The organism is Methylobacterium sp. HJ2, from assembly GCF_056431005.1.
In genome coordinates this window covers 734056-847141 of sequence record NZ_JBWJYM010000001.1, presented here as the reverse complement: position 1 = coordinate 847141, position 113086 = coordinate 734056, and the positions used below count along the sequence as shown (strand labels likewise).

The following is a 113086-nucleotide window of genomic DNA, read 5'->3' as shown; positions in this document are numbered from 1 at the left end:
GATCAGGTCCGGATCGACCAGCTCGATCTGCCGCTCGATGAAGGGCTTGCAGACCGCGACCTCCTGGGGCGTGGGGTTTCGGTTTCCGGGCGGCCGCCAGGGCACGATGTTGGCGACGTAGGACGTGGTCCGGTCGAGGCCGATCGCCGCCATCATGCGGTCGAGAAGCTGGCCCGAACGGCCCATGAAGGGCTTGCCGATCCGGTCCTCGTCGGCGCCCGGCGCCTCGCCGACGAACATCACCTTGGCGGCCGGGTTGCCGTCGGCGAAGACGAGGTTCTTGGCGGTGAAGCGCAAGGGGCAGCTGTCGAACTCGGCGAGGAGCGCCTCGAGTTGCTCCAGGCTGTCGGCCGTGCGCGCCCGGGCCCGCGCATCCGTCGCGGCCTCGTCGGGCTTGGCCGAGGCGGATTGGCCGAAGGTCCGCGCGGGGGCCGATCGTGCCGCGGTCGCTTCGCGTGCCGGCACAGCTGCCCGGGGCGGGGCTTCCCGGGCCTGCGGCACCTCTCGCGCCTGCGGCGCGCGGGCGGCCGGCGCGGTGCGGCGCGGTTCGGGCGCGTCCGCCTCGCCGAAGCGGTCATGCGGGCGCTCGTCGAGGGCCGCGTCGACGCCGGCCTCGGCGTGGAAATCCAGATAGGCGATCAGGTCGCGCTGCGCGTCGGCGTCTGCGGTCATCGTCGGGAATGTGGGGCGCCTCGCGCCTGTGGACAACGTCGGGCCCGGCATCGGCCGCAGCGGCGCGTTAGCGCGCCTCCCCTGCCAAGCAGCGCTTGCCAACCTAGCTTGGAATCGGTTCAGAGCGAGCACGACAGGTTCGAGACGGGCGAGGCGGGTATATCCGCGCCTCGGGCCCGGGGCACAGGCAGGAGACCAGGATGGCGCTTCCCGAACGCGAGGGCATGGATTTCGACGTGGTGATCGTCGGCGCGGGGCCGGCGGGGCTCGCCGCCGCGATCCGCCTCAAGCAGCGTGCCGCCGAGACCGGCGAGGAGGTCAGCGTCGTTGTGGTCGAGAAGGGCTCCGAAGTCGGCGCCCATATCCTCTCGGGCGCGGTGATCGACCCGTCCGGCCTCGACCTGCTCGTGCCCGACTGGCGCGACGACCCGGAGCGCCCGCTCAAGACCGCGGTGGAGCGGGACGAGTTCATGTTCCTCACCAAGAACAGCGGCCTCACCCTGCCGAACGTGTTCTTTCCCAAGCTGATGTCCAACCACGGCAATTTCGTCGGCTCGCTCTCGAACGTGACGAAGTATCTCGGCGTCAAGGCCGAGGCGCTGGGCGTCGAGATCTATCCCGGCTTTCCGGCGGCGGAGGTGCTCTACGACGATGCCGGGCGGGTCGTGGGGGTCGCCACGGGCGATCTCGGGATCGGCAAATCCGGCGAGGCGCGCGACGACTTCACCCGCGGTATGGAGCTGCGCGGCAAGTACACGGTGTTCGGCGAGGGCGCGCGCGGCTCGCTCACCAAGACGGTGATCGACCGCTTCAAGCTCAACGCCCACAGCGACCACCAGAAATACGGACTCGGCGTCAAGGAACTCTGGCAGCTGGCGCCGGGCAAGTTCGAGCCCGGCCTCGTCCAGCACACCATGGGCTGGCCGCTGCCCAACAAGGCCGGCGGCGGCTCCTGGCTCTACCATTTCGACGACCACCTGCTCTCGGTCGGCTTCGTCACGCACCTGAACTACGAGAACCCGACCCTGTCGCCGTTCGAGGAGTTCCAGCGCTTCAAGACCCATCCGATGATCGCCGAGACCTTCGAGGGCGCCAAGCGCATCGGCTACGGCGCCCGCGCCATCATGGAGGGCGGCTGGCAATCCGTCCCGAAGCTCGTCTTCCCGGGCGGCTGCCTGGTGGGCGATTCCGCCGGCTTCGTGAACGTGCCGCGCATCAAGGGCTCGCACAACGCGGTGCTGTCCGGCATCCAGGCGGCGGACGCCCTCGCCGACGCGCTGAGGGCCGGCCGCGCCGGCGACGAGCTGACCGCCTACGAGGCGGGCTGGCGCGACAGCCCGATCGGCGAGGACCTGAAGCGGGTGCGCAACGTCAAGCCGCTGTGGTCGCGCTACGGCACGCTGGTCGGGGTGGGGCTCGGCGGCCTCGACATGTGGGCCAACACGATCCTCGATGCCTCGCCCTTCGGCACGCTCGCCCACGGCAAGCCCGACCATGCCTGCCTCAAGCCGATCTCCGAGGTGACGCCGATCGTCTACCCGAAGCCCGACGGCAAGCTGACCTTCGACCGTCTCTCCTCCGTCTACCTGTCGAACACCAATCACGAGGAGGATCAGCCGGCCCATCTCCAGGTCCGCGACATGGGCCTGCAGAAGAATTCCGAGCACGACGTCTACGGCGGCCCCTCGGCACGCTACTGCCCGGCGGGCGTCTACGAATGGGTGGAGGACGCGGCGGCCCAGGGCGGCGTGCGCTACCAGATCAACGCGCAGAACTGCGTCCACTGCAAGACGTGCGACATCAAGGATCCGAACCAGAACATCAACTGGGTCACCCCCGAAGGACCCGGAGGGCCGAACTACCCGAACATGTGATCGGACCGGAATCGGCGAGCCCGCAGGGCGCCCCGGAGCCGTCCGGGGTGCCATCCTTTCGCCTTGCGGGCATGGCGGGAAGGGTCCACTGTCCCGCCCGATCTTGCGACCGCCCCCGGGGGACCGGGCCAGCGGCGCGCCAGGAGCCGCGAACCGTGTTCATGTTCGACAGACGCGCCCGCCGCACCGTCTCGGTGTTCGCACTCGCCCTCGCGGCCGGATTCGGACCCGCGCACGCGGCGCAGCCCCGCGACGCCTCGCCGATCGCCGATTACGAGCCGGCCGACTCCCTCGAGGGCAACTTCCTGGCCGCCTACATCGCGGGTGCCGCGCGCGACACGGGCGCCGCGGCGACCTTCTATCGCGAGGCGATGAAGGCCGATCCGCGCAACGCCGAATTGCTGGAGCGCGCCTTCATCTCGATGCTGGCCGACGGCGCCCTGCCGGACGCCTTCCGGGCCGCCGAGCGCCTGACCAACCGCGACGGGGCGAACGGGCTCGCCAACCTCGCGCTCGGGGTGCGCCAGATCAAGGCGGGCCAATGGGCCGGCGCGCGCCAGAACTTCGGGCGCAGCGGGCGCGGCGCCGCCGCCGACCTCACCGCGACGCTGCTGACGGCGTGGTCCTTCGCGGGGGCCGGCGACGGCAAGCGGGCGCTGGAGACGGTGAGCAAGCTGCGCGGCGAGCGCTACTACAACACCTTCCGGGACTATCACGCGGGCCTCATCGCGTCCGTGGTGGGCGATCAGGCGGAGGCCGAGCGCCGCCTCAAGGCCGCCTACGACGCGGACCGCAACACGCTGCGGGTGGTCGATGCCTATGCGCGCTTCGAGGCCGCCGCCGGGCGCACCGACCTCGCGATCCAGGCCTATACCGAGCTCGACAACGTCGCCCCCCGCCACCCGATCGTGCGCGACGCCCTCGACAAGCTGAAGAGCGGCAAGCCGCTCGGGCGGCTGATCAACACCGCCCAGGAGGGCGCCGCCGAGGTGCTCTACGGGCTGGGCTCCGCCGGCTCGACCCAGGGCGACGAGCTGCCCGCGATCATCTACCTGCGGCTCGCGCTCTACCTCTCGCCCGACCACGCGCTGGCCCGGCTGACGCTCGCCGACATCCTCGACCGGATGAAGCAGCCCGAGCGCGCGAACGAGGCCTACGCGCAGATCCCCGCGACCTCGCCGCTGAAGCTCAACGCCGACATCCAGATCGGGCTCAACCTGGAGCAAGTCGGCAAGGGCGACGAGGCGCTGGCGCATCTCGACGCGGCCATGAAGGCCCATCCCGACGACATCGACGTGATCACGGCGCTCGGCAACGTGCAGCGCTCGCGTAAGAAGTACGCCGAGGCCGCCGAAACCTACACCCGGGCCATCGCGCTGATCGGCGACCGGCCGCAGCAGAACTACTGGACCACCTACTATTTCCGCGGCACCGCCTACGAGCGGGCCAAGCAATGGCCCAAAGCCGAGGCCGACCTGAAGAAGGCGCTCGAGCTGGTCCCGGCCTCGCAGCCGGCAGCGCGCGCGCAGGTGCTGAACTACCTCGGGTATTCCTGGGTCGACCAGAAGATCAACATCGACGAGGCCTTCACGCTGCTGAAGCAGGCTGCCGATGCGAGCCCGCGCGACGGCATGATCATCGACAGCCTGGGCTGGGCCTATTACCGCCTCGGCCGCTGGGACGAGGCGATGCGGGAGCTGGAGAAGGCCGTCGAGCTGAAGCCCGGCGACCCGACCATCAACGACCACCTCGGCGATGCCTATTGGCGCTCGGGCCGCCGTCTCGAGGCCAAGTTCCAGTGGCAGCACGCCAAGGACCTCAACCCCGAGCCGGACGACCTCGAGCAGATCAACGAGAAGCTCAAGACCGGGCTTCCGGAGATCGAGAAGCCGACGGCGACGGCCGAGAACCCGCCGGCTCCGGTGGCCGCCCCGCACAACCCGGAAAACCCGGAATTGCCGAAGGGCGCTCCGCAGCCCGGCGACGCGCCCGGATCGGCCGACAAGAAGACCGGCGGCTGACGCGCCCGGGCGATCGGTGCTGAGGGCCGGTCGCCGAAGGGCCGAAAGGCCGGTCGCCGGAGACCCCTCCCGGCTTGCCCCCGCGTCGGCGGGCTCTTAAGGGCTGGCGGTCCCCGCCATCCCTGCCGCCGGAGCGCCCGTGCCGCCCCTCACCACCCGCGCGCCCGCCAAGATCAACCTGACCCTGCACGTGCTCGGGCGCCGCCCCGAGGACGGCTACCACGTGCTGGAGAGCCTCGTCGCCTTCGCGGGCGCCGCCGACACCCTGACGCTGATCCCCGGCCCGCGCCTCGACCTCGCGGTGAGCGGCCCGACGGCGGGGCCGGCCGGCCCGACCGACGACAATCTCGTGCTACGGGCGGCCCGGCATCTCGCCGCCGGCCGGCCCGGATTGCGCCTCGGGGCGTTCCGCCTCGTCAAGCGGCTCCCGGTGGCGGCCGGGATCGGCGGCGGCTCGTCCGACGCTGCCGCCGCCCTGCGGCTGCTGGCGCGCCTCAACGACATCGCCCTCGACCATCCCGCGTTGGTGTCGGCCGCGCGGGCGACGGGGGCCGATGTGCCGGTCTGCCTCGCGCCGCGGGCGCGGATGATGCGGGGCGCGGGCGAGGCCGTCGGCCCGGCTTTGAGTCTCGCGCCGCTGCCCGCCGTTCTGATCAATCCCGGTGTGCCGGTGCCGACCGCACCGGTGTTCCGGGCGCTCGGCCTCCGGGTCGGCGAGACGCTGCCCGGCGAGGCGCATCCGGAGATCCGGGACGGGCTCGGGGCGGACGTGCTGATCCGGACGATCGCCCCGGCGCGCAACGATCTCGAGGCGCCCGCGCTCACCGTCGCGCCGGTGGTGGGCGAGGCCCTCGCCGCGCTCCGCGCCCAGCCCGGATGCCGGCTCGCGCGGATGTCGGGCTCGGGCGCCACGGTGTTCGCCCTGTTCGCGGACCGGCACGCCGCATCGCGCGCCGCGCGCCGGATCCGCCTCGACGAGCCGGGCTGGTGGGTGGCGGCGACCCTCCTGCGCTGACCCGGCGCGCGCTCTGCGTCGGGGTCAGGCGCGGGAGGCCGCGGCCGCGGCGGGCGCCGTCCGCGCGCGGTCGGTGAGGGCGTTCCCCCGCACCGCATCCCGGATCCGGTCGACATAGGGGTCGATCAGCGCCTGGAGCAGGCAGGAGAGCGCGACGCTGGCGATCAGGCCGAAGACGAAGCTCTCGTAGGAATACCCCGTCGAGAAGGACAGGATGAAGACCTCGACCACCGGGTGGAAGACGTAGAGCGGGTAGGTGACACGCCCGAGCGCCTCATCCAGCGCGCGCGCCCGTCCCCGGATGCGCAGCTGCGCCAAGCCGGCGATCGCGGCGATCAGCGCGAGCAGCATGACGTACTCGACGAGCGCGCCCTGCTCGGTGCCGGGCGCCCGGTCATGGACCGAGTAGGTCACGAACTGCGCGGTGAGGCCCGCGAAGGCGACGAGGCCTGTGAGGTAGCTCACGGGGGTGCGCCGGGTGAGCACGAAATAGAGCGCCGAGCCGAAGACGAAGTAGGGCGCGAGCGAGACCATCGCGGGCAGGTGGCCGGTCATCGACAGCAGCCACGGCAGCAGCAGCAGCAGCGCCAGCCCGCACAGGATGCGGCCGAGCATCCGGTGCCCGCGCCGCGCGATGCCGCCGACGCGCTCCAGGCCGAGGGCCAGCGCGATGAACAGGTAGAACATCATCTCGACCCGCACGGCCCAGCCGATGCCGATGAACTCGAACTCCATCGCCTTGTTCGAGAGCGGCACGAAGCCGAGCATGTTCGCGAGGATATTCTTGAGCGTGAAGGCCTGATCGCCGGTGAACTCGGCAGTGCGGGCGATGCGGATCGAACCGGTCCCGTAGAACACGAGGCAGACCACGATCATCAGGACGAGCGCCAGGACGTAGTGCGGCACGATCCGCAGCAGGCGGTTCTCGATGAAGCGGACCGGGCGGGCGCGGTAGAACCGGGTCACCGCCTCGGTGATCACGAAGCCCGAGAGGATGAAGAAGGCCAGCACGGCGACGTAGCCGAACAGGTAGGGTTTCGTCAGGGCCGCCACCGCATCGGGCGCGACGTCGGCGCAGAAATGCTTGAACAGGACGAGGAAGGCCAGGAAGAAGCGGAACGCTCCGAACGGCCTGTAGTCCGGACGATCTGTCATCGCGGGAGCCTTGCGGGCCGCCCCGAACCGACCGCCGGTGGCGGAGGGCGCTTGCAGGCAGCGTTCGAGGTCGAGTCGAACACCCTGAGCAAGAGCGGGACCGGGATGCCCCGTACCGGAACGGACGCGACCGGTGCCGGAGCGGGACGGACGAGCCGTCCGTTTCCCGTCCTGGAACGTGTGTTCGCGCCTCAGTGCGCGCGGGAGATGCAGAAATCCACGGCCTGGAGCAGCGCAGCCTTCATGGCGCCGTTCGGGAACAGCGCGAGGGCGTCGCGCGCCATCGCGCCGTAGTGGCGGGCGCGCTCCACCGTGTCGTCCAGCGCGCGGTGACGGCGCAGGATGGTGCGGGCCGTCTCGAGATCGCCCTCCTGCAGATCGCCCTCCTGCAGGGTGCGGCGCCAGAAGGTGCGCTCGTCCTCTGAGCCGCGCCGGAAGGCCAGGACGATCGGCAGGGTGATCTTGCCCTCGCGGAAATCGTCGCCGACGTTCTTTCCGAGCGCCGCGCTGGTGCCGCCGTAATCGAGGGCGTCGTCGATGAGCTGGAAGGCGATGCCGAGGTTCATGCCGTAGGAGCGGCAGGCGGCCTGCTCGGGCCGCGGGCGCTCGGCGATGACCGGACCAACCTCGCAGGCGGCGGCGAAGAGCTCCGCCGTCTTGCCGCGGATGACCGCGAGGTACTCGTCCTCGGTGGTCTCGGTGTTCTTGGCGGCGGTGAGCTGCATCACCTCGCCCTCGGCGATCACGGTCGCGGCCGCGGACAGGATGTCGAGAGCGCGCAGCGAGCCGACCTCGACCATCATGCGGAAGGCTTGGCCGAGCAGGAAGTCGCCGACGAGCACGCTCGCCTCGTTGCCCCACTTGATCCGGGCGGCGACCCGGCCGCGGCGCATATCGCTCTCGTCGACCACGTCGTCGTGCAGGAGTGTGGCCGTGTGCATGAACTCGACGCTGGCCGCGAGCTTCACCGCCCCCTCCCCGCCCGCGTAGCCGCAGAGATCGGCGCAGGCGAGGGTGAGGATCGGCCGCAGCCGCTTGCCGCCCGACGAGATCAGGTGGCTCGCCACCTCGGGTATCATGGCGACCTCGGATCCCGTCCGTGACAGGATCGTGGTGTTGACGCGGGCCATCCCGTCGGCGACGAGCGCGACCAGATCGCTCAGGCTCGCCTCCGCTTCGGAGCGGCCTTTGTCCATGGGAACAACGACACCCAAGGTCCGATGCCTCCACACCGTTCGACCGCGACGCGCGCCGGGGCAGACCCGGGCCGGACACCCCTTCGCACGCGGCTCGCGGCACCGCAACACGCCCCGATGCCGGTGATATGGACCCAGGAGGCCGGAACCCGACCGCGACGAATGCGCCGGGCCGGGGCCGAGCCGTGAGCGCGGCCCTGCCGGCGGACGGGCCGGACGCGCTGTTCGGCGGTCGCCTCCTCTTGTTTCAGCGCGCCCGTGGCGCGCACCGGGCCGGAACGGACGCCGTGCTGCTGGCCCGTCTGTTCGAGCCGGAGACCGGCCTGCATCTCTGCGATGTCGGCGCGGGCGCCGGAACCGTGGGCCTCGCCTACGCGCAGCGGACGGGCTGCCGCATCACCCTGGTCGAGCGCGATCCCGATCTGACGGAGTTGTGCCGCCGGAACGCCGCACTCAACGCCCTGCCGGCCGTGACGGTGATCGCGGCCGACGTGCTGGCCCCGGCCGCGGCGCGCCGCGAGGCCGGCCTCGTGCCGGAGAGTTGCGACGTCGTGGTGACGAACCCGCCCTTCTTCGATCCCGGCGCGCACCGGCCCTCGCCGAACCCGGACCGAGCCGAGGCGCACAGCTTCGCGGCGGCGGGGCTCGAGGCCTGGATCCGAACCTGCACCGGGCTGCTGCGGCCGGGCGGCCGGATCGGGCTGATCCACCGGGCCGACGCGCTCCCCGCCTGCCTCGACGCGCTGGCCCGCCGGTTCGGCGCCCTCGCGATCCGGCCGGTTCACGCCCGCGCGGACCGGCCGGCGATCCGCGTGCTGATCGCCGGCGTGAAGGGCAGCCGCGGTCCCCTCTCCCTGCTGCCACCGCTGGTCCTCCAGGATCCGGACGGTCGCCCGATGCCGGAGGCGGATGCCCTGCATCGGGGCGAGGGCTGGCCGCCCGCTCCATTGCCTTCGCCGGACGCGGATGGCAGCGGGGCGGTCTGACGGATCGCCGGGGTGAGGGAACGGCGTCGCCTCAATCATCGGCCCCTTGCGGCCGCGCCCGGAGGGCCCACCTCATCCCGCGGGCCGCCGTCGCCCCCGCCCGCTCACCCGAAGAGCCTCCATGCCCCTCGCGCTTCCCGCGCCGCTCCGCGCGCTGCTGCCCCGTCGCTTCCGGGAAACCCGCCCACGCGTGGCGGTCGTTCGGCTAAGCGGGGTGATCGGGGCCGTCTCCCCGATCCGTCCGGGGCTCTCGATCGGCTCGGTGGCCGACAGCCTGGAGCGCGCCTTCGCCCTGAAGGATCTCGCGGCGGTGGCGATCGTGGTGAACTCGCCCGGCGGGTCGCCGGCGCAGTCGCACCTGATCCACCGGCGCATCCGGGCGCTCGCGGAGGAGAAGCGAGTGCCAGTCCTCGCCTTCGTCGAGGACGCGGCGGCCTCGGGCGGCTACATGATCGCCTGTGCCGCCGACGAGATCGTGGCCGACCCGACCTCGGTGGTCGGCTCGATCGGTGTGGTCTCGGCCGGGTTCGGCTTCGACAAGCTGATCGACCGCATCGGCATCGAACGGCGCGTCCACACCCAGGGCGAGGCCAAGGCGATGCTGGACCCGTTCCGTCCGGAGGACCCGGCCGACATCGCCCGCCTCAAGAATCTTCAGGCCGAGATCCAGGCGGTGTTCACCGATCTCGTCAGCCGGCGTCGCCCGAACCTGAAGACCGGCGAGAATCTCTTCACCGGTGCGATCTGGACGGGTCGCCAAGCGCTCGAACTCGGGCTCGTCGACGCGATCGGCGATCTCCGCGCCACGCTGCGGGCCCGCTACGGCGACAAGGTCGATCTTCGGCTGATCGCCGAGGCGAAGGGGTCGTTCGTGGCGCGCCTTCTGCGGCGCGCCGCCCCCGGCGGTGTCTCGGCCGGCTTCGGAGCCGACCTGGCCGAGGGAACGCTGGCGGCGGCCGAGGCCCGCGCCGCCTGGGCGCGGCTGGGGCTCTGACGGTCACGTCGGCTCCGACGGTAATTACCGCGCGGCGCAGGCCGGGGTGGCATAGCCGCTGTAGACGACGCGCACCTTGCGGGCGCAGGTCTCGGGCTGCGGCGCGGCGACGGGGGCGACCTCGACCGGGACCACGGCCACCGGCAGGGTGACGGCGACGGCCTCGTCCGAGGTAGCGAGCGCCTTGGTGCCGCTCATCACCAGCGGCGTGGCGACGAGGGAGGCCGCGAAGAGGGCGGCGAAGACGGTGATACCCTTGCGCATGACTGGTCTTCCAAGCGTTCGGCCATCTCTGCGGCCGGCCATTCCCGAATTGCCAAGTAAACTTGGCCGTCGGCTTCACCGTTCCGTCCTACGCCACATTTTCGTCCGATTCGGGTGCGGCCGCGCACGGCGCGCCGGGGTGTCGAGCCGCGCTTGACAGGCCGACCAGCGCTCCTAAACGCTGCCCCCTCCTCCCCTCCGCACGCGAACCCCATGTCAGACCCCGCCGAACTCGCGCCGCAGGCCTCATTCCAGGGCCTGATCCTGACGCTCCAGCGCTTCTGGGCGGCCAAGGGCTGCGTCATCCTCCAGCCCTACGACATGGAGGTCGGCGCCGGGACCTTCCATCCGGCGACGACGCTGCGGGCGCTCGGGCCGAAGCCCTGGAAGGCCGCCTACGTGCAGCCCTCGCGCCGGCCGAAGGACGGGCGCTACGGCGAGAACCCGAACCGGTTGCAGCACTATTACCAGTTCCAGGTCATCCTGAAGCCGAACCCGCCGAACCTGCAGGAGCTCTACCTCGAGTCGCTTGCCGCCATCGGCGTCGACCTCAAGCTCCACGACATCCGCTTCGTCGAGGACGATTGGGAGAGCCCGACGCTCGGCGCCTGGGGGCTCGGCTGGGAGTGCTGGTGCGACGGGATGGAGGTGAGCCAGTTCACCTACTTCCAGCAGGTGGCGGGCTTCGAATGCGCCCCGGTGGCGGGCGAGCTGACCTACGGGCTGGAGCGGCTGGCCATGTACGTGCAGGGCGTCGAGAACGTCTACGACCTCAACTTCAACGGCGGCACGGGCGACGACAAGGTCACCTACGGCGACGTCTTTCTCCAGGCCGAACAGGAATATTCGCGCCACAATTTCGAGGCCGCCGACACCGCGATGCTGTTCCGCCACTTCGCGGATGCCGAGCAGGCCTGCCGCAGCTACCTCGCGGCGGGCGCGGCACCGGACGGCGAACGCCACCGCATGGCGCAGCCGGCCTACGACCAGTGCATCAAGGCGAGCCACGTCTTCAACCTGCTCGACGCGCGCGGCGTGATCTCGGTCACCGAGCGTCAGAGCTACATCCTGCGGGTGCGCGAATTAGCCAAGGCCTGCGGCGCGGCCTGGCTCAGGACAGAGGGCGGCGGGGCGTCGCTCGCGGCCTGACGATGAGGTCTTCCCTGCGCCGCGCCGCGCTGGCCTGCCTCCTCGCCCTACTGGCAGGGCCGGCCTACGCGCAATCGACCACCGATCCGGTCGAGACCGTGCGGGCCTTCTACGCCGCCGACGACATGGGGGCGGTCCGCTTCTACGCCCGCCGCCTGCGCGCGCTCTACGAGAGCGACGTGCGTGAGGCGAAGGGCGAGGTCGGCCGCCTCGACTTCTCGTTCTACGTCAACGGACAGGACACCGAAGACGGCTGGCGCGAGAGCCTGCGCCTCGACGCCGTGAGCCAGGATGGCGAGCGGGCGGAGGTGCGGGCGCGATTCCGCAACTTCACCCAGCAGGACCTGCGCTACGATCTCGTCAAGGAAGACGGGCTCTGGCGGATCGCCGACGTTCGCGCCCTGACGCAGGAGGGCTGGGACCTCGTGCGGATCCTGTCGGCCGAGAGCCCCTGACCGCCCCACCGGCCTGCCGCCTCGACACCCGGGGCACGCCTCTCTAAACCGGCCCCGGCCGCTCCGCCGCCCGCGTCGCCAGACCCCGAGCCATGCCCGACCTCCTGCTCGAACTCCGCTCCGAAGAGATTCCCGCCCGCATGCAGCGGCGCGCGGCAGAGGACCTGCGCAAGCTCGTCACCGACGCGCTGGTGGAGCGCGGTTTCCTCTACGAGGGCGCCAAGGCCTTCGCCACACCGCGCCGCCTCGCGCTGCACGTCGCCGGCCTGCCGCCGCGGGGCGAGGCCGTGCGCGAGGAGCGGCGCGGCCCGCGCGTCGGTGCGCCCGACGCCGCGGTGCAGGGCTTCCTCAAGAGTGCCGGTCTCGCCAGCCTCGACCAAGCCACCACCGTAACCGACCCGAAGAAGGGCGAGTTCTATCTCGCGGTGATCGAACGGCCCGGCCGCGAGACGCTGGACGTGCTGGCCGAGATCCTGCCCCAGATCATCCGCAGCTTTCCCTGGCCGAAATCCATGCGCTGGGGCGCGGCCTCGGCCCGGCCCGGCGCCCTGCGCTGGGTGCGCCCGCTGCAATCGATCGTCGCCACCTTCGGGCCGGAGACCGAGACGCCGGACGTCGTCCCCTTCGCGGTCGACGGGATCGCGGCCGGCACCACCACCTTCGGGCACCGCTTCCTCGCCCCCGAGGCGATCGAGGTCCGGCGCTTCGCCGATTACGTGCAGGCTTTGGAGCGAGCCAAGGTCGTGCTCGACGCCGATCGGCGCAAGGACATCATCCTGCACGATGCCCGCGACCTCGCCTTCGCCCGCGGCCTCGAACTCGTTGAGGACGAGGGCCTGCTGGAGGAGGTGGCGGGCCTCGTCGAGTGGCCGGTGACGCTGATGGGCTCCTTCGAGGAACGCTTCCTCGAAATCCCCGGCGAGGCGATCCGCGCCACCATCCGGGCGAACCAGAAGTGCTTCGTGCTGCGCAAACCCGGCACCGAGGATCTGGCCCCGGCCTTCGTGCTGGTCTCGAACCTCGTGGCCAGCGACGGCGGCCAAGCGATCACCGCCGGCAACGAGCGCGTGGTGCGGGCGCGGCTCTCCGACGCGCGCTTCTTCTGGGAAACCGACAAGGCCGTGCGCCTGGAGGACAGGCTGCCGAAGCTCGACAGCATCGTCTTCCACGAGAAGCTCGGGACGCAAGGCGAGCGCGTCGGGCGCATCGCGGCGCTCGCGCGCGATCTGGCACCGATGGTCGGCGCCGACCCCGATCTGGCGGAGCGTGCCGCGCGCCTCGCCAAGGCCGATCTCGTCACCGAGATGGTCGGCGAATTCCCGGAGCTCCAGGGCCTGATGGGCCGCACGTACGCGGCGCTCCAGGGTGAGCACCCGAGCGTCGCCGCGGCGATCGAGGAGCATTACAAGCCCGTCGGCCCCTCCGACCGGGTACCGGCCGATCCCGTCTCCGTGGCGGTGGCGCTCGCCGACAAGCTCGACACGCTGGTGGGCTTCTGGGCGATCGACGAGAAGCCCACGGGCAGCAAGGATCCGTACGCGCTGCGGCGGGCTGCGCTCGGGGTGATCCGGCTGATCATCGAGCGCGAGCTCCGCTTCGCGCTGTCCGACCGCTTCTCGGCTGCCGATAAGGCGCATGCTCCGCGCGGCGCGGCTGCGGGTTCGCCCTACCTTGCGGATCTTCTCGCCTTCTTCGCCGACCGCCTGAAAGTCTACCTCCGCGACCGGGGCGCCCGCCACGACCTGATCGACGCCGTCTTCACCCTGCCGGGCCAGGACGACCTGCTGATGGTCGTGCGCCGCGTCGAGGCGCTGGGCCGCTTCCTCGAGACCGACGACGGCAGGAACCTGCTCGCGGGCGCCAAGCGCGCGGCCAACATCCTGCGCATCGAGGAGAAGAAGGACGGGCGCGCGCATGACGGGGAGCCGGACGGCGCGCTGATCGCGGCATCCGGCGAGCACGAGGAGCGCGCGCTCTACGACGCCCTCGGGATCGCACGCGCCGAGGCCTCCTCGGCGGTGGGCGCCGAGGATTTCGAGGGCGCGATGCGGGCGCTCTCGCGCCTGCGCGCGCCGGTCGACGCCTTTTTCGACAAGGTCACGGTGAACGCCGACGACCCGGGCTTACGCGCCAACCGCCTCGCGCTCCTCAACGCGCTCCGCGCCGCGACCCGCGAGGTCGCCGACTTCTCCCAGATCGCCGGCTGATCGGGCGCCCGGTTAACCCGCGGTTTACCCTAAGTGGATGTCGGCCCGGGCTTTTCCGGGTCGACGTGCGGCAGCGCAACTCCGTCGCATCCGATCGATCCTAGACAGCAACGCTTAAGGCTGTCGGGTTCGAGTTCGATGCGGTTCAAGGTTGTGTTGGCGCTGACGCTGTTCGTCCTGGTGACGACGGGCAAGACGCCGGGGTTTCGCGAATTGCGCAACCCGGATGCCGAGCATGGCGGAGCGCGCCTGTCCCACGCGCTCAAGCGGGACTGGATCTGAGCCGCGCCCGCAGCCGCTCGGCCACCAGCGCCTGCAGCGACCACAGGTGCCGGTCCCGGATGCCGAGTTCGGCGCAGGCTCGGACCGTGCGGTAGAGATACTCGGCGCTGGGCCCGAGATGCCCGCAGGCGGCGGCGATCTTGTCGGCGATCTCGGTATCGCTCAGGCGGCCGGTGTAGCGCTCGCTCGCGCGGTTGACGAGGAACGTCAACGCCGAGACCGTGCCCTCCGCCGTCGCCACGGGCAGCCAGCGCGCGACGTAGCCCATGCCTCGCATCTCGCGGCGCCAGACCGGCATCAGGGTCTCGTGCAGATCGGTGCCGGTGAGCCGGAAGGCCATGCCGCGGCAAAGGCCGCCGCGGTCGAGCGCCAGCACGAAGCCCGGCCGCTCCGGCGTACCGCGGAAGCGCCGCTGCAAGAGGCAGAAGCGGCGGTGGAAGCCCCGCACCGTGCCGAGCCGGCTCTCCGCGAAGGTGAATTCCGGCCGCCACATCAGCGAGCCGTAGGCGAAGACCCAGATCTCGTCGGAGCCGTCCCGCGCGGCAATGATCCGCTCCAGGCCGGGCCGCAACTCCTCGTCGGTGAGAAGCTTCAGTGCGGCCTCGTCGTCCGGCACCGGGACGGCGTGGGCGCGCGCGATGAGGTCCGGGCTGAGGGCGAGATCGTCGGGGGAGAACGCAGGGGACATGGCTCCAGCCCAGCATTCCGCGTGCCGGCTTGCAAGGGTGGGGTCAGGTCCCCTGGGCCGCGGGCGTGTCGAGTTCGGTGAACGGCTCGGTGCGATGCCCCGTGCAGACGTCCTCGTCGTCGATGACCGTCAGAGCGCCCTTGTCCTCGCGGATCACGAGCTTCGGGCGCTCGGGCTTGCCGAAGGTGCGGCCCTTCATCTGGGTCGACACGCAGTAGAGCGTCCGGCCGCCATCCTCGAACGGGCCGCTGATCCGGCTGTGCTCGAGGCGCACCGGGATCAGGGAGACGGCACCGAACTCGGCCCGACCGAGCGCCACGGCGGCGACGCGCTGCCGGGTGGTCTGGCCGGCAATCCCCGGTACCGGCCTCTCGGAGCGGCAGCCACCCGCGCAGACGAGGAGCAAGGCGAGCGCGGCACGGACAAGGCGCGTCGGCATCCGAATCTCCTCCGGCACTGGGAGAATAGTCCGCGATCCAGGTCCGCGCCGTCAAGCCGTGGCATCCGCGCCAGGAGGCTGCCGCACAGGGCACGGAGCGACTATTTATACGGCATGCAATGGACCGACGACGGCATCGTCCTGGGGGTGCGCCGGCACGGGGAGACGGGCGTCGTGCTCGAGGCGATGACGCGCGAACACGGCCGCCATCTCGGGCTGGTGCATGGCGGGCGCTCGCGCCGGATGCAGCCGGTGCTCCAGCCCGGGAACCGGGTGCGGCTGACATGGCGCGCCCGTCTCGACGACGGGCTCGGTTCCTACGCGGCGGAGCCGGTCGAATCGATCCTGTCGCGCCTGCTCGGCTCGGCGCTCGCCCTCTACGGCGTCACGCACCTCGCCGGCCTGCTGCGGCTGCTGCCGGAACGCGACCCGCACCCGAAGCTCTACGAAGCCGCCCGCATCCTGATCGAGCACCTCGACGACCCCAGGATCGCTCCGCCCCTGATGGTGCGCTTCGAGCTGGCGATCCTGGCCGAACTCGGCTTCGGCCTCGATCTCGGCGCCTGCGCGGCGACGGGGACGAACGACGCGCTGATCTACGTCTCGCCGCGCACCGGCCGCGCCGTCAGCGCCTCGGCGGGCGAGCCCTACCGCGACCGCCTGCTGCCGCTGCCGGGCTTCCTCGTCGGCGCCGGCCTCGGGCCCGACGACGTTACCAAGGGGTTTACCTTGACGGGCTATTTCCTCACTCAGCACATCTGGGGCCCGCGGGACCTGGCCGTCCCGGAGGAGCGTGCACGATTCGTCGCAGCCAGCCAGCGTGATGGCTGACGGCGTTCATGCTATGTTCTGCCCCGAATTTCTGAACGTGGAGCCGTCATGGGCCAGCCCTTCGAGCCGCCGTCGGGAGACGGCATCGAGAGCGTCGAGCTGAAATCGGCGCTGGAAGAGCGCTATCTCGCCTATGCCCTCTCGACGATCATGCACCGGGCGCTGCCGGATGCCCGCGACGGGTTGAAGCCCGTGCACCGACGCATCCTCTACGGCATGCGTCTGCTGCGCCTCGACCCGACCACCGCGCACAAGAAATGCGCGAAGATCGTCGGCGACGTGATGGGCGACTTCCATCCCCACGGCGACCAAGCCATCTACGACGCGCTGGTGCGGCTCAGCCAGGATTTCGCCCAGCGCTACCCGCTGGTCGACGGCCAGGGCAATTTCGGCAACATCGACGGCGACGGCCCGGCGGCCTATCGCTACACCGAGGCGCGGCTGACCGAGGTCGCCCGCCTGCTCCTCGACGGGATCGACGAGGACACGGTCGATTTCCGGCCCTCCTACAACGGCGAGAAGGAGGAGCCGGTCGTGTTGCCGGCCGCCTTCCCGAACCTGCTCGCCAACGGCAGCCAGGGCATCGCGGTCGGCATGGCGACCTCGATCCCGCCCCACAACGCGGCCGAGCTGTGCAGCGCCGCGCTCTACCTGATCGACAATCCCGAGGCGACCTCGGCCCAGCTCGGCAAGTTCGTGCAGGGACCGGACTTCCCGACCGGCGGCATCCTGATCGACGGGCCCGAGTCGATCGCCGAGGCCTACCGCACCGGGCGCGGCGCCTTCCGGGTCCGCGCCCGCTGGACCAAGGAGGATCTCGGCCGCGGCACCTGGAACATCGTCGTCACCGAGATCCCCTACGGCATCCCGAAGTCGCGTCTGATCGAGAAGATGGCCGAGCTTCTCCAGGAGAAGAAGCTGCCGCTGCTGGCCGACGTGCGCGACGAATCGGCCGAGGACGTGCGCGTGGTGCTCGAGCCGCGCTCGCGCAGCGTCGATCCGGTGATCCTGATGGAATCGCTGTTCCGGCTGACCGAGCTGGAGGCGCGCATCCCGCTCAACCTCAACGTTCTGGTCGACGGCGTGGTGCCCCGCGTCATCGGCCTCGCCGAGTGCCTGCGCCAGTGGGTCGATCACCGCCGCGTGGTGCTCCAGCGCCGCTCGCGCCACCGCCTCGGCCAGATCGAGCGCCGGCTGGAGATCCTCGGCGGCCTGCTCATCGTCTATCTCGACCTCGACGAGGTGATCCGCATCATCCGCGAGGAGGACGAGCCGAAGGCGGCCCTGATGGCGCATTTCGCGCTCACGGAGCTTCAGGCCAACGCCATCCTCGACACCCGCCTGCGCTCGCTCCGCAAGCTCGAGGAGATGGAGCTGAAGCGCGAGTTCGAGGCGCTGACCGCCGAGAAAGCGGGTCTCGACGCGCTGCTCGCCTCCGAGAAGGAGCAGTGGAAGACGGTGCAGGGCCAGATCCGCGCCGTGCGCAAGGCCTTCGGACCCGAGACCAAGCTCGGGCGCCGCCGCACCACCCTGGAGAACCCGCCCGACACCGCGGGCGTCGACCTCACCGCGGCCCTGGTCGAGCGCGAGCCCATCACCGTGCTCGTGTCGCACAAGGGCTGGATCCGGGCCCTCAAGGGCCACGTCGCCGATCTCTCCGGCGTCGCCTTCAAGGGCGACGACACCCTGAAGATCGCCTTCCCGAGCGAGACCACGGCCAAGATCCTGCTGCTTGCCTCGAACGGCAAGGTCTTCACCCTGGAGGCGGCCAAGCTCCCGGGCGGCCGCGGTTTCGGCGACCCGGTCCGGCTGATGGTCGATCTCGACGACGGCACCGAGATCGTGGCCGCCCTGCCCTACCGGCCGGAGAGCCGCCTGCTGATCGCGGGCACGGACGGGCGCGGCTTCGTCGCGCCCGCCGATGCGCTCGTCGCCAACACCCGCAAGGGCAAGGGCGTGCTCGGCCTCGACGGCGACGCCACGGCGGCGCTGCTTGTGCCGGCCAATGACGGCGACCACGTCGCGGTGGTCAATTCCGAGAAGCTGCTGCTGGTCTTCCCGCTCTCCGAGGTGGCCGAGCTCGCCCGCGGCAAGGGCGTGCGGCTGCAGCGCTGCCGCACCGGCCGGCTTCTCGACGCGCACGTGTTCCGCCTCGCTGACGGCCTGCCCTGGCAGGACGGCTCGGCGGAGGGCCGGCTCGCCAACACGTCGGTTCTGGAAAAGTGGCTCGGCCATCGCGCGGAGGCCGGCAGCCTGATGACCCGGAGCTTCCCGAAATTCGAGCGCTTCGGGGCGTGACCGGGATGCGGGATCGGACGCCGGGTCAGCCGGCCCGGCGGCTGCACCGTACGTAGGTCGAGCTGCCCTTGGCGCTCGTCCAGGTCAGGCGGTCGCCGTCGACCACGAGGCGCACCTGCGAGGACCAGTGCCGGCCGCGGTCGCTGCAATCGGCGGCCGTGACCCAGGCATTCCCGATGCGGCGGCCGTCGTGGAAGGTGCAGATGGTGCGCCCGGCCCGGGCGCGATCCGGGGTGATCGTGGCTTGGTAATAGCCGCGGCGGCGATGCGGCGCGCCGCAGGCCGCCGCGGTCGGCCCCCACACGCCGAGATGGTCGGGCCGCTCGGCCGGAGGCGATGCCGGGCGTGCCTCGGCGACGGGATGCGGCTCGACGAGAGGACGCGTCTCTGCCGGCGCGCGCGGCTCCACGGCTGCGGTCCGCGCGGGTTCCGCGCGGGCCGGCTCGTCCAAGCCGTAGGCGACCCGGCGGGCCGCCTGCAGCGGAGACGAGCCCGCCGCCGGGAAATCGAGCGCGGGCGCGTCGCGCTCGACGGCGCTCTGGCGCACCGGCCCGTCGTCGGTGAGGAAGACGGCGCTGTAGCCCAGGAAGGCCCCCCAGCCGGCGGCGAGCGCGAGGGCCAGGGCGAACCAGGAGTGCCGCCGGCGCGGTTCCGCCTCGCCGCTCCGCTCGACCGGCCCCGGCTCGAAGCCCGCCGCCATGATCGCCCCCCCGCTCATCCCGTCAGCGCCCGAAGATGCCCTTGAGGAACTGGGCCGTGCGGTTCCGCTTCTTCTTGCGCTCCAGTTCGGAGGCGTCCTTCAGCCACGCGACCTGGACCACCCGCCGCTCGCCCTCGAAGGGCTCGTGCCCGTGCCAGGAATTGTCGGCGCGCTGGAAGGCGAACATCGTGCCCATGGTCGGCGGAACCTCGACCGCGAAGGGCTCGTAGTTCTTGCCGTCGTAGAGGACGCGCAGGCGCCCGGCGGCCGGCGCGTCCCAGGCGTCGTTCATGTAGACCAGCAGGGTCAGCACCTTCGACGGCCCGTCGGTGTGGATCGAGCCGTACTTGAGCTGGCTGCGCTTCATGATCGTCGTCAGGCGCGGGCACGACACGAGGTCGATTCCGAACTTGTCCCCGAGGATCTGCGAGAAGGCGTCGCTCTCGAGCTCGTCGATCAGCGCCTTGAAGCGGCCCTTGAGCGCGACCTCGTCCACGGTCAGGTAGCCGGGCTTGGCAATATTCGGAAAATCGCGGCGGATCTCGTCGATCGCCTCTCCGCGCAGGACGTTGTTGCCCAGCGTGTAGGCATAGGGCTCGCGCGAGACCGGAGCGGCCTTCACGGCGTCGAGATCGAGTATCGAGAGTGCGGACATCTTGGCCGAGTCCTCGGGAGGGGTACGGGCTCTGCGACGGCGACCGAATCCCATCCGTTGATCACGGAATGTTAACCGGTTCCGATACGCTGGGAATCCCTTAACCCGCGGATTACGGCGGCCCCGCGGCGAATGCGTAGGTCTGGGGCGGTTCGGTCACACTCCAGCCCTTCCCGAGCCCAGCGGAAACTGCCATGCTTCGTCCTGCATACGAGTTCCTCGCGTAATTGGGGCGCCGACAACCTGCGATGCGACGCTTCGTCAGCGCTCTTCTGATCGGCCTGACCCTGCCGGGCGTCGCCTCGGCGCAGACCCGTTCCCCGATGCAGCGCATGCTCTGCGCCGACGCGATGGCCCTGGTGAAGCGGGAGGGCTCGGCCACGATCGACATCGGCGGCCGGCAGCCCGAGCGCTTCGTGCGCGACCGCTCGTTCTGCGACTTCTCCGAGATCGCCGAGCTGCGCTTCGTGCCCACGCGCGACAACCCGCAATGCCCGATCGGCTACCGCTGCCGGGAGCCGGGCTTCGAGGAGTGGAACTGGTAGCGGGCCGCCCGCGCGGGCCGGCTTACGAAAGTGTCACGGGACACGCGCGGCCCGTGCCACTATCTCGCCACGACGCGCCGTCACTGGCGCTGACGGGTAGGACGGCCGGACGATGTCCGCGCCGGTCCGCGAGATCGGGAGGCGTCGCGTGGCCGCAATCAGGAGCGGGCTCGGTTTTCAGGCCGTGCTCACCGCACTGGCCGCACTGGTGCTGCTGGCGGTGCCGGGCATCCCGTCCCCGCCGCTCTACGTCTCGCTCGCGGGCTTCGCGATGGCGGGCATCCTGCTGGCCTCGGCCAACCTCTCGGCCTACCTCAAGGTGTTCGTCTCGGTCTACGGGCTCGGCTACCTGCTGCTCGCCGGTTCCAAGACGCTCGCGGCGATGGGCGGCCTGCCGCCCGTGATGGCCGCGCTGCTGCCGCCGTCCTTCGCCGCCACCGGCGCCGTCGTCTTCGCCGGGATCGTGCTCGCCGTGTCCCACTGGAAGCCGATCCGCGACATCACGCTCATCGCCGATCCGTATTTCGCGAACCGCGACGCGCCGACCAAGGAGATCGGCCTGTTCCGCTGGTTCGGCCGCACGGAAGGCCAGATCGGCCAGAGGCTCGTCGCGCTGTCGATCTTCGTGAACTTCGCCGACGTGGCGCTGACGCTGCGGTTCAACTTCTTCTACCGCGACCTCTACAACTCCATTCAGGAATACGACCAGCAGGCCTTCTGGTACCAGCTCGCCTGGATCTTCGTGCCGCTCGCCGTGCTCAACATCGTCATCGGCATGATCGACCTCTTCGTCGATTCCTCGCTGCACATCCGCTGGCGCACGTGGCTGACCCACAGCCTGTACGAGCGCTGGCTCGGGTCCGGCACGCATTACCGCATCCCCTTCACGAACGAGGATGCCGACAACCCCGATCAGCGCATCCAGTCCGACGTCAACGCCTTCATCCAGCAGACGGCGAGCCTGTCGATCCGTCTCCTGTCGCAGGCGGCCCAGCTCGTCTCGTTCATCGTGATCCTCTGGACGCTGAGCCGCGACTTCGTGCTGCCCTTCACCGACATCGTGATCCCGGGCTTCCTGGTCTGGCTGGTGATCGCCTACGCGCTGGTCGGCACCTGGCTCACGCACCTGATCGGCCGCCCGCTGATCGGGCTTGACTTCCGGCAGGAGCAGGTCGAGGCGGATTTCCGCTTCTCGCTCGCCCGCAACCGCATCTACTCGGAGCAGATCGCGCTGCTGCGCGGCGAGCGGGCCGAGAGCACGCGGCTCGCGGGCCTGTTCCACGCGATCATCGACAATTACGTCGGCATCATCTTCCGGCGCATCAAGCTGATCGCCTTCACCTTCAGCTACCGGCAGGCGAGCGCGATCTTCCCGCTCGTGGTCGCCGCGCCGTCGTTCTTCGCCAAGAAGATCACGCTGGGCGCCCTGCAGCAGACCTCGAGCGCCTTCGGCAGCGTGCAGGAATCGCTGAACTTCTTCATCAACTCCTACATCACGCTGGCGGCCTACAAGGCCAATACCATCCGTCTCGGCTCGTTCAAGCGGGCGATGACCAAGGCCGAGGCGCTCTCGGCCGCGGGCTACGGCCTGGTCCAGGGCAACGACACCGCCGGAGGGGTCGTGGCGCGCGATCTCACCCTCGCCCTTCCCGATGACCGCGAGATCGTCGGAGCGGCGCGGCTGACCCTGCCGAAGGAGGGTGCCACCCTCGTCACCGGCCCGTCGGGGTCCGGCAAGTCGACGCTGTTCCGGGCGATCGCCGGGATCTGGCCCTTCGGCCGCGGCCGGATCGACGTGCCGGCGGGCCAATCGGCCCTCGTCCTGCCCCAGCGGCCCTACCTGCCGCTCGGCACGCTCAGGGGCGCCGTGGTCTACCCGAACACCACCGATCAGTTCAGCGACGCGGCGATCCGCGAGGCCCTCGTCGCGGCCCAGCTCCCCCAGCTGGCCGACCGCCTGGACGAGGTCGACAGCTGGGACCGGCGCCTCTCGGGGGGCGAGCAGCAGCGCCTCGCCATCGCCCGCGCGGTGCTGGCCAAGCCCGACTGGCTGTTCCTCGACGAGGCGACGGCGGCGCTGGACGAGCCGAGCGAGGCCGCGATCTACCGGATGCTGCGGGAGCGCCTGCCCGGCACGACGGTGGTCTCGATCGGCCACCGCTCGACGCTGCATGCCCTGCACGACCGGCGCATCGACATGCAGCCGGACGGCGGACGCTTCACCCCGCGCGACCTGCGCGAGGCGGTTCCGGCGGAGTAGGGCCGGCGCTCAGCGGCCTCGCAGCGCCGAGGCCGCCTCGGCGGCTCGCTGGATCGCGGCGACGTCCGGAGTTCCGGGCTTCACCACCCAGCTTCCCCCGACGCAGAGCACCGCGGGCTCGGCGAGCCAGTCCGGCGCGGTGGCTTCGCTGATCCCGCCGGTCGGGCAGAAGCGCACCTGCCCGAACACCGCGGCGAAGGCCTTCAGAGCCTTGAGCCCCCCCGACGCCTCGGCAGGGAAGAACTTGAAGCGGTCGAGCCCGTGGTCGAGGCCGCGCATGATATCGGCGGCGTTGGCGACGCCCGGCAGGTAGGGCACGCCGCTGGCAAGCGCGGCCTGCGTCAGAGGCGCGGTGAGCCCCGGGCTGACGACGAACCTGGCTCCCGCTTCGATCGCGGCATCGAGGTCGCGCGGGTTCAGCACCGTCCCGGCCCCGACGACCGCGCCCTCCACCCGGGACATCGCCCGGATGACGTCGAGCGCCGCGGGCGTCCGCAAGGTGACCTCCAGCGCCGTCAGCCCGCCTGCGACCAGGGCGCGGGCGATCGGCTCGGCATGGGCCGCGTCCTCGATCACAAGCACCGGGATCACGGGCACGGAGCGCATCAGCGCATCGATCGGACTCTGGTCGGTCACGGCAGGCGTCTCCCTCGTCACTGGCGTCACAGGCCGGCCAGCGCCAGCATCGCGGAGGCGCCCAGCTCGGCACCGTCGGCCCCCTGGCGCATCAGGGCGAACAGCTCGCGCCCGGTACCCATCTCCGGGACGGGCGGCTCGGCATCGGGGCGGGCCGCGAGTTCGGCGGGATCCACCAACACCTCGAGCCGGCCCTCCTCGGCGCTCAGGCGGACGATGTCGCCGTCGCGGATCCGGCCGATCAGGCCGCCGCCGAGCGCCTCCGGGGTCAGGTGGATCGCCGCCGGCACCTTGCCGGAGGCGCCCGACATCCGCCCGTCGGTGACCAGCGCGACCTTGTGACCGCGATCCTGCAGCACGCCCAGCGGCGGCGTCAGCTTGTGCAGCTCCGGCATGCCGTTGGCCTTGGGACCCTGGAAGCGCACCACGACAACCACGTCGCGCTCCAGCTCGCCGGCCTTGAACGCCTTGATGACGTCGTCCTGGTCCGAGAACACCCGCGCCGGCGCCTCGATCGTGCGCCGCTCGGGCTCGACCGCGCTGGTCTTGAAGGTGGCTCGGCCGAGATTGCCCTTGACGAGGCGCATGCCGCCATCGGCCTGGAAGGGATGATCCGGACGGCGCAGCATGTTGGGATCGAGGCTCTCGGGAACCGCGGGCTCGAAGACGAGGTCGTCGCCGTGGAGCTTGGGATCACGGGCGTGGTCGCGCAGGCTTCCACCGGCCACCGTGAGGATGTCGTCGTGCAGCAGCCCGCCGTCGAGGAGCGCGGCGATGACGAAGCTCATGCCCCCGGCTGCGTGGAAGTGGTTCACGTCGCCCGATCCATTCGGGTAGACCCGTGCGATGAGAGGCACCGCGGCCGAGAGCCGGTCGAAATCCTCCCAATCGAGCACGATGCCGGCGGCGCGCGCCATCGCCGGCAGGTGGATCGCGTGGTTGGTGGAGCCGCCGGTGGCGAGGAGCCCGACCACCGCGTTGACGATCGCCTTCTCGTCGATGCAGTGACCGAGCGGGCGGTAGTCGTTGCCCGAAGCCCCGATCTCGGTAAGGCGGTGGATCGCCGCCCGCGTCACGGCCTGGCGCAGCTTCGTGCCCGGGTTGATGAACGAGGCGCCCGGCATGTGCAGGCCCATCACGTCCATCATCATCTGGTTGGAATTGGCCGTGCCGTAGAAGGTGCAGGTGCCCGCCCCGTGATAGGAGGCGGACTCGGATTCGAGCAGTTCCTCGCGCCCGACCTTGCCCTCGGCGTAGAGCTGGCGGATCCGCTGCTTCTCCTTGTTGGCGAGACCGGAGGGCATCGGCCCGGCCGGGATCAGGATCGTCGGCAGGTGGCCGAAGCGCAGGCTCCCGATGATCAGGCCCGGGACGATCTTGTCGCAGATGCCGAGCAGCGCCGCGCCGTCGAACATGCCGTGGCTCAGCGCCACCGCGGTCGAGAGCGCGATGGTATCGCGCGAGAACAGCGACATCTCCATGCCGCGCTGGCCTTGCGTGACGCCGTCGCACATCGCCGGCGTCCCGCCGGCCACCTGGGCGGTGGCGCCCCGCTCGCGGGCGAAGACCTTGATCTGGTCGGGATAGCGTCCGTAGGGCTGATGGGCCGAGAGCATGTCGTTGTAGGCGGTGACGATGCCGATGTTCATCGTCTTGCCGGCTCGGATCGCCGCCTTGTCCTCGCCGGAAGCCGCGAAGCCATGGGCGAGGTTGCCGCAGGCGAGCGTCGGCCGGTGCACGCCCGCCTCGCGCTCGCGGGCGATCAGGTCGAGGTAGCGCCGGCGCGTCGGCCGCGAGCGCTCGACGATGCGAGCCGTGACGGCCGCGACCTCGGGATGGATCTCCGGCATGGCCCCTCCTCGGCGAGTCCCCGGCGCGACGCGCGACCCGCACCTTTTCAAGACGTTCTAGGGCGCGAGACGCGCTCTGTAAACGTTTTCAAAATTCATCGTCGGATGGAGACGGTCGCAAGGATCGGACCGGTCCGGAGATGCGCGCAGCCGGAAGCCCGAGCGGACGCCGCGCCGCGATCCCGCTCGCCCGCGTCTCAATATTCCCAGAAGATCCGCTGCAGTTCCTTAGTGTCGCTGGTCTTGGTCAGCGCCACCGCCGTGAGGATCTTGGCCTTCTGCGGATTCAGGTCGTGGGCCACCACCCAGTCGTACTTGTCGTCGGGCTGCTCGGCGTTCCGCAGCACGAAGCCGTCCCCGACGCGGGAGGAGCGCACGATCAGGGTGCCCTTTGACCGGAGGTCCTTCAGGGTGTCGACAAGATAGCCCGGCACGGAGCCGTTGCCGGTACCCGCGTTGACGATCGCCTTGGCGCCCGCAGTCACCGCCGCCGTGTAGGCCCCCGGAAACATGTTGCCCGAGCCGTAGACGATCGCCACGAGCGGCAGGCTGTCGATCGTGTCGATGTCGAATTCCGAGTTCGTGTTGTGCCGCTTGGCGAGACTGCGGAAGAAATAGGTCTTGCCCTCGACCACCATGCCGAGTGGTCCCCACTGGCTGAAGAATGCGCTCGGGACGATGTTCGTCCGCTTGGTGACATCCCGTCCCGCCTGAATCTGGTCGTTCATGGTGACGAGGACGCCCTTGCCCACCGCCTCCTTGGAGCCCGCCGTGGTCACCGCGTCGAGGAGGTTCAGGGCGCCGTCGGCCGAGATCGCGGTGGAGGGCCGCATCGAGCCCACCACCACGATCGGCTTGTCGCTCTTGACCACGAGGTCGAGGAAGAAGGCCGTCTCCTCAAGGGTGTCGGTGCCGTGGGTGATCACCACGCCGTCGACATCGTCCTGCTTCAGCAGCGCCGAGACGCGCTTGCCGAGTTGGACGAGTTGGGCGTCGGTGAAGCTCTCGGAGGCGATCTGGAAGACCTGCTCGCCGCGCACGTTCGCAACATCGGCGATGGCCGGCACCGCGGCGATCAGCTTGTCCACCGGCACCTTGGCCGCCTGGTAGGTCGCGCTGTTGGCGGCATCCGCGCCGGCGCCCGCGATGGTGCCGCCGGTCGCGAGGATGACCACGTTCGGCTTACGCGCGGCCTGCCCCGCGGCGGCGTCCGGCATCTCGCGAGCGCAGGCGGGACCGAGCGGCAGGGCCGTGACGGCGAGGGCTGCCAGCGCGGCGGCCCGCGCGAGATGCAGGCCGGAACGGGTTCGATGCATCGGATGTCCTTGGGGTCTCGAAGACTCGGAGCGGATCGTAGGCCTCGTGTCCGCGGAGGCAAGTCGGGGACCAGAAGCGCAGCGCGACGCTGTCAGGGTGGCGCAGGCGCTGGCCTGGGCGCGGGCAGAGCGAACGCGGAACGCTTGCCTTCCGGGATGCCAACTTTAGGTAGGGGACCTGCGGACCGAAACGTGTCCGCGGCTCGGGAACTGACAGGTGGGTGCAGGTACGACGGGTGATCTCGAGGCCCAGATTCTCGCCTTGCTGCCCGGAGACAGCACGCCGGTGCTCAACCGTGTGATGCGCGTGATGCTGACGCGGGAACGGCGCCGACTCGTCGGACAGGACGAATATTTCGAGGCCCGCGACCGGTTGCTCGGCCGGGGCCGGATCGGGCGCCTGCGCGGCCAGGGCGGACAGATCTTCCTCGTGCCCGAGCAGGCAGCGCCGGATGCCGTGCCGCCACCCGCCCAGAAGGAGCCCGAGCGCTGGTCGGAAGCGGCCTTGATGGAGCCGCTTCGGCGCTACCTCGAGGGCGGCTTCGCCAAGGGACTTGATGTCGGCGAGGGTTGCACGATCGTGCAGGACACCTCGCTGCGCGGACCGCGCCAAGGGCTTTGGGCGCGGCCGGATTTCATCGTCGTCTCCGCCATGCGCTTCCGGCTGCTGCCGGGCCTGCAGGTCGACGTGCATGCCTTCGAGCTCAAGACCGAAACGGGCGGCACGGTCCTGGCGGTGCACGAGGCGCTCGCGCAGACGCGCTTCACCCATTTCGGCCATCTCGTCTGGCACCTTCCGACGGGCTCCCGGGCGGAAGCGCGGCTCGCCGAGATCGAGGCGCATTGCGCAGCCCACGGGATCGGCCTGATCCGCCTGCGCGATCCGACGACACCCGAAGGTACCGAGATCCTGGTCGATCCGCGCCGCACGGTCACACGTCCGGCCGTGATCGATGGCTTCCTGGAATCTCGGCTGTCGGCTGAGAATCGCATGCGGCTCGAAGCTGTCGTCAGAGAGGTTCGCCGGTGAGCGGGAAGCTAATTGCGGTCGCCAACATGAAGGGCGGCGTCGGCAAGACCACCACCGTGGTCATGTTGGCCGAAGCGCTGGCGGCGGACGGCGGGCGGGTGCTCGTGGTCGATCTGGATCCGCAGGCCAGCGCGTCGATCTGCTTCACGGGCGATGCCATCCTCGCCGAGATGATCGAGTCTGGACAGACCCTCGATCACTATCTCGGTCTGCGCATCGTCGACCGGGCCAAAGGGGTCCTGCCGGACTTCATCCGTCCACACGTGAGCAGCACGACCCACCTCAACGAGCCGCTCGATATCGCATTGCTGGCCTCTGGGCCGGACCTGCGCATCGTCGAGCGCGAGATCATCTACGCGCTGACCAAGCGCAAGTTCTCGATGCACGCCATCGAGGGCCATCTGTGGACGTTGTTCCAGGACGATTTCCTGCCCCTGCGCGAAAGCTACGATTACGTCCTGTTCGATTGTGCCCCTGGCATCTCGCCGATGACGGAGGTCGCGATCCGCGCCAGCGATCTGGTGGTCGTGGCCTGCATCTCGGACTTCCTCTCGACCTACGGGCTGAAGGCCTTCTACCGGATGATCTGGAGCAGCCCTGGTGGCACCTCGAGCATGCTCGCGCCCAAGCGTCCGCCGCATGTGCTGATCACGCGCTGGCAAGAAACCAATCTTCAGCGCCGAACCTACGACGTCCTTCGCGTCGGGGCCGACGCCGAAAGCGCCGGATACCGGCTGTTCCATACCCGGGTCCGGCAATCGGCGGCGCTCGCGAACGCACTGACGAAAGAGTTCGTGACGTTCACCAACAAATACAGAGATCCGGCTCACGATCTCATCGGCGAGACGATCGTGCCACTGGTGGCGGAATTGAGGGAGGCTCTGAATGGCGCTTAAACTCGACGGCCTCGCGGTGCTGCGGGCCATGCTCTCGGCGCCCGCAGCCTTCCCGACCATTCAAGCCGACCTCACCAGGGCGGCCGGGACCCTCGCGGCGAAGCAGTTGAAGGCCCCGAAGCTCGACATGTCGGGACTGCGTGGCGTCCGCGACGCCTTCGGCCACGATACCTTCGCGCTGGTGATCGAGAGCCTGAAGGACACGGAGATCAAGACGATCGTCGGGCGGCTCGACAAGCATCACCCTGAGATGAAGGCTGCAAGCGCGGTGGAGCGCCGCCGCCATCTCCTCGCGCTGGCCGACGGCGCCGAGCCGGCTCCGAAAGCCGCCAAGGCCAGGAAGGCGGCGGCAGATTCACCCACGGGAAAACCCGCTACGGCACCCCGGGCCTCGCGCGCAAGGGTGCCGAAAGCGGCCGAGGCAATTTCGCCGCGGGATGGCAGCGGTGCGCTCGACTCCGCCGCGATGGCGGCGATCTCACCGCGACGCCGCAAGCGGGAGGAGACCTGAGACGCCCGTGTGGATTTCGGCGTCCGCGTCGGATCCTCGATGGCACCAACGAAAAAGGGGCCGCCCTGCGGCGACCCCTCTTCCGTACCGTGATGGGGAATGGACTTAGAAGTCCATGCCGCCCATGCCGCCGCCGCCCGGCATCGGGGGGGCGCCGCTGTCCTTCTTCGGAGCGTCGGCCACCATCGCCTCGGTGGTGACGAGGAGGCCGGCGACCGAGGCCGCATCCTGCAGGGCGGTGCGCACGACCTTGGCCGGGTCGACGATGCCGGCCTGGATCATGTCGACGTACTCTTCGGTCTGGGCGTTGAAGCCGAAGGTCTCGGAGCCGGTGTTGTCGGTGATCTTGCCGACAACGATCGAGCCCTCGACGCCCGCGTTCTGGGCGATCTGACGGATCGGGGCCTCGAGCGCCTTGAGGACGATCTTGATGCCCGCCTGCACGTCCGGAATCTCGGACTTCAGCTGGGCGACCGCCTTCTTGGCCAGCAGCAGCGCGACGCCGCCGCCCGGGACGATGCCTTCCTCGACCGCCGCGCGGGTGGCGTTGAGGGCGTCGTCGACGCGATCCTTCTTCTCCTTGACCTCGACCTCGGTCGCGCCGCCGACGCGGATCACCGCGACGCCGCCCGCGAGCTTGGCCAGACGCTCCTGCAGCTTCTCACGGTCGTAGTCCGAGGTGGTCTCCTCGATCTGCGCCTTGATCTGCGCGACGCGGGCCTCGATGTCCGCCTTCTCGCCGGTGCCGTCGATGATCGTGGTGTTCTCCTTCTCGATGCGCACGCGCTTGGCGCGGCCGAGCATGGGGAGCGACACGTTCTCGAGCTTGATGCCGAGGTCCTCGGCGATCATCTGGCCCTTGGTGAGGACGGCGATGTCCTCGAGCATCGCCTTGCGGCGATCACCGAAGCCCGGCGCCTTCACGGCCGCGACCTTGAGGCCGCCGCGGAGCTTGTTTACCACGAGGGTGGCCAGCGCCTCGCCCTCGATGTCCTCGGCGATGATCAGGAGCGGCTTGCCGGTCTGCACCACGGCCTCGAGCACGGGCAGCATGGCCTGGAGCGAGGAGAGCTTCTTCTCGTGGATGAGGATGTAGGGATCCTCGAGCTCGGCGACCATCTTCTCCGCGTTCGTGATGAAGTACGGGGAGAGGTAGCCGCGGTCGAACTGCATGCCCTCGACGACGTCGAGTTCGGTCTCGGCGGTCTTGGCCTCCTCGACCGTGATGACGCCCTCGTTGCCCACCTTCTGCATGGCGTGGGCGATCATCTCGCCGATCTCCTTGTCGCCGTTGGCGGAGATCGTTCCGACCTGGGCGACCTCGTCGGAGGAGGCGACCTTCTTGGCGCGGGCGATGATGTCCTTCACGGCCGCGGCGGTGGCGATGTCGATGCCGCGCTTGAGGTCCATCGGGTTGATGCCGGCAGCGACGAACTTGGCGCCCTCGCGCACGATGGCCTGGGCCAGCACGGTCGCGGTGGTGGTGCCGTCGCCCGCGATGTCGTTGGTCTTCGAGGCCACTTCGCGCACCATCTGGGCGCCCATGTTCTCGAACTTGTCGGCGAGCTCGATCTCCTTGGCGACCGTGACACCGTCCTTGGTGATGCGGGGCGCGCCGAAGCTCTTCTCGATCACGACGTTGCGGCCCTTCGGGCCGAGCGTCACCTTCACCGCATCCGCGAGGATGTCGACGCCGCGCAGCATCTTGTCGCGCGCGTCAGCGGAGAAACGAACGTCTTTCGCTGCCATGTGCTGGCTTCCTTATAGCTGGAGGTCTGGTTAAGTACCCCAAGGTCCGCGCCGGACATCCGGCCGGCCTCGAAGGGCGGTGCGGATCGCGGGATCGGCGCCCTTAGGCGACGACGCCCATGATGTCGGATTCCTTCATGATCAGGAGGTCCTGACCATCGATCTTCACCTCGGTGCCGGACCACTTGCCGAACAGGACGCGGTCGCCGGCCTTGACGTCGAGCGCGTTGATGCGGCCGGCCTCGTCGCGGGCGCCCGGACCGACGGCGACGATCTCGCCTTCCTGCGGCTTCTCCTTGGCGGTGTCCGGGATGATGATGCCGCCCTTCGTCTTCTCCTCGCCCTCGATACGGCGGACGACGACGCGGTCGTGCAGCGGACGGAACTTCATGAGCTGCCCTCTTGCTTCAAAACTGAAAGTGGCGTTGATGCGGCGCGCGTCGCCGCCTTCGAGCCGGTCGGTTAGCACTCGCATGCGGTGAGTGCTAACCGTCGCCGGGCAGATAGCCTTGGGTGCCCGAGGAGTCAAGTCTGTCGCACCCTTTCGCGACGGCTGTGCGTCGGGTTCCGGACCCCCCTCCCCCTTCCGATCGAGACCGTTTCCCCATGCTGACGCTGCACGGACCGGAAGGCATGCTCGCTGCAGCTGAGGCCGGATCGGGCGGAGAGCTGCCGCCGGGGGCAGTGTGGATCGATCTGAACGACCCAAGCGCCGCGGAGGCGGAGGCCGTCGAGGCGGCGACCGGGATCCGGATCCCGTCCCGCACGGCGCTGAGCGAGGTGGAATCGTCGAGCCGCCTGCGCCGGCTCAAGACCGGCCTCTCGCTCTCGACGCCGATGATCACCTTCGAGCAGGCTGATTCCCAGCTCAAGCCGCTCGGGTTCCTGCTGACCGCGGACCATCTCGTCACGATCCGCTTCCACGAGTTGCGCGCCTTCGAGGCGGCCAACAAGCGGCTCGCGGAGGGCGAGCGGGCCGCGACCAGCACCGAGACCTTCCTGCTGCTGATCGAGGAGCTCGTCGACAGCCTCGCGGATGCCCTTGAGGACATGGGCGCCGACCTCGACACCCTGTCGACCCGCATCTTCGACTTCGACGTGCGGGCCACACGCAGCCGCAACGCCGACGCGCCGCCGCGCCGCCGGGACCTCGCGCTACGGCGGATCCTGCGGGGCATCGCGCGGCGCGGCAAGGCGCTCGGCAAGATCCGCGCGAGCCTGCTCGGGCTCGAGCGCATCGTGCCGTTCGTGGCCGGAGCCTGCGAGGGTCTGCTGCAGCAGGAGGAGGATGCCCGCTTCGAGACGATCCGGCGGGACATCGAATCGCTCGACGAGTTCGAGACGCGGCTGTCGGAGAACGTTCAGTTCCTGCTCGACGCGGCTCTGGGCCTCATCAACATCGAGCAGAACAACGTCTTCCGAGTGCTGACCGTGGTCTCGGTCGTCGGCGTGCCGCCGACGCTGATCGCCTCGATGTACGGCATGAACTTCAAGCACATGCCGGAGCTCGACTGGACCTACGGCTACCCCTACGCGCTCGGCCTGATCTTCCTCAGCGCGGTGGTCCCGATCCTGTATTTCCGGATCAAGGGCTGGTTCTGAAGCCCTCGATCCGGTGCCACGATCCCGCCGTCAGTGGCCGTAGGCCGCCGTGCCGAGCGGCCCCGGGCCGGCGAGGCCGGAGAAGTCGTAGCGCAGGCCGACCCGGAACTCGTTGGCGGCGAGGTCCTTCAGGCGGGTGCCGTAGCCGTAGCTGTCGATCCCGGTGCGGAGCTTGCCCAGATCGACGTAGCGGTAGGCCGCATCGATGCTGACGCCGTTGCCGACCGCGTAGGACAGACCGGCCGTGAGCGCCCAGGCCAGGGAGGCCACGGACTTGGCTGGCCGAAGCACGGCCTCGCGCGGACCGACGCCCGGGGTGCCGTCGCAGCCGTCCTGGAAACAGGAGGTCTGCGTGTAGCTGCGGCTCGTGCCGACATTGGCTACGCCGACGCCGCCGCCGATATAGGGCGTCAGCCCCCACCAAGTGCCGAGATCGGCGTAGACGTTGACGAGCCCGGTCAGCACGTCGGCGCGGCCCGTCTCGATGTTGCCGCCGGTGGCGAAGCTCGAGCGCGAGGAGAACAGGCTGAACCGGCTCGGGCCCCGGTAATCGACGGTGGCGTCGGCGCGCAGCCAGGGCGTGAAGCGGTAGCCGACGCCGCCGCCGTAGCCGGCCGTGTCGTTGAGACGGACGCCGACGAGGGGCGGCACGCCCGGATCGTTCGGGTCGGGCCGGGTGTCGTCGCGGGGCCGGCCGTAGAAGGACTCGGTGAAATCGCCGCGCAGGTACCAGCCCGAGCCGATCTCGACCGGGGCGACCTCCGGCGGCGGGGGCGGCGGGGGCAGGCTCGGCAGCAGGTCGGCGGCGCGGGCCTGTCCGATGCCGCCCACGGCGAGGAGCACGGCGCAGGCCGGCAGGAATCTGAACGCAACCATCAAGTCGTCCCCACGCTCTGAGCGCCCCGGAGCCCTTGGCCCGATCAGGCGACCGACAGTCGGAGAATTCGCGGACGCCCCGGGGGCGACCTCAGGCGAGACTGATCCACAAAGGTTAGGAAGCACTTAACCCTAACGCCAAGGTGCCGGGGCAGCGACGCCCACAACCCTGCCGGGCACCCCCGCCCGCCGGCCCGGAAGGCGCGAAGGCCGAAGGTCCGACAAACGCGAAGGGCGGCGCGGGGATGCCCCGCTCCGCCCTTCGATCGTGCCGGATCGGATCGGATCAGTACTTGCGCACCAGCGGGCCGGGCGGCGGCGCGGGCGGGACGTACTCGGGCGCCAGCGGCGGCAGCGGCGCGGCGAAGCCGCCAAGCAGGTAGCGCAGGCCGATCTTGATGTCGTGCGCCTCGAGGTTCTTGACCTTCATCGGGGTCAGGGTCTCGCCGCAGAAGCAGTTCAGCACGCCGGTCTGCGCGTGACCGAGATTGAGGTAGCGATAGGCGAGCTCGACCTTGAAGTTCGGGGTCACGTCATAGGCGAGACCGGCATGGAGCGCCCAGGCGAGGCTCGCCTTGGACTGGTCCTTGTAGGCGCCGAGGCTCGCGCCACCGATGCTCTTGCTGGAGCCGTCGTCGTAGGTGAACGTCGTCTTGGTGATGCCGGCATCCGAGAAGCCGTTGAGGTAGTTGAAGGCGACACCGACGCCCGCACCGATGAAGGGTGTCACGCCGTAGTAATGACCAAGATCTGCATAGACGTTGGCAAGCACAACGGCGGAGTCGAAGTGGCCGTTCGTGGTGTTGTAGTTGCGGCCCTTGGCGTTGTAGCAGGCGTTGCCCGAGTTGTCGTCGCAGCCCGAGTAACCGAAGTCGCTGTAGCTGTTCAGCCGCAGGCTGGTGGAGCGGTACTCGCCGGTGACGTCGGCGCGCAGGAAGCCGTTGAACTGATAGCCGACGCCGACGCCGGCCAGCACGCCGGTGCCCTGCGAGGCGCCGAAGAAGTTCAGGCTCTTGTCGTCCGGCACGTCGTAGTGGGGGTGCTGGGTGATGCTGGCGCCGACGTCGCCGCGCAGGTACCAGCCGCCGCCGACCTCGATGGGCGGCGGCAGGGGCTCGGGCATCGGGGGCGGCAGCAGATCCGCGGCTTGTGCGAGGCACGGCGTCCCGACGCTCGCAGCGAGCGTGAGGGAGCGCGCCAAGGCAAAGAGCTTGGAGCGGGCCATTAACGTTTCCTTCACTCGGATTAGCGCCGGAAGCAGCTCACCGGCTCCTTGGATCACCTCAGGCATCGTGCCTATGAAGTCTTAAGCCGAGCTTAACGTTAAATATTAGGGTTGCGGCGGCACCGACCATGTTGAGGGCATGACCGCTCGGCGCGAAACCGGGCGATCACTCTCGGCAGATCTTGGGACGGGCCCCACGGCAGACCTGGGAGGCGCTTTCGCGGGGCCGTTCGCGTTCCACGGCCATGGGTCCGGCGCCGCCTCCTGGACTTCGACGCAATCCGGCCTCAGGCCGATCTGCGCAGGGCCCGCGGCGGCGGCACCACGCGACGGGCGGCCAAGAACTCCGGGACCGCCGCGCCCGGCATGGGCTTGGCGTAGTGGTAGCCCTGGGCGTAGTCGCAGCCGAGCGCCCGCAGGCGCTCCACCTGGCCCGCCGTCTCGACGCCCTCGGCGGTGACCTGCATGCCGAGGCTGCGCCCGAGCCCGATCACGGCGGCGACGATGGCGGCGTCGTCGCGGTCCTGCTCCATGTTGCGCACGAAGCTCTGATCGACCTTGATGTGACCCACCGGGAATTGCTTGAGGTGGGTGAGCGAGGCGTAGCCCGTCCCGAAATCGTCGAGCGTGACCAGGATCCCGCTATCGTGCAGCCGCCGCAGGGTCGTCGGCACGCCGTCGGCCCCCGTGCCGAGGAACACCGTCTCGGTCACCTCCAACTCGAGCTGCGCGGGCGGTACGTCGGCGGCGGCGAGCGTGGCGAGGATGCGCTCCGCGAGGTCCGGGTTGCGGAACTCGGCCGAGGACACGTTCACCGCGACCCGGCCGATACCGAGGCCGCGCCAGGCGCTGAGATCGGCGGCGACCTGGCGCACCAGGGTCTCGCCGATGGCATTGGCGAGATCGGGATCCTCGAACACGGCGCAGAACACGCCCGGCGTCAGCACGCCGCGCACGGGATGGATCCAGCGGGCGAGCGCCTCGAACCCGTCGATCCGCCCGGTCGCGAGGCAGACCTTGGGCTGGTAGAACGGCACGATGTGGCCGGCCTGCAGCGCCGTGCGGAACTCCGCGCCGAGGGTGACGCGCCGCTCGGTCTCGGCCCGCATCTCCGGGGTGAACACCGTCGCCCGGTTCCGGCCGCCGGTCTTGGCGCGGAACAGGGCCGCGTGCGCGTCCTTCATCAGCTCCTGCGGCCGGTCGTGGTGATCGGGATAGGCCGCGATGCCGATGCTGGCCCGGCAGGTCAGGGTGCGCCCCTGATAGGGGAAGGGCCGGCTGAAGCGCTCCCGCAGGGCGTCGGCGTGGGCGACGGCCCCGGCGAGCCCCTCCGGCGCGGCGAGCAGCAGGGCGAACTCGTCGCCGCCGAGGCGCGCCGCGAGGTCGTCCGGGCCGAGGCCTTCGGCGAGCCGGGCCGCCGCCTCGATCAGGATCGCGTCGCCGGCATCCTGGCCGAAGGCGTCGTTCACGTCCTGGAACAGGTCGAGGTCGACGAGCACCAGGGCTAGGCCGGAGCCGTCGCGGCCCGCCGCGGCGAGGCCGGCATCGAGGCGCTGCTGGAACAGGCGCCGGTTCGGCAGGCCCGTGAGGACATCGTGGTGGGCGGCCTGCCAAGCCCGCTCCTCGGCGAGCTTGCGCTCAGTGATGTCGAAGGTGATGCCGACGATGCGCTCGCGGCCGAACTTCTCGGCGCACGAGCGCAGCCACCGCATCGGCCCCTCAGGCGGCTGGTAGCGAAACTCCATATGGCCGCGCCCGTCGGAGCCGTCGAAGAAGGAGGCCATCCGATTCTGGTCGTCCGGGTGGACGCGGGCGAAGAAGCCTGTCCCGAGCGCGGTATCGGCCCCGAGGATCTCGCCCGCGTTCCCCGACTGGGTGCTGATCCCGGTGCGCAGATCGTGCTCCCAGGCGACCATCTGCCCGGCGCGCAGGAGCAGGTCCAGGCGCTCGGCCTCGGTCCGCTCCGGGCCATTCCGCTGGTGGGTGAGGGAGCAGGGCGCCGCAACCGGGGAGACGGAGCGTTCGGGAGCAGCGATGCCCTCGGCGAAGCGGAAGGTGTTCCGGCCCGCCGCCTTGGCGCCGTAGAGCGCCCGGTCGGCGCAGGCGAGCAGCCCGCGCCGGTCCAGGCCGTTCGCGGGGGCGAGCGCGATCCCGATGCTGACGCCGATGCAAGCCGGGTGGCCGTCGAGGTCGATCGGCCGAGCGATCGCGGCGATCAGGCGCTCGGCGAGGAGCGCGGCGTCCTGAGCCCGGGCGCAGCCGGTCTGCAGGATGACGAACTCGTCGCCCCCGACTCGAGCCACGGTGTCCCCGGTCCGCAGGAGGGCGCGCAGGCGCTCCGCGACGGTGCGCAGGAGAGCGTCCCCCGCAAGGTGCCCGAGCGTGTCGTTGATCGGCTTGAAGCGGTCGAGATCCAGGCAGAGCAACCCGAAGCCCTCTGCCCGGCCAGCGCGCTCGATCGCGCGGTCGAGCTCGACGTCCAGAAAGGCGCGGTTCGGCAGGCCGGTGAGCGGGTCGTGATGGGCCATATGCACCATCTGCTCCTCGTCCGCCTTGCGCTGCGCGATATCGCGCACCGCGGCGACATAACCGCTGGGCCGCCCGGTCGCGGCATCGTAGGCCAGCCCGAACGAGACCTCGGTCCAGATCCACGCGCCGTTCTTGTGGCGGTAGCGCTGCTGCGTGACCGCGCGGGTGAGGCGGCCGTCCTTCACGTGTTGCAGAAGGCGGGCGTAGGCCGGCGCGTCGTCGGGATGCACGCCGTCGATCGGCCGGGTACCGACGAGCTCCTCCGGCCGGTAGCCGAGCAGGCTCACGCTCGCGGGGGAGACGTAGCGGCGCGTCCCGTCGAGATCGCAGCGGGTGATCATGTCGGTGGTGTTCTCGGCAAGCAGCCGGAAATTCGCGCCGCTCTCGCGCGCAGCCCACTCGGCGCGCCTAGCCTTCATCTGCGCCACCACGATCCGCGCGAGGTCCTGGAGTTGGGCGCGATCCTCCGTTGAGAATCGGCGCGGCCGCGTGTCGGCAACGCAGAGGGTCCCGAGCCGCAGACCGGGCCCGGCGATGAGCGGCGCGCCGGCGTAGAAGCGGATACCCGGATCCCTGGTCACCAGGGGACTGTCGCAGAAGCGCGGGTCGCGGCTGGCGTCGGCGACGACGAAGACCGCATCCGAGCGGATCGCATGGGTGCAGAACGAGACCGCGCGGGGCGTGCCCGCGAGTTCCGTTCCGGCACGGGCGACGAAGGTCTGGGTCTCGGACTCGACGAGGGAGATCAGGGCGATCGGCATGCCGAACAGCGCGCGGGCCGTCCGCACCAGGGCGTCGAATTCGGCATTGCGCGGCGAGCCGGGCGGGGCCAGCTCGCGCAGGGCCTCGAGCCGCTCCGCGTCTTCGGTCTGCACGCACTCCATCGGGTCCGACGCGTCCTTGGGCTGATCTTGGGACGGCGCGGCGGGCCGCCAGGATCGCGCCAGGATCCGCGCGGGGTCTTAACGTCTGTTACAGCTCTGGGTCGTGCGACGGGATCGGTGCACAATCTAACGGTTAGGAATCGCGTGCTCGGCTCCCAACGGGCCCCGCGAGCTGCTCGCCCCAGGCCGTTCGCCGATCAGCAGCCCGAGCCGTTCCAGCCCGTCGGACAGCTGCCGGACCTCGGAGCTGCGGAGGATACGGATCCGCTCCTCCTCGGCGCGGCTGTTGCGGAGGATCTCGTAGATGGTGCCGAGGCGGCGGGCCGCTGCGAGCCCATCGACCGGACGGGTCGACAGGCCGGATGGGCCGATCTCGGGCGGTGCCGCCTGATCGATCACGGTCCCGATCCAGCCCCGGACCGAGCCGTCCGGGTTCTCCTGCGGCACCCCGCGGGTCAGCATCCAGCGATAGCTTCCGTCGAGATGCAGCACCCGGAACGGGATCTCCACCGGCTCGCCCGCCCGGCGCGCGACGGCCCACAGGTCGAGCGTCCGACCGCGGTCGTCCGGATGGATCGCGTCGAGCCAGCCGTCCCCGCTGAACACCTCCGGCTCCTGACCGGTGCGCTCGGTCCAGCCGAGGCTCCAGGTGACGGCGCCGTCGGGGCCTGCCCGCCACTCGACCACGGCGCTCGCGACCACGCGGGCGAGATGGCGCCGCTCGCTCTCGTGCAGGAGGTCGTCGCGGATCGCCCCGCTCCCCAGTCCGGAGGCCGGAGCCGCGAGCGGGAAGCGGCGGAAGACCGGCTCGTAGCGGCCGAGCGGCAAGTCCACGTGCACCCGGAGAGCACATCCGGGCTCCTCGTAGATCGTCCGCAGGGCCTGGCGCAGGCGGCGCGCCTCGACGCGCACGATGGCATCGGCGACCGGATCGAAATCGGTTCCGCGTCCGAGGGCCTGGGTCGCGATGGTGTAGGCCTTGAGAAGATTCCCGCGGCCCGCGAGGCTCTCCTCCACGATGTAGTCCAGGAAGGCGGACAGCTTCGGGGACTTGCTGAAGGCCGCGTGCGTCAGCAGCGTGCGAACCGCACGCCGGATCTCGGTCCCCCCGATCGATCTGCGCTCCATGACGGCCGCCTTGATTCGCCCCGGCTCATCGCCCTCTTCCGTACCACAACCACTGGTAGATTAAGAGGGCGATAAGGACCAGGAGTCGCGCCGGCGATCGCGTTTCCGCACCCGGCTTCACGGCTTGGTGAGGGGATCGCCGTATGGGGAGAGTCCGGCGCCGCTCGCGCCGCGAAACCGGGAGCCCACCGTGCTGTTGTCTCGCACGCTCCGCTATCTGCCGGCCCAGGTGATGGGACCGGTCGCCCAGTTCGCGGCGGTCGTCGTGTGGACGCACCTGCTCCCGCCGGGCGCCTTCGGCACGGTGGCGCTGATCATGGCCCTGCAGGAGCTCGTGTTCCAGCTCTGCCTGTCGTGGTGGTCGTCCTACGTCCTGCGCTTCGCCGCCACGATCGGGCTCGCGGAGCGCGGCGGCCTCGCCGCGCACGAGAACGCCACGCTGCTCGTCAGCTCCGTCCTGCAGATCGTGATGACGTGGCTGATCCTCGCCTTCGGCGAGACGCCGCCGAGCGCCGGCCTCGTCGCCGCGGCCATCGCCTACACGGTCACCCGCTGCCTGACCGCCCACATCGCGGAGCGGGCGCGGGCATCGCAGGCGATCGGCCTCTACACCCTGGCGCAGACGGCCGGTCCGGTCCTCGGGCTCGTCCTGGCGGTCGCCCTCGTCCTGCGCGAGCCCTCCGCCGCCGCCGTGCTCGCGGGTTTCGCGACGGCGCAGATCCTGGTGCTGCCCCTGCTCTGGCGGGCGGTGATCCCCTCCCTGTCGGTGTCGCCCGACTGGGCGGTGACGCGCCGCGCCTTCGCCTTCAGCCTGCCGCTGGTCGTCAGCGGGGCCATCGGCTGGGCCACCGTCAACGGCATCCGGGTGATCGTGGAGCACATGCAGGGGGCCGCCGCGGTGGGCCTGCTGTCGGTCGGCTGGGGCCTCGGGCAGCGCCTGCTGTCGGTCGCGGCCATGCTGGTGACCGCGGCGGCCTTCCCGATCGCGGTCGAGCGCATGGTGCAGGCGGGCCCGGCCGCGGCCTATTCGCAGGTCGCGCGCAACGGGATTCTCGTCCTGGCCGTGACGGTCCCGGCAACGGCCGGCATCGTCTGGCTGACTCCGCCCCTCGTCGAGCTGTTCATCGGCGCGGAGTTCCGCGCCGTCACGGCGATCGTGCTGCCGATCGCGGCGATCGCGGCGGCGATCCGCAACATCCGGGTGCACTGCGCCGATCAGGTCTTCCTGCTCGCCGAGAAGACGGGGTTCCTGCTCATGGTCAACGCGGTGGAGGCGGTCGCGACGCTCGCCGCCTGCGGCATCGGCTTGATGATCGGCGGCCTGGCCGGCGCCTGCGTCGGCTGCCTGTTCGGCAGCGTCGTCGGCTTCCTGCTCTGCTTCGGCGCCGCGATGCGCGAGGGCTTCCGCTTCCCGGTCGGCGGCTTCCTGCGGATCGCGGGCGCGACGGGTCTGATGATCTGCGCGCTGGCGCTCGCCCCGATGCACCTGGCCCGGATCGAGTTGGTGCTCACCGTGGCGGGGGCGGGCAGCGTCTATCTCGCGGTGATGGCGCTGCTGTTCCACGAGCACTGGCGCGGGAGCTGGCCGCTGCGGCGCCGGGCCGCCTGACAAACCCCGCGCCGGACCGCATGGATCATCGACCCATGCGGTCCGGTGGCGAGACCGGCCTCAGGCCGGCGGCATGTCCACGGGCGCCGTACCCTTGAGCCGCGTCCGCAGGCGCACGAGAGCGGGGTGCCGCTTGGCCGCGCGGCGGGCTGCGTCGACGGCGCACGGGACCCACCCCCGCGGGGAGAGCGGCGCCATAACGGTCTTCAGCGGGACCGCCGCGACGTTGAAGCGCCGCTTGTAGGCGTATTCGCCGATGGTGAAGTCGAAGGTCCGATCACCCGCGGCGTGCAGGTGCTCCATGGTCCGGGCGATCAGGAGGCGGCCGGGCGAGGTGTTGCGCCAGGCCGGATCCCCCGTGACGGCGAGCCGGACCATCGCGTAATGGCCGGCCCGGCGCAGGCCGAACAAGGCGGCGACGACCTCGTCACCAACCGTCAGCGCCGTGAGGACCGCGGTTCCGCGCGCGAGGCCCTCCGTGAGGAGCGCGCGGTAATGGGCCGCGAGATCGGGCCGGTCGAGGATGTAGGGAGCGCCGAGCTCGGCGATGCGCTCGCGCTGGAGCCGCTCCAGGGCCTCCATCACGGGGGCCGCCTCGGCAGGCTCGGTCACGTGCCGGAAGGCCGCGCCGTCGTGCTTGCAGAACACCCGCCAGCTCCGCTCCAACTCCTTGCGGAAGGTCCGCTCCTGGCCGCGGTGGTGCGCCTCCCAGGACTCGCCCGTGCGGATGACGTTGCCGTAGAGGCTCGAGGCTTGCGCACCGGGCCAGAGCGCGGCCGGCCCCGCGACCTTCTCGAGGCGCAGGAGGTCGGCCGGCGGCAGCGCCTTGCGGACCGCCTGCGCGAGGCGCGCCCAGCCGGCCGCATCGTCCGGCGCCGCTGGCCCGAGCAGGGCCGCGTTGTAGTCGGTGATGCCGTCGTCGGCGAAGCCTACGACGCGCATCCCGCCCTCGCGGCTGAGCGTCCAGGGAAAAGCGGCTGCGATACGCCCGCCCGTCCCCTCGCGCACGGTGACGAGCAGGGGCGTGACGCCGGGGCGCCGGCCCGGATGCGCGTACCAAGCGGCGAGCCAGGGCGCGTCCTGGAACGGGGTCTCGGTCCCCGCCCGCATCAGCGGGGACCAGAGACCTTCCACGTCCGCCCAGTCCGTGGCGATCGTAACGACGTAGCGGGCAGCGGCTGCCGCACGGGACGGAGCGCCGGAGCGCAGGGCGACGGGCGTGGCCACGGCGGCCTCCTCAGGCGCCGGCCGGCGTCAGATCGACGATCTTGCCGAGCTGCGTCCGGTCGAGGCGGAAATCCACCGGCGGGCGCCCGCGCTTCGGCTGGCCCTTGGGGCTCCAGTCGCGGTTGCGCAGGGCCTTCTGCAGCACCGTCTTGGCGAGGAAGCCCGGGCCCGCGATGGACCGGCTCTTCGGGGCCATCCCGAAGCCCTCGCGCAGGATACCGTTGGCCACGTTCACGATGTGCCGGCGCCGGATCTCGTCGGTCCAGTACTCCATCGTCATCGAGATGTTCAGGCAGTCGAAGTTCTCGATCCGGTGCGGGGCATTGAGCGGCCAGTGCATCATCTGGCCGGGCTCGAGGTCCACCACCTTGGCGTACTCGTCGTACCAGGGCTGGTAGGGCACATCCATCTCGTGCCCGAACAGGGCGATGCCCTCCAAGTGCTCGGGCGCCAGGAACGGCGTGGTATTCGGATACAGATAGAGGCGCTTGCGGCCGGCGATCTGCCAGAGTGATTGGCCGGGCAGGTCGGCGTGATAGTACACCTGGGCGTTGGGCGACGAGATCAGGATACCGATCCCCTCGTTGAAGGTATCGAAGCCCGGCATCCGCCCGCGCAGCTCCGCGAAGATCTCGCTCAGCAAGTCGGCATAGGCACGGTCGACCTTGGCGACATTGCGCAGGTTGATCCAGATCCGGCCCTGCTCGATCGCGGTGATCACCTCCGCACCCGTGAGGTTCCCGATCTCGCCCTCCCGCCAGGAGCGACGCTGGCCGGGCGCGCCCATGTGAACGAGGTTGTAGTGCTTGGACGGGTAGCGCTCGATCAGCGCGGCGAGCCCATCGCGCGAGAACAGCGGCGATTCGTGAAGCCGGTGCGCGAGCCGCACGGGCTGAGTCTTCCAGAGAGCGGCGTCCTGCTCGCTCCAGGCGGTGAAGATCGGCGCATCGCTCGTCATGACATCCTCTCGGCTTGGCTTCTCGGGACACGGCGCGCTGTCTGCGCGGCCAGATCCTGCAATTCCTGTTTCGGTTCGCTCCGTTTCGATCTGGGACATCGAGACGGCCGCGTTATTCGGCTCTCGGTGACACAGCAAAGCGAGTGCCGCTTTTGAATCGAGACAAGCCTGTCTATCTAGTGTCTCAGAAGATCGCCTTGCACAATTCGCAGCAAAACACTGCTGTGACGCCAGCCAACTGTTAAGGATACCGCCGGCAGGCCGCGTCAACGCCTGAAATCAGATTTGCGCGGCACGGGTCATGCCGTGAACAGGCAGACACCGCACGATCTGTCCCAGTGGGAGACAGATCGGTCCCGGAACGGAGATCTGCCGTGAGCCTCGCGAAGACCGTCCCGCACCCGCCGGAAGAGATTGGCACGGCCGCACCCGCCGAGTTCGTCAGCCTGCGCGAGCTGGGCACCATCCTGCGGACGCAGAAGCTCGCGATGGCCGCCGTCTCCGGCAGCGTCCTGGCGGCGGCGGGGGTCTATCTCGCGCTGGCTCAGCCGCTCTACCGAAGCTCCGTCTCCATGCTCCTCGATCCGCGCGGCGGCGCGAGTTTCAGCGCCGACGCGACGACGCGCCAAGCCATCGACGCCAACGTCGTCGAGAGCCAAGTGAAGCTGGTCTCGACACCGGCCGTCCTGCGCCGGGTGGTCGAGCGCGAGCGTCTCGACCAGAACCCCGAATTCGTGCCGACGGGCGACGGCCTGACGCAGCGTCTGAAGCGCTTCCTTGGTGTCCCCTCTGCCCCGGCGGCCCCGGTCGATCTGCGTCAGGCCGCGTTGAGCGCGCTTGCCGATCGGCTGGTGGTGCGCCGCTCCGAGCGCACCCTGCTGATCGATCTGGACGTCTGGTCGCGCGATCCCGCCAGCGCGGCTCGGCTCGCCAACGATGTCGCCGACGCGTTCATCGCGGACCAGATCGATGCGAAGGCGAATGCGACCCATGCCGAGAGCACCTGGGTCCGCAGCCGGCTCGCGGAGCTGGAGGGCAAGATCCGGACGGCGGAGGGCGAGGCCGAGGCCTTCAAGATCCGCAACCGGATCCTCAGCGCCAACGGCCGCCTGCTGAACGAGCAGCAGCTCGAGACGATCGCGAGCGAGCTCGCCAAGGCGCAGATGCGCCGCAGCGAGGCGCAGTCGCGTCTCGCGCAGATCGAGCAGGCCCGGACCGGCAGCGATCCGGGCGCCACCGGGGAGGCCCTGCGCTCGGGTGTGATCCAGCAGCTCCGGATCCAGTACGCCGAGATCAAGCGCCAGCGCGACAACCTCGCAGCGACGCTCGGGCCGCGTCACCCGGCCCTCCTCGAGGTGCTGCAGCAGCTCGCGGGCCTGCGCGCGTCGATCAGCGCCGAGCTGCGCCGGCTCGCCGAATCCCAGCGGGCCGAGGTGGCGAGCGCGGCGGCCGTCGAGAAGCAGCTCAAGGGACAGGTCGAATCGCAGAAGCGCGACACCACCGAGACCAACCAAGCGATCCTGCGCCTGCGCGAGCTGGAGCGCGAGGCCGAGGCGAACCGCGCGGTCTACCAGCGCTTCCTGCGGGCGAACGGCAACCTCGCGCAGGACAGCGTGGACACGCCGGTGGCGCGCGTCGTGGCGCCCGCGATCCCAGCCTCGCGCCCGGCGAGCCCGAACACCAAGGCGGTCCTGCTGATCGCCGCGGCTGCCGCGATCGCGCTCAGCCTCATCACGGCGATCCTCCTCGACTGGCGCCGCCTAGCCCGGGAGCCCGGCCGGCAGCCGGCCCGCCCGGCGATTGCGCGGGCCGAGGTGCAGGGCGTCTCCGAATGGAGCGCCCCGCGCCGCGTGCGCGACCACGCCTTCTGATCGGGGCCCGCGATGTCCCTCTCCGACACGGCCCCCGCGCCATCCCCGATCCAGACCGGCCCGCGCGAGCGGCCCCGGGTCCCAGCGAGCGAGCGAGCGATGTACCGCCTCTGCCTGATGTACACGATGGACCCGCGCGGCACGAAGGTCGGCGGCATCGAGACCCATATCCGGCAGATCCTGAGCCATCACCCCGAGGATTTCTCGGTGCTCTTCATCGGCACGGACGAGCGGGGCGATTGCGAGCTCGGCAGGGTACAGCGCCTGACGATCGGGGGAGGCAGCTTCGACTTCCTGCCCGTCGCCAGGGTCGAGCCGGACGCCGTCAACGTCGCGGCCAAGCGCCTCGTGCAGTCGACGACACTCCGCTACGTCCTGGGCGCCCTGCGCCATCTCGGCGCGATCCGCCGCGCCCTCGGGCCCGGCCCAGCCACGGCCGACCTGCACCGCTTCGAGTTCGCGCCGCTGGCCCGGCTCCTCGGCCTCCCGGCCGTACAGATGATCCACGGCGAGGGCTCGAAAAACGATCGGATGGACTCGCTGATCAAGACCTACTGGTTCCTGCACAGCGCCTGCGAACGCTTGGCGCTGCGCTCGGCCGAGCGGATCTTCTGCGTCAACCCCACCATCGTGGAGCGGCTGAAGACGACGTTTCCGCACGCCTACCACAAGGCGGAGCTGCTCAGCGTCTCGGTCGATACCGACATCTTCCGGCCGACGCCCTTCGCCTGCGATGACGACACCCTGCGCCTTGTCTTCGCCGGGCGCCTCGACGAGTTCAAGGACCCGCCGCTCCTGTTCCGTACGGTCGCGGCGCTGCGGCGGCGGCTCGGCCGGGTCGAGCTGCATTACGTTGGCGCCACGGATCCGAGCCGGTATCCGGAATTCGCGGCGGTGCGCGATGTCACGGTCCTGCACGGCTTCCAGAACGCCCAGGGCGTGGCCGCCGTGATGGCGCGCTGCCACGCCGGCATCATGACGTCGTACTTCGAGGGCATGCCCTGCTTCATGCTGGAGGCGCTCGCCGCGGGCCGTCCGTTCGGTGCAATCCGCCTGCCGCAATTCGACGCCCTGATCGTGCCGGGATCGAGCGGGGTCCTCGTCGCTCGACGAGACGACACCGCGGCCTCGGCCGAGGCCCTGGCTGAGGCCTTCGCGACGCTCTGGGACGAGATCCGGAGCGGACAGATTCAACCCGAGCGCGTGCGCGAGACGGTGGAGCCGTTCGCGATTTACGCCCAGATGAAGCGGCTCTTCGCGCGCCACCGGATGCTCCAGGCCGGCGGCGCCCTCACCGAGGGTGCGGTGGCGACGGCCTGACGGAGGACGAGCGCCTCAGTTGAACGCCTCCTGCTCGGGGGCGGAACACCTGCCGGTTCACTCGGTCGCCCAAGCCCTTGTGGCAAGGTTCACCCCACGGGCCGCATCGGAGCCGATGCGGCCCCACCGCCACCGATCGCCTCGGACGGAGTTCCGGCATCGCCTGAGCGCGCGTCGGCCGCCAAGTGCGTCAGGACCGTCTGGTTCCCGAATGCCGTCACGCGCGGCAGCCTGGGCCAATGACCGATCTGACACGCAGGCGTGCCGCGTCGGCACTTCCGGCCGCTCGCAGCGAGCTGGAACCAGCCGGCTTTCGTTTCGACCCGGCAGCAGCGACAAGGCCCGCGCCATCATCGGCCTGGAAGTTTGGCGGGACGATCCCTTGGCACCCAGTTTGCCGGCGGCCTCACGCTGCCGATTGTGAAGACGCAGGGTCGGCCGCTCTCGCGCGAAGACCCGATCAAGGTCGAGACATGCAGAGTGGTTTGACCTCCATCCTGCATCCCTGCGGTTCTTGATGGTGTGCGTCGCGTCGGCTGAGCGTTCTGGCTCCGGACGGTTGCACCTGGATAGCCGTCCAGAGAAGCTCGAAGTCGACTCGGATCGCGAATGTGCATGAGCCCGCGCTCGCGTCGGAAGCCTCATTGGCGCGCGTGCCATCCGCCGCGGGGGATGCCGGTGCGGCGAGAGACGCCCCCCTCAAACCGGGAGTCCGGCACGGCCTCGAGGTCAGTCGCCGCGCTCCGCGAGCACGTCCCGGAACAGCGCCTCGTACTGGTCGACCGCGACATCGGTGGCGAAGGCCTCGGCGCGTTGGATCCGGGGCTCCGGGTCGCCCGGCTCGGCAAGCTGCGCGTCGATCGCCGCCGCCATGGCGGCGGCGTCCCCGATCGGGACCATCGTGCCGAACCGGCCATCGGCCAGGATCTCGGAAGGCCCGTCGCAGGCGGTCGCCACCACCGGAAGGCCGTGGGCGAGCGCCTCCACCACGACGTTGCCGAACGCCTCCGCCCGGGAAGAGGAGGCGAAGCAGGCCGCCTCGCGGTAGAAGCGCCACGGCCGGTTCACCGCGCCCGCGAAGGTGACGCGCCCGCCGAGGCCGAGATCATCGGCCAGCGCCCGCAGCGCGCCGCGCTCGGGCCCGTCGCCGACGATGACGAGGTGCGCATCCGTTCGGACCCGGGTGAAAGCCCGTAGCAGCATCGCGAAATCCTTGGCCGGCGCCAGCCGTCCGACCGCCAGGACGGTGCGCGGACGGGAGCGCAGCACCTCGACGCTCTCCGCCGGCACCGCGGCCTCGGTCTCAACCGGGTTGTAGATGCGCACCGAGCGGGCGGGGCTCGCGCCGCGCGCGTCGCGGTAATGGGCACGCAGTCCCTCCGAGACGAAGATCGAGCGGGCCGTCAGGCGGCTGAGGAGAGGCGTTGCGCGGTTTCCGAGGCGGCTGAGTCCCTCGGGCTCGCTCGCGGGATGGCCGTGAAAGGAGATCAGGGCACGCCGATGCCGCCCGACCGCAAGGGCGGCGAGCGCGTGCTTGAGGTTCGAGACACCGAGCGCCGACACGGACAGGTCCGGCCGCTCGCGGGCGAGGTGGCTTGCGAGGCGCATGACCGCGGCGGCGTGGTTGTGTCCGAGCCGGAGGAGCCGGACCCGCGGGTCGATCGCCGGACCGACGCCCTCGACATCGGAATCGTACGCGAACGTGACGTGGTGGCCGCGTTCGGCCAGCCGGGCGGCGAGGGTTACCCAGACGCGCTCGGCACCGCCGCCGGTCAGCGCATGGGTGTACAGGAGGAGCCGCAGCCTGCGGCCGGTCGCAGTCATGCCTGCGACAAAGACATAGCGGGCCGCCGCAGGCCAGCGTCGCTCCGGCGGCGCTCCAGGCTGCGCCGCGACGCGCCACCCCTCCAAACTCCTGTCGGGACATGGGTTTCGCGCCAAGCCGGCGTAGCTCGGGGCCGACCGCACCGTAAACGGACGACCCGGTTCGCTGGGGATGGCCGTCGATGGCGGGTCACTGGGCGCCGCGTAGGACGGCCTCGTCGGCGGCGCAGATCGATTCGATCAGGGCCGAGTACGCCGCGACCGCGCGTTCCGGCGAAAAGTCCTCGGCCCGGCGCCGGCGCCGGCCTTCCACGTCGCCGCGGTCGTCCAGCGCCGCGTCGATGGCGCGGGCCATCGCGTCCACGTCGCCCCGCTTCACGAGGGTGCCGAGCGCGGGATCGGACAGGATCTCCCGCGGCCCGTCGCAATCCGTCGAGACCACCGGCAGGCCGTGGCCGAGCGCCTCGACGACCGCGAGGCCGAAGGCTTCGACACGCGACGACAGGACGAGGCAGGCGGCCTGCGCGAAGACCGCGGACGGATCCCGGACGTAGCCCGGCAGGCTCACCCGCGCCCCGAGCCCGAGCCGGACGATCTCCGCCTCGATCGCCGGTCGCTCCTCCCCCTCCCCCAGGATGACGAGGCGGGCCTCCGTGCGGCGCAGGCGCGCGAAGGCGTGCAGGAGGTGGAGATGGTCCTTCTGGCGGTCGAGTCGCCCGACCGCGAGAATGACGGGCGGGATCACGGCCCGGCGCTGGTCCGGCGCCGGCTTCCAAAGCACCGGGTTGTAGATCCGGACAAGGCGTGCGGCGTCGGCGGAGAGGCGGGTCCTGAGGTAGCCGGCCAGCCCATCGGAGACCGCCACCGTGGACCGGGCGGCACGGGTCAGGAGCGGGGTCGCGGCGTAGCCGATGCGGCTGAGCAGGCCGCGCTCGTTCACGCGGTAGCCGTGATACGAGATGATGCAGCGGCGCAGGCGCCCGGCGAACAGAGCCGCCAAGGTGTGCTTGACGTTCGAGGAGGCGAGCGCCGAGATCGACACATCCGGCCGCTCCCGCCGGATCAGGCGGGCCAACCGGACGACAGAGCCCGCGTGGCCGCCGCCGAGCACAACGATGCGAACCTGCGGACCGATCAGTGCGAGGTTCTCCACGGCCTCGTAATCGACTGCGAGCAGAACGTCATGGCCGAGGGTGGCGAGGCCGCTGGCGAGCAGCGCCCAGACCCGCTCCGCTCCGCCGCCCGCGAGGGCGTGGACGTAGAGCAGCACCTTGCGGGCCGGAGCGGGCCGGCCGGCCCGACCTAGCTCGTGAAATCGGGTCGGCCACGTCGCGGGCGGTTCCCGCCCGGCGTCGACGGCGGCGTCGCCCGCCTCGGCGTCCACGGCCTCCCTATCGCGGTCCGCCCGCGATCCGATGGCCCGGTAAGCTTGATCGTCCACACCGGTTACTCCGCAGACCCGTTCGGGTGGAGCAAACTGCGTGCACACCCGCTTGATCCGTCCGGGAACAGTTAAGATCCGGAACGAGACGTCGTGGTCACCCCACAGTGTCGAAACGGCGTCCGGGTGCCTGGCCGCCGAGTGGCCAGACGGCGTCGATCACCGCGTGGCGGCTCGACCGGTTGAGGGTATGGCAACCGAGCGCCGACCAGGACGGCGGTGGGGCGAAGCGTCCCTCGACGGTCTGCGCGTAGCCGTCCTCGTCGAGGCGATCGACTCGGCAGAGGGCGAGGCCGGCGCCGTAGCGAGAGCGGCAATCCTGCCCGACGCGCCAGAGCGCATCGCCCGCGCGCCACATGCCCCCAGCCGGCCGCGCCGAGGAGGCGTCGATCAGCACGGGGTTCCCCGGATGCGGACGCCAGGGGCCGCGAAGATCGGGGGCGGTGAACAGGCTCAAGGCATCCCAGCTCGAGCCGAGGGGACCGGTGGTGGCGGCAAACATCCACCATGTCCCTCCGACCAGGGTCACGGTGGCGTCGGCGGCGCAGATGTCCTCCAGCAGCACCGCCTCCCGCACCCAACGGTCCGGGAACGGGTCGGCCCGGTACAGCTCGACCGTGCGGTTGGCGGACGTCTCGGGGATCATCCAGATCTCGCCCGCGTGTCGGATCAGAAACGGATAGGACAGATGATAGGGCCGCTCCAGCACCACCCGGGGCGGGCTCGGCTGGCCGTCCGACCCGATCGTCACCGCGGAGATCACACCCTTCCCGGTGGCGAACGGAAATTCCTCGCAGAGGATCACGGTCTGTCCGCCCTCCTCCCAGATGAAGGGGTCGGCGAGAAACCGCGTCGGATCGGGCGGCAGCCAGCGGTAGCGCCCGGCATCGAGCGCGGAAGGAAACGGCCCGAGCTCGGCGCCGAGGCCACGCCAGCCGATGTTCCAAGTCTCGCCCCGACATGACAGCCGCGCGAGCGCCTTGCCGACGAGCGTCGTGAGAAGGAAGCGGGCGGGCGACGGTGCCGAGCGCTCCACGGAAGCGGAGGCGACCACGCCCATCGCGCCGGACTCAGCCGCGCGCACCGCCTGAACCAGCAGATCGACCGCCCGCTCCAGGACATGGTTGAGGCCGATCGTCAGGATGTCGCGATTCTCGACTGCCGGGCGTCCGGAGGCGAGCACGCGGCCGTCGCGGAGGACGCTGAGTTCCGGACTGTGCCGGCGCAGGAGCGCGGCAGGAAGCGCCTCGGGGTCCGGCGATGCGTCGACGTGCAGGCGAAGGGCTGCGGCATGCTCCGACCCGCCGGTCAGGTCGATGAGCAGATCGGACGGACCGTCGGGCGCAGGCAAGTCAGGTTCGCCCCCTGACGCTTCGGCAAGGCCGGGCCGCGGCAGGCGGAACAGCAGCGCCTCGAGTTGCAGCAGCAGCGCGAGGGCGCTGGAGCCGGGTCGTGGCTCGGCGATCCGGATCCACGCGACTTGGTGGCCCGCGTCCGCGAGCCTGCGCGCGAGGAGGCGCTGCCATTCGGGCAGCGGCGCACGGGCTGCGACGAGGCTGATCTGCAAGGGCGGCGCTTCCGCTGACTCGGGCGGCGACCGCGCCATCCCCCGTCGGGATCGAATGCGCAAAACCTTAAGATCGGGCGAACTCGCACTCGGTTGCCGGACAAAGAACGGCCGGCCCACGCGGAACGAGAGACGGCGCGCCTTCGTTGAGCTGCGCGATTAGACACGATCTCGACGGAAAGGTTCACGATGACGATCAAGAGCTTCTGCCTTGCCCTGGCGCTCGTCGCGGGCGGCCTCTCGGCGGCCCAGGCCCAGGGCACGTCGACCCCCGGTGCTCCCGCCGGCGATAGCAGCGGCAATGCGTCCACCGGGAGCGGTGCCGCTCCGAGCGGCAAGTAAAAGCGGCAGGCCAGTGACCCAGAGAGGTCGGTGACCCTCAAAGAAATCTAGATCCGGGCCCGGGGGAAACCCCGGGCTCAGTCATTTCGTCTCGGGCATCGGCCGGATCGCGCCCTCCACGAAGGCGATCACCGCGGCCACGTAGCGGTCGATGCCCGTGCCGCGCCGCCTGTGTTTGGCGCGCTTGACGTACCAGTCCTGCAGGAGCGGCTTGATCAGAGCCGCGGTCAGAGCGACATCCGGGACCGCGAAGATCCCTCGCGCTGCGCCCTCGGCCAGCACGGTGGCGAAGATCCGCTCCGTGCCCGCCTCGCTCTCCACCGCCATGCGGCGCGCCGGCCTCGGAAACCCCTTCGCCTCCATGTAGGCGAAGACGAACCACGGCTGCATCGCTTCGGTGAGGCGGATATGCGTCTCGATCAGCCAGCGCAGATGCGCCCGCGGGTCGGCTGCGACCTCTTCGGGCACGGCGGCGAGCGCCGCCCCGACGCACTCGACCACCTCTGTCAGGATCATCGTCAACAGCGTGGTCTTGGTGTCGAAATAGGCGTAGAGGCCGCCCATGCTGAGATTGGTCTCGCGGGCGAGGTCACGCAACGTCGTCTCGTGAAATCCCTTCTGCGCCGAGAGCTTCAGCACCGCCGCGATGATGCGGGCGAGATTTGCGATGGCCAAGCGGTCCTTGCGCACGCCGATGCGGTCGCGGTGGCGCTCGAGAATTCGGGCGCAGGCGGCTTCCGCCGAGTAGGGATCGGGGATCCGGTGCGCCTCGGCCGGCATCGTCTTCGCCATGTCTCGAAACGCGCTTGCTTGGTTGGAGATCGGGTTATAAAAAACGAGCGCTCGCTCGTTTTCAAGGCGTCCGCACCCGAAGCGGGATCGATGAAGGCCGAGGCATGGATTTCCGTATTCCCGCCCGCGTCGAGGATTACCGCCGCCGGATCGTCGCCTTCGTCGAAGCGGAGCTGATCCCGCTGGAGCGCGATCCCGCCGCCTTCGACGCGCACGGCAACATCGCCCTTCCGCTGCTCACCGAGAAGCGGGCGAAGGCGCGCGCCGCCGGGCTGTGGTGCCTGGCGCTACGCACCGAGACCGGCGGGGCCGGACTCGACAAGGTCGGCATGGCGGTCTGCTACGAGGCGATGAACCGCTCGATCTTCGGGCCGGTGGTGTTCAACGCCGCCGCGCCCGACGACGGCAACATGATGGTGCTGGAGGCGGTGGCCACGCCCGAGCAGCGAGCTCGCTGGCTCGCCCCGATCGTTTCGGGCGAGGTGCGCTCGGCCTTCGCCATGACCGAGCCACATCCCGGTGGCGGCTCCGATCCGTCCATGATCCGGACGCGGGCCGAGCGGCGCGGCGACCGTTACGTCGTCACCGGCACCAAATGGTTCATCACCGGCGCCGAGGAGGCCGCCCACTTCATCCTGATGGCGCGCACCTCCGACGACGCGCGTAAGGGGCTGACCGCCTTCCTGTTTCACAAGGAACAGCCCGGCTGGCGCATCGTGCGCCGGATCGGGATCATGGGCCCGGAAGAGCATGGCGGCCATTGCGAGATCGCCTTCGAGGGACTCGAGATCCCGGCCGAGAACGTGCTGATGCGGGAGGGCGACGGCCTCAAGCTCACGCAGATCCGCCTCGGGCCGGCCCGGCTGACCCATTGCATGCGCTGGCTCGGCCTCGCCAAGCGCTCCGTCGAGATCGCTCGGACCTACGCGGCCGAACGGCAGGGTTTTGGCGTGCGCCTCGCCGATCGCGAGAGCATCCAGCTGATGCTGGGCGATCTCGCCATGCGCATCGAGATCGGGCGCCTCTTGGTGATGAAGGCGGCCTGGGCGCTCGACAACGGGTCCTACGCCCGCAAGGAGGTCTCGATGGCGAAGGTCCACGTCGCCAACCTCCTGCACGCGGCGGCCGATAGCGGCATCCAGATCAACGGCGCGCGCGGCTATTCGACCGACACCGTGCTTGAATGGATCTACCGCTACGCCCGTCAGGCCCGGCTCGTGGACGGGGCCGACGAGGTCCACAAGATGGTGCTGAACCGCGCCCTTGAGGCGGAGGGCGATGCCTTCTGGAACTGGGACAGCGCCGAGGACAAGAGAGACCGGACATGAGCGAATCCGTCGTCATCGCGAGCGGCGTGCGCACCGCCATCGGCACCTTCGGGGGCAGCCTCGCCCAGGTCCCGCCGACGACGCTCGGTGCGCTCTGCGTCGCCGAGTCCCTGCGTCGGGCCGGGATCGAGGGCGAGCGCGTCGGCCACGTGGTGTTCGGCCACGTGATCCCGACCGAGCCGCGCGACGCCTACATCGCCCGCGTCGCCGCGATCGAGGGCGGCGTGCCCCGGGAAGTCCCGGCCTTCACGGTCAACCGGCTCTGCGGCAGCGGCGTGCAGGCGATCGTCTCGGCGGCTCAGGCGATCCTGCTGGGTGATGCCGAGATCGCGGTCGCGGGCGGCGCCGAGAGCATGAGCCGCTCCCCCCACATGCTGTCGGCGGCACGCAACGGCCAGCGCATGGGCGACATCCGTGCGATCGACTACATGGTCGGGGTGCTGAGCGACCCGTTCGGCAACGGCCATATGGGCATCACGGCCGAGAACGTGGCGCAACGCTACGACGTCAGCCGCGCGCAACAGGATGCCTTCGCGGCGCAGAGCCAGGCAAAGGCCCTGGCGGCGATCCGCGAGGGCCGGTTCCGGGATCAGATCCTCCCCATCGAGGTGTCGCGGGGCAAGGCGACCGCCCTATTCGATACCGACGAGCACCCAAAGGCCACGAGCGAGGCCGACCTCGCCCGATTGCGCCCGGCCTTCACGCGCGACGGCAGCGTGACGGCGGGCAACGCCTCGGGCCTCAACGACGGCGCGGCGGCCCTGGTGCTGGCGAGCGAGGGCGCGGCCGAACGGGAGGGACTCACACCGCTCGCCCGCATCGTCGGCTACGCCCATGCCGGCGTCGATCCGTCCGAGATGGGCATCGGACCGATCCCTGCGGTGCGGCGGCTGTGCGAGCGGACCGGCCTCGCGATCGGCGATTTCGACGTGATCGAGTCGAACGAGGCCTTCGCGGCTCAGGCCTGCGCCGTCTCGCGCGCGCTCGGCCTCGATCCGGACCGGGTGAACCCGAACGGTGGCGCCATCGCGCTCGGCCATCCGATCGGCGCGACGGGCGCGATCATCACCGTGAAGCTGCTCGCCGAACTCGCCCGCATCCGCGGCCGCTACGGCCTCGTCACCATGTGCATCGGCGGCGGCCAGGGCATCGCCCTCGCAGTCGAGAGCCTGAATTGATCAGGGGCTGAACGGGAGGGGCGCATGGACCTGTTTGGTCTCGCCGGGCGGCACGCCCTGGTCACGGGCGCGTCGAGCGGGCTCGGACGGCACTTCGCCGGCACGCTCGCCCGAGCCGGCGCGCGGGTGACGCTCGCGGCGCGCCGCGCCGAGGCGCTGGCCGACACGGTGGCGGCGGTCGAGGCGGCGGGCGGGCAGGCCCACGCCGCGGTGATGGACGTGACCGACCGGGACAGCGTCGCGTTCGCGTTCGGGGCGGCGGAGGCGCGCTTCGGACCGGTCGGCATCGTCGTCAACAATGCCGGGATCGCGGTGGCGAAGGCGGCGCTCGCCCTCGACGAAGCGGAGTGGGACTCCGTGATCGACACCAACCTCAAGGGCGTCTGGCTCGTGGCTCAGGAGGCCGCGCGCCGCATGGCCGAGGCGAAGGCCGGGGGCAGCATCGTCAACGTGGCGTCGATCCTGGGCCTGCGCGTCGCCGGAGGGGTCGCCCCCTACGCCGCCTCCAAGGCCGCGGTGATCCAGCTCACAGAGGCGCTCGCCCTCGAATGGGCCCGCCACGGGATCCGGGTGAACGCCCTCGCGCCCGGCTACGTCCGCACCGAGATGAACGACGCCTTTTTCGCCACGGAGCCTGGCCAGGCGATGATCCGCCGGATGCCGCAGCGGCGCCTGGGCGAACCGAGTGAACTCGACGGTGCGCTCCTGCTGCTGGCCTCGGATGCCGGGAGCTACATGACCGGAAGCACCGTCGCGGTCGATGGCGGCCACCTCGTCTCGGGGCTCTAGAGCATGATCGACGCGGCTGCACGCGACCGTCTGCGCGCTTGGCTCGCCGCGTGCCTCGGGACGCCCGGCCTGACGATCGAGGAGGCCGAGCCGCTCGGCGGCGGCGCGATCCAGGAGAACTGGCGCCTGCGCTGCGCCGACGGTTCCACGATCCACGACGTCGTGCTGCGCAAGGACGCCCCGGCGACGATCGCATCGAGCCGGACCCGCGAGCAGGAATTCCGCTTGGTCGAGGCCGCCCATCGGGCCGGCGTGCTCGTGCCCGAGCCGCTGGGCTTCTGCGATGATGCGACGATCCTCGGCACGCCCTTCGCGGTGATGCGCCTCGTCGCGGGGATCGGGCTCGGCCCCCGCATCGTCAAGGAGACGGGGCTCGGCGGCGACCGTAACAGCCTCGCCGAGCGACTGGGCCGCGAACTCGCGCGCATCCACACGATCCTGCCGCCGGGCGAGCCGCCCCCCGCCGGGCTCGCCTTCCTGGGCGAACCCGATCCAGAGCCGGCGCGGGCCGAGATCCGGGCGCTGCGCGCCAGTCTCGACGGCATCGGCGCGATCCGCCCGGCGATCGAGTGGGGCCTGCGCTGGGCAGAGGTCACGGCGCCGGCCTGCGCCGCGCCCGCCCTGGTGCACCGCGATTTCCGAACCGGAAACTACATGGTCGATGGCGCCGGGCTGACTGCCGTTCTCGACTGGGAGTTCGCCGGCTGGGGTGACCCGATGCAGGATCTCGGCTGGTTCTGCGCCGCCTGCTGGCGCTTCGGCCGCCCCGATCTCGAGGCCGGTGGCATCGCACCCCGCGCGGCCTTCTATCGCGGCTACGCGGCGGAGGCAGGACGGGCGATCAACGGCGAGGCCGTAGCCTATTGGGAGGTCATGGCGCATCTGCGCTGGGCGGTGATCGCCCTAGAACAGGGCTTCCGCCATGTGTCCGGCCGCGAGGTCTCACTCGAACTGGCGCTGACCGGCCGGATGGTGCCGGAACTCGAACGGGCCATCCTTGCGGCGACCAGCCCCAGGACTTGGCCGGCACGGCGGGGAGCGGACTCATGACCGACGAGCCGAGCGGCGCGGCCCTCCTCGATGCGGCACGGCGCGCCTTGGTCGAGGTGGTGACGCCCGCGCTGAGCGGCCGGCCGCGCTTCGTCGCCCTGATGGTGGCCAATGCCTTGGGCATTGCCATACGCGAGATCGCGGAGGCGGACGCTGCGGCCGGCGCACGCGCGACGGTCCTGGCACGGTGCCCGCGCGATGCGGAGGATCCGGCCGCGGCGCTGGCGGAGGCCATCCGCTCCGGCAGCCACGATGGGGAGGCCGACCTGTACGAGGCCCTCGCCGAGGCGACGGAGATCGCCGCGCGGATCTGGAAGCCGGCCGCGCGCTGAGGAGCCGGGCGACCGCTCTCCGGCAAAGCCGGGACGGTGCGCGCGTCCGAGCCGGATCGGGAATCCGGCCGATTCCACCCGCGCCCTCGTTTGCGCTACCCCGTCCGGCGGATCCTCGGTCGCGGGCACCGATAGGACGACGGAGTCTCGGCGAGCGGCGTGCGCGGGGGACCTCCGCCGGATCCGACGTCCGCGCCGATCAAGCGGCGCGTCAGTCCCGCTCGGCGAGCGTGCGGGCGAAGACGAGGAGGCGTTCGCGCCCCTCGGCGTCCATCGCCATCCAGACGTCCATCAGCTCCAGCGCGCCGCCGAGGGGCGAGCCGGCTCGGGAATCGCGCGTCAGGTCGACGGGGCTGTCGATGAGATCGGCGATAATCGCGACGCGCGGATCACGCGGTCCGGCCTCGATAGTCCGGGCTTCATGCATCGTGCGGCTCGACGGGCTGGGCCGGGCCGCAGCCGGGACCGGAATTTTGTGACACAATCATCGAACCGATCCAATCCATGGCGCCGATCGGGCAAGTATAAGGATGTTCCGTTGTTTGAACAGCCAAAAGTGATACTGAGCAGTTTTCGCTCTTTGAATCTAGAATTTGTCATTATCTTGCCAAAGCCGCAGCGAGCCCAAGTCGGAGGAGCCGCCCCGAGCCCGTCGACGGCGATCGGTCATCCGGTGAGGCAGCGAATTCATGGCGCCGGCCGCTCCGCTGCACCCTCGCGACCCACGGCAAGCGCGCTCCCCGCCGGGCATCCGGCAGGACCGGCGGACTTCGTCCGGATACGGAGCGCATTTCGCTCGCGAACGGCACGAGCCGGCGGGGGTCCGGCCGCTGCGGACAGGCTTGACGATCTTGGGCACCTTCCATCGGGCGCCCGCGCTACAATATTACAGGCCTGAGCCGCGCCCCCCCCGGTGCCGCCCTCCTCATGTCCTCGCGAAGAGCCGCCATGTCAGACGCCCCGTCCCCCGCCGCCTCGTCGAAGATCCCCGTCACCGTGCTCACGGGCTATCTCGGCGCCGGCAAGACGACCCTGCTCAACCGGATCCTCACCGAGAACCACGGCAAGCGCTACGCCGTGATCGTCAACGAGTTCGGCGAGATCGGCATCGACAACGACCTCGTGGTCGGCGCCGACGAGGAAGTCTTCGAGATGAACAACGGCTGCGTCTGCTGCACCGTGCGCGGCGACCTTATCCGCATCATGGACGGGCTGGTGAAGCGCCGCGGCAAGTTCGATGCGATCATCGTCGAGACCACCGGCCTCGCCGACCCGGCCCCCGTCGCCCAGACCTTCTTCGTCGATCAGGATGTCGGCGAGGCCGCGCGGCTCGATGCGGTGGTGACGGTGGCCGACGCCAAATGGCTCTCGGACCGGCTCAAGGACGCGCCCGAGGCGAAGAACCAGATCGCCTTCGCGGACGTGATCCTGCTGAACAAGTCCGATCTGGTCTCGGGCACCGACCTCGACCGCGTCGAGGCCGAGATCCGGGTGATCAATCCCTTCGCCAAGATCCACCGCACCCAGAACTGCGCCGTACCGCTCGACGCCGTGCTGGAGCGCAACGCCTTCGATCTCGGCCGCATCCTCGACCTGGAGCCGGAATTCCTGGAGGAGGGCCACCACCATCACCACGACAGCGAGATCCAGTCGGTCTCGGCACGGATCGATGGGCCGGTCGATCCCGACAAGTTCATGCCGTGGATCTCAAACCTCACGCAGGTCCAGGGCCCGGACATCCTGCGCTGCAAGGGCATCGTCGCCTTCCCGGACGAGCCGAAGCGGTTCGTCTTCCAGGGCGTGCACATGATCCTCGACGGGGATCTCCAGGCCGACTGGCGCGCCGACGAACCCCGGGTCTCGCGGGTGGTCTTCATCGGCCGCAACCTCGATGCGGAGGCGATCCGCGCCGGCTTCGAGGGCACCCGCGCCTGAATCTCTGCGGCGGCTCACCGCGTTTCGGCGCGCGCTGCACAGAAATTGTGCAGCGCGCGCCGTTTTCGTTCGGATGCTGCCCGACGCGCCGCGATCCGCTCTTCTCCCCGCTCCGATCGCGCGCTGTGGCCTGCGCCTTGCTCCGGGTCGCGGCGAGCCGGGGGCGAGGAGCACCGTATGGATGTAGAGCTGATCAGGCTCACGAAGCGCTACGGCGAGACCCTTGCCGTGGATGCGATCGACCTGAAGATCCGCTCGGGGGCCTATTGCTGCCTGCTCGGGCCGTCGGGATGCGGCAAGACCACGACGCTGCGCATGATCGGCGGCCACGAGGCGGTGTCGTCCGGCGACGTGGTGATCGGTCCGCGCTCCGTCGGCGACGCAGCGCCGGCCGAGCGCGGCACCGCCATGATGTTCCAGAGCTACGCGCTGTTCCCGCACCTGAACTGCCGGGACAACGTCGCCTTCAGCCTGAAGATGCGGGGCGTGGCCAAGGCCGAGCGCCGCGCCAAGGCGGCGGCGATGCTCGACCTCGTGCAGATGAGCCATCTCGCCGAGCGCCTGCCCGCGCAGCTCTCGGGCGGCCAGCAGCAGCGCGTGGCCCTCGCGCGCGCGCTCGTCACCGGCCCCAAGGTGCTGCTCCTCGATGAGCCGCTCTCGGCCCTCGACCCGTTCCTGCGGGTGCGGATGCGGGTTGAGCTGAAGCGGATCCAGGCCGAACTCGGCCTCACCTTCATCCACGTCACTCACAGCCAGGAGGAGGCGATGGCGCTCTCCGACCTCGTGGTGGTGATGAACGCCGGACGGATCGAGCAGGCCGCCGACCCGCGCACCGTGTTCGAGCGCCCGGCAACGGCCTTCGTCGCCCGCTTCATCGGCGGTCACAACGTGATCGCCCTGCCCGAGGGAACGGTCGCCGTCCGGGCGGACCGGATGCGGCTCGGAGCCGCGGCCGGCCCCGGCAGCCGCCCGGCCCGGGTCGTCGCCGTCGAGTACCAGGGAACCAGCGTGCATCTCGGGCTCGATGCCGAGGGCATCGCCCGGGCGCCGGACGGGCCGGCCGCGCTGACGGCGATCGTCAGCGACGAGGCCTTCGCTGCCGCGCCACTCGGGCTCGGCGACACCGTCGCGGTCGGCTGGGACGCGGCCGCGGCCCACAGGCTGAGTGCCTGACGCCGCCACCATCCTCACGACGATGACCAGGAAAGAGCGCACGATGAGCGAGATCAGCAACCCGACGCGGCGCACGTGGCTCAAGGGCGCGGGTGCCGCGGGACTGGCCCTCGGATCGGGCCCGATCACCGGCTTCCCCGCCGTCCACGCCGCGGAACCGGTGACGCTGCGCTACCTCGGGACCGCCGTGAACCAGTCGGCCGACATTGCCCGGAAGGTGAAGGAGGATCTCGGCATCACGATCGAGTACATCCCGGTGGTGACCGACGAGGTCACCAAGAGGGCGGTGACGCAGCCGAACTCGTTCGACCTCATCGACACCGAGTTCTTCAGCCTGAAGAAGATCGTCCCTTCGGGCAACATCCTCGGCATGGATGCGCGGCGCATCAAGAACGCCGACAAGATCACCAGCGTGTTCACCAAGGGCGAGATCAACGGCAAGAAGATCGGCGACCAGGGCACCGCGCCCAAGAAGGTGTTCTACCTCGAGGGCCAGACCGGCAAGAGCTTCGCCACAGCGCCGACCGAGTGGATCACACTGATTCCCACGACCTACAACGCGGATACGCTGGGCATCCGGCCTGACCTGATCAAGCGCCCGGTCACGAGCTGGAAGGAACTGCTGAACCCCGAGTTCAAGGGCCGCGCCTCGATCCTCAACATCCCGTCGATCGGCATCATGGATGCCGCGATGGTGGTCGAGGCCACGGGCGACTACACCTACGGCGACAAGGGCAACATGACGAAGCCCGAGATCGACCGCACCATCAAGCTCCTGATCGAGGCCAAGCGCGCCGGGCAGTTCCGCGCCTTCTGGCAGGACTTCAACGAATCCGTGAACCTGATGGCGTCCGGCGAGACGGTGATCCAGTCGATGTGGTCGCCCGCCGTCACCAAGGTGCGATCGCAGGGCGTGCCCTGCGTGTACCAGCCGCTGAAGGAGGGCTACCGGGCCTGGGCGACGGGCTTCGGCCTGCCCAAGACACTCACCGGACGCAAGCTCGACGCGGCCTACGACTTCGTCAACTGGTTCCTCTCCGGCTGGGCCGGCGCCTACCTCAATCGCCAGGGCTACTACTCGGCCGTGCTGGAGACCGCCAAGGCCAATATGGAGCCCTACGAATGGGCGTTCTGGATGGAAGGCAAGCCCGCCGAGAAGGACATCAAGGGCCCGGACGGCACGGTGCTGGAGAAGGCGGGCGCGGTGCGCGACGGCGGCTCCTTCGAGGCCCGCATGGGCTCCGTCGCCTGCTGGAACGCGGTGATGGACGAGAATACCTACATGGTCCGCAAGTGGAACGAGTTCATCGCGGCGTGAGCGGGGCCGGAATCCCCTCGTCCCCCTGCGGGGCGAGGGGCGCCCACCCAAGGCCGGAGCGACCCTTTCCATGACCGACATCGCCCTCCCCGCCCCCGCGGAGGCCATCGCCCCGGCGAAAACGGGCCTGCGCACGGAGGCGCGGCGCCGGCGGCGCCTGACCTATCTCCAGGCCTCGCCGATGGCGCTGGTCTTCGTGGTGTTCCTCGCCGTGCCCCTGGCCCTGACCCTGGTGGTCAGCTTCTGGGAGTACAACGAGTACGAGATCATCCCGGCCTTCACCCTGCAGAACTACAGGGACATCTTCGAAGGCTGCCTCAACACCGCCGATCCGTGCACGACGGTGCGGACCTATCTCTCCACGCTCAAGTTCTGCGCCCTCACCTGGGCCTTCACGCTGCTGATCGGCTTCACGGTGGCCTACTTCCTGGCCTTCCACGTGCGCAGCCGCCTGATGCAGACGGTGCTGTTCCTGATCTGCACGATTCCGTTCTGGACCTCGAACGTGATCCGCATGATCTCGTGGATCCCGTTGCTCGGCCGGAACGGCCTCGTCAACGACACGCTGCGCGGCATGGGCCTGATCGACGCGCCGATCGAGGGCCTGCTCTATTCCGACTTCTCGGTCACGCTGGCCTTCGTGCACCTCTACACGGTGTTCATGATCGTGCCGATCTTCAACTCGATGGCGCGCATCGACCGGGCGCTGATCGAGGCGGCCTACGATGCCGGGGCCACCGGCTGGCAGACCCTGCGCACCGTGATCCTGCCGCTGTGCAAGCCCGGCATCGCCATCGGGTCGATCTTCGTCGTCACCCTGGTGATGGGCGATTTCGTCACCGTCGGCGTGATGGGCGGCCAGCAGATCGCCTCCGTCGGCAAGGTGATCCAGGTTCAGATGGCCTACCTGCAATTCCCGGCCGCCGCCGCCAACGCCGTGGTGCTGCTCTGCGCCGTGATGCTGATCATCCTCGGGCTGACCCGCCTGATCGACCTGCGCCGGGAGCTGTGAGCCGATGAGCGACGCGCCCCGCGGCCTCGCCTTCTACGCGCTCGCCGCCTTCTTCGCCCTGTTCGTGCTGTTCCTGTACGGGCCGACGCTGACGATCCTCGTCCTGAGCTTCCAGGGGCCGCAGGGCGGCCTGACCTTCCCGCTGAACGGCGTCTCCACGCACTGGTTCGGCAAGCTCTGGGCCGGCGTCGGCGTGGTCGACATCTGGGCCGCCTTCGGACGCTCCCTGCGGCTCGGCCTCGTGGCGATGGTGCTCACCGTCGTGATGGCGTTCTTCGCCGGCCTCGCCTTCCGGAAGGGGTTTCGCGGCTCGGGCGCGCTGTTCATGCTCGCCGTGGCGAGCCTGATCGTGCCCTCGATCGTGGTCTCGCTCGGCATCGGCCTCGAATTCCGGCTCGTGGACGACGCGATCAAGGCGCTCGCCGCCGCCACCGGCTGGGGCATCCTGCAGGACCACGGCACCGCGATGGGGCTCTACACCTCGGCGCTGGGCGCCCACCTGACCTGGACGCTGCCCTTCGGCCTGCTCATCATGTTCGCGGTCTTCAACCGCTTCAGCCCCGCCTACGAGGAGGCCGCCCGCGACCTCGGCGCCAGCGGCGCGCAGACGCTCCGCCACGTCGTCGTCCCGATCCTCGCGCCCTCCCTCATCGGCGTCGCGCTGTTCGGCTTCACCCTCTCCTTCGACGAGCTCGCCCGCACCAGCCAGGCGATCGGCGGGCGCAACACCCTCCCCCTCGAGCTCCAGGGCCTGACCACGACCGTGACGACCCCCGAGATCTACGCCCTCGGCACCCTCACCACCGCCGTCTCCGCCGCGGTGATCGGCTCCGCCCTCTGTGCCGTGCTCTGGCTGCAGCGGCGGCGGGCCCGGCGCGGCCTACTGGCGGCCTGAGCCATCCCAGGCCGGTCGGCACCTCACTCGACCGACAGCTTGGCCGCTGGATTGCATTCAAAACTCCGTCTCGTGTCGAAGGGTGAGCCTGAATGTGCCGGGGTGACGATCCGAACTGCGCCGCCTTCGAGGCGCACCGCCTGCGCTACAAGCGGGACATGGAGCCCGAACGGCGCGCCTTCCTGAAGAGCGGCTTCGTGGCGGCGGGCGGGATCGCGGCGCTCGCGGGCGAGTCCCTCTCCCTGGTGAGCCCGGCGCTCGCGGAGGCGAGCGGCGCGCGGGTCCGGGCCACGACCCACTACCACCTGCCGGCCAACGCCGAGACCGTGCACTGGGGCTATTTCAGCCGGAGCCTCAAGCCGCAGGTCGAGATCGCGTCGGGTGACTTCGTCACCATCGAGACGCTGACGCATCAGGCGAGCGACGATGCCGAGCGCATGATCCAGGGCGATCCGGGCGCCGAGAGCGTCTATGCCTGGACGAAGGACCGGATGGCCGTCTCGCCCCGCGGCGCGGGGGCGATGGACGCCAAGCTCGGGCCCGGAGGCGGGCTCGGCGTGCATATCTGCACCGGCCCGGTGGCGATCCGCGGGGCGGAGCCCGGCGACGTCCTCGAGGTCCGCATCCTCGACGTGGCGCCGCGGCCCTGCGCCAACCCCAAATACAAGGGCCTCGCCTTCGGCAGCAACGCCGCCGCGTGGTGGGGCTACCACTACAAGGACCTGATCACGGGCGACAAGCCGCGCGAGGTGGTGACGATCTACGAGGTCGACGCCACCGGCAACCGTGACTGGGCGCGGGCGGTCTACAGCTTCCGCTGGCCGGGCGTGACCGATCCGTTCGGGGTCTCGCACCCGACGATCGATTATCCGGGCCTGATCGTCGATCACGCCAAGACCGCCAAGACCTTCGACGTGCTGAAGGGGATCCGGGTGCCGATCCGCCCGCATTTCGGCACGATGGGCGTGGCGCCGGCCGAGGCCGAGAAGGTCAACTCGATCCCGCCGAACCACACCGGCGGCAACATCGACAACTGGCGCATCGGCAAGGGCGCGACCCTGTACTATCCCGTCGCCGTGCCCGGAGCCCTGTTCTCGGTCGGCGATCCCCATGCCAGCCAGGGCGATTCCGAGCTCTGCGGCACCGCGATCGAGTGCTCGCTCACCGGCACCTTCCAGTTCGTCCTGCACAAGAAGGCGGATCTGCCCGGCACCGCGCTCGAAGCCCTCGACTTCCCGATGATCGAGACCGCCGAGGATTGGGTGCTGTCGGGCTTCAGCTACCCGAACTACCTGCGCGATCTCGGGCCGGACGCCCAGAGCGCGATCTTCGAGAAATCCTCGATCGACCTCGCCATGCGCGACGCCTTCCGCAAGATGCGCCAGTTCCTGATGCACGCGAAGGGGCTGACCGAGGACGAGGCGATCTCCCTGATGTCGATCGCGGTGGATTTCGGCATCACGCAGGTGGTCGACGGCAATTGGGGCGTCCACGCCATCGTCAAGAAGGCGATCTTCGCCGAGCGGGCCTGACGCCTTCCGGTGAGCCACGCCCCGATGATGAACCGGCAGGTCGTCTTCGCCGAGACGATCCGGTTCCCGGCGACCGGGACGGTCAGGGCTGCGCCAGGAAGTCGATGAGCGCGCGGTTGAACCGCTCGGTCCGGGTCACGCTGTGGGCGTGGCCGCCCTCGGCCACCATGTCGAGCCGGGCGTTGGGCAGGCCGGCGACGAGCCGCTCGGAGGCGGTGCAGGGCACCAGCACGTCGTCGCGGGCGGCCATCACCAGGGTCTCGTGCGGGATCTCGCCGAGACGCCCCGTGATGTCGAAGGCCTCCGCCGCGGCGATCCGGGCGAGCACGGTCTCGGCGCCCGGGAAATGGGCGAGGGCGTGCGCTTCGTCGGCCTCCAGCCGCGCGCCGTTCGCCGAGATCCAGGGCGAGGGGTAGAGGAAAATCGCCTGCGCGCGGACATAGGCCTCGGGGCCGGCCCCGTGCAGGATCACCTTGCGGGCGGCAAAGCACCGGCGCGTCGCCGGAGCCATCGCCGACCACGCGTTGATCGCCACGATGCGCCCGACCCGCTCCGGATGGTCGAGGGCGAGCTGGAACCCGATCAGCGCGCCGATGGCGTGCCCGACGATGTCGGCCCGCTCGATCGAGAGGGCGTCGAGCACGCCGAGCGCGTCGCGCGCCATTGCCGCGATGTCGTGGCCGGGCTCCAGCGGCCCGGCGGAGCGGGCGGTGCCGCGGTGATCGTACAGGATCGTACGGAAGCGGGACTCCAGCGCCGGCAGTTGCGGGGCGAAGTAGCCCGCCGACCCGCCGAGCCCCGGCGAGAGCAGGACCGCGCGCGCGCCGGCCCCGCGGACTTCGTGAAAGACGGCCATCAGACGGAGGTGCCGACGTTCAGCGCCGCGACGGGCGTGCCGAGATGGGCGATGGAGGCGATCTCGACGCGGGCCTCGGGCTTCACGAGGCCGCACTGGATGCAGTAGCGGGCCGGCTTGTCGCCGGGGAAATAGGCGGCGTAGACGGCGTTGATCGCCGCGTAGTCGGCCCAGTCGGTAAGGAAGACGTGGTTGAAGGTCACGTCCGCCAGGCTGCCGCCGGCGGCCTCCACCACGCCCTTGATGGTCTCCAGCACGTGGCGGGTCTGGGCGCCCGCATCGCCCACATGCACCACGTTGGCCTCCGCATCGAGCGGCAGCGTGCCGGAGACGTAGAGCACCCCGTCGGCCAGCGTGCCGGGCACGTAGGGCGCCAGCGGCTTGCCCGTGCCGGGCGGGATCACGACGGTCTTGGGCATGGCAGGTCTCGAAACGGCGGAGGGGCGTAGCAGGCCCGGCCGGCGCCGCGTGCAGCGTCTCGGCGCACGGAATGGCCCGAGGCATGGCGCGAGGGTCGGCGGGCGCTATGCGGGACGGTACCCAATCGACGCGACCGGTCAAACGCCGAAGCGGGGACAATCGATACTCTGCACAAACCTTCGGCGCGGTGCCGCGAGACTCGGCGCTCCATGCCCGCAGGCTCGGCTGATCTCGGGAGAGCTTTCGGTTTGCGAGGCGTCCCGGCCGTCACAGGGGGCCGCCCCGACGAGTCGGGGCGGGCGCGACGGAGACACGCCGTTCGCAGACGCTCCGGAGCCGGCCGGTGGCCGGCCCGGGTCTCAGCTCCGGGCGGGGCGCAGGGACTGGATCAGGCGGGGGAGAAGCCGACGGCGCGGCTCGCTGCCGTCCGCGTGCTCCTCCAGGTCGCCAACCTCGTCGCCAAGCTCCTCGGCGCCCGGATCCCCGTCAGCGGACCGATCCTCGCCGGACGCACGTACCTCACTCTCGGTGAGTTCCGCCCCGTCGCCCATCACGCGGGTGAGGACATCGACCACGAGTTCGGGAACGGGCTGGTCATAGTCTTGGAGGAGCAGGGCCGCCTTGCCGAGCGCGGTCAACTTCATCATGGACGCATTGCCCATCATGCTCTCGCGCAAGACCTGATCCGCCAGGACACCCGCGAGGCGAGACACCTCGGACAGGCGCCCACTGTCGAAGCTGCCATCCATCATGGTCGTCGCAATCCCTGTCGCACGAATTCTCGCCGGCCCGGCAGCGGCAAGAATCCAACATTTGTTAGCACATCGATCAGTTTCGATCACGTCGGTTGACCAAACCGATACGCAGCATGGAACAGAAATTCAATCGTGCAAATCACTTATGCAACGCTTCCGAATCCATGCCGAACGTTCGAAGGCTCGATCCATGACCTCGAACATCTGACCAAGTCTGACCCCTTTACGGTCGTCCCGCCGGAGTGACAGGCTCCCTCGCGAGGCGGCCGCGCTTAACCATCCGCTTACCGCGATCGAACAGGTTGGCGCCCGGATCAGGCAAGGAGAGAGCATGTCCGACACCACCGATACCCTTGGCGTCGCGGGTGACCGTATTCGTTCGATCATCGAGCGCATCGAGCGCATCGACGAGGAGATCAAGGACCTGATGGAGACCAAGAAGGAGGTCTTCTCCGAAGCGAAGGGCGAGGGCCTCGACGTCAAGGTGCTGAAGGAGATCCTCAAGCTGCGCAAGCAGGACAAGGACGAGCGTGACGAGCAGGAGACACTGCTCGATCTCTATCTCCGGGCGATGGATGCCCCCGCCCCCGCGCCCATCGCGCAGGCCGCCTGAGGCGGCCTCGAACCCGCGGGTTCGAGGCCCTGCCGATGGCCCGGTCACGGCGATGACCGGGCCGGTCGCGCGGGTTTCTGGGGATTGCGGCGATCGGGCCCGGAGCCCGCGCGGCGCTCGCAAGTTTCCATGGGGCGTGTGCCGCGCAGGTGCGACACACGACCCGTTGAGCGCGTGACCCCCGGACACCGATGGCAAAACGCAGGACGAGAGCGCACGCGACCCTCGATCAGGAGGCGCCGCTCGTGCCGACGGGGGCCCTCGCCGTCGCGCTGCTGGGCATGTGCGATCGGGCGGCGCCCCTCGTGCACGTGGCCCGAGACGAGCGTCGGCTGGAGGCGATCGCCGACATCCTGACGGCGCTGGACCCGGCGCTTCGCGTTGCGATCTTCCCCGCCTGGGATTGCCTGCCCTTCGACCGGGCCTCGCCGTCCCGCGGCGTGATGGGCAGACGGGCCGGCGTCCTGCGCTGGCTCACCGATGCCGAGCAGCGGCCCGACATCGTGCTCAGCACGGCGCCGGCCCTGATCCAGAGGGTGCCGCCGCCCGAAACCTGGGCCGATGCCCGCGTCGAGATCCGCGTCGGCGACCGCCTCGACACCGAGGCGCTCACGACCGCCCTCGTCCGTCTCGGCTACATCCTCGACGACCGGGTCGACGAGCCCGGGGAATTCGCGATCCGGGGTCGCACCATCGACGTTTTCCCGGCCGCGAGCCCCCTGCCCTGCCGGGTCGAGCGCGACGGCGAGCGCGTCACCGGCATCCGGGCCTACGATCCGATCTCGCAGCGCTCGCAGGCCGCGACCGACTGCCTGGTGATCGACCCCGCCACTGAGATCATCCTTCCCCCCGACGCGGCCTCGCGCCTGAGGCCGTTCACCGGCCAGGAGCACGGTCTCGCCCGCTTCTACGATCGCCTCGCCTCGGTGCCGGACGTGGTGCCGGATGCCCGGTTCGTGGTCGAGGCCGGCGCGCAGGCCCGCGCCGACGCCTTCTTCGAGCAGATCGCCGACGGTCGGGAGGGAGCGAGCGGGCCCGATGCCGGCGCGCTCTACCTGGATCCGGACGCCTGGGCCGCCCTCATGCGCAGGCGCGTCCTGGCGGTCGCGACGGAGGCAGAGGGCGCGGATGTCGCGATCCCAGCCTTCGTGCGCCAGAGCCGCGCTAACGCCGCCTTCGCCAAGGCGCTGCAGACCTGCCTGAAGGCGGGCGAGCGGGTGGTGCTCGCGGGGCCGGACCGGACGCTGCGCCGGTTCGCGCGCCAGGCCGAGCGGGCCGGGGCCGAGCGGGTGCGGCCGATCACGGCCTGGGCGGAGGCGGTCGCCGCAGCGCCGGGCTCGGTGCTGGCCCTGGAGGCGCCGATCGAGGCCGGCTTCCGCAGCCCCTCCGACGGGATCGTGGTCTTCGCAGCCGCCGATCTCTACGGTCAGCGCGCCGGCTCCAGCGAGGCCCGCGTCGCGACTCTGCCGCTCGGCGAGGTGGAGCTGCGCGCGGGCGATGTCGCGGTAGACCGCGACAACGGGCTCTGCGTCTTCGAGGGCCTCGACCGTCTCGGACCGGAAGGCGGCGAGGCCCTGCGTCTGCGCTTTGCCGGAGACGACGTGCTGATGCTGCCGGTCTCTCAGGCCGACCGTGTTTGGCGCTACGGCTCCGATCCCGAGGCCGTCGGGCTCGACCGCCTCGCCAGCGCCTCCTGGACCCGCCGCCACAGCGAGGCGGAGGCGACGATCGCCCGCACCGCCCGCGAGATGGTCGCCCTTGCCGAGCGCCGCGCCGGCGCGAAGGCGCCCGTGCTCACGCCGCCGGAGCGCGAGATGGAGCGCTTCGCCGCCGGCTTCGGCTTCAGCCTGACGCTTGATCAGGCCGCCGCCACCGAGGCCCTGCTGGCCGACCTCGCCTCGGGCCACCCGATGGACCGGCTTGTCTGCGGCGATGTCGGGTTCGGCAAGACCGAGGTGGCCCTGCGCGCCATCGCCGCCGCGGTCTTCTCCGGCCGCCAGGTCGCGCTTGTCGCACCCACGACGGTCCTCGTCCGCCAGCACCTGCGCACGCTGGAGCGGCGCTTCGCCCGGTTCGGCATCGCGGTGGGCCAGCTCTCCCGCCTCGTCGGCCCGGCCGAGGCGAAGCGCGTGCGCGACGGCCTCGCCGACGGATCGATCCGGATCGTGGTCGGGACCCATGCGATCGCGGGGCGAGGCGTACGCTTCGCCGATCTCGGCCTCACGGTGATCGACGAGGAACAGCGCTTCGGTGCCGGGATCAAGGACCGGCTCCGGGCGATGGCGCCCGAGGGCCACGTGCTGACGCTCACCGCGACGCCGATCCCGCGCACGCTGCAGGCGGCGCTGGTGGGCCTGCGCGCGCTCAGCGTGATCGCGACGCCGCCGGCCGTGCGCCAGCCGATCCGCACGGTGATCGCTCCCTTCGCGCAGGAGACCGTGCGGGCCGCCCTGATGCGCGAGGCCCAGCGCGGCGGGCAGAGCTTCGTCGTCTGCCCGCGCATCGAGGATCTCGAGCCGATGGCGCGGCGCCTCAAGGCCGCGGTGCCGGAGCTGTCGCTGACGATCGCGCATGGGGGCCTCAAGCCCGCCGCGATGGACGAGGTGATGATCCGCTTCGCCGACGGCGACGGCGACGTGCTGCTCGCCACCAGCATCATCGAGAGCGGCCTCGACGTGCCGCGGGCCAACACCATGCTGGTCTGGAACGCGGACCGGTTCGGCCTCGCCCAGCTGCACCAGCTGCGCGGCCGTGTGGGACGCGGCCAGCGCCGCGGCTCGGTCTACCTGCTGAACGACCCCGAGCGCGCCCTCACCCCGACCGCGGAGAAGCGTCTGCGGACCCTCGAGGCCCTCGACCGGCTGGGGGCCGGCTTCACCATCTCGGCCCGCGACCTCGACCATCGCGGCGCGGGCGACCTCGTGGGCGACGCCCAGGCCGGGCACGTCAAGCTGATCGGCCTCGGGCTCTACCAGCACATTCTCCAGCTCGCCCTGCGCGCGGCCAAGGGCGAGACCGCCGAGGATTGGCGTCCGGAGATCAATCTCGGGCTCAGCGGCACGATCCCGGCCGATTATACCCCGGAGCCCGAGTTGCGCCTGAGCCTCTACACCCGCCTGCTGCGGCTCGGATCTCTCGAGGAGGTCGACGCCCTCTGCGCCGAGATGGAGGACCGCTTCGGCCCGGTGCCCGCGGAGGTCGAGGCGCTGGTGACGCTGGCCCGCCTGCGGGTGCAATGCCGCGCGCTCGGCATCGCCCGTCTCAGCGGCGGCCCGGCCGGCATCGCCGCGGATTTCCGGCCGGGCCGCCGCCCGCGCGCCCTCGCCCTCGGCGAGGACGTCACCGTTCGCGAGGGCCGCATCGTGCTGAAGCGGCACGCCGCCGACGCGGCGGCATGCGGGCGGCTCGCCGATGCGCTGCTCGAACGGCTGGAGCCGCCGGCCTGACGGAGTCCGGCTGCCTGATCGGATTCGGCGCGAACGCCCGGCTGCGCAAGGCCTTACGGAACCGACGGCAGTACCATGCCCGTCTTCTTCCACCTGCGCACCGGCGTGGCGTTCGAGCGAGGGTACGGGACTCGAGATAGAGAGCCTCCAGGCTGCCTATCGGGCCGCCTGCGAGACCGTGCCGGGAATGATGTCAGATCGCGCGCGAGCGGTCCGATATCTGCGGCTGCCGCTTCGAGGTCGGCGAAGCGGCGGGACGGATCCTGATGGAGGTGCCGTGATCGCGTGATGCTGGCTTTCCACGACGAGATGCGCGACCTCCGCACGAACATCACGCGCGCGTACCGAGGTCGCCCGGACGGCCGCGCTCCGGGGCGGCGGCCGGTCGCGCGCTAGGCGGCCGGCGGTCGGCGCGAGACCGGCGGGACGGCCTGCTCGGCCGGATGGGTATCGACGGCGTGCAGGCCTTTGGGCGAACCCGGCGCGTATTCGTAGCGGTAGGCCCGCTCGAGGCTCATCAGCGTCCGAAGCGGGGGCTCGGCGAGGTCGAGCAGCTTGGCATCCCGCCAGCGGAGCTTGAACGCCCCCTTCGGCCCGAACCACCGTGGCCGCTTGTCCTCGACCAGAAGGACGAGTTTGCCCGACCACGTCTTCCGAAACCAGAACCGCCCCGTCAGAGACATCGCGCACCCACGCCGGCACGGCATCGGAGCCGGGCTGAGACGACGATGCACGCGCGACCGCGACCGGGGTACTGCACAGGTTAAATCCGGCCGGCTCCCTGGAAAAACTTATCGCGGGTCGCGGGGTCCGAACGCAGCCGGGCCGGAGCTCACCCCGAAAGGCAGGCCCCGGCCCGTGTCGCCGCGTGCGGGATCAAGGGGAGTGGCCGAGGCGAGGACGCCCCGGCCCCGTCACCCGATCAGCAATCGTCGTTGCCCTTCTTGCCGAGATCCTGGTTGGCGCCGGCATTGTTCATCGCGCCCACCGTGCCGGGCGAGGCCGGCTGCTGACCGCCCGCAAGGTTCTTGGCGGCCGGATCGGTGCGGTCACCCTGGTTCGGCGTTCCCTGATTCGTGGCGGCCATCTGGTTGGCGCCGGCATTGTTCATGGCGCCGACGGTGCCCGGCGAGGCCGGCTGCTGGCCGCCGGCAAGGTTCTTGCTCGAGTTGTCGACGTCCGAGCTCTTCATGTTGGCCTGCTGATCCGGGCTCTTGCCCTTGGTCGAGCCCGTGTTGCAGGGGGCTGCGACGGCCGCGCCCGCCGTGAAGGCCAGAATGGCAAAGGCGCTTGCGATACCAGACATCTTCATTGCGTATTCCTCCAAAAATCTTTTGCGGCTGGTCAATCCTTTCACATGGGTGAAGGTTCCACCGTCAAGCTGCAGCAAGTGTAGTTGCAGGACTGGCGAAGGTCCCGGACTTAGCCGACGGATCCTTCCCACCGATCCGTCAGGGGGTCCCGTCGGTCTCCGAGCGCGGGCCCGCAGAGCGTCGGTCGCGTTCGGCCTTCAGCTCCCGCTCGGCGAGCAGCCAGAACTGGATCTCGAAACCCTCCGGCCGGTGGTTGCGCTCCCAGAGTTCGTAGGCCCGCTCCCGGATCTGCTCGAAGCTGATCTCACCCGGATGTGCCGTGTCCCGCTCGGCCTGGGACGGGCCCGGAGCCATCTCGGGCGGCACAGCCTTCGCGAGGCCCGCATGAGGCTCGTCTTCGTCGCCCGGCACGCATCCTCCTCCGCTGTGTCGTCCCAGGCCTCAAGCCGCCCAGGGCCGCAGCAGTTCCGCGCTGCGGAACCCGGTCGGCGCCACGAAGTCCCGCGCCGCGCCGCGCGCGCGCTGCACGCCCCGCGGATAGCCGGAGCGGTCGTGATAGGACCGGATCGGCGGCAGGGGACGCCGCGTCTGCCGGTCGAGATTGCGGGCACAGACGGCATCGACGGCGGTGACGCCCAGCACCAAGCCCATCGCGGCGAGGATGGCGTCGGTGCGCGCGTGGCGCGCGTTCAGGCCGGCGCCAAGGGTGGCGAGATCGAGCGCGTCCCCCGCGACCCGCCCCCAGATCCACGGCGCCGGATCCTCGCTCGCGAGGATGCCGATCCCGGTGCCGATCTCGCGCAGGCCGTAGGCCCGGATCAGGTCGGTCCGCTCCTCCATGCCGAGCCGGCGCGCGATCCTGTGTCCGGCGAAGAGTTCGGCGAGACCCAATCCGAGGGACAGGTAGCCGAGCCCGCGCGCGAGGCGGTCCGTGCCCTGGGCGGGGTGTCCGGGCCGGCCGGAGGCGTAACCTTCGTAGCGCATGGGTGGGCTCGCTTCGACGGAGGGGATGAGGCCGGGCGCCGCCCTTTCGCCGCGGATCCGCGACGCAGCGGCGCCCGCGTTCGGCTCAGGGCCGGATCACGACCTTGATGCAGCCGTCCTTCTTGTCCCGGAAGGTCTTGTACATCTCGGGCCCCTCTTCGAGCCCGATCCGGTGCGTGATGACGAAGGACGGGTCGATCTGCCCTTCGTCGATCCGCCGGACGAGATCGTCGGTCCAGCGGTTCACGTGGGTCTGGCCCGTGCGCAGGGTCAGGCCCTTGTTCATGAAGGCGCCGAACGGGATCTTGTCGAGAAGGCCGCCATAGACGCCGGGCACGGAGAGCGTGCCGGCGGGGCGGCAGACATACATCATCTCCCGCAGCACATGCGGCCGGTCTGTCTCCAGCATCACAGCCTGCTTGGCGCGGTCGTACATCGAGTCCACCGTGCCGGTGGCGTGCGCCTCAAGGCCGACCGAGTCGATGCACTTCTCCGGGCCCTTGCCGCCGGTGAGCTCGTTCAGGCGCTCGATCACGCTCTCCTCGGCGAAGTTGATGGTGATCGCGCCGCCGGCGCGCGCCATCTCGAGACGCTCCGGCACGCGGTCGATGCAGACCACCTGCTTCGCCCCGAGCAGGACCGCCGACCGGATCGCCATCTGGCCGACCGGGCCGGCGCCCCAGATCGCGACCGTGTCGGTGGGCTCGATCTCGCACTGGACCGCCGCCTGCCAGCCCGTGGGCAGGATGTCGCTCAGGAATAGGACCTGCTCGTCGGTGAGCGAATCCGGCACCTTGATATGCGTCTTGTCGGCGAAGGGAATGCGCAGGTACTCGGCCTGCCCGCCCGGATAGCCGCCGGTGAGATGGGTGTAGCCGAACAGGCCCGCCGTGGTGTGGCCGAAGGCCTTGGCGGCGATGTGCTTGTTGCGGTTCGAGCGCTCGCAGACCGAGAAGAAGCCGCGCTTGCACTGGTCGCACTCGCCGCAGATGATGGTGAAGGGCACGACGATGCGATCGCCCTTCTTCAGGGCGCCGTTGATGCCCCTGCCCACTTCGACCACCTCTCCCATGGTCTCGTGGCCCATGATGTCGCCCTTCTCCATGCCGGGCATGAAGTGGTCGTAGAGGTGCAGGTCGGAGCCGCAGATCGCGCAGGCGGTGACCTTGATGATGGCGTCGCGATCGTCCTCGATCTCTGGATCCGGAACCGTGTCGCAGCGGATGTCCTGCGTGCCGTGCCAGACCAGTGCCCTCATCGTGCGTCCTCGGCGTTTTTCGGATGACCTGTCCGACGAACCCGCGAGGCGGCGAGTGTTTCCCGCGAAAATGGTCGCGGCTCACGCGTCGGCGACGGCGCGGCCCTCGGCGGACTCGGCCGCGACCGCGTGGATCCAGTCCGCGACCCGGTCCGGAACGGTCACGGGCAGCATGTGGCCGCCCTCGATGAGCGTCAGCGCCAGCGAGGGGATCGCCCGCCGGAGCCCTTCGGCCTGCTCGACCGGTGAGAGGACCCTGTCCTCGCGGCCGTAGAGCATCGCGATGGGCATCCGGAGTTCGCCGTAGCGGGGCTGCAGGCCCCACATGTCTTCGCCGGCGGCCACGAGATCCGAGGAGGCGTTGTAGAAGCTGCTCGGGCGCAGGCTGAGCAGCCCTCCGCCGCGCACGGGGAAATCCGACGGCGCCTCCTCGGGCCCGAAGACGGTGTCGAGGGTCCGCGCGCGCGCCAGGATCGCCAGGGGCGTCGCCAGCGTCCAGGCCGTCAGGAGGCGCAGCCACCGCGAGCGGATGGCCAGGAGCCTGAAGACCGGAGGCGCGCGCCCGGTCGGCTGGGTGAGCGGGGCGACGAGAGCCAGGGCGCGCAGGCTGCCGGGATGGTTCAGGGCGAGCGCCAGGGCGATGGCGCCCCCGAGGGAATGGCCGACGACGAGCGGGCGTTCGAGCCCGAGCGCGGCGATGACGCCCGCGACCGCATCCGCCTGTCCGGGAAGATCGGCGGAGGCGCGCCAGCCGCGGGGCGAGTAGCCGGAACCGGGTCTGTCGATCAGTACCACCCGGTAGCGGTCGGACAGCCGATCGAGCAGGCCGTAGGTGAAATTGCCGAGCTGGCCGCCCAAGCCGTGGATCAGGACGATCGCCGGGCCCTGCCCCTCGTCCACGATGTGGATCGATCGCCCGCCGACCGTGAGCCTGCGCCCGCGGGGCGGGACGAGGCGCTCGACGCGGCAGGCCGTGCGCCACGTGAACAGGGCGAGCCCGGATGCGGCCAGGGCGAGGATTGCCGGGACCGCGGCGAGCGCGAGAAGGCCGCTCATCGGCTCGGTCGCGCCAGGCGGCTGATCGCGCGCCAGTAGGAGACGGGGGCGATCCGCTCGATGAGCGACACCAGCTTGGCATCCGTCCCGACGAGGACGCGCCCGCGCCGGCGCTCGACCGCCGCGACGATGATCTCCGCGGCCCGTGGCGGGGGCAGCGTCAGCAGGCTCTTGGAGAGGCGGCGGCCGCGCTCCGCCTCCTCGGGCGAGACGCTCGCCGGAATCCTGGCCCTGTCGGCGATGGCGGTGGCGACGCCGCCCGGATGCACCACCGTGACGCCGACGGAGGAGCCGGCGAGCTCGTGCCGCAGCGCCTGCGAGAACCCCCGCACCGCGAATTTGCTCGCCGCGTAGGCGGTCTGTCCCGGAGGCGCGATGAGGCCGTAGAGGCTCGACAGGTTGACAATGCGGGCCTCCGGGCTCGCCCGGAGCATCGGCAGGAAGGCGCGGGTCATCCGCACCACCCCGAAGAAGTTGATGTCGATGAGCCAGTCGAAATCGGCCTCGCTCGCCTGCTCGAACGTGCCGCCGAGCGCCACACCCGCGTTGTTCACGAGGAGATCGAGGCCCGGATGCTCCGCCCGGATCGCCTCCGGGAAGGCCATGACCGCGTCGCGGTCCGCGACGTCGAGGCGGTGGCGGCTGACGCGAACCGTGCCGGGCAGGAGCCGCGCCGTCTCGGCGAGACCCGCCTCGTCGATGTCGGCCAGGGCGAGGTGGCAGCCGCGCCGGGCGAGCGTGGCCGCCAAGGCGCGCCCGATCCCGCTGCCGGCGCCGGTGATCAGGGCGGTGCGGCCCGCGAGATCGAAACTGTTGCCCATGGTCCGTCCTCAGGCCGCCTTGCGGGATTCTGCCGGGCGCCCGAACTCGAGCGTCCCGTCGTCGATGCGCCCGTAACGCAGGGCGGCGAGGTCGAGCACGTAGTTCTGGTAGAGCTTCCAGGGCTTGCGCGAGCCCTGCTTCGGCAGGACCGCGCTCGCGCGCTGGATGTAGCCGGAGGTGAAGTCGATGGCCGGCTCCGTGCCCTCGGTGCCGTCGCGGCGCGGCACGCACCAGCGGTCGCCCCGCGCGTCCATGCGGCGGATCAGGCGGCAGACGTAGCGCGCCGTCAGCTCGCATTTCAGGGTCCAGGACGCGTTGGTGTAGCCGATGGCGACCGCGAAGTTCGGCACGTCGCTCAGCATCATGCCCTTGTAGAGATAGCTGTTCGCCGGATCGACGGCCTTCCCGTCCACCGACACAGCCATGCCGCCGACCATCTTCACCCGCAGGCCGGTGGCGGTGACGATCACGTCGGCCTCGAGCCGCCGCCCGGAGGCGAGCTGCAGGCCAGTCTCCGTGAAGGTCTCGATGGTGTCGGTCTCGACGGAGGCCGAACCCTTGCCGATCGCCCGGAACAGGTCGCCGTCCGGCACGAGGCAGAGCCGCTGGTCCCAGGGCTTGTAGGTCGGGGTGAAGTGGGTGGCGACGTCGTAGTCGGGGCCGAGCTGCGCCCGGATCCCGCCGAGGATGCGCTGCGTCATGGCTTCGGGCTTCCGGCGGGCGAACTGATAGAAGAAGATGCTCAGGGCCACGTTCTTCCAGCGCACCAGCGCGTGGGCGAGCCGCTCCGGCACCCGGCCGCGCAGCCGGTCGGCGATGCGGTCGCGGGACGGCAGCGAGACGATGTAGGTCGGCGAGCGCTGCAGCATCGTGACGTGGGCGGCGCTCCGGGCCATCTCCGGCACCAGCGTCACCGCCGTGGCGCCGCTGCCGATCACCACGACGCGCTTGCCCGCGTAGTCGAGATCGTCCGGCCAAGCTTGCGGATGCACGATCCGGCCGCGGAACCGCTCGGTGCCCGGCCAGTCGGGCCGGTAGCCGCCGGCATAATCGTAGTAGCCGGCGCAGACATAGAGGAAGCCGCAGGTGTAGCGGGCCGAGCCCGTCCCGGACTCGACGTCGACCGTCCAGAGCGCACTGGCGGAATCCCAGGCGGCAGCGGTGACGCGGTGGCCGAAGCGGATCCTGCGGTCGATCCCGTACTCGGCCGCGGTGTCGCGCAGGTAGGTCAGGATCGAGGCGCCGTCTGCGATGGCCTTGTCTCCGGTCCAGGGCCGGAAGCCGAAGCCGAAGGTGTAGAGATCCGAATCCGAGCGCAGTCCGGGATAGCGGAACAGATCCCAGGTCCCTCCGATCGCATCGCGCGCCTCGAGGATGGCGTAGCTCTTATCCGGGCAGCGGGTCTGCAGGTAATAGCCGGCGGCGATCCCCGAGAGCCCGGCGCCGATCACCAGCACGTCGAGATGGTGGGTCGCGTGACCCGCGGTGGCGAGCGGGACGGCGTTCATGGGATCCTCCGGCATCTGCGGCATCCGAATCGCGAACCGATTCTGTCGTTGCCTAAGATTAAGGTGTTTACCTCAATCGCGTCAACGCGGGTCGGGTGCCCTTGCGGCGGTGCGCCGCTCTCGGCACACCGTACAGGGCGCCGGCCTTCGGCGGCGGCAGGCTCGAGCAGGGTCGACGAGGCATGGACGCGCAGCCGGACGCGGAGACCGGAGCGGCGGGACCCGCCGGCCGCAGACGCAAGCCGCCCGGCGGCAAGACCCGGGCGCGGATCCTCGACGCCTGCCGCGACCTCTTCAACGAGCGCGGGCCCGCCGCCGTCACGACGGCGGAGATCGCCGCCGCGGTCGCCATCAACGAGGGCAACCTGCATTACCATTTCCAGCGCAAGGAGCAGATCCTGGAGGCGCTGTTCGGCCTGTTCGAGGCCGGGTTGCGGGACGCGGCTCTCGCCCATCGCGCCTGCGGGGCGGATCCGGGCGGCTACCGCGGCTACCTGTTCGGCTGGTTCCGGGTGATGTGGGCGTGGCGGTTCTTCTACCGGGACGGCGCGGTGGTGTTCCGCCTGGCGCCGAGCCTGCGCCCGCGCCTGAAGCGCCTCAGCGACGAGGGCCATGCCGAGACCCGCCTCGCCATCGAGGGGATGCGGGCGGCCGGGCTGGTCGAGATCGCCCCGGAGGCGGTCGACGCGCTGGTGGTCAACGCCTGGATCTGCTCGACCTACTGGCTCGACTACCTGCGCTCGCGCCGCGGAATCGAGGAGGTCCGGCGCGAGCACGTGGATTGGGGCGCGGCCCAGGTCACCAGCCTGTTCCGGCCCTACCTGACCGCGTCGGGCCGGCTCGTCCTCGACGGGCCGCCCGCCGGCGCGGAACGCGCCGCGGAAGCGGGCGGGCGGCCTTCCGCTGCGGGCGTCCAGGGACCATATTCGGATCATGGCGACACCCCGTAAGTCCCGGCGCGAGACGGCAAAAGGCCAGCAGAAGGCCGACAAGCCCGAACTCCAGCCCCTCGACCCCTTCCTGGCCGATCTGCTCAGCCCGGCGCTCAACCGGAACCGCTTGCCGGAACCGGAGCGGCCGGCTCCGGCAAAACGCGGGCGCAAGGCCGCGCCGCGTGGGTTCGGCGAGGCGCCGCAGGCCGGGCTCACGGGAGCCGTCGAAGCCCCGATCGATCCGCGCCTCGCCCAATCGCTCGGCCTGACGCCGCCCGAGGATGGGCCGGCGCCCGAGGGCGCGCCCGACACCGATCCGCTGGACCCGGGCGGCGCCTCCGCCACGGTGACGGCCCTGGAGCGCCTCCTGACCGAGGGCAACCCGCTGTTCAAGGACGGCCAGACCTGGGTGCCGCACCGGCCCGAGCGTCCGCAGAAGTCCGAGGGCGGCGTCCGCTTCACGCTGAAATCCGAGTTCACGCCCGCGGGCGACCAGCCCACCGCCATCGCCGAGTTGGTGCGGGGCGTGCAGGCGCACGAGCGCGATCAGGTCCTGCTCGGCGTCACCGGGTCGGGCAAGACCTTCACCATGGCCAAGATCATCGAGGAGACCCAGCGCCCGGCCCTGATCCTCGCCCCGAACAAGACGCTCGCCGCACAGCTCTACGGTGAGTTCAAGGGATTCTTTCCCGATAACGCGGTGGAATACTTCGTCTCCTACTACGACTACTATCAGCCCGAGGCCTACGTGCCGCGCTCGGACACCTTCATCGAGAAGGAGAGCTCGATCAACGAGCAGATCGACCGCATGCGCCACTCGGCCACCCGCGCCCTCCTGGAGCGCGACGACGTGATCATCGTCGCCTCGGTCTCGTGCATCTACGGTATCGGCTCGGTCGAGACCTACACGGCGATGTCGTTCACGGTGACGCTCGGGGAGCGCATCGAGCAGCGTCAGCTCATCGCCGACCTCGTGGCGCTGCAGTACAAGCGCATCCAGTCCGACTTCGCCCGCGGCACCTTCCGGGTCCGCGGCGACACGATCGAGCTTTGGCCGGCCCACTTGGAGGATCGCGGCTGGCGCCTCGGCCTGTTCGGGGACGAGATCGAGAGCATCGTCGAGTTCGACCCGCTCACCGGCAAGACCATCAGCGAGCTGAAGTTCGTGAAGGTCTACGCGAACTCGCACTACGTCACGCCGCGCCCGACGCTGCAGCAGGCGATCCGGGGCATCAAGGCCGAGCTGAACGCCCGTATCGAGGAACTCACCAAGATGGGCCGGCTGATCGAGGCCCAGCGCATCGACCAGCGCTGCACCTTCGACATCGAGATGATCGAGGCGACCGGCGCCTGCAACGGCATCGAGAACTATTCGCGCTACCTCACCGGCCGCAAGCCCGGCGAGCCGCCGCCCACCCTGTTCGAGTATCTGCCCGACAACGCCCTCGTCTTCACCGACGAGAGCCACGTCACCGTGCCGCAGATCGGCGGCATGTACCGGGGCGACTTCCGCCGGAAGGCGACGCTCGCCGAGTACGGCTTCCGGCTGCCCTCGTGCCTCGACAACCGCCCGCTCCGCTTCGAGGAGTGGGAGGCGATGCGGCCCCAGACGGTCCATGTCTCGGCCACGCCCGGCAAGTGGGAGATGGAGCAGACCGGCGGCGTCTTCGCGGAGCAGGTGATCCGCCCGACCGGCCTCGTCGATCCGGTGATCGAGGTGCGTCCGGCTCGCTCGCAGGTGGACGACCTCCTGGGCGAGGTCCGGGAGGTGTCCCAGGCCGGCTACCGCACCCTGGTCACCACCCTCACGAAGCGGATGGCCGAGGATCTCACCGAGTACCTGCACGAGAACGGGGTGCGGGTGCGCTACATGCACTCCGACATCGACACGCTGGAGCGGATCGAGATCATCCGCGACCTCCGGCTCGGCGCCTTCGACGTGCTGATCGGCATCAATCTGCTGCGCGAGGGCCTCGACATCCCGGAATGCGCGCTCGTGGCCATCCTCGACGCCGACAAGGAGGGCTTCCTGCGCTCCGAGACCTCGCTGGTGCAGACGATCGGGCGCGCCGCCCGCAACGCCGATGCCCGCTGCATCCTCTACGCCGACCAGATCACCGGCTCGATGGAGCGGGCGATGGCGGAGACGGAGCGGCGGCGCCAGAAGCAGCTCGCCTACAACGCCCAGCACGGCATCACGCCGCAGAGCGTGAAGCGCGGGATCGCCGACATCCTCAGCAGCGTGTTCGAGCGCGACCACGTGCAGGTGGATACGGGACTTGCCAGGGATGCGATCACGGTCGGCCACAACCTCAAGGCCGTGATGGCGGATCTCGAGAAGCGCATGCGCACGGCCGCCGCCGATCTGGATTTCGAGGAGGCTGCGCGCCTGCGCGACGAGCTGAAGCGTCTCCAGGCGACGGAACTCCTCGTCTCCGACGATCCGATGGCGCGCCAGGGCGACGTGGAGCGCGAGGCCGGCAAGTTCGGCCGCAAGGCGCCGCGGACGGCCGGCGGCAGCCGGATCTCGAAGCCCGACCTCGACGACATGGGCCCGGGCACCGACCGCGAGATGCCGGTCGGCTCGGCTCCGCCGGTCTGGCAGGAGCGGCCGAAGCCTCGCTCGACGCAGGGACTCGGCGGCCAGAAGCCGAAATACAAGGGCGGCGGAGGCCGCCGCCGCGGCTAGAGACTGCGTCGCGCCGACGGGGACGCCGTCTAGGCCTGGGCAGGCTCGTCGAGACAGGCGTGGCGCGGGTCGCGAAAAGGCCCGCGCGAGGGGCCCGCCCTCAGCCGGTCACGAACGATAGGAATGTGCGCCGCCTGTGCCGCCGCGCACGGAGTTCGTGCACGGGATCGGCGATCCAGCAGTCACGCCATGCTGTGACCGACTGCGGAGATAGCCGCCAATAGGGTGGACCTCACGCCAGTGGTTGCGGACACGTGAATAGCCGGCCCTCCGAAATCGCTCTACCACCGGCTGCCGATTGATTTCGGGCGCGGTTCGAGCAAGCCCCCTGCACGTGCGTCGTGGTAGCCATGTCCTCTGCATCAACGATCCTGGGCGGCGCGACCCGGCCGACGGTCCCGATCCTGAGCTTCGGCACGACGCCGGAGGCGGCGGACGAGCCCGCTGGCTTCGGGGGATACCACGACCTCTACGCTGCGGCCGCGGACGTGGCACGAACGGACGAGCCGTTCCGCGCCCATGTCCGCATCCATCGCTTTCCCCGGATGCTGCTGTCCGAGCGCCGCCTCGATGGCGTGATCCATACCCGCGGACCTGACAGGGTCAGACGGGACGGCTTCGATCATCTCGCGATCCATCTTGTCCTGTCCGGAGACCTTTTCGGAGGACCCGCGGGCTCGGAGCATCGCGTCGGCCCCGGAGAGATCCTGCTCCTCGACACTGCGCAGACGCACCGGACCCGGATGGTCGATGCGCACACGATCTCGCTCTCGGTGGCGCGCGACCAGATCGAGTCCGCGATTCCCGCCCTGAAGCCGCTGCACGGCTCGGTGGTGTCCGCCGAGACCGGCGGATTGCTGGCGGATTTCCTGCGCTCGCTGTGCCGACGCGCGCCGACGATGCCCGTCGCGTCGTACGACGGGGCGGCGCGCGCCGTCGCGGCGCTGCTGGCGGGCGGGATCGGGCATCGGCGCATGCTCGCCCAGGCAGGCGTCGAGGATGCGCTGATGCAGGTCAGGCGCGAGCGCGCGGAGGCGTTCATCGAGGCGCATCTCCCCGATGCCAAGCTCGACGCACGCGTCGTCGCCGAGGGCACCGGCCTCTCGCGGACCGTGCTCTACCGGCTCTTCACCGACGATGGCGGCCTCGGCCACTACCTTCAACGGCGGCGCCTCGAGCGCATGCGGGCGGCGCTGCGGCGTGCCGGCGAGGCGCGCTCGGTCTCGGGGCTCGCCTACGCGCACGGTTTCACCAGCGAGAGCCATTGCAGCCGCAGCTTCCGGGCAGCCTTCGGAGCACCGCCCGGCCAGTACCGCGAGGAGATGCGCCGGTGCCGCCTCTCCGGATCCGCGTCGGACAACCCGGCCTCGACCTTGGCCGAGTGGAACCATGAGCTCTACTGACCGGGACGGTCTCTCCGGCTGGCCCCTGGTTCTGCTGCTCGCCACGACCCACGTCTCGGTTTTCATCGACAGGACCCTGGTCTCCCTCGTCGCCCAGCCGCTGAAGCACAGCTACGACCTCACCGATGCGCAACTCGGCCTGCTCCAGGGCTCGGCCTTCGTTCTGCTTCATGCGGCGGCGCTGCCGATCGCCGGGATGCTCTGCGACCGGGGCTATCGGCGCGTCGTCCTGATGACCGGAATCGGCGCGTCGGCGATCGCCACGGCGAGCTTCGGGCTTGCGGGGAGCTTCGCCGAGCTGGTGGGATGCCGGCTCGCGCAGGGCCTGGGCCAGGCCTGTATCGCGCCGGCGGCGATCGCCCTGCTGACCTATCGGCTGCCCCGCCCACATCTCGGTCTCGGCGTCGCGGCCTTCACGGCCGCGGGCAGCGTCGGCCGCAGCCTCGCCTTCCTGGGCGGCGGGGCGCTGCTCGCGCTGATCTCGAGCCGCGCGGCGTCGGGCGGGATGCCGTTGACGCATTGGCAGCACCTCTTCCTGCTGCTCGGCCTGCCCTGTCTGGTCCTCCTGCCGCTCGCGGCCCTGGTCATCGAGCCGGCAGCCCGCACCCGGTCGCGGCTGCGGCCGGCGCTCGCCTGGATCATTCGCCGCAGGAGTCGCTACCTCCCGCATACCGGTGCCGCGATCGCCGCGATGCTCATCGTCCAGAGCCTGATCGCCTGGGCTCCCACCTTCTACATCCGCGCCTTCGGGCTGGTGCCTTCCGAGAGCGGGATCATCCTCGGCTCGCTCGTGCTCGTCGCGGCGCCGCTCGGACACTTGGCCGGCGGATACGTCCTCGACCGGCTACGCCGCCGCGGCCGATCGGTCCCGGGTTCGGACATGCTCCTGGGTGCGCTCTGCGTCGTGCTGCCGGCCAGCGCGACGATGAGCCTTGCTCCCAACCTGCCGGTCTCGCTCGCCGGCTTCACGATCCTGATCGTCGCCCTGGGCAGCGCGAGCCCTGCGGCGCTCGGCGGCATCCAGCTCCTCACGCCCGTCGCGCTGCGCGGCCGGGTCACCGGGCTCTTCATCGCCGTGGTCGCCCTGGTCGCCGCCGGCATCGGCCCGGTGGCGGTCGGGCTCCTCAACGACCGGATCTTCGGCACGGCCGGCGTCGGGTCGGCGCTGCTGGCGGTGTTCGGACCGGTCGCCCTCATGGGGATCGTCTTCGCGCAGCTTGCCGGGCGCAGCGGCCGCCGGGCCGCGCACGGACCGGGTCGGAACGGAGGGCCGCTCGCGCGCCTGTGGCATATCGTCAAGCTGGGCTCGCCGGTCGCGCGGCGGCGTTAGTTCCCGAAGGCAATCCAGGACCTGTCCGAGCCGTGTCGAAGCCCATCAGCGATTACGCCCTCATCGGCGACACGCATTCCAGCGCCCTGGTCGCGGGCGACGGCTCCATCGACTGGCTGTGCTGGCCCCGCCACGATTCGCCCGCCCTGTTCCTCAAGATCCTGGACGACGTGAAAGGGGGCTCCTGCAGCGTCGACTTCGACGGGCTGGAGGGCACGTCGCGCCGCTACCTGCCCGAGACCAACGTCCTGGAGACGACCTTCGAGACGGCGACCGGGCGGGCGGTGCTGATCGACCTCATGCCCGTGAACCCGCCGACGACGCAATCGGACGAAGGACCGGACGGCGAGACCGAGAGCCGCCTGCTGCGGCTCCTCACCTGCGTGAGCGGGCGGGTGACGGGCGCGTTCCGCGTCCGGCCGACCTTCGATTACGCCCGCTGTCCCTGCACCCCGATCGAGGAGGCGCACTGGGTGCTGTTCGAGGCGGGCGAGCAGCGCGTCCGCGTGAGCGCGGGGGAGCGTCCCCGGGTCGAGGGCGACGCGGCGGTGACCCGCTTCGATCTCGGCACTGACGCGACGACCTATCTGGTGCTCACCCATGGCGAGGACGACGCCGCCGCGGGCATCGAGGATTTCGCGGGGGCGCAGCTCCGCGCCGACGCCACGATCGGGTATTGGCGGCGCTGGAGCGCGCGCTGCAGCTATGACGGCCCCTACCGCGACGCGGTGCTGCGCTCGGCATTGTGCCTCAAGCTGCTGACCTACTCGCCGACCGGCGCGATCATCGCCGCGGCGACGGCAGGGCTGCCCGAGGCGCTGCCGGGCAACCGCAACTACGATTACCGCTTCACCTGGATGCGGGACGCCGCCTTCACGGTCACCGCCTTCGTGATGCTCGGCTACGTGCGCGAGGCCGCCGAATTCCTGCGCTTCCTGCGCGAGGCGGACGGCAGCTTCGGCCGCAGCACGAAGCTCCTCTACGGTATCGCCGGGGCGATGCCGCCGGAGGAGCCGCTCACCCACCTCTCGGGATGGCGCGGCGTCGGGCCGGTTCTGATCGGCAACGCCGCCGAGCACCAGGATCAGAACGACATCTACGGCGAGCTGATCCGGGCGCTCTGCGTCTTCCTGGAGGCGGTGGATTACGATCCGCCCGAGAAGGTCAACGACCGCTTGCCGGAGGTGCTCGACAATCTCACGCGCCGGGCGCTTGAGAGCCGCGACAAGGCCGATCACGGCATCTGGGAGCTGCGCACAGGCCCGCGCCAGCAGCTTCACACCAAGGCGATGATCTGGGTGGCGCTGCGCGACGCCGCCCGCATCGGCCGCAACATCGCGGGCGTGCCGGCTGACAAGATCGCGGCCTGGGAACGGGCCGCCGAGGAGATCCGCGCCGAGTATCTCGACCGGTGCTGGAATCCGGAGAAGCGCGCCTTCGTAGGCGCCTACGGTTCGACCCATCTGGATGCGGCCGTGCTGCGCGTCGTCCTGTTCGGCGCGCTCGACCCGCAGGATCCGCGCACGCTCTCGACCCTCGCCGCGATCGAGGACGAACTCGGCGTCGGCGACCTGATCTACCGCTACCGCATGGAGGACGGGCTGGAGGGAGACGAGGGCACCTTCACGCCCTGCGCCTTCTGGCGGGTTGGCTGCCTCGCGCTGGCCGGGCGGACCCAGGAGGCGACGGCGGCGTTCGAGCGCCTCGTCGCGCGCGGCAACGACGTCGGTCTCTTCGCCGAGGAGATCGATGCCGAGAGCGGCGAGCAGCGGGGCAACACGCCCCAGGGCTTCTCGCATATGGCGCTGATCAACGCGGCGCTGCGCCTCGAGGCCTGCATCGGCCGTTTCGGGATGCCCGGGGAGGCGGATGCGTTGCGGCGCGCGGCGGAGTGAGGCGTCTCAGCGGCCGGTCGAGCCGAAGCCGCCCGCGCCGCGGCCCGTGCTCGGCGGGGCGGCGTCCAGGATCGTGAGGCGCGGGCGCAGGATCCGGGTGAACACGATCTGGGCGATGCGCTCCCCGGGCTCGATGCGGATCGGCGGCGCCGGCGACGGGTTGCGGTTCCAGGCCGAGATCAGGAGCGGGCCCTCGTAATCGGCGTCGATCACGCCCGTCCCGTTGCCCATCACCAGCCCCTCGCGGTGGCCGCGGCCGGAGCGGGGCAGCACCAGCCCGCACCAGTCCGGATCGCGGATCAGGACGGAGAAGCCCGCAGGGATCAGCGCGGGGGGCGCCTGCGCCTCGAGCAGGAGCGGCGCGTCAAGGCAGGCGTACAGGTCGAGCCCGGCCGATCCCGCCGAGCCCCAGCGCGGGAACCCCCAGGCCGCCAAGCGCGGATCGAGCAGCCGGATCGCGATCTCGGGCGCACCGCTCATGCGTGGATCCGCGCCACGCCCTCGGCGAGCGCGAGGAGCCGCCTTGCCTCCTCGGCATGCAGCCGCTCGACCATGCGGCCCCGGAACGCGATGGCTCCGCGACCGCGGTTCCCCGGCTCGGCGAAGGCCGCGATCAGCGCCTCGGCCTCGCCGATCTCCTCGGGCGTGGGACCGAAGGCGGCATTGGCCGGCCCGATCTGGCTCGGATGGATCAGCATCTTGCCGTCAAACCCGCAGGCGCGACCCTGCGCGCACTCGGCCGCGAATCCGTCCGCGTCGTCGAAGGCGTTGTAGATGCCGTCGATCACGTCGATCTCGTAGGCGCGGGCTGCGGCCACCGCGCCCATCAGCCAGGGCAGCAGTGGCGCCCGGCCCGGGCCGGGGCGGAGACGACCCGCCTTCGCGAGGTCGTTGGGGCCCACGACGAGGCAGGCGAGGCGTACCTCGACGTCGCGGGCCGCGCTCGCGATGTCGGCGAGGTTGAGGATCGCCAGCGGGCTCTCGATCATCGCCCAGATCCGCAGCCCCGCGGGCGCCCGCAAGCGGCGCAGGCGCGAGCCGACGGCGACGAGGGCGTCGGCGCCCGTCACCTTCGGCACCAGGATGGCGTCGGGCCCGGCTGCGGCCAGGGCGGCGAGATCGTCCTCGCCGTGATCGCCGTCGAGGGGGTTGATCCGGACTACGACCTCGCGCCGGCCGAATCCGCGGGCGGCCACCGCGGCGGCGACGGCGGAGCGGGCCTCGGCCTTGACCTCCGGCGCGACCGCGTCCTCAAGGTCGATCATCACCACGTCGCAGGGCAGCCCGCGCGCCTTCTCGAGGGCGCGGGGGTTGGAGCCGGGCATCGACAGCACGCTGCGGCGCGGGCGGATCTCGGTCATGGCGGCTCCCCGTGCCCGGTGGCAGGCTGGGGCCGGCGATACCGCTCCGGCCGGGCGGGCACAAGCGTGGGCACGGGCGTGAGCACGCGCAGGAACGGGAGGCGGCGTGGCGCGCTGGATCGGGGGACTCGACGGCTGCCGTGGCGCCTGGGCCGGCGTGCTGCTCGATCTCGACGACCCGACCCGGTACCGCGTCGGGCTGTTCGGCAGCGTCGCGGCGCTGCTCGACGCGCCCGAGGCGCCGCTGCGCGTCGGCATCGACGTGCCGATCGGGCTGCCGGACCGCTCGGAGGGCGGCGGCCGGTCCGCCGACCGCGCGGCGCGGGCTCTTCTCGGGCGTGAGGGCCGGGCGAGCGTCTTCCCGGTGCCGCCGCGCGCGGCGCTCTACGCTCCCGATTACGAGACCGCCAAGGCCCTGTCCCGGCGGGACAGCGCGCCGCCCTTCGCACCCTCCATCCAGTGCTGGAACATCGGCCGCTACATCCGCGAGGTCGACGGATTGCTGCGCGCACGGCCGGACTTGCGAGCCCGCCTCCACGAGGTCCACCCCGAGATCGCCTTCCGCTGCCTGAACGGCGGCCGGCCGGTCGCGGCGGGCAAGAAGGGGCCGCGGCGGGCGGAGGGGCTCGCGGCGCGGCGCGCGCTCCTGGCCGAGGCCGGCCTGCCCGCCGGCCTCCTCGGCGTCTCCCGCCCGCGCGGCGTGGGCGCGGACGACCTCCTCGACGCGATGGCGGGCCTCGTCGTCGCCCGCGACATCCTGGACGGCCGTGCCCGCCCCCTGCCCGACCCGTTCGAGCGGGACGCGCACGGGCTGCCTGTCGTGATCTGGGCGCCGGGGATACGCCGCGAGGGTGAGGCTCGGGCCGAATCCTGCTAACCAGCGTCCATGAGCGACACCCTCACGATCCGCCACATCGCCCGCGCCCTGGTCTTCGACCCGCAGGACCGGCTCCTGCTGATCGAGTACCGCTCCGTGCACGCGGTCGGTCCGGACGGACGGGCGAAGACGTTCTGGTTCATGCCGGGCGGCGGCCTGGAGCCCGGCGAGAGCCATGTCGAGGCCTGCCACCGCGAGCTCGTCGAGGAGATCGGGCGCGAGACCGAGATCGGGCCGCAGGTCGCGACCTGCGACGGGCCGTTCCACCTGTTCAACAAGTCGCGGGATGCGCGCGAGCGCTACTTCCTCGTCCGTCTCCCCGACGATCGGGTCGATACCAGCCGCTTGGCCGAGACCGAGGACAATCCCGTGGTCGGCACGCGCTGGTGGCCCCTCGCGGACCTCGGCGCCAGCGCGGAACACATCGAGCCGGCGGGACTTGCGGACTTGGCAGCGCGCCTCGCCCGAGGGATTATCCCTGACGAACCCGTCGTTCTGTCATGGCGGGACGCCTGAGTCGGCAGGACCAGCCGGCCGCTGTCGCGTCGCGCGGCTTCATCACGCCATCGCAGGAGAGCGCATGTTTCCCGAAGCCCTGACCGAAGGGTACCGATCGTTTCTCGATACCCGGTTCCCGCATGAGAGCCGGCGCTTCAAGCAACTCGCCACCAGTCAGGATCCGGACGTCCTGGTGATCAGCTGCTGCGACAGCCGCGTCGCGCCCGAGGCCATCTTCGATGTCGGCCCCGGCGAGCTGTTCGTGATCCGCAACGTCGCCAACATCGTGCCGGTCTACGAGACCGGCGGCGATTACCACGGCACCTCGGCGGCGATCGAGTTCGCCGTGCAGTCGCTGGAGGTGAAGCACATCGTGGTGTTGGGCCATGCCACCTGCGGCGGCATCAAGGCCTACGCCAACAAGGCCAAGCCGCTCTCGCCGGGCAACTTCATCGGAAAGTGGGTCTCGCTGGTGGCCCCGGCCGAGGCGAAGGCCGGCGATTCGTCGGCGCCGGACTACCTGACGCGGCTCGAGCACGCGATGGTGAGCCAGAGCATCGAGAACCTGATGACGTTCCCGTTCCTGGCCGAGCGGGTGGCTGCGGGCAAGCTCCAGCTCCACGGGGCGCATTTCGGCGTCGCCACCGGCAACCTGCTGATCCGCGACCCGGCGACCGGCGATTTCGTTCCCGCCATCGACCGCGAGGGCCGGCCGGTTCGACCCGCCGCGATGATGACCTGCGACTGATCGGGCCGCCGGACATGGGAAGGGCGGCGGATCCTGCGATCCGCCGCCCTCTCCGTCTGTGAGCGCCCGGCCGGACGGCCGGGCGTCCGGATCACATGCGGCCGGCGCCCGGAAGGCGCTGCGCCTCCTGGAAATGGTGCTCGTAGACCGGGAGCGCCTGCTGCGCGTAGGTGCGCAGGGCCGGGTTCGGCCCGGAAGCGACGTAGGCCTGCGTCATGCCGATCGTCATCTGGTGGGCCCGCAGCTGCTGGCTCACGTAGAGGCGGTCGAAGCGGGCGCCGGGCGGGGTCGCGGACAGCTCGGCCAGCATGGCCTGCTGCTCGGGGCTCGGCTGCACGATGGTGCTGGCGGTCGCATCGACGTCGCCGCCGCCGAGGCGGCTGCCGACGGCCGCGCCGCGCGCCGCACCGGCTCCGGCGCCCTCGAGGCCGCCGACCGGGCCGCCACTCAGCGTGCCGCCGACGATGCCGGTCGCCGCACCCGTGGCGGCGCCGACCGCACCGCCCGCGACCGCGAGCGGGGCGGTGATCAGGGCACCCGGGCCGTCGAGCGCGCCGCCCTGGGCGGCGGCGTAGCTGCCGGCGCCACCCGCCAGGGCGACGTTGGCCGAGCGGTGATCGCGGATCGCCTCGCGGGCGAAGCTGCGGATCTGCGGGTTGCGCGACTTGCTGAGCGCGATCTGGCTCGACTGGATCTCGAAGGCGTTGGCCTGCATCGCCTGGAGGCGGTAGTCCATCATGCCCTGGGCCATCGCGGGCGTGGACGCGGCGACGACGAGCGCGGACAGTGCGGCGTATGTCTTGAGCATTGCAATCCTCGAATACGAAAAATGAGCGTGCAGACCTCAGCAACACGTCGGTTCGCGAGGTCTCGGACCACCCCGAACGGTGATCTCGCTTCTCGCCATGAACGGGAGGATTGGACGTTTGTTCCTCGGGACCGCGGAGCATTTTCATGTCCGAGGGATGGGATTTCCGGCCCGGGAGCCCTGTCCGTGAAACGCGCGCCGGTGGGCGCGCAGGGGTCCGGGACTTGAGGCTCGACCGGATCCAGGACCTGCGGGCGGTAGCGGCCGCGATGGTCGTCGTGCACCACATCCGGCACGAACTCGGCGCCCTCGGGCTCGCCGCGGACGCGATCCCCGCGCTGCCGTGGTGGGCGGGGGTCGACATCTTCTTCGTGATCTCGGGCTTCATCATCGTCCACGCCTCGGGACCCCGCTACGCAGGGCCCGGTGGCCCGCGGCGCTTCCTCGCGCATCGGCTGGCGCGGGTGGCCCCGCTCTACTGGGCGGTCACGTTGCTCTTCCTCGGCGTCCTGCTGGCGAGCCCGGACAGCCTCGGAGGCGCCGCCGCGGCGAGCCCCGGCGCCCTCGCGGCCTCGATCCTGTTCCTTCCGGCCATGCGCCCCAACGGCAGCCTGCAGCCGGTCTACGGCCTCGGCTGGACACTGAACTACGAGATGCTGTTCTACGTCGTCTTCGCGCTCGGGCTGAGGGCGGGACGGCGCGCGGCGGTGCTGTGGACCGGGACCGTTCTGGGCGGCCTCGTGAGCGCGGGCGCGCTCCTGCGCTTCGAGGCCGCGCCGCTCGTGTTCTGGTCGAACCCGATCGTCCTCGAGTTCCTGCTCGGTGCCGGGCTCGGGCTCGCCCGGGGCGCGGGATTGCGGCTCTCCGGCAGAGCCCGCCTCGGCCTCGCGGCGCTCGGGACTGTCGGGCTCCTCCTACCCGGCGCCGGCGAGGTCGCGGGCTTCGCGCGTCCGCTCCTGCTCGGGCTGCCGGCCGCCGGCCTGGTCGCGGCGGCCGCCTTGTGCGAGCCTCGGGCGCCCCGGTCCGCCCCGGGCTTCCTGAGCCGCCTCGGCGACGCCTCCTACGCGCTCTACCTCGTTCACCCCTTCGCCCTGCGCGCCGTGCGCATCGGGCTCGGCCGGCTCGGGCTCGCCCCCGGCGCCTGGGTCGCGGCGGCCCTGATGCTCGGCGCGAGCGTCGCGCTCGCCCTGTTCGTCCATCGCGCTCTCGAGCGTCCGCTGAGTAGAGCCGCGCGACGCCTCCTCGATCCGGCCTCGGAAAAGCGTGTGCGCGGGCCCGGGCCCGCGGTTTCCCGGCGGCCCGAACCGCACTAGCCTCCGGGCGACGGCCTCTGCAGGCGAGGTCCGAAGGATCCGGCGATGAAGACCCTGCTCGTACCCGTGGCGCTGCACGACACGCTGCCCTCCGTCTTCGAGACCACGCGCCTGATGGCCCAGCGCTTCGGCAGCCTGATCGAGGGCGTCTCGCTGCGCCCGGCGCTCGCCGAGTACGTGCCCGTCGACATGGTGGGCGGCATGACCTGGCTGCGCGACGAGGAGGCCGACCGCGCCGAGGCCGAGGAGGCGGGGAGCCGCTTCATCGCCTTCATGGACGGTGCCGGCATCCCGCGCCACGCCCGAGACGGGCTCTGCACGCCGGAGAACGTCGCGGGCGCCGGGCCCCGCTACCGCTGGCGCCAGGACGTGCCGGCCGGCGACAGTTTCCTCGGCCAGTATGCCCGCCTGTTCTCCGCGACCATCGTCGGCCGCCCGGGCTCGGCGGACGGGTCCCCCAGCATGGCGACCTTCGAGACGGCTCTATTCGAGGGCGGCCGCCCGATCCTGCTGGCGCCGCCGACGCCGCCGACCGCGATCGGCGAGGCGATCGTGATCGCCTGGAACGGATCGACCGAGACGGCCCGGGCCGTCGCCTTCGCGATGCCGCTCCTCCGCGCCGCGAGCCGGATCCTCGTCCTCAGCGTCGAGGGCGGCACCGTGCCGGGGCCGAGCGCGGAGGATCTGGCCCGCTCGCTCGCCTGCGAGGGCGTCGCGGCCGAGCACCGGGCGCTGCCGGCCGGGCGACGCACCCCCGGCGAGACCTTCATCACCGAGGCCAAGGCCTATGGCTGCGACCTCCTGATCAAGGGTGCCTATACCCAGAGCCGTCTGCGTCAGATGATCTTCGGCGGCCCGACCAGCCATCTCCTCGCCCATGCCGACCTGCCGATGTTGATGGCGCACTGACCGCACCGACTGACGCCGGGGCGCGGAACCGTGGCAGCAGGCATGCGTTGCGGGACGGCCGCGCCGGTCTCCCGGCCGGCCCCGCTCACGCCCCCTTCCGCCGGCCGACGGAGCGCCCTGCCGTGATCCGATTTTCCCACCTCCTGCTCGTCGCCAGCCTGACGCTCATCGGTCCGGTCCAGGCGCAGGCGCCCTCGGACGCCGAGGACGTTCCGTCCTCCGAATTGCTGCGGCGGGCCGAGATCCCATCGATGCGCTACCGCGGAACGGTGGAGCGGCGGGACGACGAATTCCTGACGGTCCGCCTGCGCCGGGGCGGCACGCTGACCATGCGGATGCACCCGAAGACCCGGGTCTTCGCCGCGGTCCGGAGCGTGGTGCGCGACATCAAGCCCGAGAGCTATGTCGGCATCGTCGCCGAGCCGGGCGCCGAGGCCGCGCGACCGAGCCTCGTGACGATCTTCTCGCCCTCCGAGCGCGGGTTTGAGGCCGGGACCCAACCCTGGGACACCGCGCCGGGCGCGACCTTCACGGCCGGGTGGATCGACGCCGTGGAGGGCCAGGACGCGCGGCGGATCCACCTGCGCTACCCGGAGGGCGACCGCTCCTTCACGGTGCCGGCCGGGACGCGCACGACCCAGATGGGCCCCGGCGAGCGCGGTCTGCTCGTGCCGGGCGCGGAGCTCACGGTGTTCGTGCGCACCGATGCGGCGGGAAGCCGCAACGCCGATCTCGTCGTGGTCGGTCGGCAGGGCGTCACCCCCACGCTCTGATCCCGGCCGCACGACGCGGCGATCCGAACGCAATCCGTGCGCCGCGGGTGCGTTCGCGCACGCCGCGCCCGGCGCGCACGGCGTGAGCACCGCCCTATACTCTCCGGCCATGACCGACGCGTTCACCCTCGATCCCCGCCTCGACGGCGATGCCGTGCAGATCGGGGACCTCCCGCTCTGCCGCGTCCTGCTGATGGACGACGCCCGCTTCCCCTGGATGATCCTGGTGCCCCGGCGCGCGGGCGTCAGCGAGCTGACAGACCTCGCCCCTGCGGACGGCGCCCTCCTGTGGGAAGAGGTTCGCCTCGGCGTCGGTGTGATGCAGGCGCTGGCCAAGCCCGACAAGGTGAATGTCGGCGCGCTCGGCAACGTGGTCGCGCAGTGCCATCTGCACGTGGTCGGGCGGTTCCGCTCCGATCCGGCCTGGCCCGGTCCGGTCTGGGGCCACGGCGAGCGCAGGCCCTACCCGCCCCATGCCCGCGCCCAGCTGATCGAGCGGGCTGCCGCCCTGTTCGCCGCCGCCTGAGCGCGCCGCGCGCCTCGCCGACAAGGTTCTCTCGATGACCGATCCCCTCGCGACCCTCGGCTTCGCCCGGAGCCGCCTCCTGCGCCATTCGTCGGAGCAGCCGGAATCCGCCGTGCCGGAGCCCGACGCGCCGGGTGTCCGGACGGTCGTCATGGCGGGTGACCGCCTGGTGCTGCGGGACGGCAGCGCGCTCATCGCGCGGGCGGAAGCGCTGCCAGGCGGCGCTCCGATCCGCCAGCGCGTCTTCCTCGGAACGCTGGAGGGCGTGCCCGTCTTCGCGCAATCGGTCGCCGCCGACGCGGTGGCGGAGATCGAGGCCGCGGGCCTCCGGACGCTCGACCTGCGCAGCATCGCTCAGGAAGGCGCGGTCGAGCCCGAGGAGCTCGGCCTCCTCGCCACCGCCAAGTCGCTGCTCGACTGGCACGCCCGGCACGGCTTCTGCGCCAATTGCGGTTCGGCGACCGCGATCCGGGCCGGCGGCTTCCGGCGCGAGTGTCCGACCTGCGAGGCGCATCACTTCCCCCGCGTGGATCCCGTGGTGATCATGCTGGTGCGGCGCGGCGACACCTGCCTGCTCGGGCGCGGCGCCCACTTCAAGGAGGGGATGTACTCCTGCCTCGCCGGATTCCTCGAGCCCGGCGAGACCATCGAGGCGGCCGTCGCGCGGGAGGTCTTCGAAGAGACCCGGGTGCGCGTCGGCGCCGTATCCTACCACGCGTCGCAACCCTGGCCCTTCCCGTCCTCCCTGATGATCGGCTGCATCGCCGAAGGGCTAGACGAGGCCATCGTCACGGATCCGTCCGAGCTGGCCGACGCGCGCTGGTTCGACCGGGCCACGGTGGCGCTGATGTTGGAGCGCACCCACCCGGACGGACTGTCGGCGCCGCCTCCGATGGCGATCGCCCACACGCTGCTGCGGGCCTTCCTGGCCGGGTCCTGAGACGCCGCACCCGTCCCACCTGCGCTGCCCGAGACCTACCCGACACTTGCCCGGACCCGGCCCGATGATCACCGTCCACCATCTCGAGAACAGCCGCTCCCAGCGCGTGCTCTGGCTGCTCGAGGAGCTCGGCCTCGACTACGAGATCAAGCGCTATGCTCGCGACCCCAGGACGATGCTGGCTCCGCCGGAGCTGCGCGCGGTCCATCCGCTCGGCAAGTCGCCGGTGATCACCGATGGCGAGACCGTCTTCGCCGAATCCGGCGCCATCGTCACCGCGTTGACCGAGCGCTGCGGCGGCGCTCTCGTCCCCACCGCGGCGGACGAGCGGAGACGCTACACCTACTACCTGCACTACGCCGAGGGCTCGGCGATGCCGCCGCTCCTCCTGAAGCTCGTCTTCTCGCGCCTCGCACCGGGGAGCCCGACCCTGCTGCGCCCGCTCGTCCGAGCTATCGCCGGCAAGGTGCTCGGCGGCTTCGTCGATCCCGAACTCGCGCGGCACGCGGCGTTCTGGGAACAGGCGCTGGCCGAGCGGCCATGGTTTGCCGGGCAGGCCTTCAGCGCGGCCGACATCCAGATGAGCTTTCCCCTCGAGGCCTTCGCGGCGCGTGGAACGGGCGCGGGGCCGGGCGTGCGCGACTGGCTGGCGCGGATCCATGCGCGGCCCGCCTATCAGCGCGCGCTGCGCCGGGGCGGTCCCTACGCCTATGCCTGACGACCGCGGCCGGGCCTGCCCTCAGCCGTCGGACTCCTCGGTCCGAGCCTTCTCGGACCTGTGCAGCCGGCTGAGCAGCACGAGCAGGGGACCCGGCAGGGGTCCGTCCGGCGCCTCGACGAGCCCCGTCACGGAGCGGCTCGTCGGCCGGGAGAGCTTGGCATTGTCGTTGAGGACAACCGGCCCACGGCGGACGGATCGTCTGGACTTGCTCACGCTTACGCACCCTCGCCACACACACCGCGTCGGATAGGCCAGCAGGAACGCGGGGCCGTTTGCCCAGTTCCGGCGCCTTCTACGCCCACGACGTGTACATTTTGCCTCAGTTCTGTGCGGCCGGCGCCAGGAATCGATATTTGCCGGCAAGAACCGCCGCCGAAGCTAGGCCGTTGGTGCGGACTGGCAATCGGGCCGCCCCGGTTTTCCCGGGGATCGGCCAGCCTCTGCCGCGAAGCGGATTTCCCTCGCGTGCGGCTTGCTCTAGTGGTCCCGATCTCCGCGGCGTCAGCGAGGGCCGGCGGGGATGGGCGGCTCCGGCGGAGCCGTCTCCCGAATCCGAGACGCCGGAGCGGACGCGCTGCCATGATCGAAGGCCTTCCCCCGCACCGCCCGACGCACGTGCTGCGGATGATGACCGACGAGGCCTCGGCGCGGGCGATGACCGACATCCTCGGTGAGATGTTCGACCCGACCGACACCGCGGTCGCCGCCTTCGAGGCGGAGGACGGCGTGACCTGGCGGCTCGAAGCGTATTTCGCCGACGCGCCCGACGAGGGCTTCGTGCGCGACCTGATCCGACCGGTCGTGGGGGATGCCGCCGACGCGGCTGAGTTCCGCACGATCGACCAGCAGGATTGGGTCCGCGCCTCCCTGGAGGGCCTGAAGCCCGTCCGCGCCGGCCGGATCCTGATCCACGGCGCCCATGACCGCGCGGCGGTGCGGGCGAACGACCTTCCCATCGAGATCGAGGCCGCCCTGGCTTTCGGCACCGGTCATCACGGCACCACCCTCGGCTGCCTGCGCGCGCTGATGGCGGAGTTGAAGTGCCGCCGCCCCGCTCACGTCCTCGATGTCGGCACCGGCACCGGCATCCTGGCCTTCGCCGCGGCCAAGGTGCTGCACGGCACGGTCGTTGCGGGCGACCTCGACCGCGAGGCGGTGATCACCGCCCGCGCCAACGCTCGGATGAACGGGCTCGGGCCCTATCTCCGCCTCTACGAGGGCCCGGGGGTGCGTCATCCCCTCGCCGACCGGCCGCGGCACTTCGACATCGTGTTCGCCAACATTCTGGCTCGGCCCCTGAAGAAGCTCGCCCCGACGCTCACCGCCGTCGTGGCCGAGGGCGGGGTGCTGATCCTGTCCGGCCTCATCGAGCGGGACGTGGCCGGCGTGCTCTCCACCTACCGCCTCCGCGGCTTCCACCTCGCGCGCAAGGGCGTGATCGAGGGCTGGGCGACACTGGTGTTGCGCCGCGGCGGCGCGGCGGCCCGGCCGCTCACCTGAGGCAGGACCGCGCGATTTTCGCGCAGGTGCGAACCGCCGCCCGGCGTCCGCATTCTCCTGTGATGAGCGCGCCGCACCAGCCAGCCGCCGACGCCGTCAGCGAGGGTGCCCGTGCCCGGGCGAGCGGGCGGCCGAAGGATGCCTGTCCGTATCCGGCGAATTCCCCGGAGCGCCGGGCCTGGCTCGAGGGCTACGACGGCGCCCCGCGCGACCGTGCCCCAGACCTGCCAACCGATCGCCACTGAGCGTTTCGCATGCCGGTCACCAGCCGGTTGCGGCCGGCCCGCGCGCTGCGATACTGGCGGCCATGAGCCCGCGCACCCGCTTCCAGACCTTCGACGACCCCAGCCACCGCAAGGGGCCCGAGCGCGTCGCTGCCCTTCGCGCGTCCCTGCGCGAGGCGGGCCTCGACGGCTTCGTGGTGCCCCGCGCCGACGAGCACCAGTCGGAATACGTGCCCGCCTATGCCGAACGGCTGGCTTGGCTAACCGGCTTCACCGGCTCGGCCGGCACGGCCGTAATCCTGACCGACGCCGCCGCGCTCGTCGTCGACGGGCGCTACACCCTGCAGGCGCCCGAGCAGGTCGATACCGCGACGTTCCGGGTCGTGCCGCTCGCGGAAACCAGCGTCGAGGCCTGGATCGCCGCGAACCTGCCGCGCGGCGCGGTGCTCGGCTACGACCCCTGGCTGCACACCCGGGACGGGCTGAAGCGTCTGGAGCGGGCGGCGACCCAGGCGGAGGCCCGGCTTCGGGCCGTGAGCGCGAATCCTGTCGATGCGGTCTGGGCCGGGCGGCCGCGACCGCCCGCAGGCGCGGTGATCGTCCACCCGGTCGCCCTCGCCGGGGAGCCGGCCGCTGGCAAGCTCGCCCGGATTCGCGCGGCGCTGGAGGCCGCTCGCTGCGACGTCCTGGTGATCTCCGACCCGCACAACCTTGCCTGGGCGTTCAACCTGCGCGGCAGCGATGTCGGGCACACCCCGCTCGCCCTCGGCTACGCCATCGTGCCGCGCAACGGCCGAGCCCGGCTGTTCCTGGTCTCGCCGCAGGTGACGCCCGAGGCCCGGGAGACGCTCTCGGAGATTGCCGACCTCGCCCCGCGCTCCGCCTTCGAGGCCGCTCTGGCGGACCTAGTAGGTCAGCGCGTCCGGCTCGATTCCGCCACAGCGTCCGTCGCGCTCGGCAACCGGATCGAGGCCGCGGGCGGCACCGTCGATCCGGGGCCGGATCCGATCACCGGGATGAAGGCTGTCAAAAGTGCAGCCGAGATCGCGGGGGCCCGCGCCGCGCATCGCCGCGACGGCGCCAGCGTGACGCGCTTCCTCGCCTGGCTCGATCGGACCGCCGCCGCGGGCGATCTCACCGAGATCGCCGCCGTGGAAGCGCTGGAGGATTTCCGCGCGGCGGGCGGCGACTTGCGCGACATTTCGTTCCCGACGATCTCTGGATCGGGCCAGAACGGCGCCATCGTGCATTACCGCGTCACCCGCGCCAGCGACCGCAGGGTGCAGCCGGGCGAGCTGTTCCTGATCGATTCCGGGGCACAGTACCCCGACGGGACCACCGACATCACCCGTACCGTCGCGGTCGGCACCCCGACGCCCGAGATGCGCGAGCGCTTCACCCGGGTGCTGAAGGGCCATGTCGCCATCGCGCGCGCAGTATTCCCCACCGGCGCGACAGGCGCGCAGATCGACACTCTGGCCCGGCTTCCGCTCTGGCAGGCCGGGCTCGACTTCGACCACGGCACCGGCCACGGCGTCGGCTCGTTCCTCTCGGTGCACGAGGGGCCGCAGCGCATCGCCAAAGCCGGCACGGTGGCGTTGGAGCCTGGGATGATCCTCTCGAACGAGCCGGGCTACTACAAGGCCGGGGCCTACGGCATCCGCATCGAGAACCTCGTCCTCGTCGAGCCGCGGACGATCCCAGGGGGCGAACGCGCCATGCTAGGCTTCGAGACGCTGACGCTCGCGCCCTATGACCGCCGATTGATCGAGACCCGGATGCTCGATCCGGGCGAGATCGCCTGGATCGACGCCTACCACGCGCGGGTGCGCGAGACTCTGGTGCCCGATCTCGACGCCGAAACCCGCGCTTGGCTCGAGGCCGCGACGGCGCCGCTCGCCTGAGCGCTTCGGCCGCGCACCGTTGCGGGATCGCCGCCCCGTGCTGTGCTATGGGAGGACGCGATGCTACGCCTCCTGGTACTCCTCCTCTGCCTCGGCCTCGGGCCTGTCGCCGCCCAGGGTCTGAAGGCACCTGCCGACCTCGTGCGGGCGAGCCTCCTCGCGGAGCCGACAGGCGTCCAGGCGGGCACACCCTTCACCGTCGCGATCCGCATGGCGATGCGGCCGGGCTGGCACGTTTATTGGCGCAACCCCGGTGATTCCGGCCTGCCGCCCGAGGTGACCTGGACGCTGCCCGCCGGTTTCTCCGCGGCCCGGCTGCAATGGCCGGCACCACAGCGCATTTCTGTCGCCCAGCTGATGAATTTCGGCTACGCGGACGAGGTGATCCTGCTGGCGCGGATCACCCCGCCCCCGAGCCTCGACCCGGCGGACCCGGTCCGGCTTGCCGCCAAGCTCACCTACCTGGTCTGTGAGACGGAGTGCGTTCCGGGCTCGGCCGAACTCGCCGTGACGCTGCCGGTGACGAAGGCGGCGGCGCTGGCCGCGGAGGCGCAGGCCTTGTTCGCCCGGGCGCGAGCGGCGATGCCGATCACCTCGCCCTGGCCGGCCCGCCTGTCGAGCGAGGGCGAGCATCTGGTGCTGAACCTCGATGCCGTAGGGCTGAAAGGCGACGCGATCCGCGAGGCCGCTTTCTTCCCCTATTCCGAGACGGCGATCGACAATGCGGCCGAGCAGACCCTGCGGATCGACGCCGGCGGACTGCACCTGACCCTGACCCGCGCGACGCCGAGCGAGCCCGTGCCGACCAGCCTGCCGGGCGTGCTGACGCTCACGGAGGATCTCGGCTCGGGCCCGGTGCGGCAGGCCTTCGCCATCGGCGACGAGGCGCCTCCGCCGCCCGCCGGGCAGATGCCGGCCACGGCGGCGGTGCCGGCGCCCGCCGAAACGCCGACGCTGCTGGGCGCGGCGGCGTTGGCGCTTCTCGGCGGCCTGATCCTCAACCTGATGCCCTGCGTGTTCCCGGTCCTGTCAATCAAGGTCCTGGGGCTCGTGCAGCACTCCGGAGAGAGTGAACAGCGCGTCCGCCTGCATGGCCTTGCCTACACCGCCGGGGTGCTCGCGAGCTTCATTGGCCTCGCCGGGCTGCTGATCGTCCTGAAGAGCGGCGGCGCCGGGCTCGGCTGGGGCTTCCAGCTGCAATCGCCCGTGGTGGTGGCGATGCTCGCCTACCTGCTCCTGCTGATGGGCCTCAGCCTGTCGGGCGCCGTGCATCTCGGCGGTCGGGTCGTCGGACTCGGCGACGGGCTCGCCCGGCGGGCCGGACTGGAGGGCTCGTTCTTTACCGGCGTGCTCGCCACGATCGTAGCGACGCCCTGCACGGCGCCGTTCATGGGCACGGCGGTCGGCTTCGCGCTCACGCAGTCCGCCGCGGCTGCGCTGGTCATCTTCGCCTGCCTCGGGCTCGGGCTCGCCTTGCCCTTTCTGGCGCTGACCCTGTGGCCGGGGGCTGTGCGCGTTCTGCCGCGCCCGGGCGCCTGGATGGAGGCTCTGAAGCAGGTGCTGGCCTTCCCGGTCTACGCCACGGTGGCGTGGCTTGTCTGGGTGCTCGCTCAGCAGATCGGGCCGGAGGGACTGTTCGCGGCACTGATCGGGCTCGTGCTCGTGGGCTTCGCCGCCTGGGCCTGGGAGCGCGGTCGCGAGGCGGAGGGCCTCGCCGGCCGCGCGACCCGCGCCCTCGCGATCCTGGCGGTGACCGCGGTGGCCGCCCTCGCCCTGACGCTCGACCGCGACCGTTTGCCCCCCGGCGCTGAGGCGCACGCCGACGGTGTCGAGGCCTTCACCCAGGCCCGCCTCGACGGGCTTCTCGCTGCTGGCAGGCCGGTCTTCGTCAATATGACGGCGGCTTGGTGCATCACCTGTCAGGTCAACGAGCGCACCTCGCTCTCGACCGAAGCGGTGCGGGCGGCGATGCGCGCGCGCGGGATCGCCGTCCTGAAAGGCGACTGGACCAACCAGAACCCCGAGATCACCCGCCTGCTAGAGCGCCACGGCCGCAGCGGCGTGCCGCTCTACCTGCTTTACACGGGCGTGGCGGCGCCTGAGGTGCTGCCGCAGATCCTCACCGAGGGCACGGTGCTGGCGGCACTGGCGAGCGTCCGGCCGGCCGGCGCCACGGTGCTTGGCGCGGCGGAGCCGCGCTGACGCGATCCGAGCTGTAACCGCAGCGGCTCTCCCTCAAGCCTCGAGCGAGAAGGTCTCGTCGAAGGCGTAGCCGGACCCCCGCACGGTGCGGATCGGATCAGGTTGGCGCGGCCGGTTCAGTGCCTTGCGCAGGCGACCGACATGCACGTCGACCGTCCGCTCATCGATGTAGACATCGTGACCCCAGACCCCGTCGAGCAATTGCTCGCGCGAGAACACGCGGCCCGGGCTCTGCATCAAGAACTCCAGCAGCTTGAATTCGGTAGGTCCGAGATGGATCTCATGGCCGCTGCGGCGGATGCGGTGGCTGACCCGGTCGAGTTCGATGTCGCCGGCCGCCAGCAGATCGGCGACGTGAGCGGGCTTTGAGCGGCGCAACAGCGCCCGCACGCGGGCGAGAAGCTCCGGCACCGAGAACGGCTTGACGATGTAGTCGTCGGCGCCGGTGCCGAGGCCGCGTATCCGGTCGCCCTCCTCGCCGCGCGCCGTCAGCATGATTACCGGCAAGCGCTCGGTCTCGCGCCGCGCCCGGATCCGGCGGCAGATCTCGATCCCAGAGAGGCCCGGCAGCATCCAGTCGAGCAGGACGAGATCAGGTGCCTGCTCGGAGAGGCGCAACTCCGCCTCATCGCCACGGGCGGCGGATTCCACCTCGAAGCCCTCGGCCTCCAGATTGTAGCGCAGCAGGGTGGTGAGCGCCTCTTCGTCCTCAACGATCAGGATACGGGTACGCATGTGCTCAATCCGTGCGGTTCGGAGCCGGGAGACGTCCTCGTCCCGGCCGCGTCAGGCCTCACCCGGGCTGACGGTGGCGTAGTTGGAAGCGTCGTTCTTGGGTCGGTCGCCAGTCGGCGTTTCGCCGGTCGCTAAGTACTGGATCGTCTCGGCGATATTGGTGGTGTGGTCGCCGATGCGCTCGACGTTCTTGGCGCAGAACAGCAGGTGCGTGCAGAACGAGATGTTGCGCGGATCTTCCATCATGTACGTCAGGAGCTCGCGGAACAGCGAGTTGTAGAGCGCGTCGATCGCGCCGTCGCGCTCCCAGACATCCAGCGCGGCCTTGACGTCGCGACTCGCGTAGGCGTCGAGCACGTCCTTGAGCTGCGCCTCGGCGAGATCACTCATGTGCTGGACGCCGATGACGATCTTCTGGCCGACAGATTGGTCGCTGATCGCCACCACGCGCTTGGCCACGTTCTTGGCGAGGTCGCCGATCCGCTCGAGATCACCCGATACGCGGATGGCCGAGATCGTCTCGCGCAGGTCGATCGCCAGCGGCTGGCGGCGGGCGATCAACAGGACCGAACGCTCTTCGATGTCGCGCTGGAGCGCGTCGAGACGCTTGTCCGCCACGATCACGGCCTGAGCGAGACTGGAATCGCGGCGCACAAGGGCGTCGGAGGCTTCAGCGACCATCTTCTCGGCGACGCCTCCCATTTCTGAGATCGCGCGGCGCAGATCCTCCAAGTCGGTGTCGTAGGAGCTGACGATGTGACCGGGCATGGTTCGATCCTCGGGCGGCAGATGGGGTGCAGGCAGGACGATCAGCCGAAGCGGCCGGTGATGTAATCCTGGGTCTGCCGCTTCTCGGGGTTCATGAAGATCCGGTTCGTCGGCCCGAACTCGACTAGCTCGCCCAGATACATGAACGCCGTGAACTGCGAGATACGCGCGGCCTGCTGCATGTTGTGCGTGACGATGACGATGGTGAATTCGTTGCGCAGCTGCTCGATCAACTCCTCGATGCGGCCAGTCGAGATCGGGTCGAGGGCCGAAGTCGGCTCGTCGAACAGGATCACCTCCGGGCGCTGAGCCACCGTGCGGGCGATGCAGAGGCGCTGCTGCTGGCCGCCCGAGAGCCCCATGCCGGATTGCTTGAGCTTGTCCTTCACCTCGTCCCAGAGCGCCGCCTTGCGCAGCGAAGCCTCGACGCGGGCATCGAGTTCGGATTTCGGCAGCTTTTCGTAGAGACGCATGCCAAAGGCGACGTTGTCGTAGATCGACATCGGGAAGGGCGTCGGCTTCTGGAACACCATGCCGATGCGCGAGCGCAGGTCGTTCAGGTCGATCTTCGCGTCCAGGATGTTCTCGCCGTCGAGCAGGATCTGCCCTTCCGCGCGCTGTTCCGGATAGAGACTGTAGATCCGGTTGAACGTGCGCAGCAAGGTGGACTTGCCGCAGCCCGACGGGCCGATCAAGGCCGTGACCTGCCGGTCGTGGAAATTGAGATTGACGTTCTTCAGGCCGTGGAACTGCCCATAGTAGAAGTTGAGGTCCTTGACTGCGATGCGGATTGGCGCCGCGCTATCCGCGCGCGGGCGCTGGTCAGCCTCTGCGGCCATCGAAGCGGCGAAGCTCATGCTCGGAATCCTTCGGAAGGGCGGCTCAGCGAGCGCGCTGCGGCTTGATGAAGACGCGGGCGACGATCGACAGCGCCAGGATGGTGACGGTGATCAGGAGCGCCCCGGCCCAGGCGAGCTGCTGCCAATTCGGATAGGGCGAGAGGGCGAACTGGTAGATCATCACCGGCAGGTTCGCGACGCCGCCCATTAGGTTGGCGTTGAACCAGCTGTTGTTGTTCAGCGCGGTGAACAGCAGTGGCGCTGTCTCGCCGGCGATTCGGGCGAGCGCCAGGATGATGCCGGTGACGATGCCGGCCGAGGCCGCGCGCCACGACACGCTCATGATCACGGTCGAGGCGGGCGCGCCGAGCGCCGCCCCGGCCTCGCGCAGCGTCCCGGGGACGAGCCGCAGCATGTCCTCCGTGGTGCGCACGATGACCGGCGTCGCGATGATGGCGAGCGCCACGCCCCCGGCCCAGCCTGAATAGGTGCCCATCGGGCGCACCATCAGGGTATAGACGAACAGCCCGATCAGGATCGAGGGCGCCGACAGTAGGATGTCGTTGAGGAAGCGGATGACGTCCGCGATCTTCGAGGTGCGGCCGTACTCGGCGAGAAAGGTGCCGGCCATGACGCCGATCGGCGTCGCGATGACGATCCCGAGGCCTGTCAGAATCAGGCTGCCCAGAATCGCATTCGCGATGCCGCCACCCTCGCTACCGGGCCCGGGGGTCGGCTGCGTCAGCAGCGTCGGCGAGAGCCCGCGCAGGCCCTCGACGATCAGCATCAGGAGGATCGAGCCGAGCACTACGGCGCCGAGCACCGTGGCGGCAAGGCAGGCCCCACGCAGGATCCGATCGGCATTGCGACGCGAGGCGCGCACGCGGCTTGGCAGCGGCGCTTGCGCGGTCGCGGCGAGGGGATTGGTGGCGTCCATCTTAGCCTCCAGCGCGGCATCCAGCGGAACTCGGGGTTTCCGCGACAGCTGCACGCGTCACAGCGAATTCGAGTCGGCCCAGCGGCGTCGCCGGAGTCGGTCAGGCGACCTTGACGCGGCGCGTCAGAAGGCGGGCGACGATCAGCACGACGAACGTGATCACGAACAGGATGCAGCCGAGCGCCATCAGGGCGTTGAGTTGCATGCCGTCGGCCTCGTTGAACTCATTGGCGATGCGCGACGCGATGGTCGAGCCCGGATCGAAGACCGAGGCCGAGAGCCTGTTGGCGTTACCGATCACGAAGGTCACTGCCATTGTCTCGCCGAGCGCCCGGCCGAGGCCGAGCATGATCGCGCCGACGATGGAGACCGAGGCCTGCGGCACCAAGACGTGGCGCACCACCTCCCAAGTCGTGCAGCCGATGCCGTAGGCACTCTCGCGCAGGATAGTCGGGATCTGATCCAGCATGTCGCGCGCGATCGAGGCTACGAAGGGCACGATCATGATCGCCAGGATGATGCCGGCGGTGAGGATGCCGACGCCGGAGGGGACCCGGGCGTAGAGCAGCGTTCCGACGAGGGGCAGGCCCTCCACGAGGTTAGAGACAGGAACTTGCACGAACCGCGCGAAGAGCGGCGCGAAGACGAACAGCCCCCACATCCCGTAGATGATGCTCGGCACGGCGGCGAGCAGCTCGATCGTCATGCTCACCGGCCGCCGGGCCCAGCCGGGGCAGAGCTGCGTCAGGTAGATCGCGATGCCGAGCGAGATCGGCACGCCGATGACCAGGGCGAGCAGCGCCGAGGCCAGGGTGCCGATCACGGCGACGAGGGCGCCGTACTGCTCCGTGCCGATATTCCAGGCGCTGGATGTGAGGAATCCGAAGCCGAACTCCCGGAAGGCCGGATAGCCGCCGTAGAGGATCGAGCCGAGGATGCCCGTGAGCATGAGCAGCACGAGGAGGGCGGAGCTGTAGGCGGCGCCCTTGAAAAGGGCGTCGAAGCCCTTGCTCGGGCCGCGCCGCGTCGCCGGGCGCGTCTCGGCCAGCGCGATCTGGTCAGTCAAGGCGGTCATCCGCGTGTCTCTTCACCGATCTGGCGTTTAGCGCGCGGGCGGGCCCGGCGCGAGGGCGGACGTCGGGGCATCGCCTCGCCGCGGAGATGCCGTCGGGGCGGCGCCGCGCCGCCCCGCTCCCGGTTCAGCGGGCGCGCCGGCTCACATGCCGAGGACGGGCTTGCCGTCCTTGTCCTTCACGGCCTTCCACTCGTCCTGGATCAGGCCGACGACCGTGTCGGGCAGCGGGACGTAGTCGAGCTCGGAGGCCATCTTGTCCCCGTTCTTGTAGGCCCAGTCGAAGAACTTCAGCACCGCCGCGGCCTTGGCCGGATCGGCGGCCTCCTTGTGGACGAGGATGAAGGTCGCCGCCGTGATCGGCCACGCCGCGTCGCCCGCCTGGTTCGTCAGCGAGATGCCGAAGCCGGGCGCGGCCTTCCAGTCGGCGCTGGCGGCGGCGGCCTGGAACGCCTTGTCGTCGGGCTGCGGGAACTTGCCGGCCTTGTTCTGGATCAGGGTGTGGCTCAGCTTGTTCTGCTTGGCGTAGGCCGACTCGACGTAGCCGATGGCGTTCGGCACCTGCTTGACGGTGGCGGTGACGCCCTCGTTGCCCTTGCCGCCCTGCCCGGCCGGCCAGGAGATCGTCGTCGCCGCGCCGAACTCCTTCTTCCAGGCCTCGGAGACCTGCGACAGGTAGGTGGTGAAGATGTTGGTCGTGCCGGAGGCGTCGGAGCGGTAGACCGGGGTGATCGTCCCGTCGGGAAGCTTCAGACCCTGGTTGAGCGCGGCGATCTTCGGGTCGGACCACTTGGTGATCTTGCCCGCGTAGATGTCCGCCACGAGCTCGCCGGTGAGCTTCAGCGTGCCGGGCTCCACGCCCGGGATGTTCACCACGGTGACGACGCCGCCCATCACGGTCGGGAACTGGACGAGGCCGTCCTTCTCAAGGGCGGGTCCCTTGAGGGGCGCGTCGGTGGCGCCGAAATCGACGGTCTTGGCCTGGATCTGCTTGATGCCGCCGCCGGAGCCGATCGACTGGTAGTTGAGGCCGTTGCCGGTCTCCTTGCGGTAGGCCTCGGCCCATTTCGAGTAGACCGGGAAGGGGAAGGTCGCGCCGGCGCCGGTGATGTCGGCCGCGCGGGCGGGCAGGACGAGCTGGGCCGTGGCGAGGCCAAGGGCGAGCGCGTAGGTGAAGGGTCTCACGTGGATCTCCGTTGCCGCCAGGATATTGGACCGCGCCCGGGCCGCCTCGGCGGCCGGGGTCCAGTCGCGATGGAGCAGGCATGCCGGCCGCCTGTGCGGATAGGCTCCGGCGCTTGCGGCGGTATGACACGGAGATGACAGGCGGATGACAGAGTGCGGCCGCGGGTGGGGACGGCCCGGCGCGGACGCAGATGGTCACCGCATGGCACGGGATCGGGGGCTCGTGCGTTCCTCCCTCGATGAGGCCGGCCCTGGAAGCCCGTTGCAGCCGCGCCCGTTCGAGACAGGCGAATCAGTGTCCGACCACCCGGTGAGCGAGACCGAACCCGAGGATGCGGCCTTCCTGGCCCTTCACGCAGAGCGCGAGGCGCTGGAACGCGCGCTGGCCCTCGCCCAGGCGCGGCAGCGCTTCAGTCAGGAGCCCGGCGCGGCCGACCGGGCCCAGGCCGACGAGGCCGGGCTGCTGGCCGATCTCGACCGCGTGATGACGATGATCCGTGCCGCCGAGTACAAGCGCCGGCCCGGCGCACGGCGCTGGTAGCCCGTCAGCTCGCCAGGGCGGCGCGGCGGGCGCGCAGGTCGCGCTCCTTGCTCCGCAGGCGGAGGATCAGCTCGATCTGCGAATCCGGGATCGGCTCGCGATCGACGCTGTCCTCGTAATGGGAGCGCAGGGTCAGGCCGAGGTGCTGCGTGTCGATGCCGGGCAGCGCGTCGATCGCGACAGCCTCGCAATCCGTCGATCCGCACGCATCGCGTTCCGAGATCATGGCGGCCTCGCTCATCGTCTCCCCTCCCGCACGACAAGTCCCGAAGATTCCTCCGGGCGGCATCGTCCATCGACCATCTGCCAGCCTATGGTAAACGAGAGGTTAAGATTACGGCTTCGGTAACCTTGAGGTTTCCTTAATTTGCCGGATCGCGCCGGTCAGCCGCCCGCGGCCTGGAGCAGGCTGGCGGCGGCGGCGCGGGCCTCGTCGGTGACGCTGGCGCCGGCCAGCATGCGGGCGATCTCCTCGCGGCGTGCCGGCTCGGGCAGGGAGGCGACGCGGGTCGAGACCCGGTCGCTGCCCTTCACCGGCGCCTTGCTGATCAGGAAATGCGTCTGCGCGCGCGCGGCCACCTGCGGCGCGTGGGTGACGCAGATCACCTGCACGGTGGTCGAGAGCCGGGACAGCCGCGCGCCGATGGCGTCGGCCACCGCGCCGCCGACGCCGGTATCGATCTCGTCGAAGATCAGCGTCGGGGCCGAGCCCTTGTCGGCCAGCACGACCTTGAGGGCGAGCATGAAGCGCGACAGCTCGCCGCCCGAGGCCACCTTCATCATCGGGCCCGGCCGGGTGCCCGGATTGGTCTGCGCCCAGAACTCCACCCGCTCGGTCCCGGCGGGATCGCGCGATTCCGGATCGCTCGTGATCTCGGTGATGAAGCGGGCCCGCTCGAGCTTCAGCGGCGGAAGCTCGGCCTTCACCGCGGCGTCGAGCTGCTTGGCCGCGCGGCGGCGCCCGGCCGCGAGCTTCTCGGCGGCCGCGCGATAGCGCGCCTCCGCTTCCGTGAGCGCCTGTTCGAGCCCGGCCATCGCCTCCTCGCCGGCATCGATCGCGCCCACGTCGGCGACGTAGCGCTCCCGCAGGACCGCGAGCGCGTCGGCCGGCACGTCGTATTTGCGGGCGGCGGCGCGGAGGGCGAAGAGGCGCTCCTCCACCCGTTCGAGCTCGCGCGGATCGAACTCCGTCTCGGCGATCGCGGCCTCGAGGACCGCGCGGGCCTCGTCGAGGGCGGTGAGCGCGGCGTCCAGCGCCGCGACGCAGGGCTCGACCAGGGCGGGGAGCTGGCCGGCGCGGCGCTCCAGCTTGCGGATGGCCGAGGACAGGTGCGGCGCGCCCGAATGCGGGCCGCCGACGGCGTCGAGCGCCTCGTTCAACTCCCGCGCGACCTTCTCGCTCTGCTGCATCACGGTGCGGCGCTCGGCGAGGCTCGCCTCCTCGCCGGGCTTCGGTTCGAGATCGGCGAGTTCCTCCACCGCGTGGCGCAGGAAGTCGCCCTCCTTGCGCGCGGCCTCGACCCGCGCCCGATGGGTCTCGAGGGTGGTGCGGGCCCCGCGCACCCGGCGCGACGCCTCGCCGACCGCGGCGAGCGGCCCCTGCAAGCCCCCGAAGGCGTCGAGGATCGCCCGGTGCGTCGCGGCATCGGCCAGGGCGCGATCGTCGTGCTGGCCGTGGATCTCCACGAGCGCCGCGCCGATCGCCCGCAGGACCTGGACGCCCACCGCCTGATCGTTGACGAAGGCGCGGGTGCGCCCGTCGGCCATCTGGGTGCGGCGCAGGATGAGTTCGCCCTCGGTGTCGATCTCGGACTCGGCGGCGATGCGCCGGGCCGGATGGTCGAGGGGCGCATCGAACACGGCCGTGACGCTGCCCTGGGCCTCGCCGTGGCGCACGAGGCGGCCGTCGCCGCGGCCGCCGAGCGCCAGCGCGAACGCGTCGAGCAGGATCGACTTGCCCGCGCCCGTCTCGCCGGTCAGGACGCTCAGTCCGTCGCGGAAGTTGAGCTCGAGCCTGTCGATCAGAACGATGTCACGGATCGCAAGCTGCACGAGCATGCCGCGTTCAGACTCTCCTCGGATCGGATCGCGGTGATGTAGACGGAAGCCGCGCCGAGTTCACCCGGAAAATGCATCGCCGCGTCAATGCGGCGGCGGCCGGCGTCAAACGCGAACGGGCGCCGCGGGTTGCGGCGCCCGTCCGGGCGTCTCAGGTCGTCCCGGCGCGCCGGGGCCGGGCTCACTCCGCCGAGGCGGTGCGGCCCATCACCGAGCTGTAGATCTTGCTGAGGAAAGAGCCCTTCTCCTCGCGCGGCTGGAGGCCGCCGGTCGCGAGGAGCGCGTGGGCGTCCTTGTACCAGGGGCTGTCCGGGAAGTTGTGGCCGAGCACGGCCGCCGAGTTCTGCGCCTCGCCGGTGATGCCGAGGGCCATGTAGGCCTCGGTCAGGCGCATGAGCGCCTCCTCGGCATGACGGGTGGTCTGGTACTTGGCGACCACGTCGCGGAAGCGGTTGATCGCGGCCGGGAAGTTGCGCCGCTCGAGATAGTAGCGCCCGACTTCCATCTCCTTGCCGGCGAGCTGGTCGCGGGTGATCTGGATCTTGGCCTTGGCGTCGGCGGTGTACTCGGAGGTCGGATACTTCTGGACGAGCTCCTGCAGCGCGGCGAGCGCCTTCTCGGAGCGGTCCTGGTCGCGGGTGACGTCGGGGATCTGCTTGTAGTTCGACATCGCCATCAGGTACTGCGCGTAGGCCGCATCCTTGCTGGCGGGATGGCGCTGCAGGTAGCGCTTCGAGGCGCTGATCGCGTCGTCGTACTTCTGGCCCTGATAGTTCGTGAAGGCGGTCATCAGCAGCGCCTTCCGGGACCATTCCGAGTAGGCATACTGCTTGTCGAGCGCGTCGAACTTCTTGACCGCGCCCTCGTAGTCGCTGTCCTCGAGCTTGGCCAAGCCCTCGGAGTAGAGCTTGTCGGCCGGAACGTCCGGAACGACCTCGGGCTTGTACTTCTCGGCGAACAGGCCCGTCGGGTCGAAGTCGCAGCCCCCCAGACCGAGGCCGAGGACGGTCACGAGCACGGCCGTCGCCGTCCTGCCGCGGTTCCGATTGGTGAGGCGCATCAGCGAATCTTTCCCCGCACAGGCGCGGCCCTTGTCCAAACGCTGGGCCGTCCGCCGTCCCGCATCCTGTCCGTAGCGCCCGTTCGTCCGAAGCCGCTCGCGGAGCGGGTGTCCGGGTCGGGACCGTCACGGATGATTCACCGTGACGGGCGATTCGGGCGCGAAAGCGGCAGGCGCGCCGTCTCCGCATTCGCCCGAAGGCTGTGTCTTGGCTGCAACGTCCCCCGGGCGCGGCCCGTCAGCCGGGCCGCCGCACGCAAGCCGGACCGGCGCCCGGGAGGTGGCTCCCGGCGCCGCGTTCCGTGCAGGAGGACGGGAGAGCGACTGCGCTCAGATCTCGCCCGCGAAGGCGGCGATGCCGAGCCCGAAATCGGCCAGCGCCGTCTCGCGGCGGGTGCCCTGGGCCTCGATGATCGCGTAGTTGGCGCGATCGGCGAACAGGGCGCCGAGGATGCCGACATTCATGCGGTGGCCGCCGCAATAGGAGCGGTAGGCGCCCTGGATCGGCAGGCCCGCCAGGGCGAGGTCGCCGACGGCGTCGAGGATCTTGTGGCGCACGAACTCGTCGGGAAAGCGCAGGCCCTCGGGATTGACCACGGCGGTGTCGCCGACCGCGACGGTGTTCTCGAGGGAGGCGCCGAGGGCGAAGCCCGCCTTCCAGTAGCGCTCGACGTCCTTCATCATCCCGAAGGTGCGGGCGCCCGCGATCTCGCGGCGATAGCTGGCGGGGCTCATGTCCATCGCCTTGCGGCTCCGGCCGATCACCGCGTTGTCGAAGCTGATCTCGACGTCGAGGCGGAAGCCGCGGTCGATGGGGCGCAGCTCGGCGAAGGAGGAACCGGCCTCGACGCGGACGTGGCGGAGGACCTTGATCCAGCGGCGGGAGGCGCCGCAGCCGGTGATCCCGACCTGATCGATCGCCTTGACGAAGGGAAGCGCGCTTCCGTCGAGGATCGGCATCTCGGGGCCGTCGATCTCGACGAGGACGTTGTCGATGCCCAGGCCGAACAGGGCGGACATCAGGTGCTCGATGGTGGCGACGGCGCCGGTCTCGACGTCGCCGATCACGGTGCAGAGCTCGGTGGCGGATACGCAGGCGTGGTGCGCCTTGATGATCCGGTCGTTGCCGGTCTGGAGGCCGGTTCGGAAGAAGGCGATGCCGTGGTTCGCCGGGGCGGGTTTCAGGGTGATCTCGGCCGGGTTGCCGGAATGGACGCCGATGCCGCTCAGCGTCACCGGGCCCTTGAGGGTCGTTTGTTGATTCGTTCGCATTCCTCAGCCCTCGGCCGTGACCCGACACCGATGCCCCGCCGATGCGTGGCTCCGGGACCGTTCGATCCGTCCGTCGCTTGATGCCCCTGCGCGTGCTGGCAGCCCGAAAGCCGCCGCCCGTTCGTCATTCCGTGAGGTTTTATAGCGGTGCGACATGGGTCGGCCAAATCACGGATTCTTACGCTCTGTTACAGACACGCTTGCCGCGCATCGGCGAAAAACGTCGTCCCGGCAACAGGTTAAGATATGGTTAACGCGGGCTGAACACCCGACCTGAGGTGTGTCCCCTATGCACCAGCGCTCGGCTTGGGAACTTTTTCTGTTGCACTGCAAAAGCCCGCCATGCCTTGCGGCGGGCGAGCAACGCAGGTGCACAGGCCCTCGCGGAAGGCCCGGATCCACGCCGAGCCACGCCCGATCGCGGGCGATCGGGCGTGGCTCGGGCGCGGGTTCATGGGACCGCCCGGCCGGGCCCCGGCTCCCCGCAAAGGGGCCGAGGCGCGCGGCCGGGCGCCCGCCGTCAGTTGGCCTGGCGGCGCAGGAAGGCGGGGATCTCCAGATGGTCGTCGTCCATCATCCGGGGCTGCGGCGCGGCGCGGCCCTGGGCGTCGAGCTGGCCCTGCGGGGCGCGATAGACCGGGGCCTGCGGCGGGGCGCTGCGGGGCGCGGCCGGGATCGGCGCGTGGACGGGGGCGTGCACGGGCGCCTGCGGCTGGGGCTGCATCGCCGCCCGCGGCTGCTGGACCGGCGCCTCGGCCTCGTCGCGCCGCCCGCCGAAGCCGACGGTGGCGAGACGGCGCAGCAGCGAGGTCCGCTTGGCGTCGGCGGGCTCGGCCGCCGGCTCGCCGCGGTTGGCCATGATCTGGTTCTGGGCGATCGGCGGCAGCTCGTGGATCTGCGGCATGCGCGGGGCGCGGGCGAGCGGCGCGGCGGCGGGCGCGGCCGGGCGCGGCGGCACGAACGGGCCGGCATGGAGCTGCGGCTCGGCCTGGGGCTGCGGCGCGGGCGCCTGCGGCACGAAGGCCGCGGCGGCGCGGGGCTGGGCCTGGGTCAGCACGACGTCGTCGCGCATCACCGGGGCCGGGTCCATCCGGTGCTCCAGGTGCGGCTCCGGGGCGGGCTGCGGCGCGGGCGCCGGGGCCTGGGCGACGGGCGCGGGCGCCTCGGTCCGCATCGACGGGGCGACCTGCGCGGCGGCGCGGGTGCGGGCCTCGGAGCGCAGGCGCTCGGCGACCTCGGCGATGCGCTGCTCGGTCTCGGCGATCTCCTTGTTGTTCGGCGAGTTCGCGGCGATCAGGGCCGGCTCGATGCCGGTGGCGACCACCGAGACCCGGATGATGCCGTCGAGGCTCTCGTCGAAGGTGGCGCCCAGGATGATGTTGGCGTCCTGATCGACCTCCTCGCGGATGCGGGTGGCGGCCTCGTCGAGCTCGTACAGGGTGAGGTCCGAGCCGCCGGTGATCGAGATCAGCAGGCCGCGAGCGCCCTTCATCGAGACGTCGTCGAGGAGCGGGTTGGCGATGGCCGCCTCCGCCGCGCGGTTGGCGCGCTTCTCGCCCGAGGCCTCGCCGGTGCCCATCATCGCCTTGCCCATGCCGCGCATGATCGCCCGGACGTCGGCGAA

Annotated in this window: 102 protein-coding genes (2 of these 102 running past the window's edge); 53 read left to right on the top strand and 49 right to left on the bottom strand. The window is 70.7% G+C overall.

Going from position 1 to position 113086, the window contains the following annotated elements:
* Positions 1 to 672, bottom strand: partial view of a uracil-DNA glycosylase gene (locus tag ACS5RC_RS03925; protein WP_478342495.1) — the 5' portion only. It extends 216 nt beyond the left edge of the window; only the first 672 of its 888 coding nucleotides appear in the window; the start codon lies at positions 670 to 672; its stop codon lies beyond the left edge, outside the window.
* Between the two features lie 200 nt (positions 673 to 872).
* On the opposite strand from ACS5RC_RS03925, the gene ACS5RC_RS03920 reads away from it, so the two are divergent.
* From ACS5RC_RS03920 to ACS5RC_RS03910, 3 genes are all read left to right on the top strand, one after another.
* Positions 873 to 2546, top strand: coding sequence for an electron transfer flavoprotein-ubiquinone oxidoreductase (locus ACS5RC_RS03920; RefSeq protein ID WP_478342494.1), 1674 nt, complete (start codon positions 873 to 875; stop codon positions 2544 to 2546).
* Positions 2547 to 2707: 161 nt separating this feature from the next.
* On the top strand, positions 2708 to 4567 hold the full coding sequence (locus ACS5RC_RS03915) for a tetratricopeptide repeat protein (protein ID WP_478342493.1): 1860 nt from the start codon (positions 2708 to 2710) through the stop codon (positions 4565 to 4567).
* 139 nt (positions 4568 to 4706) lie between these two features.
* On the top strand, positions 4707 to 5582 hold the full coding sequence (locus ACS5RC_RS03910) for a 4-(cytidine 5'-diphospho)-2-C-methyl-D-erythritol kinase (protein ID WP_478342492.1): 876 nt from the start codon (positions 4707 to 4709) through the stop codon (positions 5580 to 5582).
* A 24-nt stretch (positions 5583 to 5606) separates the two neighbouring features.
* Here ACS5RC_RS03910 and ACS5RC_RS03905 read toward each other — a convergent pair whose 3' ends face one another.
* Positions 5607 to 6737, bottom strand: coding sequence for an acyltransferase family protein (locus ACS5RC_RS03905; protein ID WP_478342491.1), 1131 nt, complete (start codon positions 6735 to 6737; stop codon positions 5607 to 5609).
* Between the two features lie 191 nt (positions 6738 to 6928).
* A complete protein-coding gene (locus ACS5RC_RS03900; protein WP_478342490.1) occupies positions 6929 to 7951 on the bottom strand; it encodes a polyprenyl synthetase family protein in 1023 nt (340 codons plus the stop codon).
* 167 nt (positions 7952 to 8118) lie between these two features.
* On the opposite strand from ACS5RC_RS03900, the gene ACS5RC_RS03895 reads away from it, so the two are divergent.
* Both ACS5RC_RS03895 and ACS5RC_RS03890 read left to right on the top strand, forming a co-directional pair.
* Positions 8119 to 8919: a tRNA1(Val) (adenine(37)-N6)-methyltransferase gene (locus tag ACS5RC_RS03895; RefSeq protein ID WP_478342489.1), complete on the top strand. Its 801-nt coding sequence runs from the start codon at positions 8119 to 8121 to the stop codon at positions 8917 to 8919.
* Positions 8920 to 9040: 121 nt separating this feature from the next.
* Positions 9041 to 9913 (top strand): S49 family peptidase, encoded by an 873-nt coding sequence (locus tag ACS5RC_RS03890; protein WP_478342488.1) that lies wholly within the window; start codon positions 9041 to 9043, stop codon positions 9911 to 9913.
* 24 nt (positions 9914 to 9937) lie between these two features.
* Here ACS5RC_RS03890 and ACS5RC_RS03885 read toward each other — a convergent pair whose 3' ends face one another.
* Positions 9938 to 10177: a hypothetical protein gene (locus ACS5RC_RS03885; protein WP_478342487.1), complete on the bottom strand. Its 240-nt coding sequence runs from the start codon at positions 10175 to 10177 to the stop codon at positions 9938 to 9940.
* Between the two features lie 213 nt (positions 10178 to 10390).
* Here ACS5RC_RS03885 and ACS5RC_RS03880 point away from each other — a divergent pair, with 213 nt between their 5' ends.
* The 4 genes from ACS5RC_RS03880 (at position 10391) to ACS5RC_RS03865 (ending at position 14270) form a co-directional block, all read left to right on the top strand.
* Positions 10391 to 11326 (top strand): glycine--tRNA ligase subunit alpha, encoded by a 936-nt coding sequence (locus ACS5RC_RS03880; RefSeq protein WP_478342486.1) that lies wholly within the window; start codon positions 10391 to 10393, stop codon positions 11324 to 11326.
* 2 nt (positions 11327 to 11328) lie between these two features.
* Entirely contained in the window at positions 11329 to 11781 is a 453-nt protein-coding gene (locus tag ACS5RC_RS03875; RefSeq protein WP_478342485.1) for a DUF3828 domain-containing protein, read from the top strand.
* Between the two features lie 92 nt (positions 11782 to 11873).
* The gene (gene glyS / locus ACS5RC_RS03870) at positions 11874 to 13988 is read left to right on the top strand and encodes a glycine--tRNA ligase subunit beta (protein ID WP_478342484.1); all 2115 of its coding nucleotides are present in this window, start codon (positions 11874 to 11876) and stop codon (positions 13986 to 13988) included.
* A gap of 138 nt (positions 13989 to 14126) precedes the next feature.
* Entirely contained in the window at positions 14127 to 14270 is a 144-nt protein-coding gene (locus ACS5RC_RS03865; protein ID WP_478342483.1) for a hypothetical protein, read from the top strand.
* Here ACS5RC_RS03865 and ACS5RC_RS03860 read toward each other — a convergent pair.
* Positions 14251 to 14958, bottom strand: coding sequence for a gamma-glutamylcyclotransferase (locus ACS5RC_RS03860; RefSeq protein WP_478342482.1), 708 nt, complete (start codon positions 14956 to 14958; stop codon positions 14251 to 14253). The genes ACS5RC_RS03865 and ACS5RC_RS03860 overlap by 20 nt on opposite strands.
* A gap of 43 nt (positions 14959 to 15001) precedes the next feature.
* On the bottom strand, positions 15002 to 15397 hold the full coding sequence (locus ACS5RC_RS03855; RefSeq protein ID WP_478342481.1) for a hypothetical protein: 396 nt from the start codon (positions 15395 to 15397) through the stop codon (positions 15002 to 15004).
* A 114-nt stretch (positions 15398 to 15511) separates the two neighbouring features.
* Between ACS5RC_RS03855 and recO the strand changes: the two genes are divergently transcribed.
* Together recO and parC are read left to right on the top strand one after the other, a co-directional pair.
* Positions 15512 to 16228 (top strand): DNA repair protein RecO, encoded by a 717-nt coding sequence (gene recO / locus ACS5RC_RS03850; protein ID WP_478342480.1) that lies wholly within the window; start codon positions 15512 to 15514, stop codon positions 16226 to 16228.
* Positions 16229 to 16276: 48 nt separating this feature from the next.
* Positions 16277 to 18526, top strand: coding sequence for a DNA topoisomerase IV subunit A (gene parC, locus ACS5RC_RS03845; RefSeq protein WP_478342479.1), 2250 nt, complete (start codon positions 16277 to 16279; stop codon positions 18524 to 18526).
* 25 nt (positions 18527 to 18551) lie between these two features.
* Here parC and ACS5RC_RS03840 read toward each other — a convergent pair whose 3' ends face one another.
* Complete coding sequence (locus tag ACS5RC_RS03840) at positions 18552 to 19244, bottom strand: peptidase inhibitor family I36 protein (RefSeq protein ID WP_478342478.1); 693 nt, start codon at positions 19242 to 19244, stop codon at positions 18552 to 18554.
* Positions 19245 to 19248: 4 nt separating this feature from the next.
* Complete coding sequence (locus ACS5RC_RS03835) at positions 19249 to 19881, bottom strand: 2OG-Fe(II) oxygenase (protein ID WP_478342477.1); 633 nt, start codon at positions 19879 to 19881, stop codon at positions 19249 to 19251.
* Between the two features lie 248 nt (positions 19882 to 20129).
* Here ACS5RC_RS03835 and ACS5RC_RS03830 point away from each other — a divergent pair, with 248 nt between their 5' ends.
* Together ACS5RC_RS03830 and ACS5RC_RS03825 are read left to right on the top strand one after the other, a co-directional pair.
* Positions 20130 to 20426 (top strand): hypothetical protein, encoded by a 297-nt coding sequence (locus ACS5RC_RS03830; RefSeq protein ID WP_478342476.1) that lies wholly within the window; start codon positions 20130 to 20132, stop codon positions 20424 to 20426.
* Between the two features lie 148 nt (positions 20427 to 20574).
* The gene (locus ACS5RC_RS03825; protein ID WP_478342475.1) at positions 20575 to 22686 is read left to right on the top strand and encodes an ABC transporter ATP-binding protein/permease; all 2112 of its coding nucleotides are present in this window, start codon (positions 20575 to 20577) and stop codon (positions 22684 to 22686) included.
* A gap of 9 nt (positions 22687 to 22695) precedes the next feature.
* Here the strand turns inward: ACS5RC_RS03825 and eda are convergent, their stop codons facing one another.
* The 3 genes from eda to ACS5RC_RS03810 form a co-directional block, all read right to left on the bottom strand.
* Positions 22696 to 23292, bottom strand: coding sequence for a bifunctional 4-hydroxy-2-oxoglutarate aldolase/2-dehydro-3-deoxy-phosphogluconate aldolase (gene eda / locus ACS5RC_RS03820; protein WP_478342662.1), 597 nt, complete (start codon positions 23290 to 23292; stop codon positions 22696 to 22698).
* Between the two features lie 56 nt (positions 23293 to 23348).
* Positions 23349 to 25172, bottom strand: a complete 1824-nt coding sequence (edd, locus tag ACS5RC_RS03815; protein WP_478342474.1) for a phosphogluconate dehydratase — start codon at positions 25170 to 25172, stop codon at positions 23349 to 23351.
* 197 nt (positions 25173 to 25369) lie between these two features.
* On the bottom strand, positions 25370 to 26488 hold the full coding sequence (locus ACS5RC_RS03810; protein WP_478342473.1) for an asparaginase: 1119 nt from the start codon (positions 26486 to 26488) through the stop codon (positions 25370 to 25372).
* A 217-nt stretch (positions 26489 to 26705) separates the two neighbouring features.
* On the opposite strand from ACS5RC_RS03810, the gene ACS5RC_RS03805 reads away from it, so the two are divergent.
* Genes ACS5RC_RS03805 through ACS5RC_RS03795 form a run of 3 tightly spaced genes read left to right on the top strand, consistent with a single transcriptional unit; the run spans position 26706 to position 28925 of the window.
* Complete coding sequence (locus tag ACS5RC_RS03805; protein WP_478342472.1) at positions 26706 to 27518, top strand: hypothetical protein; 813 nt, start codon at positions 26706 to 26708, stop codon at positions 27516 to 27518.
* Entirely contained in the window at positions 27515 to 28414 is a 900-nt protein-coding gene (locus tag ACS5RC_RS03800; RefSeq protein WP_478342471.1) for a ParA family protein, read from the top strand. The genes ACS5RC_RS03805 and ACS5RC_RS03800 overlap by 4 nt, the downstream gene beginning before the upstream one ends.
* Positions 28404 to 28925: a hypothetical protein gene (locus tag ACS5RC_RS03795; RefSeq protein WP_478342470.1), complete on the top strand. Its 522-nt coding sequence runs from the start codon at positions 28404 to 28406 to the stop codon at positions 28923 to 28925. The genes ACS5RC_RS03800 and ACS5RC_RS03795 overlap by 11 nt, the downstream gene beginning before the upstream one ends.
* Positions 28926 to 29030: 105 nt before the next feature.
* Here the strand turns inward: ACS5RC_RS03795 and groL are convergent, their stop codons facing one another.
* Positions 29031 to 30674, bottom strand: coding sequence for a chaperonin GroEL (groL, locus tag ACS5RC_RS03790; protein ID WP_478342469.1), 1644 nt, complete (start codon positions 30672 to 30674; stop codon positions 29031 to 29033).
* A gap of 103 nt (positions 30675 to 30777) precedes the next feature.
* Entirely contained in the window at positions 30778 to 31065 is a 288-nt protein-coding gene (gene groES, locus ACS5RC_RS03785) for a co-chaperone GroES (protein WP_055886789.1), read from the bottom strand.
* A gap of 215 nt (positions 31066 to 31280) precedes the next feature.
* Between groES and ACS5RC_RS03780 the strand changes: the two genes are divergently transcribed.
* Positions 31281 to 32276, top strand: a complete 996-nt coding sequence (locus ACS5RC_RS03780; protein ID WP_478342468.1) for a CorA family divalent cation transporter — start codon at positions 31281 to 31283, stop codon at positions 32274 to 32276.
* 30 nt (positions 32277 to 32306) lie between these two features.
* Here ACS5RC_RS03780 and ACS5RC_RS03775 read toward each other — a convergent pair whose 3' ends face one another.
* The 4 genes from ACS5RC_RS03775 to ACS5RC_RS03760 all read right to left on the bottom strand — a co-directional run bounded on the left by ACS5RC_RS03775 (position 32307) and on the right by ACS5RC_RS03760 (position 38918).
* Positions 32307 to 33152 (bottom strand): outer membrane protein, encoded by an 846-nt coding sequence (locus ACS5RC_RS03775; protein WP_478342467.1) that lies wholly within the window; start codon positions 33150 to 33152, stop codon positions 32307 to 32309.
* Positions 33153 to 33438: 286 nt separating this feature from the next.
* Positions 33439 to 34377 carry an outer membrane protein gene (locus ACS5RC_RS03770; RefSeq protein ID WP_478342466.1) on the bottom strand — a complete coding sequence of 313 codons (939 nt, stop codon included), beginning with the start codon at positions 34375 to 34377 and terminating at the stop codon, positions 33439 to 33441.
* 287 nt (positions 34378 to 34664) lie between these two features.
* Positions 34665 to 37781 (bottom strand): diguanylate cyclase domain-containing protein, encoded by a 3117-nt coding sequence (locus ACS5RC_RS03765; RefSeq protein ID WP_478342465.1) that lies wholly within the window; start codon positions 37779 to 37781, stop codon positions 34665 to 34667.
* 135 nt (positions 37782 to 37916) lie between these two features.
* Positions 37917 to 38918: a PAS domain-containing protein gene (locus ACS5RC_RS03760; RefSeq protein ID WP_478342464.1), complete on the bottom strand. Its 1002-nt coding sequence runs from the start codon at positions 38916 to 38918 to the stop codon at positions 37917 to 37919.
* Positions 38919 to 39108: 190 nt separating this feature from the next.
* Here ACS5RC_RS03760 and ACS5RC_RS03755 point away from each other — a divergent pair, with 190 nt between their 5' ends.
* Positions 39109 to 40527 carry a lipopolysaccharide biosynthesis protein gene (locus ACS5RC_RS03755; RefSeq protein WP_478342463.1) on the top strand — a complete coding sequence of 473 codons (1419 nt, stop codon included), beginning with the start codon at positions 39109 to 39111 and terminating at the stop codon, positions 40525 to 40527.
* A 60-nt stretch (positions 40528 to 40587) separates the two neighbouring features.
* Here the strand turns inward: ACS5RC_RS03755 and ACS5RC_RS03750 are convergent, their stop codons facing one another.
* The gene (locus ACS5RC_RS03750; RefSeq protein WP_478342462.1) at positions 40588 to 41754 is read right to left on the bottom strand and encodes a GNAT family N-acetyltransferase; all 1167 of its coding nucleotides are present in this window, start codon (positions 41752 to 41754) and stop codon (positions 40588 to 40590) included.
* 10 nt (positions 41755 to 41764) lie between these two features.
* Complete coding sequence (locus ACS5RC_RS03745) at positions 41765 to 42712, bottom strand: hypothetical protein (RefSeq protein ID WP_478342461.1); 948 nt, start codon at positions 42710 to 42712, stop codon at positions 41765 to 41767.
* A gap of 374 nt (positions 42713 to 43086) precedes the next feature.
* Here ACS5RC_RS03745 and ACS5RC_RS03740 point away from each other — a divergent pair, with 374 nt between their 5' ends.
* The gene (locus ACS5RC_RS03740; protein WP_478342460.1) at positions 43087 to 44583 is read left to right on the top strand and encodes a GumC family protein; all 1497 of its coding nucleotides are present in this window, start codon (positions 43087 to 43089) and stop codon (positions 44581 to 44583) included.
* 99 nt (positions 44584 to 44682) lie between these two features.
* Positions 44683 to 45903, top strand: coding sequence for a glycosyltransferase (locus tag ACS5RC_RS03735; protein WP_478342459.1), 1221 nt, complete (start codon positions 44683 to 44685; stop codon positions 45901 to 45903).
* Positions 45904 to 46632: 729 nt separating this feature from the next.
* Here ACS5RC_RS03735 and ACS5RC_RS03730 read toward each other — a convergent pair.
* From ACS5RC_RS03730 to ACS5RC_RS03720, 3 genes are all read right to left on the bottom strand, one after another.
* Entirely contained in the window at positions 46633 to 47727 is a 1095-nt protein-coding gene (locus ACS5RC_RS03730; protein ID WP_478342458.1) for a glycosyltransferase, read from the bottom strand.
* Between the two features lie 190 nt (positions 47728 to 47917).
* Entirely contained in the window at positions 47918 to 49168 is a 1251-nt protein-coding gene (locus ACS5RC_RS03725) for a glycosyltransferase (protein ID WP_478342457.1), read from the bottom strand.
* A 97-nt stretch (positions 49169 to 49265) separates the two neighbouring features.
* Positions 49266 to 50735 (bottom strand): glucosamine inositolphosphorylceramide transferase family protein, encoded by a 1470-nt coding sequence (locus tag ACS5RC_RS03720; protein WP_478342456.1) that lies wholly within the window; start codon positions 50733 to 50735, stop codon positions 49266 to 49268.
* A 189-nt stretch (positions 50736 to 50924) separates the two neighbouring features.
* Between ACS5RC_RS03720 and ACS5RC_RS03715 the strand changes: the two genes are divergently transcribed.
* A complete protein-coding gene (locus ACS5RC_RS03715; protein ID WP_478342455.1) occupies positions 50925 to 51077 on the top strand; it encodes a hypothetical protein in 153 nt (50 codons plus the stop codon).
* Between the two features lie 81 nt (positions 51078 to 51158).
* Here the strand turns inward: ACS5RC_RS03715 and ACS5RC_RS03710 are convergent, their stop codons facing one another.
* Positions 51159 to 51869, bottom strand: a complete 711-nt coding sequence (locus ACS5RC_RS03710) for a TetR/AcrR family transcriptional regulator (RefSeq protein WP_478342454.1) — start codon at positions 51867 to 51869, stop codon at positions 51159 to 51161.
* Positions 51870 to 51973: 104 nt separating this feature from the next.
* On the opposite strand from ACS5RC_RS03710, the gene ACS5RC_RS03705 reads away from it, so the two are divergent.
* From ACS5RC_RS03705 to ACS5RC_RS03685, 5 genes are read left to right on the top strand one after another with little or no spacing between them, the layout of a single operon-like run.
* On the top strand, positions 51974 to 53197 hold the full coding sequence (locus ACS5RC_RS03705) for an acyl-CoA dehydrogenase family protein (RefSeq protein ID WP_478342453.1): 1224 nt from the start codon (positions 51974 to 51976) through the stop codon (positions 53195 to 53197).
* Positions 53194 to 54375, top strand: a complete 1182-nt coding sequence (locus ACS5RC_RS03700) for an acetyl-CoA C-acyltransferase family protein (protein WP_478342452.1) — start codon at positions 53194 to 53196, stop codon at positions 54373 to 54375. Before ACS5RC_RS03705 ends, ACS5RC_RS03700 begins: the two co-directional genes overlap by 4 nt.
* A 24-nt stretch (positions 54376 to 54399) precedes the next feature.
* Positions 54400 to 55164 (top strand): SDR family NAD(P)-dependent oxidoreductase, encoded by a 765-nt coding sequence (locus tag ACS5RC_RS03695; RefSeq protein WP_478342451.1) that lies wholly within the window; start codon positions 54400 to 54402, stop codon positions 55162 to 55164.
* A gap of 3 nt (positions 55165 to 55167) precedes the next feature.
* Positions 55168 to 56214 (top strand): phosphotransferase family protein, encoded by a 1047-nt coding sequence (locus ACS5RC_RS03690; protein WP_478342450.1) that lies wholly within the window; start codon positions 55168 to 55170, stop codon positions 56212 to 56214.
* Complete coding sequence (locus ACS5RC_RS03685; RefSeq protein WP_478342449.1) at positions 56211 to 56546, top strand: DUF6285 domain-containing protein; 336 nt, start codon at positions 56211 to 56213, stop codon at positions 56544 to 56546. The genes ACS5RC_RS03690 and ACS5RC_RS03685 overlap by 4 nt, the downstream gene beginning before the upstream one ends.
* Before the next feature lie 211 nt (positions 56547 to 56757).
* Here ACS5RC_RS03685 and ACS5RC_RS03680 read toward each other — a convergent pair whose 3' ends face one another.
* Positions 56758 to 56973, bottom strand: coding sequence for a hypothetical protein (locus ACS5RC_RS03680; RefSeq protein WP_478342448.1), 216 nt, complete (start codon positions 56971 to 56973; stop codon positions 56758 to 56760).
* Between the two features lie 521 nt (positions 56974 to 57494).
* Here ACS5RC_RS03680 and ACS5RC_RS03675 point away from each other — a divergent pair.
* The 6 genes from ACS5RC_RS03675 to ACS5RC_RS03650 all read left to right on the top strand — a co-directional run bounded on the left by ACS5RC_RS03675 (position 57495) and on the right by ACS5RC_RS03650 (position 64411).
* Positions 57495 to 58481, top strand: coding sequence for a CobW family GTP-binding protein (locus ACS5RC_RS03675; protein ID WP_478342447.1), 987 nt, complete (start codon positions 57495 to 57497; stop codon positions 58479 to 58481).
* 177 nt (positions 58482 to 58658) lie between these two features.
* Positions 58659 to 59654 carry an ABC transporter ATP-binding protein gene (locus tag ACS5RC_RS03670; RefSeq protein WP_478342446.1) on the top strand — a complete coding sequence of 332 codons (996 nt, stop codon included), beginning with the start codon at positions 58659 to 58661 and terminating at the stop codon, positions 59652 to 59654.
* 43 nt (positions 59655 to 59697) lie between these two features.
* Positions 59698 to 60972: an ABC transporter substrate-binding protein gene (locus tag ACS5RC_RS03665; RefSeq protein WP_478342445.1), complete on the top strand. Its 1275-nt coding sequence runs from the start codon at positions 59698 to 59700 to the stop codon at positions 60970 to 60972.
* 70 nt (positions 60973 to 61042) lie between these two features.
* Positions 61043 to 61984, top strand: a complete 942-nt coding sequence (locus ACS5RC_RS03660; protein ID WP_478342444.1) for an ABC transporter permease — start codon at positions 61043 to 61045, stop codon at positions 61982 to 61984.
* A 4-nt stretch (positions 61985 to 61988) separates the two neighbouring features.
* Positions 61989 to 62879, top strand: a complete 891-nt coding sequence (locus tag ACS5RC_RS03655; protein ID WP_478342443.1) for an ABC transporter permease — start codon at positions 61989 to 61991, stop codon at positions 62877 to 62879.
* Positions 62880 to 62971: 92 nt separating this feature from the next.
* On the top strand, positions 62972 to 64411 hold the full coding sequence (locus ACS5RC_RS03650) for an acetamidase/formamidase family protein (RefSeq protein WP_478342442.1): 1440 nt from the start codon (positions 62972 to 62974) through the stop codon (positions 64409 to 64411).
* Between the two features lie 82 nt (positions 64412 to 64493).
* Here the strand turns inward: ACS5RC_RS03650 and rutD are convergent, their stop codons facing one another.
* From rutD to ACS5RC_RS03635, 3 genes are all read right to left on the bottom strand, one after another.
* Complete coding sequence (gene rutD / locus ACS5RC_RS03645) at positions 64494 to 65267, bottom strand: pyrimidine utilization protein D (RefSeq protein ID WP_478342441.1); 774 nt, start codon at positions 65265 to 65267, stop codon at positions 64494 to 64496.
* A complete protein-coding gene (gene rutC, locus ACS5RC_RS03640) occupies positions 65267 to 65686 on the bottom strand; it encodes a pyrimidine utilization protein C (RefSeq protein WP_478342440.1) in 420 nt (139 codons plus the stop codon). The genes rutD and rutC overlap by 1 nt, the downstream gene beginning before the upstream one ends.
* A 360-nt stretch (positions 65687 to 66046) precedes the next feature.
* Positions 66047 to 66439 carry a hypothetical protein gene (locus ACS5RC_RS03635; RefSeq protein ID WP_478342439.1) on the bottom strand — a complete coding sequence of 131 codons (393 nt, stop codon included), beginning with the start codon at positions 66437 to 66439 and terminating at the stop codon, positions 66047 to 66049.
* A gap of 334 nt (positions 66440 to 66773) precedes the next feature.
* On the opposite strand from ACS5RC_RS03635, the gene ACS5RC_RS03630 reads away from it, so the two are divergent.
* Together ACS5RC_RS03630 and ACS5RC_RS03625 are read left to right on the top strand one after the other, a co-directional pair.
* On the top strand, positions 66774 to 67055 hold the full coding sequence (locus ACS5RC_RS03630; protein WP_478342438.1) for a DUF2312 domain-containing protein: 282 nt from the start codon (positions 66774 to 66776) through the stop codon (positions 67053 to 67055).
* Positions 67056 to 67246: 191 nt separating this feature from the next.
* Positions 67247 to 70501, top strand: a complete 3255-nt coding sequence (locus ACS5RC_RS03625) for a TRCF domain-containing protein (RefSeq protein ID WP_478342437.1) — start codon at positions 67247 to 67249, stop codon at positions 70499 to 70501.
* Positions 70502 to 70893: 392 nt separating this feature from the next.
* Here ACS5RC_RS03625 and ACS5RC_RS03620 read toward each other — a convergent pair whose 3' ends face one another.
* The 8 genes from ACS5RC_RS03620 to ACS5RC_RS03585 form a co-directional block, all read right to left on the bottom strand.
* Complete coding sequence (locus ACS5RC_RS03620) at positions 70894 to 71184, bottom strand: hypothetical protein (protein WP_478342436.1); 291 nt, start codon at positions 71182 to 71184, stop codon at positions 70894 to 70896.
* Between the two features lie 239 nt (positions 71185 to 71423).
* Positions 71424 to 71813 carry an exopolysaccharide production protein YjbE gene (locus ACS5RC_RS03615; protein WP_478342661.1) on the bottom strand — a complete coding sequence of 130 codons (390 nt, stop codon included), beginning with the start codon at positions 71811 to 71813 and terminating at the stop codon, positions 71424 to 71426.
* A gap of 139 nt (positions 71814 to 71952) precedes the next feature.
* Positions 71953 to 72225 (bottom strand): DUF2934 domain-containing protein, encoded by a 273-nt coding sequence (locus ACS5RC_RS03610; protein WP_478342435.1) that lies wholly within the window; start codon positions 72223 to 72225, stop codon positions 71953 to 71955.
* Between the two features lie 30 nt (positions 72226 to 72255).
* Positions 72256 to 72798 (bottom strand): cyclase dehydrase, encoded by a 543-nt coding sequence (locus ACS5RC_RS03605; protein WP_478342434.1) that lies wholly within the window; start codon positions 72796 to 72798, stop codon positions 72256 to 72258.
* Between the two features lie 85 nt (positions 72799 to 72883).
* Complete coding sequence (locus ACS5RC_RS03600) at positions 72884 to 74056, bottom strand: zinc-dependent alcohol dehydrogenase (protein ID WP_478342433.1); 1173 nt, start codon at positions 74054 to 74056, stop codon at positions 72884 to 72886.
* Between the two features lie 81 nt (positions 74057 to 74137).
* Complete coding sequence (locus ACS5RC_RS03595) at positions 74138 to 75112, bottom strand: alpha/beta fold hydrolase (protein WP_478342432.1); 975 nt, start codon at positions 75110 to 75112, stop codon at positions 74138 to 74140.
* The gene (locus tag ACS5RC_RS03590; protein ID WP_478342431.1) at positions 75109 to 75933 is read right to left on the bottom strand and encodes an SDR family NAD(P)-dependent oxidoreductase; all 825 of its coding nucleotides are present in this window, start codon (positions 75931 to 75933) and stop codon (positions 75109 to 75111) included. The genes ACS5RC_RS03595 and ACS5RC_RS03590 overlap by 4 nt, the downstream gene beginning before the upstream one ends.
* A 9-nt stretch (positions 75934 to 75942) precedes the next feature.
* Positions 75943 to 77442, bottom strand: a complete 1500-nt coding sequence (locus ACS5RC_RS03585) for a flavin-containing monooxygenase (protein WP_478342430.1) — start codon at positions 77440 to 77442, stop codon at positions 75943 to 75945.
* A gap of 182 nt (positions 77443 to 77624) precedes the next feature.
* Here ACS5RC_RS03585 and ACS5RC_RS03580 point away from each other — a divergent pair, with 182 nt between their 5' ends.
* The 5 genes from ACS5RC_RS03580 to ACS5RC_RS03560 all read left to right on the top strand — a co-directional run bounded on the left by ACS5RC_RS03580 (position 77625) and on the right by ACS5RC_RS03560 (position 85691).
* Positions 77625 to 78392 (top strand): TetR/AcrR family transcriptional regulator, encoded by a 768-nt coding sequence (locus ACS5RC_RS03580; RefSeq protein WP_478342429.1) that lies wholly within the window; start codon positions 77625 to 77627, stop codon positions 78390 to 78392.
* Positions 78376 to 81063, top strand: coding sequence for an excinuclease ABC subunit UvrB (uvrB, locus tag ACS5RC_RS03575; protein WP_478342428.1), 2688 nt, complete (start codon positions 78376 to 78378; stop codon positions 81061 to 81063). Before ACS5RC_RS03580 ends, uvrB begins: the two co-directional genes overlap by 17 nt.
* Positions 81064 to 81413: 350 nt before the next feature.
* Positions 81414 to 82466, top strand: a complete 1053-nt coding sequence (locus ACS5RC_RS03570; RefSeq protein ID WP_478342427.1) for a helix-turn-helix domain-containing protein — start codon at positions 81414 to 81416, stop codon at positions 82464 to 82466.
* Positions 82453 to 83796, top strand: coding sequence for an MFS transporter (locus tag ACS5RC_RS03565; RefSeq protein ID WP_478342426.1), 1344 nt, complete (start codon positions 82453 to 82455; stop codon positions 83794 to 83796). The genes ACS5RC_RS03570 and ACS5RC_RS03565 overlap by 14 nt, the downstream gene beginning before the upstream one ends.
* Positions 83797 to 83828: 32 nt before the next feature.
* Positions 83829 to 85691 (top strand): glycoside hydrolase family 15 protein, encoded by a 1863-nt coding sequence (locus tag ACS5RC_RS03560; RefSeq protein WP_478342425.1) that lies wholly within the window; start codon positions 83829 to 83831, stop codon positions 85689 to 85691.
* 6 nt (positions 85692 to 85697) lie between these two features.
* Here the strand turns inward: ACS5RC_RS03560 and dut are convergent, their stop codons facing one another.
* Together dut and ACS5RC_RS03550 are read right to left on the bottom strand one after the other, a co-directional pair.
* The gene (gene dut, locus ACS5RC_RS03555) at positions 85698 to 86171 is read right to left on the bottom strand and encodes a dUTP diphosphatase (protein ID WP_478342424.1); all 474 of its coding nucleotides are present in this window, start codon (positions 86169 to 86171) and stop codon (positions 85698 to 85700) included.
* Positions 86168 to 87052 carry an HpcH/HpaI aldolase/citrate lyase family protein gene (locus ACS5RC_RS03550; protein WP_478342423.1) on the bottom strand — a complete coding sequence of 295 codons (885 nt, stop codon included), beginning with the start codon at positions 87050 to 87052 and terminating at the stop codon, positions 86168 to 86170. Before ACS5RC_RS03550 ends, dut begins: the two co-directional genes overlap by 4 nt.
* A 106-nt stretch (positions 87053 to 87158) precedes the next feature.
* Between ACS5RC_RS03550 and ACS5RC_RS03545 the strand changes: the two genes are divergently transcribed.
* From ACS5RC_RS03545 to ACS5RC_RS03535, 3 genes are all read left to right on the top strand, one after another.
* Complete coding sequence (locus ACS5RC_RS03545; protein WP_478342422.1) at positions 87159 to 87929, top strand: DUF429 domain-containing protein; 771 nt, start codon at positions 87159 to 87161, stop codon at positions 87927 to 87929.
* A 9-nt stretch (positions 87930 to 87938) separates the two neighbouring features.
* A complete protein-coding gene (locus ACS5RC_RS03540) occupies positions 87939 to 88445 on the top strand; it encodes an NUDIX hydrolase (protein WP_478342421.1) in 507 nt (168 codons plus the stop codon).
* Between the two features lie 64 nt (positions 88446 to 88509).
* A complete protein-coding gene (locus tag ACS5RC_RS03535) occupies positions 88510 to 89175 on the top strand; it encodes a carbonic anhydrase (protein WP_478342420.1) in 666 nt (221 codons plus the stop codon).
* A gap of 91 nt (positions 89176 to 89266) precedes the next feature.
* Here the strand turns inward: ACS5RC_RS03535 and ACS5RC_RS03530 are convergent, their stop codons facing one another.
* Positions 89267 to 89983 carry a DUF4142 domain-containing protein gene (locus tag ACS5RC_RS03530; protein WP_478342419.1) on the bottom strand — a complete coding sequence of 239 codons (717 nt, stop codon included), beginning with the start codon at positions 89981 to 89983 and terminating at the stop codon, positions 89267 to 89269.
* A 224-nt stretch (positions 89984 to 90207) separates the two neighbouring features.
* On the opposite strand from ACS5RC_RS03530, the gene ACS5RC_RS03525 reads away from it, so the two are divergent.
* The 10 genes from ACS5RC_RS03525 (at position 90208) to ACS5RC_RS03480 (ending at position 100995) form a co-directional block, all read left to right on the top strand.
* On the top strand, positions 90208 to 91296 hold the full coding sequence (locus ACS5RC_RS03525) for an acyltransferase family protein (RefSeq protein WP_478342418.1): 1089 nt from the start codon (positions 90208 to 90210) through the stop codon (positions 91294 to 91296).
* A 45-nt stretch (positions 91297 to 91341) separates the two neighbouring features.
* Entirely contained in the window at positions 91342 to 92205 is an 864-nt protein-coding gene (locus ACS5RC_RS03520) for a universal stress protein (protein ID WP_478342417.1), read from the top strand.
* A 122-nt stretch (positions 92206 to 92327) separates the two neighbouring features.
* Positions 92328 to 92978, top strand: a complete 651-nt coding sequence (locus ACS5RC_RS03515; protein ID WP_478342416.1) for a hypothetical protein — start codon at positions 92328 to 92330, stop codon at positions 92976 to 92978.
* Positions 92979 to 93087: 109 nt separating this feature from the next.
* Positions 93088 to 93504, top strand: coding sequence for an HIT domain-containing protein (locus tag ACS5RC_RS03510; protein ID WP_478342660.1), 417 nt, complete (start codon positions 93088 to 93090; stop codon positions 93502 to 93504).
* Between the two features lie 34 nt (positions 93505 to 93538).
* On the top strand, positions 93539 to 94444 hold the full coding sequence (gene nudC / locus ACS5RC_RS03505) for an NAD(+) diphosphatase (protein ID WP_478342415.1): 906 nt from the start codon (positions 93539 to 93541) through the stop codon (positions 94442 to 94444).
* Positions 94445 to 94508: 64 nt separating this feature from the next.
* On the top strand, positions 94509 to 95162 hold the full coding sequence (locus ACS5RC_RS03500; RefSeq protein WP_478342414.1) for a glutathione S-transferase: 654 nt from the start codon (positions 94509 to 94511) through the stop codon (positions 95160 to 95162).
* Between the two features lie 582 nt (positions 95163 to 95744).
* Positions 95745 to 96665 carry a 50S ribosomal protein L11 methyltransferase gene (locus tag ACS5RC_RS03495; RefSeq protein ID WP_478342413.1) on the top strand — a complete coding sequence of 307 codons (921 nt, stop codon included), beginning with the start codon at positions 95745 to 95747 and terminating at the stop codon, positions 96663 to 96665.
* 62 nt (positions 96666 to 96727) lie between these two features.
* Complete coding sequence (gene rmf / locus ACS5RC_RS03490; RefSeq protein ID WP_478342412.1) at positions 96728 to 96910, top strand: ribosome modulation factor; 183 nt, start codon at positions 96728 to 96730, stop codon at positions 96908 to 96910.
* 62 nt (positions 96911 to 96972) lie between these two features.
* Positions 96973 to 98793: an aminopeptidase P family protein gene (locus ACS5RC_RS03485; RefSeq protein WP_478342411.1), complete on the top strand. Its 1821-nt coding sequence runs from the start codon at positions 96973 to 96975 to the stop codon at positions 98791 to 98793.
* Between the two features lie 60 nt (positions 98794 to 98853).
* On the top strand, positions 98854 to 100995 hold the full coding sequence (locus ACS5RC_RS03480) for a protein-disulfide reductase DsbD family protein (RefSeq protein ID WP_478342410.1): 2142 nt from the start codon (positions 98854 to 98856) through the stop codon (positions 100993 to 100995).
* 33 nt (positions 100996 to 101028) lie between these two features.
* Here ACS5RC_RS03480 and phoB read toward each other — a convergent pair whose 3' ends face one another.
* The 6 genes from phoB to pstS form a co-directional block, all read right to left on the bottom strand.
* Entirely contained in the window at positions 101029 to 101730 is a 702-nt protein-coding gene (gene phoB, locus ACS5RC_RS03475) for a phosphate regulon transcriptional regulator PhoB (protein ID WP_478342409.1), read from the bottom strand.
* 51 nt (positions 101731 to 101781) lie between these two features.
* Entirely contained in the window at positions 101782 to 102498 is a 717-nt protein-coding gene (phoU, locus tag ACS5RC_RS03470) for a phosphate signaling complex protein PhoU (RefSeq protein WP_478342408.1), read from the bottom strand.
* 41 nt (positions 102499 to 102539) lie between these two features.
* Positions 102540 to 103337: a phosphate ABC transporter ATP-binding protein PstB gene (gene pstB, locus ACS5RC_RS03465; protein WP_478342659.1), complete on the bottom strand. Its 798-nt coding sequence runs from the start codon at positions 103335 to 103337 to the stop codon at positions 102540 to 102542.
* Positions 103338 to 103380: 43 nt separating this feature from the next.
* On the bottom strand, positions 103381 to 104274 hold the full coding sequence (pstA, locus tag ACS5RC_RS03460; protein ID WP_478342407.1) for a phosphate ABC transporter permease PstA: 894 nt from the start codon (positions 104272 to 104274) through the stop codon (positions 103381 to 103383).
* 100 nt (positions 104275 to 104374) lie between these two features.
* A complete protein-coding gene (gene pstC, locus ACS5RC_RS03455; protein WP_478342406.1) occupies positions 104375 to 105349 on the bottom strand; it encodes a phosphate ABC transporter permease subunit PstC in 975 nt (324 codons plus the stop codon).
* Positions 105350 to 105490: 141 nt separating this feature from the next.
* Complete coding sequence (gene pstS, locus ACS5RC_RS03450; RefSeq protein WP_478342405.1) at positions 105491 to 106531, bottom strand: phosphate ABC transporter substrate-binding protein PstS; 1041 nt, start codon at positions 106529 to 106531, stop codon at positions 105491 to 105493.
* 310 nt (positions 106532 to 106841) lie between these two features.
* Between pstS and ACS5RC_RS03445 the strand changes: the two genes are divergently transcribed.
* Positions 106842 to 107072, top strand: a complete 231-nt coding sequence (locus ACS5RC_RS03445; protein WP_478342404.1) for a hypothetical protein — start codon at positions 106842 to 106844, stop codon at positions 107070 to 107072.
* Between the two features lie 4 nt (positions 107073 to 107076).
* Here the strand turns inward: ACS5RC_RS03445 and ACS5RC_RS03440 are convergent, their stop codons facing one another.
* The 5 genes from ACS5RC_RS03440 to ftsZ form a co-directional block, all read right to left on the bottom strand.
* Positions 107077 to 107313, bottom strand: coding sequence for a hypothetical protein (locus tag ACS5RC_RS03440; RefSeq protein ID WP_478342403.1), 237 nt, complete (start codon positions 107311 to 107313; stop codon positions 107077 to 107079).
* Between the two features lie 143 nt (positions 107314 to 107456).
* Positions 107457 to 109130: a DNA repair protein RecN gene (gene recN, locus ACS5RC_RS03435; RefSeq protein WP_478342402.1), complete on the bottom strand. Its 1674-nt coding sequence runs from the start codon at positions 109128 to 109130 to the stop codon at positions 107457 to 107459.
* Between the two features lie 181 nt (positions 109131 to 109311).
* A complete protein-coding gene (locus tag ACS5RC_RS03430) occupies positions 109312 to 110190 on the bottom strand; it encodes an outer membrane protein assembly factor BamD (RefSeq protein WP_478342401.1) in 879 nt (292 codons plus the stop codon).
* Between the two features lie 330 nt (positions 110191 to 110520).
* A complete protein-coding gene (gene lpxC / locus ACS5RC_RS03425) occupies positions 110521 to 111462 on the bottom strand; it encodes a UDP-3-O-acyl-N-acetylglucosamine deacetylase (RefSeq protein ID WP_478342400.1) in 942 nt (313 codons plus the stop codon).
* 520 nt (positions 111463 to 111982) lie between these two features.
* Positions 111983 to 113086, bottom strand: the 3' portion of a protein-coding gene (gene ftsZ / locus ACS5RC_RS03420; RefSeq protein ID WP_478342399.1) for a cell division protein FtsZ. Its footprint extends 639 nt past the window's final position; only the last 1104 of its 1743 coding nucleotides appear in the window; the start codon falls outside the window, past its right edge; the stop codon is at positions 111983 to 111985.

Coding starts and splice junctions, on each gene's coding strand:
- ACS5RC_RS03600 (WP_478342433.1), bottom strand. CDS start 74,056: ATGAGGGCACTGGTCTGGCACGGCACGCAGGACATCCGCTGCGACACG.
- ACS5RC_RS03660 (WP_478342444.1), top strand. CDS start 61,043: ATGACCGACATCGCCCTCCCCGCCCCCGCGGAGGCCATCGCCCCGGCG.
- ACS5RC_RS03670 (WP_478342446.1), top strand. CDS start 58,659: ATGGATGTAGAGCTGATCAGGCTCACGAAGCGCTACGGCGAGACCCTT.
- ACS5RC_RS03485 (WP_478342411.1), top strand. CDS start 96,973: ATGAGCCCGCGCACCCGCTTCCAGACCTTCGACGACCCCAGCCACCGC.
- ACS5RC_RS03430 (WP_478342401.1), bottom strand. CDS start 110,190: ATGCGCCTCACCAATCGGAACCGCGGCAGGACGGCGACGGCCGTGCTC.
- ACS5RC_RS03885 (WP_478342487.1), bottom strand. CDS start 10,177: ATGCGCAAGGGTATCACCGTCTTCGCCGCCCTCTTCGCGGCCTCCCTC.
- ACS5RC_RS03495 (WP_478342413.1), top strand. CDS start 95,745: ATGATCGAAGGCCTTCCCCCGCACCGCCCGACGCACGTGCTGCGGATG.
- ACS5RC_RS03695 (WP_478342451.1), top strand. CDS start 54,400: ATGGACCTGTTTGGTCTCGCCGGGCGGCACGCCCTGGTCACGGGCGCG.
- ACS5RC_RS03615 (WP_478342661.1), bottom strand. CDS start 71,813: ATGAAGATGTCTGGTATCGCAAGCGCCTTTGCCATTCTGGCCTTCACG.
- ACS5RC_RS03570 (WP_478342427.1), top strand. CDS start 81,414: ATGTCCTCTGCATCAACGATCCTGGGCGGCGCGACCCGGCCGACGGTC.
- ACS5RC_RS03890 (WP_478342488.1), top strand. CDS start 9,041: ATGCCCCTCGCGCTTCCCGCGCCGCTCCGCGCGCTGCTGCCCCGTCGC.
- ACS5RC_RS03760 (WP_478342464.1), bottom strand. CDS start 38,918: ATGGAGCGCAGATCGATCGGGGGGACCGAGATCCGGCGTGCGGTTCGC.
- ACS5RC_RS03655 (WP_478342443.1), top strand. CDS start 61,989: ATGAGCGACGCGCCCCGCGGCCTCGCCTTCTACGCGCTCGCCGCCTTC.
- ACS5RC_RS03510 (WP_478342660.1), top strand. CDS start 93,088: ATGACCGACGCGTTCACCCTCGATCCCCGCCTCGACGGCGATGCCGTG.
- ACS5RC_RS03440 (WP_478342403.1), bottom strand. CDS start 107,313: ATGAGCGAGGCCGCCATGATCTCGGAACGCGATGCGTGCGGATCGACG.
- ACS5RC_RS03880 (WP_478342486.1), top strand. CDS start 10,391: ATGTCAGACCCCGCCGAACTCGCGCCGCAGGCCTCATTCCAGGGCCTG.
- pstC (WP_478342406.1), bottom strand. CDS start 105,349: ATGACCGCCTTGACTGACCAGATCGCGCTGGCCGAGACGCGCCCGGCG.
- ACS5RC_RS03540 (WP_478342421.1), top strand. CDS start 87,939: ATGAGCGACACCCTCACGATCCGCCACATCGCCCGCGCCCTGGTCTTC.
- ACS5RC_RS03705 (WP_478342453.1), top strand. CDS start 51,974: ATGGATTTCCGTATTCCCGCCCGCGTCGAGGATTACCGCCGCCGGATC.
- ACS5RC_RS03595 (WP_478342432.1), bottom strand. CDS start 75,112: ATGAGCGGCCTTCTCGCGCTCGCCGCGGTCCCGGCAATCCTCGCCCTG.
- recN (WP_478342402.1), bottom strand. CDS start 109,130: ATGCTCGTGCAGCTTGCGATCCGTGACATCGTTCTGATCGACAGGCTC.
- ACS5RC_RS03585 (WP_478342430.1), bottom strand. CDS start 77,442: ATGAACGCCGTCCCGCTCGCCACCGCGGGTCACGCGACCCACCATCTC.
- ACS5RC_RS03810 (WP_478342473.1), bottom strand. CDS start 26,488: ATGCATCGAACCCGTTCCGGCCTGCATCTCGCGCGGGCCGCCGCGCTG.
- pstA (WP_478342407.1), bottom strand. CDS start 104,274: ATGGACGCCACCAATCCCCTCGCCGCGACCGCGCAAGCGCCGCTGCCA.
- edd (WP_478342474.1), bottom strand. CDS start 25,172: ATGCCGGAGATCCATCCCGAGGTCGCGGCCGTCACGGCTCGCATCGTC.
- ACS5RC_RS03715 (WP_478342455.1), top strand. CDS start 50,925: ATGACGATCAAGAGCTTCTGCCTTGCCCTGGCGCTCGTCGCGGGCGGC.
- rutD (WP_478342441.1), bottom strand. CDS start 65,267: ATGGCCGTCTTTCACGAAGTCCGCGGGGCCGGCGCGCGCGCGGTCCTG.
- nudC (WP_478342415.1), top strand. CDS start 93,539: ATGACCGATCCCCTCGCGACCCTCGGCTTCGCCCGGAGCCGCCTCCTG.
- rutC (WP_478342440.1), bottom strand. CDS start 65,686: ATGCCCAAGACCGTCGTGATCCCGCCCGGCACGGGCAAGCCGCTGGCG.
- ACS5RC_RS03795 (WP_478342470.1), top strand. CDS start 28,404: ATGGCGCTTAAACTCGACGGCCTCGCGGTGCTGCGGGCCATGCTCTCG.
- parC (WP_478342479.1), top strand. CDS start 16,277: ATGGGCCAGCCCTTCGAGCCGCCGTCGGGAGACGGCATCGAGAGCGTC.
- eda (WP_478342662.1), bottom strand. CDS start 23,292: ATGCGCTCCGTGCCCGTGATCCCGGTGCTTGTGATCGAGGACGCGGCC.
- ACS5RC_RS03735 (WP_478342459.1), top strand. CDS start 44,683: ATGTACCGCCTCTGCCTGATGTACACGATGGACCCGCGCGGCACGAAG.
- ACS5RC_RS03905 (WP_478342491.1), bottom strand. CDS start 6,737: ATGACAGATCGTCCGGACTACAGGCCGTTCGGAGCGTTCCGCTTCTTC.
- ACS5RC_RS03675 (WP_478342447.1), top strand. CDS start 57,495: ATGTCAGACGCCCCGTCCCCCGCCGCCTCGTCGAAGATCCCCGTCACC.
- ACS5RC_RS03480 (WP_478342410.1), top strand. CDS start 98,854: ATGCTACGCCTCCTGGTACTCCTCCTCTGCCTCGGCCTCGGGCCTGTC.
- ACS5RC_RS03630 (WP_478342438.1), top strand. CDS start 66,774: ATGTCCGACACCACCGATACCCTTGGCGTCGCGGGTGACCGTATTCGT.
- ACS5RC_RS03530 (WP_478342419.1), bottom strand. CDS start 89,983: ATGCTCAAGACATACGCCGCACTGTCCGCGCTCGTCGTCGCCGCGTCC.
- ACS5RC_RS03565 (WP_478342426.1), top strand. CDS start 82,453: ATGAGCTCTACTGACCGGGACGGTCTCTCCGGCTGGCCCCTGGTTCTG.
- phoU (WP_478342408.1), bottom strand. CDS start 102,498: ATGCCCGGTCACATCGTCAGCTCCTACGACACCGACTTGGAGGATCTG.
- ACS5RC_RS03775 (WP_478342467.1), bottom strand. CDS start 33,152: ATGGTTGCGTTCAGATTCCTGCCGGCCTGCGCCGTGCTCCTCGCCGTG.
- ACS5RC_RS03710 (WP_478342454.1), bottom strand. CDS start 51,869: ATGGCGAAGACGATGCCGGCCGAGGCGCACCGGATCCCCGATCCCTAC.
- uvrB (WP_478342428.1), top strand. CDS start 78,376: ATGGCGACACCCCGTAAGTCCCGGCGCGAGACGGCAAAAGGCCAGCAG.
- phoB (WP_478342409.1), bottom strand. CDS start 101,730: ATGCGTACCCGTATCCTGATCGTTGAGGACGAAGAGGCGCTCACCACC.
- ACS5RC_RS03855 (WP_478342481.1), bottom strand. CDS start 15,397: ATGCCGACGCGCCTTGTCCGTGCCGCGCTCGCCTTGCTCCTCGTCTGC.
- dut (WP_478342424.1), bottom strand. CDS start 86,171: ATGAGCGGTGCGCCCGAGATCGCGATCCGGCTGCTCGATCCGCGCTTG.
- recO (WP_478342480.1), top strand. CDS start 15,512: ATGCAATGGACCGACGACGGCATCGTCCTGGGGGTGCGCCGGCACGGG.
- ACS5RC_RS03875 (WP_478342485.1), top strand. CDS start 11,329: ATGAGGTCTTCCCTGCGCCGCGCCGCGCTGGCCTGCCTCCTCGCCCTA.
- ACS5RC_RS03730 (WP_478342458.1), bottom strand. CDS start 47,727: ATGACTGCGACCGGCCGCAGGCTGCGGCTCCTCCTGTACACCCATGCG.
- ACS5RC_RS03680 (WP_478342448.1), bottom strand. CDS start 56,973: ATGCATGAAGCCCGGACTATCGAGGCCGGACCGCGTGATCCGCGCGTC.
- ACS5RC_RS03620 (WP_478342436.1), bottom strand. CDS start 71,184: ATGTCTCTGACGGGGCGGTTCTGGTTTCGGAAGACGTGGTCGGGCAAA.
- ACS5RC_RS03780 (WP_478342468.1), top strand. CDS start 31,281: ATGCTGACGCTGCACGGACCGGAAGGCATGCTCGCTGCAGCTGAGGCC.
- ACS5RC_RS03835 (WP_478342477.1), bottom strand. CDS start 19,881: ATGTCCGCACTCTCGATACTCGATCTCGACGCCGTGAAGGCCGCTCCG.
- ACS5RC_RS03840 (WP_478342478.1), bottom strand. CDS start 19,244: ATGAGCGGGGGGGCGATCATGGCGGCGGGCTTCGAGCCGGGGCCGGTC.
- lpxC (WP_478342400.1), bottom strand. CDS start 111,462: ATGCGAACGAATCAACAAACGACCCTCAAGGGCCCGGTGACGCTGAGC.
- ACS5RC_RS03865 (WP_478342483.1), top strand. CDS start 14,127: ATGCGGTTCAAGGTTGTGTTGGCGCTGACGCTGTTCGTCCTGGTGACG.
- ACS5RC_RS03605 (WP_478342434.1), bottom strand. CDS start 72,798: ATGCGCTACGAAGGTTACGCCTCCGGCCGGCCCGGACACCCCGCCCAG.
- ACS5RC_RS03860 (WP_478342482.1), bottom strand. CDS start 14,958: ATGTCCCCTGCGTTCTCCCCCGACGATCTCGCCCTCAGCCCGGACCTC.
- ACS5RC_RS03915 (WP_478342493.1), top strand. CDS start 2,708: ATGTTCGACAGACGCGCCCGCCGCACCGTCTCGGTGTTCGCACTCGCC.
- ACS5RC_RS03550 (WP_478342423.1), bottom strand. CDS start 87,052: ATGACCGAGATCCGCCCGCGCCGCAGCGTGCTGTCGATGCCCGGCTCC.
- ACS5RC_RS03830 (WP_478342476.1), top strand. CDS start 20,130: ATGCGACGCTTCGTCAGCGCTCTTCTGATCGGCCTGACCCTGCCGGGC.
- ACS5RC_RS03745 (WP_478342461.1), bottom strand. CDS start 42,712: ATGACGAGCGATGCGCCGATCTTCACCGCCTGGAGCGAGCAGGACGCC.
- groL (WP_478342469.1), bottom strand. CDS start 30,674: ATGGCAGCGAAAGACGTTCGTTTCTCCGCTGACGCGCGCGACAAGATG.
- ACS5RC_RS03580 (WP_478342429.1), top strand. CDS start 77,625: ATGGACGCGCAGCCGGACGCGGAGACCGGAGCGGCGGGACCCGCCGGC.
- ACS5RC_RS03690 (WP_478342450.1), top strand. CDS start 55,168: ATGATCGACGCGGCTGCACGCGACCGTCTGCGCGCTTGGCTCGCCGCG.
- ACS5RC_RS03920 (WP_478342494.1), top strand. CDS start 873: ATGGCGCTTCCCGAACGCGAGGGCATGGATTTCGACGTGGTGATCGTC.
- ACS5RC_RS03625 (WP_478342437.1), top strand. CDS start 67,247: ATGGCAAAACGCAGGACGAGAGCGCACGCGACCCTCGATCAGGAGGCG.
- groES (WP_055886789.1), bottom strand. CDS start 31,065: ATGAAGTTCCGTCCGCTGCACGACCGCGTCGTCGTCCGCCGTATCGAG.
- ACS5RC_RS03665 (WP_478342445.1), top strand. CDS start 59,698: ATGAGCGAGATCAGCAACCCGACGCGGCGCACGTGGCTCAAGGGCGCG.
- ACS5RC_RS03635 (WP_478342439.1), bottom strand. CDS start 66,439: ATGATGGATGGCAGCTTCGACAGTGGGCGCCTGTCCGAGGTGTCTCGC.
- ACS5RC_RS03685 (WP_478342449.1), top strand. CDS start 56,211: ATGACCGACGAGCCGAGCGGCGCGGCCCTCCTCGATGCGGCACGGCGC.
- ACS5RC_RS03700 (WP_478342452.1), top strand. CDS start 53,194: ATGAGCGAATCCGTCGTCATCGCGAGCGGCGTGCGCACCGCCATCGGC.
- glyS (WP_478342484.1), top strand. CDS start 11,874: ATGCCCGACCTCCTGCTCGAACTCCGCTCCGAAGAGATTCCCGCCCGC.
- ACS5RC_RS03770 (WP_478342466.1), bottom strand. CDS start 34,377: ATGGCCCGCTCCAAGCTCTTTGCCTTGGCGCGCTCCCTCACGCTCGCT.
- rmf (WP_478342412.1), top strand. CDS start 96,728: ATGAGCGCGCCGCACCAGCCAGCCGCCGACGCCGTCAGCGAGGGTGCC.
- pstB (WP_478342659.1), bottom strand. CDS start 103,337: ATGGCCGCAGAGGCTGACCAGCGCCCGCGCGCGGATAGCGCGGCGCCA.
- ACS5RC_RS03500 (WP_478342414.1), top strand. CDS start 94,509: ATGATCACCGTCCACCATCTCGAGAACAGCCGCTCCCAGCGCGTGCTC.
- ACS5RC_RS03590 (WP_478342431.1), bottom strand. CDS start 75,933: ATGGGCAACAGTTTCGATCTCGCGGGCCGCACCGCCCTGATCACCGGC.
- ACS5RC_RS03535 (WP_478342420.1), top strand. CDS start 88,510: ATGTTTCCCGAAGCCCTGACCGAAGGGTACCGATCGTTTCTCGATACC.
- ACS5RC_RS03650 (WP_478342442.1), top strand. CDS start 62,972: ATGTGCCGGGGTGACGATCCGAACTGCGCCGCCTTCGAGGCGCACCGC.
- ACS5RC_RS03520 (WP_478342417.1), top strand. CDS start 91,342: ATGAAGACCCTGCTCGTACCCGTGGCGCTGCACGACACGCTGCCCTCC.